The organism is Phyllobacterium sp. TAF24 (genome assembly GCF_052113785.1).
Lineage (GTDB): Bacteria > Pseudomonadota > Alphaproteobacteria > Rhizobiales > Rhizobiaceae > Phyllobacterium.
This window is the reverse complement of sequence record NZ_JBFRDN010000015.1, coordinates 1-115,343: the sequence shown is the minus strand read 5'-3', so window position 1 is coordinate 115,343 and position 115,343 is coordinate 1. Positions and strand designations below refer to the sequence as shown.

At 53.5% G+C, this 115,343-nt stretch carries 112 protein-coding genes and 4 tRNA genes (1 of these 116 running past the window's edge); 42 read left to right on the top strand and 74 right to left on the bottom strand.

All coding sequences use genetic code 11. The features are described from left to right. The 18 genes from AB4Y96_RS14705 to AB4Y96_RS14620 all read right to left on the bottom strand — a co-directional run. Positions 1–342: the start of a biotin--[acetyl-CoA-carboxylase] ligase gene (locus AB4Y96_RS14705; protein WP_441918229.1), read on the bottom strand. Its footprint begins 483 nt before the window's first position; only the first 342 of its 825 coding nucleotides appear in the window; the start codon lies at positions 340–342; the stop codon falls past the left edge of the window. Positions 343–360: 18 nt separating this feature from the next. After that, positions 361–1,797: an NADH-quinone oxidoreductase subunit NuoN gene (gene nuoN / locus AB4Y96_RS14700; RefSeq protein WP_091883758.1), complete on the bottom strand. Its 1,437-nt coding sequence runs from the start codon at positions 1,795–1,797 to the stop codon at positions 361–363. 19 nt (positions 1,798–1,816) lie between these two features. Then, complete coding sequence (locus AB4Y96_RS14695) at positions 1,817–3,322, bottom strand: NADH-quinone oxidoreductase subunit M (RefSeq protein WP_441918228.1); 1,506 nt, start codon at positions 3,320–3,322, stop codon at positions 1,817–1,819. Then, positions 3,322–5,310 (bottom strand): NADH-quinone oxidoreductase subunit L, encoded by a 1,989-nt coding sequence (nuoL, locus tag AB4Y96_RS14690; protein WP_441918227.1) that lies wholly within the window; start codon positions 5,308–5,310, stop codon positions 3,322–3,324. The genes AB4Y96_RS14695 and nuoL overlap by 1 nt, the downstream gene beginning before the upstream one ends. 7 nt (positions 5,311–5,317) lie before the next feature. Beyond that, positions 5,318–5,626 (bottom strand): NADH-quinone oxidoreductase subunit NuoK, encoded by a 309-nt coding sequence (nuoK, locus tag AB4Y96_RS14685; RefSeq protein ID WP_091883761.1) that lies wholly within the window; start codon positions 5,624–5,626, stop codon positions 5,318–5,320. Positions 5,627–5,639: 13 nt separating this feature from the next. Then, complete coding sequence (locus AB4Y96_RS14680; RefSeq protein WP_091883762.1) at positions 5,640–6,260, bottom strand: NADH-quinone oxidoreductase subunit J; 621 nt, start codon at positions 6,258–6,260, stop codon at positions 5,640–5,642. Positions 6,261–6,429: 169 nt separating this feature from the next. Next, positions 6,430–6,921 (bottom strand): NADH-quinone oxidoreductase subunit NuoI, encoded by a 492-nt coding sequence (gene nuoI, locus AB4Y96_RS14675; RefSeq protein WP_091883764.1) that lies wholly within the window; start codon positions 6,919–6,921, stop codon positions 6,430–6,432. Positions 6,922–6,932: 11 nt separating this feature from the next. Further along, complete coding sequence (nuoH, locus tag AB4Y96_RS14670) at positions 6,933–7,976, bottom strand: NADH-quinone oxidoreductase subunit NuoH (protein WP_441918226.1); 1,044 nt, start codon at positions 7,974–7,976, stop codon at positions 6,933–6,935. Positions 7,977–7,993: 17 nt separating this feature from the next. Further along, positions 7,994–10,075, bottom strand: a complete 2,082-nt coding sequence (nuoG, locus tag AB4Y96_RS14665) for an NADH-quinone oxidoreductase subunit NuoG (RefSeq protein ID WP_441918225.1) — start codon at positions 10,073–10,075, stop codon at positions 7,994–7,996. Next, complete coding sequence (locus tag AB4Y96_RS14660) at positions 10,075–10,386, bottom strand: pentapeptide repeat-containing protein (RefSeq protein ID WP_441918224.1); 312 nt, start codon at positions 10,384–10,386, stop codon at positions 10,075–10,077. Before AB4Y96_RS14660 ends, nuoG begins: the two co-directional genes overlap by 1 nt. A gap of 1 nt (position 10,387) precedes the next feature. Continuing rightward, the gene (locus tag AB4Y96_RS14655; RefSeq protein ID WP_441918223.1) at positions 10,388–10,987 is read right to left on the bottom strand and encodes an NADH-ubiquinone dehydrogenase; all 600 of its coding nucleotides are present in this window, start codon (positions 10,985–10,987) and stop codon (positions 10,388–10,390) included. A 12-nt stretch (positions 10,988–10,999) separates the two neighbouring features. Continuing rightward, a complete protein-coding gene (gene nuoF / locus AB4Y96_RS14650) occupies positions 11,000–12,304 on the bottom strand; it encodes an NADH-quinone oxidoreductase subunit NuoF (protein ID WP_441918222.1) in 1,305 nt (434 codons plus the stop codon). A gap of 66 nt (positions 12,305–12,370) precedes the next feature. Then, positions 12,371–13,540, bottom strand: coding sequence for an NADH-quinone oxidoreductase subunit E (locus AB4Y96_RS14645; protein WP_441918221.1), 1,170 nt, complete (start codon positions 13,538–13,540; stop codon positions 12,371–12,373). Next, the gene (locus AB4Y96_RS14640; RefSeq protein WP_091883774.1) at positions 13,540–14,730 is read right to left on the bottom strand and encodes an NADH-quinone oxidoreductase subunit D; all 1,191 of its coding nucleotides are present in this window, start codon (positions 14,728–14,730) and stop codon (positions 13,540–13,542) included. Before AB4Y96_RS14640 ends, AB4Y96_RS14645 begins: the two co-directional genes overlap by 1 nt. A gap of 42 nt (positions 14,731–14,772) precedes the next feature. Then, positions 14,773–15,381, bottom strand: coding sequence for an NADH-quinone oxidoreductase subunit C (locus tag AB4Y96_RS14635; RefSeq protein ID WP_441918220.1), 609 nt, complete (start codon positions 15,379–15,381; stop codon positions 14,773–14,775). Positions 15,382–15,390: 9 nt separating this feature from the next. After that, a complete protein-coding gene (locus AB4Y96_RS14630; protein ID WP_091883776.1) occupies positions 15,391–15,972 on the bottom strand; it encodes a NuoB/complex I 20 kDa subunit family protein in 582 nt (193 codons plus the stop codon). After that, positions 15,963–16,328 (bottom strand): NADH-quinone oxidoreductase subunit A, encoded by a 366-nt coding sequence (locus tag AB4Y96_RS14625; protein WP_091883778.1) that lies wholly within the window; start codon positions 16,326–16,328, stop codon positions 15,963–15,965. The genes AB4Y96_RS14630 and AB4Y96_RS14625 overlap by 10 nt, the downstream gene beginning before the upstream one ends. Positions 16,329–16,769: 441 nt before the next feature. Continuing rightward, the gene (locus AB4Y96_RS14620; protein ID WP_441918219.1) at positions 16,770–17,981 is read right to left on the bottom strand and encodes an MFS transporter; all 1,212 of its coding nucleotides are present in this window, start codon (positions 17,979–17,981) and stop codon (positions 16,770–16,772) included. 235 nt (positions 17,982–18,216) lie between these two features. On the opposite strand from AB4Y96_RS14620, the gene AB4Y96_RS14615 reads away from it, so the two are divergent. After that, positions 18,217–19,605: a glycosyltransferase WbsX family protein gene (locus AB4Y96_RS14615; RefSeq protein WP_441918218.1), complete on the top strand. Its 1,389-nt coding sequence runs from the start codon at positions 18,217–18,219 to the stop codon at positions 19,603–19,605. Between the two features lie 78 nt (positions 19,606–19,683). Here the strand turns inward: AB4Y96_RS14615 and AB4Y96_RS14610 are convergent, their stop codons facing one another. The 4 genes from AB4Y96_RS14610 to AB4Y96_RS14595 all read right to left on the bottom strand — a co-directional run bounded on the left by AB4Y96_RS14610 (position 19,684) and on the right by AB4Y96_RS14595 (position 28,614). Continuing rightward, complete coding sequence (locus AB4Y96_RS14610; RefSeq protein ID WP_441918217.1) at positions 19,684–24,528, bottom strand: hypothetical protein; 4,845 nt, start codon at positions 24,526–24,528, stop codon at positions 19,684–19,686. A 519-nt stretch (positions 24,529–25,047) separates the two neighbouring features. Then, positions 25,048–26,223: a class I SAM-dependent methyltransferase gene (locus AB4Y96_RS14605; protein ID WP_441918216.1), complete on the bottom strand. Its 1,176-nt coding sequence runs from the start codon at positions 26,221–26,223 to the stop codon at positions 25,048–25,050. Between the two features lie 611 nt (positions 26,224–26,834). Then, complete coding sequence (locus tag AB4Y96_RS14600; protein WP_441918215.1) at positions 26,835–27,947, bottom strand: acyltransferase family protein; 1,113 nt, start codon at positions 27,945–27,947, stop codon at positions 26,835–26,837. 466 nt (positions 27,948–28,413) lie between these two features. Then, a complete protein-coding gene (locus AB4Y96_RS14595; protein WP_441918214.1) occupies positions 28,414–28,614 on the bottom strand; it encodes a hypothetical protein in 201 nt (66 codons plus the stop codon). A gap of 506 nt (positions 28,615–29,120) precedes the next feature. Between AB4Y96_RS14595 and AB4Y96_RS14590 the strand changes: the two genes are divergently transcribed. Then, a complete protein-coding gene (locus AB4Y96_RS14590; RefSeq protein ID WP_441918213.1) occupies positions 29,121–29,354 on the top strand; it encodes a hypothetical protein in 234 nt (77 codons plus the stop codon). A 111-nt stretch (positions 29,355–29,465) separates the two neighbouring features. On the opposite strand, the gene AB4Y96_RS14585 is transcribed toward AB4Y96_RS14590, so the two are convergent. Next, positions 29,466–30,395, bottom strand: a complete 930-nt coding sequence (locus tag AB4Y96_RS14585; RefSeq protein ID WP_441918212.1) for a tetratricopeptide repeat protein — start codon at positions 30,393–30,395, stop codon at positions 29,466–29,468. 264 nt (positions 30,396–30,659) lie between these two features. Here AB4Y96_RS14585 and AB4Y96_RS14580 point away from each other — a divergent pair, with 264 nt between their 5' ends. Further along, positions 30,660–30,977, top strand: coding sequence for a hypothetical protein (locus AB4Y96_RS14580; RefSeq protein ID WP_441918211.1), 318 nt, complete (start codon positions 30,660–30,662; stop codon positions 30,975–30,977). On the opposite strand, the gene AB4Y96_RS14575 is transcribed toward AB4Y96_RS14580, so the two are convergent. Then, on the bottom strand, positions 30,974–31,210 hold the full coding sequence (locus AB4Y96_RS14575; protein WP_441918210.1) for a DUF7940 domain-containing protein: 237 nt from the start codon (positions 31,208–31,210) through the stop codon (positions 30,974–30,976). The genes AB4Y96_RS14580 and AB4Y96_RS14575 overlap by 4 nt on opposite strands. 184 nt (positions 31,211–31,394) lie before the next feature. Next, positions 31,395–32,225, bottom strand: a complete 831-nt coding sequence (locus AB4Y96_RS14570; RefSeq protein ID WP_441918209.1) for a class I SAM-dependent methyltransferase — start codon at positions 32,223–32,225, stop codon at positions 31,395–31,397. Positions 32,226–32,261: 36 nt separating this feature from the next. Between AB4Y96_RS14570 and AB4Y96_RS14565 the strand changes: the two genes are divergently transcribed. Next, positions 32,262–32,681 (top strand): hypothetical protein, encoded by a 420-nt coding sequence (locus AB4Y96_RS14565; protein WP_441918208.1) that lies wholly within the window; start codon positions 32,262–32,264, stop codon positions 32,679–32,681. A gap of 237 nt (positions 32,682–32,918) precedes the next feature. Further along, entirely contained in the window at positions 32,919–33,356 is a 438-nt protein-coding gene (locus AB4Y96_RS14560; protein WP_441918207.1) for a hypothetical protein, read from the top strand. Between the two features lie 580 nt (positions 33,357–33,936). Here the strand turns inward: AB4Y96_RS14560 and AB4Y96_RS14555 are convergent. The 3 genes from AB4Y96_RS14555 to AB4Y96_RS14545 all read right to left on the bottom strand — a co-directional run bounded on the left by AB4Y96_RS14555 (position 33,937) and on the right by AB4Y96_RS14545 (position 35,144). After that, a complete protein-coding gene (locus AB4Y96_RS14555; protein ID WP_441918206.1) occupies positions 33,937–34,188 on the bottom strand; it encodes a DUF982 domain-containing protein in 252 nt (83 codons plus the stop codon). A gap of 234 nt (positions 34,189–34,422) precedes the next feature. Next, positions 34,423–34,833: a hypothetical protein gene (locus AB4Y96_RS14550; RefSeq protein WP_441918205.1), complete on the bottom strand. Its 411-nt coding sequence runs from the start codon at positions 34,831–34,833 to the stop codon at positions 34,423–34,425. An 11-nt stretch (positions 34,834–34,844) separates the two neighbouring features. Continuing rightward, on the bottom strand, positions 34,845–35,144 hold the full coding sequence (locus AB4Y96_RS14545; protein ID WP_441918204.1) for a hypothetical protein: 300 nt from the start codon (positions 35,142–35,144) through the stop codon (positions 34,845–34,847). Between the two features lie 458 nt (positions 35,145–35,602). Between AB4Y96_RS14545 and AB4Y96_RS14540 the strand changes: the two genes are divergently transcribed. Then, positions 35,603–36,106: a hypothetical protein gene (locus tag AB4Y96_RS14540; protein ID WP_441918203.1), complete on the top strand. Its 504-nt coding sequence runs from the start codon at positions 35,603–35,605 to the stop codon at positions 36,104–36,106. A gap of 36 nt (positions 36,107–36,142) precedes the next feature. Here the strand turns inward: AB4Y96_RS14540 and AB4Y96_RS14535 are convergent, their stop codons facing one another. Further along, complete coding sequence (locus AB4Y96_RS14535; RefSeq protein WP_441918202.1) at positions 36,143–36,340, bottom strand: hypothetical protein; 198 nt, start codon at positions 36,338–36,340, stop codon at positions 36,143–36,145. 74 nt (positions 36,341–36,414) lie between these two features. Between AB4Y96_RS14535 and AB4Y96_RS14530 the strand changes: the two genes are divergently transcribed. After that, positions 36,415–36,777 (top strand): hypothetical protein, encoded by a 363-nt coding sequence (locus AB4Y96_RS14530; RefSeq protein ID WP_441918201.1) that lies wholly within the window; start codon positions 36,415–36,417, stop codon positions 36,775–36,777. Between the two features lie 137 nt (positions 36,778–36,914). Here the strand turns inward: AB4Y96_RS14530 and AB4Y96_RS14525 are convergent. Continuing rightward, positions 36,915–36,992, bottom strand: a tRNA-Met gene (locus AB4Y96_RS14525). A 605-nt stretch (positions 36,993–37,597) separates the two neighbouring features. On the opposite strand from AB4Y96_RS14525, the gene AB4Y96_RS14520 reads away from it, so the two are divergent. Beyond that, the gene (locus tag AB4Y96_RS14520) at positions 37,598–38,791 is read left to right on the top strand and encodes a hypothetical protein (protein WP_441918200.1); all 1,194 of its coding nucleotides are present in this window, start codon (positions 37,598–37,600) and stop codon (positions 38,789–38,791) included. Between the two features lie 62 nt (positions 38,792–38,853). On the opposite strand, the gene AB4Y96_RS14515 is transcribed toward AB4Y96_RS14520, so the two are convergent. Further along, positions 38,854–38,930: transfer RNA gene (locus tag AB4Y96_RS14515), tRNA-Asp, on the bottom strand. Positions 38,931–39,119: 189 nt separating this feature from the next. Here AB4Y96_RS14515 and AB4Y96_RS14510 point away from each other — a divergent pair. The 5 genes from AB4Y96_RS14510 (at position 39,120) to AB4Y96_RS14490 (ending at position 44,011) form a co-directional block, all read left to right on the top strand. After that, positions 39,120–39,195, top strand: a tRNA-Val gene (locus AB4Y96_RS14510). Positions 39,196–39,452: 257 nt separating this feature from the next. After that, entirely contained in the window at positions 39,453–40,214 is a 762-nt protein-coding gene (locus tag AB4Y96_RS14505; protein WP_091883790.1) for a methyltransferase domain-containing protein, read from the top strand. Positions 40,215–40,271: 57 nt separating this feature from the next. Next, positions 40,272–41,621 carry a glycosyltransferase WbsX family protein gene (locus AB4Y96_RS14500; protein WP_441918199.1) on the top strand — a complete coding sequence of 450 codons (1,350 nt, stop codon included), beginning with the start codon at positions 40,272–40,274 and terminating at the stop codon, positions 41,619–41,621. Continuing rightward, complete coding sequence (locus AB4Y96_RS14495; RefSeq protein WP_091883793.1) at positions 41,622–43,133, top strand: rhamnan synthesis F family protein; 1,512 nt, start codon at positions 41,622–41,624, stop codon at positions 43,131–43,133. Between the two features lie 275 nt (positions 43,134–43,408). Then, complete coding sequence (locus AB4Y96_RS14490) at positions 43,409–44,011, top strand: HupE/UreJ family protein (RefSeq protein ID WP_441918198.1); 603 nt, start codon at positions 43,409–43,411, stop codon at positions 44,009–44,011. A 65-nt stretch (positions 44,012–44,076) separates the two neighbouring features. Here AB4Y96_RS14490 and lon read toward each other — a convergent pair whose 3' ends face one another. The 3 genes from lon to AB4Y96_RS14475 all read right to left on the bottom strand — a co-directional run bounded on the left by lon (position 44,077) and on the right by AB4Y96_RS14475 (position 49,107). Next, a complete protein-coding gene (gene lon, locus AB4Y96_RS14485; RefSeq protein ID WP_091883796.1) occupies positions 44,077–46,503 on the bottom strand; it encodes an endopeptidase La in 2,427 nt (808 codons plus the stop codon). Positions 46,504–46,972: 469 nt separating this feature from the next. Then, on the bottom strand, positions 46,973–48,247 hold the full coding sequence (gene clpX / locus AB4Y96_RS14480; RefSeq protein ID WP_091883798.1) for an ATP-dependent Clp protease ATP-binding subunit ClpX: 1,275 nt from the start codon (positions 48,245–48,247) through the stop codon (positions 46,973–46,975). Between the two features lie 230 nt (positions 48,248–48,477). After that, complete coding sequence (locus AB4Y96_RS14475; RefSeq protein ID WP_091883799.1) at positions 48,478–49,107, bottom strand: ATP-dependent Clp protease proteolytic subunit; 630 nt, start codon at positions 49,105–49,107, stop codon at positions 48,478–48,480. Positions 49,108–49,301: 194 nt separating this feature from the next. Here AB4Y96_RS14475 and AB4Y96_RS14470 point away from each other — a divergent pair, with 194 nt between their 5' ends. Next, entirely contained in the window at positions 49,302–49,931 is a 630-nt protein-coding gene (locus AB4Y96_RS14470) for a hypothetical protein (RefSeq protein WP_441918197.1), read from the top strand. Here the strand turns inward: AB4Y96_RS14470 and AB4Y96_RS14465 are convergent. Then, positions 49,900–51,003, bottom strand: a complete 1,104-nt coding sequence (locus AB4Y96_RS14465; RefSeq protein WP_441918196.1) for an NAD(P)/FAD-dependent oxidoreductase — start codon at positions 51,001–51,003, stop codon at positions 49,900–49,902. The genes AB4Y96_RS14470 and AB4Y96_RS14465 overlap by 32 nt on opposite strands. 40 nt (positions 51,004–51,043) lie before the next feature. Here AB4Y96_RS14465 and AB4Y96_RS14460 point away from each other — a divergent pair, with 40 nt between their 5' ends. Next, positions 51,044–51,379 carry a barstar family protein gene (locus AB4Y96_RS14460; protein WP_441918195.1) on the top strand — a complete coding sequence of 112 codons (336 nt, stop codon included), beginning with the start codon at positions 51,044–51,046 and terminating at the stop codon, positions 51,377–51,379. Between the two features lie 19 nt (positions 51,380–51,398). Further along, a complete protein-coding gene (locus tag AB4Y96_RS14455; RefSeq protein WP_441918194.1) occupies positions 51,399–52,646 on the top strand; it encodes a cytochrome P450 in 1,248 nt (415 codons plus the stop codon). A 362-nt stretch (positions 52,647–53,008) separates the two neighbouring features. Here the strand turns inward: AB4Y96_RS14455 and AB4Y96_RS14450 are convergent, their stop codons facing one another. The 5 genes from AB4Y96_RS14450 to AB4Y96_RS14430 form a co-directional block, all read right to left on the bottom strand. Then, positions 53,009–53,353 carry a cupin domain-containing protein gene (locus AB4Y96_RS14450; RefSeq protein ID WP_441918193.1) on the bottom strand — a complete coding sequence of 115 codons (345 nt, stop codon included), beginning with the start codon at positions 53,351–53,353 and terminating at the stop codon, positions 53,009–53,011. A 4-nt stretch (positions 53,354–53,357) separates the two neighbouring features. Further along, the gene (locus tag AB4Y96_RS14445) at positions 53,358–54,644 is read right to left on the bottom strand and encodes an O-acetylhomoserine aminocarboxypropyltransferase (RefSeq protein ID WP_441918192.1); all 1,287 of its coding nucleotides are present in this window, start codon (positions 54,642–54,644) and stop codon (positions 53,358–53,360) included. A gap of 62 nt (positions 54,645–54,706) precedes the next feature. Beyond that, positions 54,707–55,231 carry a CoA-binding protein gene (locus tag AB4Y96_RS14440; protein WP_441918191.1) on the bottom strand — a complete coding sequence of 175 codons (525 nt, stop codon included), beginning with the start codon at positions 55,229–55,231 and terminating at the stop codon, positions 54,707–54,709. Between the two features lie 4 nt (positions 55,232–55,235). Then, positions 55,236–56,051: an enoyl-CoA hydratase gene (locus tag AB4Y96_RS14435; protein ID WP_441918190.1), complete on the bottom strand. Its 816-nt coding sequence runs from the start codon at positions 56,049–56,051 to the stop codon at positions 55,236–55,238. A gap of 34 nt (positions 56,052–56,085) precedes the next feature. Beyond that, on the bottom strand, positions 56,086–56,622 hold the full coding sequence (locus tag AB4Y96_RS14430) for a hypothetical protein (RefSeq protein ID WP_441918189.1): 537 nt from the start codon (positions 56,620–56,622) through the stop codon (positions 56,086–56,088). Between the two features lie 90 nt (positions 56,623–56,712). Here AB4Y96_RS14430 and AB4Y96_RS14425 point away from each other — a divergent pair, with 90 nt between their 5' ends. The 6 genes from AB4Y96_RS14425 (at position 56,713) to AB4Y96_RS14400 (ending at position 61,303) form a co-directional block, all read left to right on the top strand. Beyond that, positions 56,713–57,126, top strand: a complete 414-nt coding sequence (locus AB4Y96_RS14425) for a PaaI family thioesterase (RefSeq protein WP_441918188.1) — start codon at positions 56,713–56,715, stop codon at positions 57,124–57,126. Positions 57,127–57,415: 289 nt separating this feature from the next. Then, positions 57,416–57,880, top strand: coding sequence for a 50S ribosomal protein L13 (gene rplM, locus AB4Y96_RS14420; protein ID WP_091883815.1), 465 nt, complete (start codon positions 57,416–57,418; stop codon positions 57,878–57,880). 2 nt (positions 57,881–57,882) lie between these two features. Continuing rightward, positions 57,883–58,359, top strand: coding sequence for a 30S ribosomal protein S9 (rpsI, locus tag AB4Y96_RS14415; protein ID WP_091883816.1), 477 nt, complete (start codon positions 57,883–57,885; stop codon positions 58,357–58,359). 124 nt (positions 58,360–58,483) lie between these two features. Then, a complete protein-coding gene (gene speB, locus AB4Y96_RS14410; protein ID WP_441918187.1) occupies positions 58,484–59,434 on the top strand; it encodes an agmatinase in 951 nt (316 codons plus the stop codon). Positions 59,435–59,520: 86 nt separating this feature from the next. Further along, positions 59,521–60,456, top strand: a complete 936-nt coding sequence (gene argC, locus AB4Y96_RS14405; protein WP_441918186.1) for an N-acetyl-gamma-glutamyl-phosphate reductase — start codon at positions 59,521–59,523, stop codon at positions 60,454–60,456. Further along, positions 60,449–61,303, top strand: coding sequence for an aminoglycoside phosphotransferase family protein (locus AB4Y96_RS14400; RefSeq protein ID WP_441918185.1), 855 nt, complete (start codon positions 60,449–60,451; stop codon positions 61,301–61,303). Before argC ends, AB4Y96_RS14400 begins: the two co-directional genes overlap by 8 nt. On the opposite strand, the gene arsK is transcribed toward AB4Y96_RS14400, so the two are convergent. Both arsK and AB4Y96_RS14390 read right to left on the bottom strand, forming a co-directional pair. After that, complete coding sequence (gene arsK, locus AB4Y96_RS14395) at positions 61,292–62,506, bottom strand: arsenite efflux MFS transporter ArsK (protein WP_441918184.1); 1,215 nt, start codon at positions 62,504–62,506, stop codon at positions 61,292–61,294. The genes AB4Y96_RS14400 and arsK overlap by 12 nt on opposite strands. 91 nt (positions 62,507–62,597) lie before the next feature. After that, positions 62,598–63,701 carry a COX15/CtaA family protein gene (locus tag AB4Y96_RS14390; RefSeq protein ID WP_441918183.1) on the bottom strand — a complete coding sequence of 368 codons (1,104 nt, stop codon included), beginning with the start codon at positions 63,699–63,701 and terminating at the stop codon, positions 62,598–62,600. A 246-nt stretch (positions 63,702–63,947) separates the two neighbouring features. Between AB4Y96_RS14390 and AB4Y96_RS14385 the strand changes: the two genes are divergently transcribed. Continuing rightward, a complete protein-coding gene (locus AB4Y96_RS14385) occupies positions 63,948–64,163 on the top strand; it encodes a DUF2842 domain-containing protein (protein WP_091883830.1) in 216 nt (71 codons plus the stop codon). 2 nt (positions 64,164–64,165) lie between these two features. Here the strand turns inward: AB4Y96_RS14385 and AB4Y96_RS14380 are convergent, their stop codons facing one another. Then, the gene (locus AB4Y96_RS14380) at positions 64,166–65,182 is read right to left on the bottom strand and encodes a polysaccharide deacetylase family protein (RefSeq protein WP_441918182.1); all 1,017 of its coding nucleotides are present in this window, start codon (positions 65,180–65,182) and stop codon (positions 64,166–64,168) included. Positions 65,183–65,352: 170 nt separating this feature from the next. Here AB4Y96_RS14380 and AB4Y96_RS14375 point away from each other — a divergent pair, with 170 nt between their 5' ends. Continuing rightward, entirely contained in the window at positions 65,353–66,483 is a 1,131-nt protein-coding gene (locus AB4Y96_RS14375) for a GNAT family N-acetyltransferase (RefSeq protein WP_441918181.1), read from the top strand. Here the strand turns inward: AB4Y96_RS14375 and AB4Y96_RS14370 are convergent. Further along, positions 66,480–68,657: a GumC family protein gene (locus AB4Y96_RS14370; protein ID WP_441918180.1), complete on the bottom strand. Its 2,178-nt coding sequence runs from the start codon at positions 68,655–68,657 to the stop codon at positions 66,480–66,482. The two genes, AB4Y96_RS14375 and AB4Y96_RS14370, sit on opposite strands and share 4 nt — an antisense overlap. A 227-nt stretch (positions 68,658–68,884) precedes the next feature. Between AB4Y96_RS14370 and AB4Y96_RS14365 the strand changes: the two genes are divergently transcribed. The 5 genes from AB4Y96_RS14365 to AB4Y96_RS14345 all read left to right on the top strand — a co-directional run bounded on the left by AB4Y96_RS14365 (position 68,885) and on the right by AB4Y96_RS14345 (position 73,978). Beyond that, complete coding sequence (locus AB4Y96_RS14365; protein WP_441918240.1) at positions 68,885–69,412, top strand: polysaccharide biosynthesis/export family protein; 528 nt, start codon at positions 68,885–68,887, stop codon at positions 69,410–69,412. Between the two features lie 9 nt (positions 69,413–69,421). After that, positions 69,422–70,558 (top strand): glycosyltransferase family 4 protein, encoded by a 1,137-nt coding sequence (locus tag AB4Y96_RS14360; RefSeq protein ID WP_441918179.1) that lies wholly within the window; start codon positions 69,422–69,424, stop codon positions 70,556–70,558. Positions 70,559–70,645: 87 nt separating this feature from the next. Further along, entirely contained in the window at positions 70,646–72,187 is a 1,542-nt protein-coding gene (locus tag AB4Y96_RS14355) for an undecaprenyl-phosphate glucose phosphotransferase (RefSeq protein WP_091883842.1), read from the top strand. Continuing rightward, the gene (locus tag AB4Y96_RS14350) at positions 72,184–73,434 is read left to right on the top strand and encodes an O-antigen ligase family protein (protein WP_441918178.1); all 1,251 of its coding nucleotides are present in this window, start codon (positions 72,184–72,186) and stop codon (positions 73,432–73,434) included. Before AB4Y96_RS14355 ends, AB4Y96_RS14350 begins: the two co-directional genes overlap by 4 nt. Before the next feature lie 277 nt (positions 73,435–73,711). After that, positions 73,712–73,978 carry a hypothetical protein gene (locus AB4Y96_RS14345; RefSeq protein WP_091883845.1) on the top strand — a complete coding sequence of 89 codons (267 nt, stop codon included), beginning with the start codon at positions 73,712–73,714 and terminating at the stop codon, positions 73,976–73,978. Here AB4Y96_RS14345 and AB4Y96_RS14340 read toward each other — a convergent pair. From AB4Y96_RS14340 to AB4Y96_RS14325, 4 genes are all read right to left on the bottom strand, one after another. Continuing rightward, on the bottom strand, positions 73,956–74,756 hold the full coding sequence (locus AB4Y96_RS14340) for an ABC transporter ATP-binding protein (protein ID WP_441918177.1): 801 nt from the start codon (positions 74,754–74,756) through the stop codon (positions 73,956–73,958). The two genes, AB4Y96_RS14345 and AB4Y96_RS14340, sit on opposite strands and share 23 nt — an antisense overlap. Positions 74,757–74,768: 12 nt before the next feature. After that, positions 74,769–75,470, bottom strand: coding sequence for an ABC transporter permease (locus AB4Y96_RS14335; RefSeq protein ID WP_441918176.1), 702 nt, complete (start codon positions 75,468–75,470; stop codon positions 74,769–74,771). 10 nt (positions 75,471–75,480) lie between these two features. Then, positions 75,481–76,203: an ABC transporter permease gene (locus AB4Y96_RS14330; protein ID WP_112530137.1), complete on the bottom strand. Its 723-nt coding sequence runs from the start codon at positions 76,201–76,203 to the stop codon at positions 75,481–75,483. A 133-nt stretch (positions 76,204–76,336) separates the two neighbouring features. Continuing rightward, positions 76,337–77,176: a transporter substrate-binding domain-containing protein gene (locus AB4Y96_RS14325; RefSeq protein ID WP_441918175.1), complete on the bottom strand. Its 840-nt coding sequence runs from the start codon at positions 77,174–77,176 to the stop codon at positions 76,337–76,339. Positions 77,177–77,369: 193 nt separating this feature from the next. Between AB4Y96_RS14325 and hutC the strand changes: the two genes are divergently transcribed. After that, entirely contained in the window at positions 77,370–78,125 is a 756-nt protein-coding gene (gene hutC, locus AB4Y96_RS14320) for a histidine utilization repressor (RefSeq protein ID WP_441918239.1), read from the top strand. A 2-nt stretch (positions 78,126–78,127) separates the two neighbouring features. Here the strand turns inward: hutC and AB4Y96_RS14315 are convergent, their stop codons facing one another. The 5 genes from AB4Y96_RS14315 to AB4Y96_RS14295 all read right to left on the bottom strand — a co-directional run bounded on the left by AB4Y96_RS14315 (position 78,128) and on the right by AB4Y96_RS14295 (position 83,080). Then, the gene (locus AB4Y96_RS14315) at positions 78,128–78,955 is read right to left on the bottom strand and encodes an SDR family oxidoreductase (RefSeq protein WP_441918174.1); all 828 of its coding nucleotides are present in this window, start codon (positions 78,953–78,955) and stop codon (positions 78,128–78,130) included. A gap of 17 nt (positions 78,956–78,972) precedes the next feature. After that, the gene (locus tag AB4Y96_RS14310; RefSeq protein WP_441918173.1) at positions 78,973–79,725 is read right to left on the bottom strand and encodes an SDR family oxidoreductase; all 753 of its coding nucleotides are present in this window, start codon (positions 79,723–79,725) and stop codon (positions 78,973–78,975) included. A 9-nt stretch (positions 79,726–79,734) separates the two neighbouring features. After that, complete coding sequence (locus tag AB4Y96_RS14305; RefSeq protein WP_441918172.1) at positions 79,735–80,808, bottom strand: phosphotransferase family protein; 1,074 nt, start codon at positions 80,806–80,808, stop codon at positions 79,735–79,737. A gap of 5 nt (positions 80,809–80,813) precedes the next feature. Continuing rightward, positions 80,814–82,046 carry an acyl-CoA dehydrogenase family protein gene (locus tag AB4Y96_RS14300; protein WP_441918171.1) on the bottom strand — a complete coding sequence of 411 codons (1,233 nt, stop codon included), beginning with the start codon at positions 82,044–82,046 and terminating at the stop codon, positions 80,814–80,816. Between the two features lie 80 nt (positions 82,047–82,126). Beyond that, positions 82,127–83,080 carry a LysR family transcriptional regulator gene (locus tag AB4Y96_RS14295; protein ID WP_441918170.1) on the bottom strand — a complete coding sequence of 318 codons (954 nt, stop codon included), beginning with the start codon at positions 83,078–83,080 and terminating at the stop codon, positions 82,127–82,129. 115 nt (positions 83,081–83,195) lie between these two features. On the opposite strand from AB4Y96_RS14295, the gene AB4Y96_RS14290 reads away from it, so the two are divergent. After that, complete coding sequence (locus tag AB4Y96_RS14290) at positions 83,196–84,194, top strand: NADP-dependent oxidoreductase (RefSeq protein WP_441918169.1); 999 nt, start codon at positions 83,196–83,198, stop codon at positions 84,192–84,194. 108 nt (positions 84,195–84,302) lie between these two features. On the opposite strand, the gene AB4Y96_RS14285 is transcribed toward AB4Y96_RS14290, so the two are convergent. Continuing rightward, positions 84,303–87,233 (bottom strand): type III effector HrpK domain-containing protein, encoded by a 2,931-nt coding sequence (locus tag AB4Y96_RS14285; protein WP_441918168.1) that lies wholly within the window; start codon positions 87,231–87,233, stop codon positions 84,303–84,305. Between the two features lie 369 nt (positions 87,234–87,602). Then, a tRNA-Pro gene (locus AB4Y96_RS14280) sits at positions 87,603–87,676 on the bottom strand. Positions 87,677–88,022: 346 nt separating this feature from the next. Here AB4Y96_RS14280 and AB4Y96_RS14275 point away from each other — a divergent pair. From AB4Y96_RS14275 to AB4Y96_RS14265, 3 genes are all read left to right on the top strand, one after another. After that, a complete protein-coding gene (locus tag AB4Y96_RS14275) occupies positions 88,023–88,418 on the top strand; it encodes a hypothetical protein (RefSeq protein ID WP_091883869.1) in 396 nt (131 codons plus the stop codon). A 195-nt stretch (positions 88,419–88,613) separates the two neighbouring features. After that, positions 88,614–89,651 (top strand): glycosyltransferase family 2 protein, encoded by a 1,038-nt coding sequence (locus AB4Y96_RS14270; RefSeq protein WP_441918167.1) that lies wholly within the window; start codon positions 88,614–88,616, stop codon positions 89,649–89,651. Between the two features lie 288 nt (positions 89,652–89,939). Next, on the top strand, positions 89,940–90,269 hold the full coding sequence (locus AB4Y96_RS14265; RefSeq protein ID WP_441918166.1) for a VanZ family protein: 330 nt from the start codon (positions 89,940–89,942) through the stop codon (positions 90,267–90,269). On the opposite strand, the gene AB4Y96_RS14260 is transcribed toward AB4Y96_RS14265, so the two are convergent. Then, the gene (locus AB4Y96_RS14260) at positions 90,266–90,844 is read right to left on the bottom strand and encodes an isochorismatase family protein (protein ID WP_441918165.1); all 579 of its coding nucleotides are present in this window, start codon (positions 90,842–90,844) and stop codon (positions 90,266–90,268) included. The two genes, AB4Y96_RS14265 and AB4Y96_RS14260, sit on opposite strands and share 4 nt — an antisense overlap. A 1,314-nt stretch (positions 90,845–92,158) precedes the next feature. Here AB4Y96_RS14260 and AB4Y96_RS14255 point away from each other — a divergent pair. Together AB4Y96_RS14255 and AB4Y96_RS14250 are read left to right on the top strand one after the other, a co-directional pair. After that, complete coding sequence (locus AB4Y96_RS14255; protein WP_441918164.1) at positions 92,159–93,244, top strand: porin; 1,086 nt, start codon at positions 92,159–92,161, stop codon at positions 93,242–93,244. 498 nt (positions 93,245–93,742) lie between these two features. After that, complete coding sequence (locus AB4Y96_RS14250) at positions 93,743–93,919, top strand: hypothetical protein (RefSeq protein WP_175540679.1); 177 nt, start codon at positions 93,743–93,745, stop codon at positions 93,917–93,919. An 82-nt stretch (positions 93,920–94,001) separates the two neighbouring features. Here the strand turns inward: AB4Y96_RS14250 and AB4Y96_RS14245 are convergent, their stop codons facing one another. Then, positions 94,002–94,475 carry a fasciclin domain-containing protein gene (locus tag AB4Y96_RS14245; RefSeq protein WP_244518449.1) on the bottom strand — a complete coding sequence of 158 codons (474 nt, stop codon included), beginning with the start codon at positions 94,473–94,475 and terminating at the stop codon, positions 94,002–94,004. 255 nt (positions 94,476–94,730) lie between these two features. Here AB4Y96_RS14245 and AB4Y96_RS14240 point away from each other — a divergent pair, with 255 nt between their 5' ends. Further along, positions 94,731–94,982, top strand: coding sequence for a DUF883 C-terminal domain-containing protein (locus AB4Y96_RS14240; protein ID WP_091883882.1), 252 nt, complete (start codon positions 94,731–94,733; stop codon positions 94,980–94,982). A gap of 10 nt (positions 94,983–94,992) precedes the next feature. Continuing rightward, a complete protein-coding gene (locus AB4Y96_RS14235) occupies positions 94,993–95,307 on the top strand; it encodes a hypothetical protein (RefSeq protein WP_441918163.1) in 315 nt (104 codons plus the stop codon). Between the two features lie 367 nt (positions 95,308–95,674). On the opposite strand, the gene AB4Y96_RS14230 is transcribed toward AB4Y96_RS14235, so the two are convergent. The 6 genes from AB4Y96_RS14230 to AB4Y96_RS14205 all read right to left on the bottom strand — a co-directional run bounded on the left by AB4Y96_RS14230 (position 95,675) and on the right by AB4Y96_RS14205 (position 100,221). Then, a complete protein-coding gene (locus AB4Y96_RS14230) occupies positions 95,675–96,232 on the bottom strand; it encodes a MerR family transcriptional regulator (RefSeq protein WP_091883887.1) in 558 nt (185 codons plus the stop codon). Positions 96,233–96,356: 124 nt separating this feature from the next. After that, a complete protein-coding gene (locus tag AB4Y96_RS14225; RefSeq protein ID WP_091883889.1) occupies positions 96,357–96,677 on the bottom strand; it encodes an integration host factor subunit alpha in 321 nt (106 codons plus the stop codon). 123 nt (positions 96,678–96,800) lie between these two features. Further along, on the bottom strand, positions 96,801–97,772 hold the full coding sequence (locus tag AB4Y96_RS14220) for a beta-ketoacyl-ACP synthase III (protein ID WP_091883891.1): 972 nt from the start codon (positions 97,770–97,772) through the stop codon (positions 96,801–96,803). 9 nt (positions 97,773–97,781) lie between these two features. After that, positions 97,782–98,861: a phosphate acyltransferase PlsX gene (plsX, locus tag AB4Y96_RS14215; RefSeq protein ID WP_091883893.1), complete on the bottom strand. Its 1,080-nt coding sequence runs from the start codon at positions 98,859–98,861 to the stop codon at positions 97,782–97,784. Between the two features lie 222 nt (positions 98,862–99,083). Then, the gene (locus tag AB4Y96_RS14210; protein WP_441918162.1) at positions 99,084–99,647 is read right to left on the bottom strand and encodes a YceD family protein; all 564 of its coding nucleotides are present in this window, start codon (positions 99,645–99,647) and stop codon (positions 99,084–99,086) included. 13 nt (positions 99,648–99,660) lie between these two features. Further along, positions 99,661–100,221, bottom strand: a complete 561-nt coding sequence (locus AB4Y96_RS14205) for a ubiquinol-cytochrome C chaperone family protein (protein ID WP_441918161.1) — start codon at positions 100,219–100,221, stop codon at positions 99,661–99,663. A 122-nt stretch (positions 100,222–100,343) separates the two neighbouring features. Between AB4Y96_RS14205 and AB4Y96_RS14200 the strand changes: the two genes are divergently transcribed. Next, a complete protein-coding gene (locus tag AB4Y96_RS14200) occupies positions 100,344–100,853 on the top strand; it encodes an outer membrane protein assembly factor BamE (RefSeq protein WP_091884117.1) in 510 nt (169 codons plus the stop codon). A 69-nt stretch (positions 100,854–100,922) separates the two neighbouring features. Here the strand turns inward: AB4Y96_RS14200 and AB4Y96_RS14195 are convergent, their stop codons facing one another. From AB4Y96_RS14195 to AB4Y96_RS14145, 11 genes are all read right to left on the bottom strand, one after another. Further along, positions 100,923–103,079, bottom strand: coding sequence for a sodium-translocating pyrophosphatase (locus AB4Y96_RS14195; RefSeq protein WP_441918160.1), 2,157 nt, complete (start codon positions 103,077–103,079; stop codon positions 100,923–100,925). 425 nt (positions 103,080–103,504) lie between these two features. After that, entirely contained in the window at positions 103,505–104,011 is a 507-nt protein-coding gene (nusB, locus tag AB4Y96_RS14190; protein ID WP_441918159.1) for a transcription antitermination factor NusB, read from the bottom strand. A gap of 4 nt (positions 104,012–104,015) precedes the next feature. Beyond that, complete coding sequence (ribH, locus tag AB4Y96_RS14185; RefSeq protein WP_112530087.1) at positions 104,016–104,477, bottom strand: 6,7-dimethyl-8-ribityllumazine synthase; 462 nt, start codon at positions 104,475–104,477, stop codon at positions 104,016–104,018. Between the two features lie 57 nt (positions 104,478–104,534). Then, the gene (locus AB4Y96_RS14180; protein ID WP_441918158.1) at positions 104,535–105,149 is read right to left on the bottom strand and encodes a riboflavin synthase; all 615 of its coding nucleotides are present in this window, start codon (positions 105,147–105,149) and stop codon (positions 104,535–104,537) included. Between the two features lie 9 nt (positions 105,150–105,158). After that, entirely contained in the window at positions 105,159–106,268 is a 1,110-nt protein-coding gene (gene ribD / locus AB4Y96_RS14175; protein ID WP_441918157.1) for a bifunctional diaminohydroxyphosphoribosylaminopyrimidine deaminase/5-amino-6-(5-phosphoribosylamino)uracil reductase RibD, read from the bottom strand. A gap of 5 nt (positions 106,269–106,273) precedes the next feature. Beyond that, positions 106,274–106,756 (bottom strand): transcriptional regulator NrdR, encoded by a 483-nt coding sequence (nrdR, locus tag AB4Y96_RS14170; protein ID WP_091883913.1) that lies wholly within the window; start codon positions 106,754–106,756, stop codon positions 106,274–106,276. A 540-nt stretch (positions 106,757–107,296) separates the two neighbouring features. Then, complete coding sequence (gene glyA, locus AB4Y96_RS14165; RefSeq protein WP_441918156.1) at positions 107,297–108,607, bottom strand: serine hydroxymethyltransferase; 1,311 nt, start codon at positions 108,605–108,607, stop codon at positions 107,297–107,299. Positions 108,608–108,788: 181 nt separating this feature from the next. Beyond that, the gene (locus AB4Y96_RS14160; RefSeq protein WP_441918155.1) at positions 108,789–110,078 is read right to left on the bottom strand and encodes a L,D-transpeptidase family protein; all 1,290 of its coding nucleotides are present in this window, start codon (positions 110,076–110,078) and stop codon (positions 108,789–108,791) included. Positions 110,079–110,414: 336 nt separating this feature from the next. Further along, entirely contained in the window at positions 110,415–110,930 is a 516-nt protein-coding gene (gene ldtR, locus AB4Y96_RS14155) for a transcriptional regulator LdtR (RefSeq protein WP_091883923.1), read from the bottom strand. 149 nt (positions 110,931–111,079) lie between these two features. Next, complete coding sequence (locus AB4Y96_RS14150; protein WP_441918154.1) at positions 111,080–111,508, bottom strand: DUF6163 family protein; 429 nt, start codon at positions 111,506–111,508, stop codon at positions 111,080–111,082. Then, positions 111,505–112,560, bottom strand: coding sequence for an enoyl-CoA hydratase/isomerase family protein (locus AB4Y96_RS14145; RefSeq protein WP_441918153.1), 1,056 nt, complete (start codon positions 112,558–112,560; stop codon positions 111,505–111,507). Before AB4Y96_RS14145 ends, AB4Y96_RS14150 begins: the two co-directional genes overlap by 4 nt. A 174-nt stretch (positions 112,561–112,734) precedes the next feature. Here AB4Y96_RS14145 and hemB point away from each other — a divergent pair, with 174 nt between their 5' ends. From hemB to AB4Y96_RS14130, 3 genes are all read left to right on the top strand, one after another. Continuing rightward, on the top strand, positions 112,735–113,772 hold the full coding sequence (gene hemB / locus AB4Y96_RS14140) for a porphobilinogen synthase (RefSeq protein ID WP_441918152.1): 1,038 nt from the start codon (positions 112,735–112,737) through the stop codon (positions 113,770–113,772). 358 nt (positions 113,773–114,130) lie between these two features. After that, positions 114,131–114,601: an RDD family protein gene (locus AB4Y96_RS14135; protein WP_113096056.1), complete on the top strand. Its 471-nt coding sequence runs from the start codon at positions 114,131–114,133 to the stop codon at positions 114,599–114,601. A 49-nt stretch (positions 114,602–114,650) separates the two neighbouring features. Next, positions 114,651–115,079, top strand: coding sequence for a hypothetical protein (locus tag AB4Y96_RS14130; RefSeq protein WP_091883938.1), 429 nt, complete (start codon positions 114,651–114,653; stop codon positions 115,077–115,079). The last annotated feature ends 264 nt before the right edge of the window (positions 115,080–115,343 follow it).

The window sequence follows — 115,343 nt, the reverse complement described above, 5'->3', positions numbered from 1 at the left end:
CTTGCCTACACCATCAACACCAACGGAAATCGCCGCCTGCGGGCACACCGCATCGAGCGCATCGGCCAGCGAAAGCCCGGCGACGAAGCCAAGCGTTGCCGCAGTTTTTAATTCAAAATTGCCTGTCAGAAGCAGCGATGCGGCCAGATTGCCGTGGGATGTCGCCCAGGCGCGGCCACGACGCCCGCGCCCGCTCTCCTGTTTTTTGGAAACAATCCACAACCGCCCGGGGTCACCCTCCTGCGCGCGTTCCAGCGCAACAGCATTGGTCGAACCAACAGTGTCAAAAGCTTCAAGCCTGAAACCGTTTTGCTGCGCCAGTGGCGAGAGCGAAAATCCCATTGATCAGGGTTCCCGGCCTCAGAAGAACGTTTTCGCGGCAGCTTCCGCATAGGTGCTAACAGGTCCACCGATGAGCACATAAAGCAGCGTGAGCAGGCCCGAAACACCAAGAACCAGACGCAGTTCGCCGGCAACCGGAACAAAGCCTTCGGCTGGCTCATCGAACCACATGATCTTGATGATGCGCAGATAATAAAACGCACCCACAACCGAAGCCACGATACCGATGATGGCCAGCGCGTAAAGATTGGCCTGAACAGCGGCAAGGAAGGTGTACCACTTGCCCCAAAACCCGGCGAGCGGCGGAATGCCTGCTAGCGAGAACATCAGGATGGTGAAGATTGTCGCCATGATTGGATTTGTGCGAGAAAGTCCGGACAAATCCTCGATCAGTTCGACATTGCCGTGCTTGCGGCGCATCGCCAGAATGAAGGCAAACACACCAAGCGTGGTGATCAGGTAGATAAACATATAGATAACGACGCCGCGCACGCCAACCTGTGTACCGGCAGCCAGACCAACAAGTGCATAGCCCATATGGCTGATCGATGAATAGGCCATCAGGCGCTTGATGTTGCGCTGACCAATGGCGGCGAACGCGCCCAGAACCATCGATGCAATGGCGATGAAGACGATAATCTGCTGCCAGTCATGGGTGATCGGCTGGAACGTCTCAACGGCAACACGGGTAAGCAGGGCCATAGCGGCCATTTTCGGTGCCGTGGCAAAGAACGCAGTAACCGGTGTCGGCGCGCCCTCGTAAACGTCGGGTGTCCACATGTGGAAAGGCACAGCTGATATCTTGAAGGCAAGACCCGCAAAGATAAAGACCAGGCCAAAGACAACGCCAAGCTGGCGTTCGCCGCCTGCAAGCGCCTGTGCGATACCTTCAAAACCTGTGTGACCGGTAAAGCCGTAAACGAGCGAGATACCGTAAAGCAGCATGCCGGATGACAGGGCGCCAAGGACGAAATACTTCAGGCCAGCTTCCGTTGAGCGGGTGCTGTCACGGTTGATTGCGGCAACGACATAGAGCGCCAGAGACTGCAATTCGAGGCCCAGATAGAGCGACAATGTATCATTGGCCGAGATCATCAGCAGCATGCCGAGGGTCGCCAGCATGATGAGGATCGGAAATTCGAACTTGTCGAATTTTTCAGCCTTGGCAAAGCCCACCGACATGACAAGCGTGACAATGGAGCCAACCAGTGTCAGCACTTTCATGAAGCGCGAGAATGGGTCCGAAACAAAGGCCCGGCCAAAAACATGGCCATCATGCGGGAACAGGACAACGAGCGCCAATGCTGCAAGCAGCACGGCAACCGCAAGTCCGTTGACCACGGAATTTGCCCGTTCACCGGAGTAGGCCCCGATCATCAGAAGAGCCAATGCTCCCACTGCGATGAGCAGTTCAGGGGCCATAAGCGTCAAGTTGGCAATCATGTCGGTCTGCATCGGCCTTGGCCTCTTCCTGCTATTTCAGCGCCAGTGTGGCGGCTGCGGACAGCGCGTTATTGTATTGATTGATAAGGGCGTGAACCGAGCTTGCCGTCGCGTCGAAAACGGGCATCGGATAAACACCATAGAAGATGGTGAGGATCACCAGCGGATAGACAACCAGCTTTTCGCGCGGCGACATATCCAGCAGTGACTTCAGGCTTTCCTTGTCGAGCGAACCGAACACCACGCGGCGATAGAGCCACAGCGCATAGGCCGCCGAGAAAATCACACCTGATGTTGCAAACAATGCAACCCATGTGTTGACCCGGAAGACACCAAGCAGCGTCAGGAACTCACCGATGAAGCCCGAGGTTCCCGGCAGGCCGACATTGGCCATGGTCAGGATCAGGAAGACCACCGCATATTTCGGCATGTTATTGACAAGGCCACCATAGGCGGAGATTTCGCGGGTATGGGTGCGGTCATAAACAACACCAACGCAAAGGAACAGCGCGGCGGAAACAAGACCATGCGAGAGCATCTGGAACAATGCGCCCTGAATGCCCTGCTCGTTGGCAGCAAAGATACCCATGGTCACATAGCCCATATGCGCAACGGAGGAATAGGCGATCAACTTCTTGATGTCTTCCTGCATCAGCGCGACCAGCGACGTATAGACAATGGCCACAACCGAGAGCGTGTAGATCAACGGCGCGAAGTCAGCCGAAGCAATCGGGAACATCGGGAGGGAGAAGCGCAGAAAACCATAGCCACCGAGCTTCAACAGGATACCGGCCAGAATGGCGGATGCCGCTGTCGGTGCTTCCACGTGCGCATCCGGCAACCATGTATGCACTGGCCACATCGGCATCTTCACGGCAAAGGACGCAAAGAATGCCAGCCACAGCCATGTCTGCATGGACACAGGGAAAGAATGTGCCAGCAGTGTTGGAATGTCTGTCGTGCCAGCCTGCCAGTACATGGCCATAATGGCGATCAGCATCAGGACGGAGCCAAGCAACGTATAGAGGAAGAACTTGAAGCTGGCATAAACGCGGCGCTTGCCACCCCAGACGCCGATGATGATGAACATCGGCACCAGCACGGCTTCGAAGAACACATAGAACAGCACGATATCCAGTGCACAGAACACACCAATCATCAGTGTTTCAAGCACGAGGAAGGCAATCATGTATTCCTTGACGCGCGTCTGGATCGCTTCCCAGCTGGCAAGGATGCAAAGCGGCATCAGGAATGTCGTCAGGATAACGAACAGCATCGAAATGCCGTCCACGCCCATATGATAGGAAATTCCGGAGTCGAGCCAGGCAAGCTTTTCCACGAACTGGAAACCGGCATGGCCCTTGTCGAAATAGTACCAGATCGGCAGGGACAAGAGGAATGTGATAACCGTCGTCCACAGTGCCACATTGCGGATATTGCGCCGCGCGGATTCACTGTCATCCCGGATCAGAAGGATCAGGAGCGCACCGACCAATGGCAGGAAGGTAACAGTCGAGAGAATTGGCCAGTCGGTCATCAGAAGTTGCTCCCGAGCATCATCCACGTGACGAGTGCGGCGACCCCAATGAGCATCGCGAACGCATAATGATAAAGGTAACCGGTCTGCAGACGCACCACGCGGTTGGTGATATCGACAACCCGGGCAGAAATCCCGTCCGGACCATGGCCGTCAATGAGCCAGCCATCGCCCTTCTTCCACAGGAACTTGCCAAGGGCCTTTGCCGGACGCACGAACAGGAAGTCGTAGAGTTCGTCAAAATACCACTTGTTGAGCAGGAACTGGTAGAGACCGCGATGCTGCTCGGCCAGACGCTTCGGCGTTTCCGGTGAACGGATGTAGAAGATCCAAGCGAGGATAAAGCCAGCCAGCATCGCCAGGAATGGCGAGGCGGCAACAAGCGCTGGAACATGATGATGCAGTTCCAGAATCTCGTTTTCCTTGCCTGTGAACAGCGCACCCTTCCAGAACTCGGCATATTCGTGTCCGAAGAAGTATTCCCGGAACACAACACCAGCAAACAGCGCACCGATGGCGAGGATGAACAGCGGCACCAGCATAACATAGGGCGATTCATGCACGTGATGCATGACATCGTGCGAGGCGCGAGGCTTGCCGTGGAATGTCATGAAAATCAGGCGCCATGAATAGAAGCTGGTGAACAGCGCGGCAATCACAAGCAGGACAAAGGCATAAGTGGCAGCCGGGCTTGTCGAAGCATAGGCCGATTCAATGATCGCATCCTTGGAGAAAAAGCCCGCAGTACCGATAGACGTGCCGGGAATACCAAGGCCGGTCAGGGCGATCGTGCCGATAACCATCATCCAGTATGTTTGCGGGATCAGCTTGCGCAGACCACCCATATTGCGCATGTCCTGTTCATCGGAAACCGCATGAATGACGGAACCCGCACCAAGGAACAGCAGCGCTTTGAAGAAAGCGTGTGTGAACAGGTGGAAAATGGCGGCGCCATAGGCACCAAGACCGAGCGCCACAAACATATAGCCGAGCTGCGAGCAGGTCGAATAGGCGATGACGCGCTTGATGTCGTTCTGGACGAGACCAACCGTTGCCGCAAAAAATGCCGTGGTTGCGCCAACAAATGTGACGACAATCAAGGCCGTGTGCGACAATTCGAAGATCGGCGACAGGCGGGCAACCATGAATACACCTGCCGTCACCATCGTTGCGGCGTGGATGAGTGCGGAAACCGGTGTCGGGCCTTCCATCGCGTCAGGCAGCCATGTGTGCAGCAGGAACTGCGCCGATTTACCCATCGCGCCCATGAACAGCAGCAGACAGGCAACGGTGATCGCTTCCTGCTTGCCCAAGGCATAGCCGAGGAAGTTCAGGACAACTTTGCCGTCCCCTGCTCCCTCTGCCGGAAGATAAGAGGCAGCGGATTGGAACAGCGTATCAAACTGAACCGTATCGAACAGGACGAACAGCGAGAAAATACCGAGAAGGAAACCAAAATCGCCGACGCGGTTAACGATGAAAGCTTTCATCGCCGCAGCATTGGCCGAGGGTTTTTTGAACCAGAAACCGATGAGCAGGTAGGAGGCAAGACCCACGCCTTCCCAGCCGAAGAACATCTGAACCAGATTGTCGCCGGTCACCAGCATCAACATCGCAAAGGTGAAAAGCGACAGATAGGCGAAGAAACGCGGTCGATGCGGATCGTGATGCATATAGCCGATTGAATAGGTATGGACGAGCGCCGAAACCGTGTTGACGACGATCAGCATGACGGCAGTCAGCGTATCAATGCGCAAGGCCCAGTCAAAGCTCAGTGAGCCCGATTCAACCCAGTGCAGGACCGGAACCTTGAATGCTTCGCCATGGCCGAGCGCTACGGTCGTGAAAGCAATCCATGAGAGGACCGCAACCACGATCATCAGACCGGTGGTGACATACTCGCTCGCCTTTGCGCCGATAGCCGAGCCGAAGAGCCCCGCGATCAGAAAGCCGAGCAGCGGAAGGAAGACAATCGCCAGATACAGCATGCCCCCGTCAACCTTTCATCATGTTGACGTCTTCCACGGCAATCGACCCACGATTGCGGTAGAACACGACGAGAATAGCAAGTCCGATGGCCGCCTCAGCGGCTGCAACGGTCAAGACAAACAATGCAAAAACCTGTCCAACCAGATCCCCCAGAGCGGCGGAGAACGCCACGAAGTTCAGGTTGACCGCAAGCAGGATCAATTCGACCGACATCAGGATGACGATCACGTTCTTACGATTGAGGAAGATACCAAAAATCCCCATCGTGAACAGCAGCGCGGAAACTGTCAGATAATGTGCGATACCGATTACCATCATGGCGCTCCTGTCAAATACCCTTGCCCGTTTCGACCTGCTTGACCTCGATGGCCGTCTCGGGCGTGCGTGCGACCTGCTGCGAGATGTTCTGGCGCTTCACGCCTTCCTTGTGGCGAAGCGTCAGCACAATCGCGCCGATCATGGCGACCAGAAGCACGAGACCGGCAATCTGGAAGTAATAGATGTAATCCGTGTAGAGAATGTCGCCGAGCGCTGCCGTGTTGGTGCGCGTCGCCACATCAGGCGTTGGCTGAACGACAACCCGTCCAATGCTCGGCGCGAAGATCGATCCGCCGAGAACAACGATCAGTTCAACCGCCAAGATCATGCCGACGAGCGCGCCAATGGGTGCATATTGTAATGCACCGCGCTTCATCTCGGTAAAGTCCACATCCAGCATCATCACGACGAAGAGGAAGAGGACGGCCACCGCGCCGACATAGACCACAAGAAGGATCATCGCCAGGAATTCAGCACCGGTCAGCAGGAAGAGCCCCGCCGCGTTGAAGAAGGCGAGGATGAGAAACAGCACGGAGTGCACGGGATTACGCGCCGCAATCACCATGAACGCACTGGCGACGGTGATGAAGGCGAAGAGATAAAAAAACGCCGCCGCAATACCTGTCAGCATGGGTTCCCCCGATTTCCATTCCGGCAGACTGTTCTGCCATTTTTAAAGCGATTCACGGAAGCTTCCGCGTATTCGCAGCCTCTTAACGCATGTTCCTGCCGGGTAGAAGCACCCTGCCCTAAGACACATGCGCGCACTCGGATGAGACGACGCCCCATCCACTCAATTCTTACCGGTACGGCGCATCCATTGCGATGTTCCGGGCCAGTTCGCGTTCCCAGCGATCGCCATTGGCGAGCAGCCGGTCCTTGTCATAATAAAGCTCTTCACGGGTTTCCGTGGCGAACTCGAAATTCGGACCTTCAACGATGGCATCAACAGGACAGGCTTCCTGACAGAAGCCGCAATAGATGCACTTCACCATGTCAATGTCATAACGCACTGTGCGGCGCGTTCCGTCATTGCGGCGCGGGCCAGCTTCGATGGTGATGGCCTGTGCCGGGCAGATCGCTTCGCAGAGCTTGCAGGCAATGCAGCGTTCTTCGCCATTGGGATAGCGGCGCAGCGCGTGTTCACCACGGAAACGCGGGCTAAGCGGTCCCTTTTCGTAAGGATAGTTCAACGTCGCCTTCGGCGCGAAGAACTGCCGCATCGACAGGAAGAATGCCCCAACGAATTCCGCCAGCAGGAGCGATTTAGCAGCTTGTGCGAGTTGTGCCATGCTGATTCTCCTTACGGTGTCAGGCCGGTGATTTTAAGAAAGGCCGCGGTTGCGATGACCATGAAGAGCGAGATCGGCAGGAATACTTTCCAGCCCAGACGCATCAATTGATCATAGCGGTAGCGCGGAACGAATGCCTTCACCATGGCGATCATGAAGAAGACGAAGAAAAGCTTGAGCATGAACCAGATGATGCCGGGTACCCAGTTCAGGAACCATACATCAACCGGAGGCAGCCAGCCGCCGAGGAACAGGATCGTGGTCAGTGCGCACATCAGGGTGATGGCGACATATTCACCAAGGAAGAACAGCAGGAACGCAGTCGACGAATACTCGATCATATGACCGGCAACGAGTTCCGATTCCGCTTCAACCAGATCGAAAGGCGGGCGGTTGGTTTCGGCAAGCGCCGAGATGAAGAAAATGATGAACGTCGGGAACAGGCCGAGCCAATGCCAGTCCAGGAATGTGTTTGGCAGGCCGACCATCGTGCCAAGGCCCGTTTTCTGCGACAGGACGATATCCGTGAGGTTCAGCGAACCGACGCAGAGCAGAACGGTGACAATGACGAAACCGATGGAGACTTCATAGGAAACCATCTGTGCAGCAGAGCGGAGCGCACCGAGGAACGGATATTTTGAGTTCGATGCCCAGCCGGCCATGATGACGCCGTAGACTTCCAGCGATGAAATGGCGAGCACATAGAGAATGCCGACATTGACGTTGGCAATCGCCCAGCCTTCATTGACCGGGATGACCGCCCAAGCAGCCATGGCAAGCACCGAGGAAACCAGTGGTGCCAGCAGGAAAATGCCCTTGTTGGCGCCAGATGGAATGATCGGTTCCTTGACCACGAACTTCAGAAGATCGGCAAAGGACTGCAACAGGCCGAACGGGCCAACCACGTTTGGACCACGGCGCAACTGAACGGCCGCCCAGATCTTGCGATCCGCGTAAAGCAGGTAAGCGATGATCAGCAGCATCACCACGAGCATCAGCACTGATTTTCCAAGGATAATCAGCAGCGGCAGGATGTAGGTTGCGAAAATTTCCATATCAGTCTCTTCCCCGCCTACTCGGCCGCCTGCTTGAACCCGCCCTTGGCCAGCGCGGAACATTCAGCCATGACGGCGGAAGCGCGGGCGATCGGGTTGGTCAAGTAGAAGTCTTGCACTGGCGATACGAAGGCCGTCTTTTCAACGGTGCCCGATGCATTGGCCAGTTTCTGGATATCGGCAGCGTCACCGGCCTTGATGGCGTCGATGACAGCCAAATGCGGGTATTCTGCATAAAGTTTGGCGCGCAGTGCGGCCAGCGTGTCGAATGGCAGCTTCTTGCCAAGCACATCGGACAGTGCGCGCAGGATCGCCCAATCTTCCTTGGCATTGCCGGGCGCAAAAGCAGCACGGCTGGTCATCTGCACACGGCCTTCCGTGTTGACGTAAGTGCCGGATTTTTCCGTATAGGTCGCACCCGGCAGGATTACGTCGGCATTGTGTGCGCCCTGATCGCCGTGGGTACCGATATAAACGGTGAAGGCACTGCCTTTGTCCGCCCAGTTCAACTCATCGGCACCGAGCAGGAACAGCACATCGAGTGCGCCCTTCATTTCGGCAACCGACTTGCCGCCCTCGCCCGGCACGAAACCGATATCGAGCGCACCAACGCGGCTGGCAGCAGTATGAATAACCCCGAAACCGTTCCAGTCATCGGCAAGTGCGCCAGTGTCCGCAGCGATCTTGGCGGCAAGCGCCAGAACCGCATTGCCATCCGCACGGCTGAGAGCGCCCTGCCCGATGATAACGATCGGCTTCTTGGCCTTCTTCAGCACCGCATGGAATTTCAGCGAACCATTGGCAAGTTCCGCCAATGTATCGGCACCGGCACCGAGATATTCGTAGTTGAAGCGCAGGTCCGCCTGTTCGCCGATCAGTGCAATCGGAATACCGGCAGCGCGCCAGCGCTTGCGCAGACGCGCATTGAGCAGCGAAGCTTCATAGCGTGGGTTGGAACCGATGATGAGGATGGCATCAGCATCTTCAATACCGTCAATGCTTGGATTGAAGATGTAAGACGCGCGGCCATTGGCGGTGTTCAGCACCGTTCCGTCCTGACGTCCGTCAATATTGGCAGAGCCAAGCGAGGTAACGAGCTGTTTCAGCGCATACATTTCCTCAACGGTGGCAAGATCACCGGCAATCGCGCCAATCCTGTCGCCTGTCGTCTTGGCAATAGCAGCCTTGATTGCGTCGAAAGCCTCCGGCCAGCTTGCCGGAACGAGACGGCCATCCTTGCGAATATAGGGGCGGTCAAGGCGCTGGGTGCGCAGACCATCCCAGATGAAGCGGGTCTTGTCGGAAATCCACTCTTCGTTGACGGCCTCATTGACGCGCGGAAGTACGCGCATCACTTCGCGGCCACGCGTATCGACGCGGATCGATGAGCCGACAGCATCCATCACGTCAATGGATTCGGTCTTGGTCAATTCCCACGGACGCGCCTGAAAAGCATAAGGCTTCGATGTCAGCGCACCGACTGGGCAAAGGTCAATCACATTGCCCTGCAGTTCCGATGTCATCGCCTGTTCGAGATAGGTGGTGATTTCGGCATCTTCGCCGCGACCAATGAGGCCAAGCTCGGAAATACCGGCAACTTCCGTCGTGAAGCGAACACAGCGGGTGCAGTGAATGCAGCGCGTCATCACCGTCTTGACGAGCGGTCCGATATACTTGTCTTCAACGGCGCGCTTGTTTTCCTTGTAGCGCGATGCACCGATACCAAACACCATGGCCTGATCCTGTAGATCGCACTCGCCGCCCTGATCGCAGATCGGGCAATCCAGCGGGTGGTTGATCAGCAGAAATTCCATCACGCCTTCGCGGGCCTTCTTGACCATAGGCGTGTTGGTGAAAATCTCCGGAGTTTCGCCATTCGGGCCCGGACGCAGATCGCGCACGCCCATGGCGCAGGAAGCGGCAGGCTTGGGTGGTCCGCCCTTCACTTCAATCAGGCACATGCGGCAATTGCCGGCGATCGACAAACGCTCATGGAAACAGAAACGCGGCACCTCGGCACCCGCCGTTTCCGCAGCCTGCAGAAGCGTGTAGTGATCCGGTACTTCGATTTCCCTACCGTCGACTTTGATCTTTGCCATTATTCTTCTCCGGCACGGGTTGCCGCTTCATAAGCTTCAAACAGATCTTTCAGGGGAACGCCATTGATCGTCATTCCTGCGAGCATGGCGTTTTCGATCTTAACATTGCTCATATTAACATTTGTGAACAAGCTATTGGAAAGGTTCACATCTTCAACTTTTGAATTGCTGAGGTTCGTATTACCGATCCGCACACAAGACAGGTTGACGTTGTTAAATCCGGTGTTCGACAGATTGACATCGTCAAAGATGGAATTGGTAATCACGCATTCGCGTACATCAAGAACATCGCGCCTGGAATGTATCTCCATTTTAATGCCCCCCTGATGAGGTCTGGAGAGCTTTGGCCTGCGCCGTCCACTCATCCCGCACGATACGTCCGCCAAACTTCAAATGATCATCGATCCGGGCGACTTCTTGCGCCGACCACGCCGCAATCTGCGCATAGGTGTAGACACCAAGGCCGTTCAGAACCTGTTCCAGCTTTGGACCGACACCCGAAATCCGCTTCAGATCATCGGGCACAACAGATTTTTCCGTAGCAACCAGCTTTACCGGTGCAGCGGAAACAGTGACCGGAACTTCAGCAGCCTTGACGGTAACGGCTTTGGGAGCAGTTTCCACCGACTTCTTGCGTATGATCGTCTTCAATTCAGCAACATCTGGTGCTTGTTTGGCATCAGCCTCAGGCAAAGTACCTAGCGGCTTCAATTTTGTATTGGCATCAAGCACACCGGCCAGAGCACCGGCCCACAGGCCCCACATCTGGCTGGCAATACCGAGACTTAAAACAGACGCAGCCGCCAGCGCGCCCATGGGCGGCGTCAGCAGATTGGCAGCCGGAACGATCTGCTTCGGCATCACTGCCGACCAGTCTGCGCCCGGTTTTTTGTCTGTCTTGTTATCCGGCATGTCCCCTCAACCCTACTCTGCTGCAACAAGCACGGGGCTTGTCGAAGAAGCATTGCGTGTGAATTCATCAATGCGGCGCTCGATCTCAGGACGGAAGTGCCGGATCAGACCCTGCACCGGCCATGCAGCCGCGTCGCCAAGCGCGCAGATGGTGTGGCCTTCGATCTGCTTGGTCACGTCGAGCAGCATGTCGATTTCGCGCTTCTGCGCATTGCCGACTGCCATACGTTCCATGACGCGCCACATCCAGCCTGTGCCTTCACGGCATGGTGTGCACTGGCCGCAGCTTTCATGCTTGAAGAAGTAGGACAGGCGCGCAATCGCACGAACGATATCCGTGGATTTATCCATGACAATAGCCGCAGCCGTTCCGAAAGACGACTTGACGTTGCGCAGGCCATCGAAATCCATAGGGCAATCGATGATATCCGCAGCCGGAACAACCGGGCAGGATGCACCGCCGGGAATAACCGCCAGCAGATTGTCCCAACCGCCGCGAACACCGCCCGCATGCTTATCAACCAGTTCGCGGAAGGTGATGCCCATGGCCTCTTCAACCGTGCAGGGACGATTGACGTGGCCGGAGATCATGAACAGCTTAGTGCCGACATTGTTCGGACGGCCAATGCCGGAGAACCACGCAGCACCACGGCGCAGGATGGTCGGGGCAACGGCAACGGATTCAACATTGTTGACGGTTGTCGGGCAGCCATAAAGACCCATATTGGCCGGGAATGGCGGCTTCAGGCGCGGCTGGCCTTTTTTGCCCTCAAGGCTTTCCAGCAATGCGGTTTCTTCACCGCAGATGTAAGCGCCAGCGCCGTGATGGACGTAAATGTCGTAGTCCCAGCCGTTCTTGTTGTTCTTGCCGAGCAGCTTGGCATCGTAGCATTCGTCAATGGCCGCCTGCAGCGCTTCACGCTCGCGGATATATTCACCGCGAACATAGATGTAGCAGGTGTTGGCACCCATGGCGAAACCGGCAATCAGGCAGCCTTCGATCAGCGTATGCGGATCATTGCGCATGATATCGCGGTCTTTACAGGTGCCCGGCTCGGATTCGTCTGCATTGATAACGAGATAATGCGGGCGGCCATCGCTTTCCTTGGGCATGAAGGACCACTTCAAACCCGTCGGGAAGCCGGCACCACCACGGCCACGCAGGCCAGAGGCTTTCATCTCATTGATGATCCAGTCACGACCCTTGGCGATGATTCCCGCTGTGCCATCCCATTGGCCGCGTGACATCGCACCCTTCAACGATTTGTCGAAAAGGCCGTAAATATTGGTGAAGATGCGGTCTTTGTCAGCGAGCATATCGCACCCGTCCTACTCTCTTCGTCCATTCTCCAGCGAAAACGCCTATCGTTTCCGCCAATGATATTATCTCGGCTTTTTGCCGAAAACCTTGATGTACTCGGCTTCGCCGCCCTTGGCCAAGGCCTTGGCCTGCTTCACCCAGTCGTCGCGTTCGATACGGCCCTTGAAATTCAGGTAACCATCAACCCATTCGCGCTCAGCCTTTTTCCAGCTGGCGACCTGGGCATATGTGTAGATGCCAAGCTCGTGCAGAATGCCTGCAATCTTCGGACCAACGCCCGCAATCAACTCCAGATCGTCTACGACGGCTGGCTTTTCGATTGCTGCGGGGCGGTTCTTGTCCTCAAGCGAAACGGCAGGAGCTTTGATTGACTGCACCGATGGCTTTTCGCCCAGTGAACCCTCGGCAATTTTGGGGTTCTTGATCGCACGCGCCGCAGCAGGTGTTGGTTCAGCGGGCTTTGATGCCGCATCTTCCGATGCCTTTGACGCTTTGACCTTCGATGGCGACTTGATCGCCTCACTGGTGGTCACATCATGCGTTACTGGCTTGGCCGCATTGGTTGGCGGGACGGCCGCGCCATTGGCAGCTTTCGCCGCAACCTTTGGCTTGGCAACGCCATTGCCACCGGTAAGGGATGTACGCTCGCCAATAGGAGCCGATAGATGACGATCAATCTGCGGTCCCGGGGTGATCGTGTCACCCTCGCCAGCCTCAAACGCGTCAATGATTTCTTCGAGACGTTCCGGCGTCAGATCCTCATAGGTATCCTTGAATACCATGATCATCGGAGCGTTGACGCAGGCGCCGAGGCATTCCACCTCTTCCCACGACAATGTGCCTGATGCGTTGAGTTCAAACTGATCATGATGAATGCGATGCTGGCAGACCTTTTTCAGATCTTCCGAACCGCGCAGCATGCATGGAGTTGTGCCGCAAACCTGGATATGGGCGCGGGTTCCGACCGGCTTCAGCTGGAATTGCGTGTAGAACGTCGCAACTTCCAAGACACGGATCAGCGGCATGTCGAGCATGATTGCAACATGTTCGATTGCTGCCTTGGTGACCCATCCATCCTGCTCTTGCGCACGCATCAGCAATGGAATGACAGCCGACTGTTCGCGGCCCTTGGGATATTTCTTGATGGTCAGCTTGGCCCAGGCAGTGTTTTCGCGATTGAACGCAAACGCTGTTGGTTGGACGCTATCTTCTGCAAGACGACGGACGGACATTAGCGATCAACCTCACCAAATACGATATCGAGCGAGCCGAGGACAGCAGAGACGTCGGCCAGCATGTGACCACGACACAGGAAGTCCATGGCCTGGAGATGGGCAAAGCCCGGAGCGCGCAGCTTGACGCGATACGGCTTGTTGGAACCATCGGAGACGAGGAACACGCCGAATTCGCCCTTTGGCGCCTCGACGGCGGCATAAACTTCACCGGCTGGGACGTGATAGCCCTCAGTGTAAAGCTTGAAGTGATGGATCAGCGCTTCCATCGACCGCTTCATCTCACCGCGCTTCGGCGGAACGATCTTGGCCGACATATTGGAAACAGGCCCTACCCGCTCCTTGCCGAGCAGGAGATCGACGCACTGGCGCATGATGCGAACCGACTGGCGCATTTCTTCCATGCGGATCAGATAACGATCATAGCAATCGCCGTTCTTGCCGATCGGAACATCAAATTCCATCTCGGAATAGCATTCATAAGGCTGCGACTTGCGCAGATCCCATGCGGCACCCGAACCGCGCACCATGACGCCGGAGAAACCCCATGCCCATGCATCTTCCAGTGTCACAACACCGATATCGACGTTGCGCTGTTTGAAAATGCGGTTCGGGGTGATCAGGTCATCAAGGTTCTTGACGGTCTGCAGGAATGGGTCGCACCACTTGCCGATGTCTTCGACAAGTTTATCAGGAAGGTCCTGATGCACCCCACCGGGACGGAAATAGGCCGCATGCATACGGGCACCACAGGCGCGCTCATAAAACACCATCAGCTTTTCGCGCTCTTCAAAGCCCCAGAGCGGCGGTGTCAAGGCGCCAACGTCCATGGCCTGCGTGGTCACATTGAGCAGATGCGAGAGAATACGGCCGATTTCCGAGAAAAGAACGCGGATCAGCTGACCACGCTTGGGCACTTCAATGCCGAGCAGACGTTCGACAGCCAGCGCATAGGCATGCTCCTGATTCATCGGCGCCACATAATCGAGACGGTCGAGATAGGGCACGGCCTGCAAATAGGTCTTGGCTTCCATCAGCTTTTCAGTGCCGCGATGCAGAAGACCGATATGCGGGTCAACGCGTGCGACCACTTCGCCATCCAATTCCAGCACAAGGCGCAAAACACCGTGTGCCGCAGGATGTTGCGGGCCAAAGTTAATGTTAAAGTTGCGGACGCTGTGTTCAGTCATATTTCGCTTCCTGGCGTCTTACACATCTGTATTCGAGCGCACTCAGTTCACCTTCGCCTTCTCATCACCGGGCAGCACATAATCAGTGCCTTCCCAGGGTGACTGGAAGTCGAAATTGCGGAATTCCTGCCGCAGTTCCACAGGCTCATACACCACGCGCTTGACCTCATCGTCATAACGGACTTCGACGAAGCCTGTCAGCGGGAAGTCCTTGCGCAGCGGATGTCCTTCAAAACCGTAATCGGTCAGGATGCGGCGCAAATCCGGATGACCGGAGAACAGCACGCCATAGAGATCATAGGTCTCGCGTTCGTACCAGTCAGCACCCGGATAGACAGGCGTTGCTGATGGCACCGGCGTATCCTCGTCGGTTGCTACCTTCACACGAATGCGCAGGTTCTGGCGCGGGGACAGGAGATGATAAACCACATCAAAGCGATGCGAACGATAGGGATAATCCACACCACTGATATCAATCAGCGAGATAAACTGGCACTGCACGTCATCACGTAGGAATGTGAGCGTATCGATCAGCGCACCCGTCTCGACTTCAACAGACAGATCGCCATAGGCAAGTGCTACGGATTTCAGCGAAGAGCCCAGCTTTTCCGTGAGATAACCGGAGAGTTCATTCAATGCTTCTTCAAACATCGCCCTCTCCTATCGCTCGATTGTGCCGGTGCGGCGGATTTTCTTCTGCAGCATCAGAACACCGTAAAGCAGCGCTTCCGCAGTGGGCGGACAGCCAGGCACATAGATATCAACCGGCACAACCCGGTCACAGCCACGCACCACAGAATAGGAATAGTGATAGTAACCGCCGCCATTGGCACAGGAGCCCATTGAGATGACATAGCGCGGCTCTGGCATCTGATCGTAAACCTTACGCAGCGCCGGGGCCATCTTGTTGGTCAGCGTACCGGCTACAATCATCACGTCGGACTGACGCGGTGAAGCGCGCGGCGCAAAACCGAAGCGCTCGCCATCATAACGCGGCATCGATGTGTGCATCATTTCGACCGCGCAGCATGCCAAACCAAAAGTCATCCACATCAGCGAACCGGTACGCGCCCAGGTAACCAGTGCGTCCGCGGATGTGACAAGAAATCCCTTGTCGGCAAGCTCATTATTGATCTCACCAAAAAACGCATCATCGGAACCCAGAGGCTTGCCCGTATTGGGGTCAATAATACCTTTGGGCCTCGGTGCAACGAGGGTGGTGTTGCTGTCGGTCAATCCCATTCCAGCGCTCCCTTTTTCCACTCATAAATAAAGCCGATTGTCAGAACGCCGAGGAAGATCATCATCGACCAGAAACCGAACCAGCCGATCTTGCTGAAGGCAACGGCCCACGGGAAGAGGAAGGCTACTTCCAGATCGAAGATGATGAACAGAATCGAGACAAGATAGAAGCGGACATCAAATTTCATGCGGGCATCATCGAATGCGTTGAAGCCGCACTCATAGGCCGACAATTTTTCCGGGTCTGGCGACTTGTATGCGACCAGAAAAGGCGCAACCAACAGTGCCAAACCGATTACCAGCGCTACCCCGATGAAGATAACGATGGGCAGGTAGGAACTTAAAAGCTCGTTCATGATCCGACTTTTTCCGCCTTGTGAACTCAGGCTGACAAGAATGCCATGTTATGCACATGACTGCCACATATACGCGACAGACCGCCCCGGCTTTAACACCGCTGCGATGCGGCGAGGGTTAGCGCGTTAGCGCCATGCGCGCAAGTGCAACAATCGCCCCAGTGTCACCCCGATTTGGTCACCATTGCGTGACGCAGATCAGTAAAAAGCTGCATATTTTGCTGTTTTCCGCCAGTTTAGCCCGCAAAACGCAGCTGAATCGCTCTTTAGAATGATATTAATGTGCCTTGCCGGCCTGTTCGTCCGCGACGTGGTTTTTAGAACTGCGACATTCGGTCCTATAAACGATTTAGGGCAAAATACAGATATTCTGCGCGCAGCAAAACAACACTCGCACCAAGGCGCGAATGTTGTTTCACCAACTCTGGGAAAGAGGGGCGCTTAAAGACCCGCAAGTGGCTCGAGACTGAGCCTTTCACCCTCTTCGGAAACATATTTCTTCTGCTGCGCCTTGCGGTCCAGCAGCAGCGACCAGATCGCCACACCGAGCCCCAGCAAAGCCAGCATCGCTCCCACAAAGGGAAGATTCTGATAGGACACACCCCATGTCAGCGCCGCGCCACCGACCCAGGCACCTGCGGCATTGCCGGCATTGAACGCCCCCTGATTGAGCGTGGCTGCCAGATTGGGCGCCTCACTTGCGGTTTCGACGACTCGCATTTGTAATGGCGGCACAATAACGAAAGTCAGAATGCCCCAAAGAAACACCACCGCAATCGTGGCCGCCGCCATACCGCTGACTTCAGCAAGCAAGGCATGGGTGAACACTACAGTGACCAACGTGCCGATAACGGTCGGCATCAACTTCCAGTCAGCAAGCCTGCCGCCGATAACATTGCCGATGGTCATACCAGCGCCAAACAGCAACAGCACCCATGTGACCGCCGAGGTGGATATGCCTGATACGTCGGTGAGAATAGGCTTTATATAGGTAAAGACGGCGAAGAGGCTGCCGGAGGCGAGCGCCGAGATCAGCATGGCAAGCCAGACCTGCAGTTTCCCGAGAACCTTTATCTCGCTCAAAATGCCCCCGCCCTTATCTTCTTCCTTAGCCGCAGGCACCAGCAGCGCAATGGCGATGACCGCGGCTATACCAATGGCGACAACGGCAAAGAAGGTCGAGCGCCAGCCATAGACCTCGCCCAGTGCCGTGCCCGCCGGAACGCCGAGAATGTTGGCAAGTGTCAGACCGGCAAACATCAGCGCAATGGCGCTGGCGCGCTTGTGGCGGGGCACGAGGCTGGCGGCGACAACGGAACCGATACCGAAAAATGCACCATGGCCGAATGCCGTGACCACACGGGCGATCATCAGCATCCAGTAATTGGGGGCGATGGCACAAAAAAGATTGCCGATAACAAACAGCATGGCGAGGCCGATGAGAACCGGCTTGCGTGGCAGYGATGCAGTGGCGATAGCGATGATGGGCGCACCGATAACGACGCCAAGGGCGTATCCGGTGACGAGCAGGCCCGCATGGGGAATGGTGACATTCAGATCAGCGGCCACCTCGGGCAGAAGCCCCATGATGACAAATTCGGTTGTACCGATGCAGAACGACGCAATGGCAAGGGCAAGAATCGGCAAGGGCATAGATGGCAACCATCAGAGCTGGAGTAAGAAATGACGATGCCTAGCCCAAGAAGGTTTCACAATTGTTCTTTGTGCAACGCAGCAATGCATTTATGTGGGGATGGGAAGTCCCCTGAATAAGCGACCAAATCGAATCATTCGATCCTTTAGGTCGAGACTGGCATTCCAAGTCACTCTGAATTAAGACGGCATAATCAAAGTCGAGTACGGTCGACCTACTTAGGGAAAGTTTTAAGTGACGGAATTAACGACGGACGCATCGTTTATGGCCTTCTCTGGACTGAATGAGTCCGGTTCTCACGACACCGCTGTTGTCAGGGATGCTTCCAAACTCATTGCATTTTATCTCCCTCAATTTCATCGCGTGGCTGAAAACTCCGAATGGTGGGGGCCTGGTTTTACCGAGTGGATGAATGTGGCGCGTGGACGTCCAAACTTTGTAGGCCACTATCAGCCGCATATCCCGCGGGAACTGGGCTTCTACGATCTTAGCCAAACTGCGGTAATCGCCGAACAGGCTGAACTCGCCAGGTTATATGGCATCCATGGTTTCTGTTTCTATCATTATTGGTTCAGCGGCCGACGCATTCTGGAACGTCCAGCAGAGAACTTTCTCAAGTCTGATATCAATATTAACTTCTGTTTATGCTGGGCCAACGAGAATTGGACCCGCACGTGGGATGGCGATACCAAGAGCGTGTTGCTTGAGCAAAAATATGCGGAAGATGACGCAGAAAATTTCATTGAAAGTCTGATCGAGTATTTTCAGGATTCCCGATATATTAAAGTCAACGGCAAGCCGCTCCTCGTTGTCTATCGAGCCAAACAAATACCTGATCCAAAAAAGACATTTGCGAAGTGGCGCGAACTGGCAAAACAACATGGTTTTTCTGATCTTCATATAGCAGTAGTCGATTTTTACGATATATCCTCGCCGGAAGAGTGTGCAGCGGACGCGCTGGTTGAATTTCCTCCCCATAAATTCAATAGCCGTAAAAGCGTGCCGGAAAACCCGCCAAAAGTGGTTAATCCGGAATTCACAGGCAATCTCGTAGATTACCACAAAATGATTGCGCAAAGCGCTAACCGACCGACACCCCCATTTACACTTTATCGTGGCATCATACCCAGTTGGGACAACACAGCTCGGCGACAAAACACGCCTACGATCGTCGTCAACGCCAATCCCGATCTTTACCAGGAATGGTTGAGCTTTCTTCGAACATATACCCGTCAAGAATCAAAGGGAGCTGAGAATTTCATCTTCATCAATGCCTGGAATGAATGGGGTGAAGGCTGCCATCTTGAGCCAGACCAAAAATGGGGTCTATCGTATCTCGAAGCCACATTGCGATCCTCGTTCTATCATCCCAGCAATCCAGCAACTGAATCCTTGGCAGCAGCGCGCGAAGCTCTATTTGCGAAAACAGAAGAACTCATTTTGGTGCAGCATGGCAAGCAGATCACAGATGAAGCTGAAGCGCGTGCAACAGGATTGGCATTGGCACGATACCGCCCTCCCAACCCGATTGTGCAGCAATTTTCCGCCATTCTGATCAAATGGCCCTTCGTTCATCGGATTGCAAAGCGCGTATATTCGATGATCTCACACATACGAGGTTAATCTGGCTGTTGCGGTTTACCAACCTACCCAGTCCCATATGCTTTTGCTTTGACCCGAACATGGTAATTTGCTGTTTGATCAGAACTGCATGCGGAACTGAGCTGTTACCGAACCGCCGATAATATTCTCGCCGTACTGAAAATCACCGCGCACGCTGCCGATGACAAGCCGGTCCACACCGTTGATCTTGCCTGTTAATGCTAGAAGATTGGCACCAAAACTGACTTCACCGTATGTCTTCAGACGATCTGTCTTGACTGGTAGAACAACTGGATTGGAACTGCTTGGATCCATTGTTAGTGTTGCATCAATATCACCAGCAAAGTCATGGTAGGCCGTCGCTGTGACGAATGGAGACAGGCGGATGCGGTCGTCCTTGAAGAAGAAATTCCGGGAAACAGTAATGCCGCCAAAACCAATCAAGCTCTCCACATCGGAGAATCGAACACGTGCCTCATTCTGGTTAAGCAGGATATTGCGCGGGACCAGCAGGTCATCCGTGCTGCTCTTTGAATAGGTAAAGCCGGTAGCAGGAATAAACGACCAATCCTTATACGGAAGCGTATAGGAGGTTGAACCGCCAATCGACATACGCTTGCCTTCGACATCGCCGCCCTTAATTTTGAAGATCGGGTCGTCAACGTTGACGGTGTAGTCCATCAGTTCCTGACGCACCTGCAAATCAATGAAGAACGGTCCCTTGGTATAGGCAGCGTAGGCACCATAGAACACAGAACTGAAATCCGTAGTGTTCGCAAAGTTCTTCTGATCGGACTTACCAAAAATCTGACCGCCAGTGATGCCGAAATTAACGTTACTGCCAGTGTCCTGGATGTTGAAGAAACCGCTATCCAAGCCTACCTGATAGCCGTAATAGCTTGTCTCGATCGTTGCAGGTGCCTCCACAGAAGTACCATCAGGCTGATAGATCGTACCCTTGGTATCGATTTTGGACATGCCGCCATTGGTTCTGATCCACGGAGCAAGTCCGAACTGGTTCTTGTCAGGATCAACCGGCGCTGAGATCAAACCGCTCGATGGCTTGAAGAACGATGAACCGATAACGTTCTGTGCCGCGATAAAGCCGGAGACCACACTACTTGCGGCTGTACCATTAATACCGGAACGAATGACAAAACGCGAAGGATCGCTCCCTGATCCACCAATGCGGGCGACATCATACTGCACGATGCCACCTGATGGCAGGCCTTCAACGGTTACCGTTCCGTCTCCGCCCTTAGCTGCATCCAAAACAAGGATCGTTTTGCCGAAGGCAGTCGGAGCCTGGCCCGCAGTGAGAGCATTCAGTTTCAGATTGGTCGTTCCCATCAACACGCCGCCAACGGTGACAGCATCAGCCGTCGAGTTGTCAAAATTGACGTCAAGAGCGATATTTGAGCCGGCGTGTCCGATATAGTCACCGGAAATTGTCAACTTGTCACCGACGGCACCGTTTACCAGACTAATTTGGCCGCCAGCGTTGTTTTCAAAGCGCTCAAGACCGTTGAGCTGGGTATTACCAGTGGCTTTTATCAACCCCGAGTTCTGAATGACATCGTTGCTGCCCAGCAAATTTGACACGCTGGAATTCCCCATGTCCCACACGCCACCCGACATATTGTTGACAAGTGTTTGCGCGCCAGTTCCTGACGACAGCATACCCTGCATCTGCCCACCAACGTAATTATTGAGGACCGCCTGACCGGCAACATTGTCGAGTAACGTCAAACTGGCAGCATTTCCTGATGCGGATTTGATCGTTGAATAATTGTCGAATGTCACCACACCGGTGCTATTGCTTCGCAATGCGGTTTGCCCGGCAGTGATATCTTGATCAAGCAAAGCGTGGGAATTTGTTGTTTCGCCCTTGAAAGAGATAGCAGTATCCGTGGCGGTCAAAGCCCCACCAAGATCAAGTTCCATAGCACCGTTGCCAGTGGTTTCAAGAGCGACAGCGTTATTACCGCTGATTACATTGCCAGTCTTGACGGAAATATTGCCAGCTTGTGATTTAGCGAAAACACCGTAACTGCCGCCGTTCAGTGCACCGCTGCCAGCAATCGTCACATTTCCGCCAACAGAGCCAGCGGAAATAGCAGCTCCAGACGTTCCCGCAACCGCACCGTTCGCAGTGATATTTACGTTGCCGGCTCCTGTAGCATTAGCGCTGATACCAGCTGCGGCTGCCACAGCGCCCTTGGTTTGGACATCGATCTGTCCGGTCTGTGAAGAGGCCAGGACACCGTAAGAGCCGCCCTGTACATTATCAAGAGCTATGACTGAAACATGCCCGCCTGCAGAACCCGCTGAAATCCCGGCACCCGATGTACCCAAGACCCCGCCGCTTGCTGTTACAGTTACATTGCCAGCACCCGTATTGTTGGCGCTGATGCCGTTTGCTCCGGATACTATTTTGCCGGCCTTTACGTCGATCTGACCGTTCTGCGAAGACGCCAAGATGCCGTAAGAACCGCCTTGTACATTATCACGAGCAGTAACTGAAACATTGCCACTCACAGAACCGGCCGCAACCCCGGCACCGGATGTACCCAATACCCCACTGTTTGCAGTAACCGTTACGTTACCGGTGCCTGTATTATTGGCACTGATGCCATTTGCACCAGATACGACCTTATCCGCCTGTACGTCAATCTGACCGTTCTGCGAAGAAGCAAGAATCCCGTAAGAACCGCCTTGCACTATGTCATGGCTTGTAACAGAAACGAAACCATCTACTGAGCCTGCCGAGATTCCAGCACCAGTTGTGCCTCCTACCGCTGCGTCAGCTACAATATTTACATTACCACCACCTGCGGTCGTGGCGTCAATTCCTGCCGTTCCAACTACAGTCGCGCTGGTGCGAATGGTGATGTTCCCGGTCGTCTCCCGAGCGGTGATTGCCGTACCAGTTGCGGTGCCGATAGGACTGTCGCCACTTGTGGAAATATTAATACCTTGGCCGGTGGTGTTCCACACATTGATGCCATTTTGTGAGAGAGCCGAAATGGTTCCCCCCATTGCTCTGACATTAATGTCGGCAATCACGTTACCGAAATTGATCGTACCGCCGGTCTGACCAAAGGCTTTGGTCGTTACACGATCAGCTCTATCCAGAGTGCCACCACTCAACAAATATGTATCCGTCTTTACACGTCCATCCATCGTACCTGTGCCGGATTGCTCGTAGAGTGAAGTCTCAACGGTTCCGTGCATATCTGCGGCATCCTTCTGCTGGACACTGCCGCCAACAGTTTTGATGGTGCCATTAGAGCGAATTATGGCACTACCGCTAAGGACAGCTGTTTCACCGGTTACAGTGCCTGCAAGAGCACCGGCAGAAATATTGTAGTGTGTTGCCTTGATATTATCGCTATCGATCGTGCCTTGTTTTTGGTCAAGCGTCGTTGCCGTGACTGTACCGGTCAGAGAACCACCGGAGAAGGTATATGTCGCCGTGGTGGCCGTACCATTCATTATTGTCCCAATAGACTGGGTGATGCTCGTAGCAGCATTGATTGTTCCACTGGATCTGATAATCCCAGAGTCGCTGATTACGGCATTCTGTCCAGTAACAGTCCCCGTCAACGCACCAGCGGAAATATTATAATTCGTTGCATTAATATTATCGCTCTGAATGGTCCCTTGTTTTTGATCGAGGGTTATCGCATGGACGGTACCTGTCAGAGTGCCACCGGAGAACGTATAGGTACTCGTCGTTGCATTCCCAGCCATGGTGCCAGTGGATTGGGTAATACTGGTGGTAGCATTAAGGGTGCTGCCCGCAACGACATTTCCACCGCCGGTTGTCATCGTCACGGTATCCGCATTAACTGTTCCAGTAAGCCTACCAGAGGCGGACAGGTCATAGGCATTCACATTTGCCGTTCCCGATAGCTCTCCACCGGTCTGAGTATAAAGTGGTGTCTTGGCCAGTAACGTACCTACTGTGCCAGCCATTGTTCCGCCGGATTGGGTAATACTGGTGCCAGCATTGAGGTGCGCGCCCGCATCGACATTCCCATTATTCTTTATTGTTGCTGTATCTGTATTGACGGTTCCGGTCAGTTTACCATCGCCAGACAGATTATATGCATTCACATTTGCAGTTCCTGACAACTCGCCGCCGGTCTGAGTATAAAGCGGGGTCTTGGCTCCAGGCGTGCCCACTGTGCCAGCCATTGTACCACCAGATTGAGTAACACTTGTACTGGCATTTAATTGCACGTCAGCAGCAACAGTTCCGCCATCGTTAATTGTTGCCGATCCAACACCTATCGTGCCGTTCTTTATGGTTCCGCCGTCAACACTTAAACCGCCATCTTGCTGCTGGGTTGTGCCGCCAAGATCAAGCGTTCCACCTGATATCACTGTAGATCCTGTTGTAGCACCCAGTGTTCCACCGTCTTTGAGCAGAAGCGTTCCTTCTTCGACGGTTGTTCCCCCTTGATAGGTATTATTGCCGGAAAGAATAATTGTTCCTTTGTCCTGTTTTACAAAGCGAGATGATGCATCACCTGATATCTGGGCGTTGATTTCGCCCGTTATGCCCTGACCGGCTTTAAAATTGTTTGACGAATCAAACAGTTCATTTGTCAGCTTTAAACCATCGGCTGTTGTAGCTGATTTAATCTGGTATCCATTAACATTGAACGTCACACCGCCAATGGATTGCACACCACCTACGGTGACGATTCCAGTTCCGGGTGTACCTTGAAAAACAGCAGTATCGCGATTTGTACTTGACCAAGCAGTATTAACTTGCCCGAGTGAACCGGTCCAATTTGTTGTGGTGGAGTCCCAAGTTCCAGGACCACCATTTATAACCCCATTTCCAGTTGTATTGCTGCCATCCCAATACCGATTATCAGCGCGGGCCCCCTCAGGAGGCAAGACACCCAACCCCGCCGACAACAAACCGGACACCAGAGCAAACCGGGAAAGATTTGTCGTTGACCAAAGCTGGCTAACGTAATTCTTCCGCCGAGGTTTCCTGCGAGCGCAGCAATCGGAAGCCATGTTTTGTTTCTTCAATGAAGTGGATTTCATTTTGACCAAAAGTTAGGAGAGAGCAAATCAAGCTATTTTCTTCGCGCAAGTTACACAAACGCAATGGAGTACTCAACCCGAAGATGCACTTACATCACACTAGTTGCAATTATGTGTCGATCTCATGCCTATACTTTAGTCCGTTAAAACGAACAAAAGTTGCACCACACCATAATGCGCTCATCGTATAATCTGGACCGAAGCTAAAACACTAGAACGAACCAGCTAAATCCGCAGAAAAGCACCCATCTATCCTTAAAAAGCTGAATGAACACGTCGGAGCGACAACGCTCTGCTGTCAATACGCCAAGAAAATTTTCTACGACGAGTTGGTTCTATTGTCTATGTCACATCACTTTCCAACGTCAGCTGGAATTCGGCACCCAACTTCCCGACTCAATTAGGCCAAATTGATTTCAACATAGACGACAATATTCTTAGCGGCTTGGTTATCGCCCAAGAGGTACTGGATAATAGTTGAGATACACGCGTGCTGAGTTGTTCAATTTGCAACTCCTTGGCTTGGATATCTGCTTCACGGGCATCGAGCGCTGCCTGCTGTTCGGCAAGCTCCTGATGCACCGCCTCAAGCTCGGTTGCTCTGTACACCATTTGAGAGCTTAATTCCGTGTTCTCAGAGTTTAATTGCGTGTTCTCAGACTGCAGTTGACCTACTTCTGCGGCGATTTCAACGATCTCCTGCCGGATCTTTACATTTTCAGACTTCAGTTCAAGAGCTTTTGATGAAATTTCAATAAATTCCTTTTGTATATCAGTAGCTTGCTTGAGTTGCTCGTGGGATACGACTAGTTTTCCGTCGCTTTTATCTTGTGACGCTATTGTTTCTATTCGGCCCACAACCTCAAAAATTTTACCCGATACCAATCTCTCATTTAGAACCGAGCGGTCAGCTTTGCGAATTACGCAAATAGAATTAGCAAACGACATCTCCGCTATTTCGAACTGGCTCTCTGGTAGATAGACACCATAGCGATCGGCGTAAGGTTTAAGATAATCAAAATCTTCTGATGGCTCCTTCCAGAAATCCTTACTCAGTAAATCGGTAAGCAATTTCAAGAATCCCATTGAGCTTAACTGGAGATCACTGCCGCCACCAAAATCTGGCCAGTATGAGCTATGGAGGTCTTCAATAACGTACAAGCCTCCCGGACTTAATTTTGGAAAATATAATACAAATGAACGAATTACATCCTCAACTCGATGCGACCCATCATCAATAATGATATCAGGCTCTCCGAGCTTTTCGGTTATTTTCTGCGAGGTTTTGAGATCACTTGCGTCGCCGATAACCACGTCGATTCGCTGATCGGCGAATTGCAATTTTGCACATGCCGCATCAATATCGCACCCTAGAATTCTGTGGGCCTTGGGGAAAAACTGCGCCCATATCTCAAGCGACCCACCATTCTGGATGCCAATTTCCAGCAGATTGATTTCTTTCTCACGAAGAGATTCAAACTGCTTTTGATAAATCTCAAAATATGAGAGCCACTTATCCGAGCCAAACCCATGGTGTTGGTCAAATAGCTCTCTCAATGACTTTTTCTTCATATCACATTCCGATTACAAAAGAGATTGCTAAAGCATCGTGGTAACTGATGATACCCAGATGCACCTCTGATCCTTCCGATCTTGACTATCAGAAAAGGATAAAAACGTGGCAATTGGAAGCTACAAGGACAAATGTCCAATATAGCGTCGGCTGATTCACCCAGCATCATAGGTATTGCACATCAATTGGCGAAATATCTTTGACAAAATCCTCAGAGAATAATCGATTGTGCCATTAACTCGCGCTAATGCCGCGTACTTCGAGAAACCGGCGTACGTGTTAATTCTCACCAACGAATCGCCTCAGCGTATCAAGTATACTGCTCTATCGTAGCTAGTATTAACACGACAAAAGGCAAGTCAAACTCTACGGCCACCCCGGACATCACGCAACACAAACAATAAGCACGGGTCAGACCGGATAAAACTATAATTGGTCTCCTCAGAATTGAACACAAACGCAACTCAGCCTTCCGTTTGCCTCTTTCGCTGATGAAAATGAACGTAGAACTCCGTATGACAAGAGGTACGATAATAGTGTCTGTTGTTCAATTTCGCGATAAGAGTTTCCTGCTCGAGAAGAAGCGCATCTGGCACAGTCGATTGGAAGGTTACGCAGCGTACTCTTCTACGGAACCATTTAACTGCCTCTGGTCGGCCCTCGACACAAAATAACGTTTCAACTGCAGGAAACGCTTTTCAACGAGATAAAAGGACAAAACAGCCAAAACGAGTGTGACAGCAAAATTGTAGCCTAAAAGCTGCCATGGTCGCGGTTCCAGTTTTTGCAAAAACATTAATGTTGGGAAATGCCATAGATATAGGCCGTACGAAATTGTCCCGAGCCAAACGACGATCTTGTTCGATAATATCGAGTTTGTCAGACCGGTACGACGATAAAGAACATTGAGGATCAATATTACAGCTGCAATCTGCACAATAGTAAACCCGATAAGATTTGCAAACCTCGACAATTGATCAACAAACATCGCATGTAGAACTAGGATTACCACGCTCACCGGTGTCCAAAATCTTAGAGAAATTGGCATCTTCTGGCGGCACAGTTCATCTATTCGGGCTGAGGAGAGAGCAAAAGCCAGTAAACAACCCGCCAGCAGATCATCTGCTCGGGTATCAAAGCCGTTATAAATCCGATCTGTGCTGACTCCTTTAAAAGTAAGAATATATCGGATCACAATCGAAGCAATGAGCAATATTGAGGTACATATGATTTTTGCTCTAAGCGTCGGCAGCCGAAAAAGGCCTATGCAAATCAGTGGCCAAACAAGATAGAACTGTTCTTCCACTGAAAGCGACCAAGTATGATCAAGGACATTGAATCGTGCCCAACCAAACGCTCTCGACCAGTTCATTAAATACAGTGCAGTGAATACGCTCGCCTGGAGATCATCATGTGGGCTCATTAATGTGAAAACGAAATGGCTAAATAATAGGAACGCTATCACTACCAGCGCGAGAGCTGGAAAGAGGCGCAATGCGCGCTTCGCATAGAAATTTCGAAAATTGAGGCGTCCCGTTTGCTCCAATTCCGCAGAAATTATGGATGTGATCAAAAAACCACTCAGCACAAAGAAGACATCAACGCCAAGAGAACCGCCGGGTAGTGAAAGTACTTTAGCGTGATACACGATTATCAGCAGGGCAGATATTCCACGCAATCCATTCAAGCCGGGTATAAATGTACCCGCTACGCTCTTTGTCATAAAAAATCCTGGTTCGTTTACGGGCAGTTGCTGATCCAGTACTCCATGCCCTGATCAAATTCAATCATGGCAATCACTTCTCTTTCAATGAAAACATTTGTAGAACAAAACACCATTGCAACTGCTTTCACTAAATATTTCGAAATTTGAAAAGGTAGACGATTTCAGCAGTGGGGAAGGCAAGCGGGCCGCGAGTCTACATCTTGTGAACGACAAATGTTCAATTATCATCACTTCGAGAGAAGCTACCGGCGAACATAAATGTATAAATACTTACTATATTATCGCACGTTATTACTTCATTGCTCTTGCAATGTCCGACTAAATCCTCGCGTTATACGATGAACTTTTAGTTTACAAAAAATAGAGTCTCGACAACAGAGCGAGAGACGTTTGATTTCAGGCATGCATTGGTAATGATCGGGAAATAGATTTCAGTCCAATCCTTCGAGCGACCCTATCGATATCAATCGACGACCTGAGACTCAAACAACGCATAGAACAATTCCAACAACATCGATTGGGTCGACGCGGCATCCTTGCTTTCATCGATGTTGTTGTGAAGGGTCATCTTTTCGATGCCCAAGACAACGAGTTTGTCCAGATCAATGGTTGTGCGAACCACTGGCGCGCTGTCAACGGCGCAATCAAGACTTGCTGTCGTCATAAGATTGATACTTGAAAGGAAACAAGATGTCGTCCCGCTTCGTGCAGAGGAGATCGATTGGATAATATGAGCCGTCTCTCAATGATATCCAATCACCTTTGGCTCTGGCTGATGGTCGTTGTGATGACATTCACCTTTGTGAATCTCAACTGAGATTGAAATGTTCAAATCAGTTTCAGACGCGAATGTCAGAACTTTTATCGTTCTCGTTTGATTCTGGTTTGAACAGAAGCGCTCATCTGCTCACGAAAGAATGCTGCCGGCGTTGCGGGCGTTCTTGGAGGAAGAGAAACTTGACGAACCTGTTTTCGGTAAAGCGCGCATATTCAGTTTCTGAGACTTATTAAGGGCGAAGAATCACTAACGCGAGAATCCCTACTCAAACAATGTCTGGATTGATCAACAAAACAAGCTTCTTGGCTAACCGAAATTTCTTATGTCCAACGGTGTTAAACCACCATTTATTGGTCAACCTTGCCGTAAATTGTCCTGCTAGAATTAACCAAATGTCATGCAGTACCGCATTTATCCACCGCATCCCGCTGTTTGCTGAATATGCGTCGGCAGAGCGGGTAGAGTTGACATTCGTGATAGCAAATGACGTTCAAAAGTCGGAACAGCTGATCTTTTGCATCAACTTTTCCAACAACAGTTTTCGGAAAATCATTGATTTAAAAGGGGCAAAAGTGGCGCGAGTGACGGGGCTCGAACCCGCGACCTCCGGCGTGACAGGCCGATAGATTGGCTCGTTATTTCAATGCAAGTTTCAAATATTTTGAAGCGAGTATGAGTTGGTGAAGCATCTAAAGTTGAAACCAATAAACTTACCGCGCCTTGTGAAGCAGATTGGCTTAAGATCTTGATATTAATCCAGCGGCTTCCATACCATCAAGATAACGCTGCGCTTCGGCATCACCATTTTTGGCTGCCTTACGATACCACTCCGCCGCTTCGGCATAGCTCTGATCTACGCCGTTTCCGTAATAATACATTGTACCGAGAGCCTTTTGCGCAAGGGGATAGTCTTCTTGAGCCGCCAATCTTGCCCATTTTAAAGAAGCTTCGATGCTCTTTGGAATACCCCGGCCATTTGCGTAGAGTACTGCAAGCGTAAATTGAGATGCCGGAAGATTTTGGTCGGCAGCTTTGTGAAACCAGTTGAACGCGGTCTGTTCGTCTCTCGCAACTCCTATCCCGTCCAAATACATTTGGCCGAGATTGTGTTGTGCCGTGGCATCTCCCTGCATTGCAGCTTTTTCAAACAACGGCTTAGCAAGAGCGGCGTCTTTTCCCACGCCTAGCCCCTCAATGTACATTGTGGCGAGAAAGGTTTGGGCAGCGGAATCTCCAGCATCTGCAGCTTTGCGCATCCAATAGGCGGCAATCGTTTCAGAGCGAGCAGTACCTTTTCCATGAAAGTACATGTTGCCCAGAGCATATTGGGCATCTGATTGTCCCTGCTTAGCGGCTTGTTCAAAATATCCCAGGGCCAAGATGAAATTTTGATCTACTCCGGAACCACTCGCATACATATACGCCAATAGGTATTCGGCGTTTGGATCATTCTTTTGAACGAGTGGCGTAAGTAATTTCAGAGCTTCAGAATAGTTCTTATCTGCAATTGCTTTGTCCGCCTCATGCAGTTGTCCCGGTTTAGTGGCCCAGGCAAGAGCAATAACGACGAGAATTGGTACTATGATTGCTGCGAGGATATTCAAATGATAGGTGGGAGTACGCTCAGCGTTGCTCGATTGCGGTGGTTCCTCGCCGATGTTCGACAAAATGCTTCCCCACAAAACCGGACGCCCCAACTCCTCTCATACTGCATGATTTTTTGTATGAATACAATTTTCCTCAGTGCAACCTTGACTCTTTGCTGTACGTGAACAAATATAGAACAGAACGCTATTGCGGCGATTTCCGAGCGGCCATTGATGCCCTGCTGAAGGACAATGCTTTTCTTATCAGAGAGATTGAATACGCATCTCTGATTGCCGGGCACGGGTATGCGCGCGGCTGGAAGCCGAAAACGTCGAGGCACTGAGATGGCCGGGCGAAGCAGAGGCGCAGAAACAGAAGCTGCGATTGATCGGCAATACCCGTATCAGGTTGCTCTTTTGGCGATCGAGGTCAGTTACAGGTTTGACAACGTTGATTTCCTGTCGCGACGGCTTGGCTGTTACCGGCTCAACCACAGCTATTACGACGATGGCGAGGGGTTTGTTATCTACTGCTTCCCTGAAAAGGATGAGGCAGAGATATTCCTGAAAGCCTTTGATGGGCATTGGATCACGCCAGAACAGCGCAAGAAGAGCACATGGAAATCTCCATGGGTTCGGCAGTTGGTTGGCCGTTATGGCTAGGAAGAAGTTTTTGAACGGCTTGAAGGACACAGACCGTTTCTGTGATCTGGAAAGCTGGGATGATCTCTATGGCTATTGTGCGCATTGCATTCGAATGTGCCTGTCGGAAGCCCAAAAGTGTCCTGCAGGTAGGGGAAGGCTGTAGAAAGGCCATCCAACACGACGGCTATCGCGATCAACCTGATTGACCATATCCTTACGAGTACGGCCCGCCATTCTGGGAGCAGTTTCATTTCGATTTCCTGTTTTCGGAAAAGCGATAGCTGTGAACACCATCAGCCATATGAAAATAGCCAACAGCCGATCACTCAGACGATCAGCAATGCCGCGTCTGGTCATGGTGGCTCCATTGAAAATGAAAAACCCCAGACACCGGAGTGCTGGGGCTTTAAGGCTGTGAGTATGCGATCTAGGTTTTTATCGACCGAACCAAGCCGCAATACGCTGGCGAAGCGGTTGATGCTTCTTAAGCACGAAGATTGCCTGTTCCTGCACCTTGGGATTATCGATGTACTTCATCACCTTGAACATGCCGCCGAGGGTCGAGTGGACCCAACGTGGCGGTATGGCTGCCCACCCATAAAATTCACCACTCAGAACACCGCCGCCGCCGTCACCACCAACATCTGTGTAGGTGTGCTTTCCTTCGGCATACCGGTCAACTGCGCGTTGTGGATTGGAACCAAAGTACTGCCCGATACTACGTTCGATATCGTTTGGACGCGCTTTTGCATGACATGCCCTGACTAAGTGCAGGAACCGCATCGACTGCGTTGTAAAAATCAATACGCCGCCGGGCTTCAAAACACGGTGTAGCTCATTCAGCCAATGCTTGGCGGACGCTTCCGATAGATGCGAAAACACCGAAAATGAGTAGATAATATCCAGTGTTCCATCTTGCATTGGTAGAGAACCGATTGGATCAAGAAGAACCCGATTCCCCTTCACCGAGCAGTCAACGCACCATTGAAGCGCTTCCTGATCGACATCCGCAAGATAGAAGGTATCTTCTGATATTGCGTCCTGAAAGAACCTTGCAATACGGCCCCATCCGACACCGAAGTCCATCATTTTGGTATTGTTAGAGATTCTCGCGTACTTTCTAATCAGAGCAATGAAGGGAAGTACTTCAACAAGAGCGGGCTTGCCGCTTCTGCCAACAAATCTCTCCTGAACATCAACTGGTGGAAACTTGGGCGCTTCTGGAATAGATTCCCCAGCGCTTCTTATGATTGTATCAACCCACATAACCTTCCCCCATTTTTATCAACTAGATAAACACACATGGAATCGAAGGCAATGGGAGAAACACTACATGAACAAAACGTAGAGAAGCGAAGGGTTCAAGTTAAGGGCGCTGCCGGAATTCTGATAAAGTTCAAGAACGATTGTATTGGTGGCAGAAACAGCAGTATAAACCGATTCCGGGTCGCAAACCGTCTGTTGTCCATTATGGCCCGCCGTCATCTTCGCCGAACTATGGGCAGGACCAGAAGCATTTGCACCGCATCAGCTTCTTGGTTCCGAGGTGGCGACCTTCGAGCTGGATATAATACTAATGAATTTTTGCCAGACTTGAGAAAGCAAGGTTTGGAAGTGGGTATCTGCTTCGACCGCACCACAGAAGGGCCAGTCGTGCAGGTTGATAAGGTGATTGCCGATATTGAGAATGAGTTGAGTAAAACAAAGAAAGCTTTGCACTGAATCGCAATGAAGCCTCCAAAGGCAAGGGGACCTATTCTTACCGCTTCAACGACTGCTAATTGGCAATTGAAGATGGATTGATTGATCTAATCGCCGCTGCGTCAACTGCCGGATGTAACAGCAGGAAGTGATTGCAGCGATCATCGAGGTAGCCGACAACACCGCTCTTGCTCCGAGCGCAATGACGCAAGATAATTCCAATAGATAGTCAAATCTGTTCAACCGGAAGAAGCCAATATGAGCGGTCTTTTAGCACAGAATTACGAAGTCGAAACAACGAGAAACCTGAAAGCAATTTCTAAATTTTTTTGGGTTATTTTTATCACCGGGATTGCGACTTTTTCTCTGTTATCTATTGCACTGAGTTCGACACGCGATGATCTACAAGGTTTATACTTTCACTATCAAACACCATGGATATTCACCGCCGCGACCTTACCCGGTCTGCTTATTTTTGCAGCTTTATCTTGGTACCTCATTGGTAAGTATAATTGGATGGTTAAACTCTTTCAAAGAACGCGTTGGTTCGGTTCGAGCATGGACAACCCTGATACCTATCATCAGGCTCAAATGAACCTGAGCATCTATAGCAATATAATTAAATGGACGGTGTTTATCGCAGCAATTTCGCAGATCGCGCAGCTTGCCGACATGGCTATTGGGATGTTGAAATGAATGCAATTATTGAAGTTTCCGACAACACCGCTCTTGCGCTAGATGCCAGGACAAAGACTGACGTTGAGATTCAGCTCAAGAATTTGATGCGGAGGAATTAATGGAGGATGGTCCCCAGCCATTAGATCGTATGGTTTGCATCTGGATTCTCCTGAAATGCTATGGGATTTTTCTTATCCTTGCATCCATCCTTCAAATGCTGACCGCACCAAACCCTTTGTCAATTGAAGTAACTATTTGGGTTGTTATTACAATCCCCCTCTTTGTCGGTACCTGCGTATTTTATATGGCCTTTTTTGATCATATCAATAAATGGTATGTTGGTTATGCAATTGGATTTCCGATCGGGTGCTTCATTCTGGTTTACAGTTTTTTCATTCTATTACTTCAACTCCCGGTGACGTACATATTCCGGCTGCTGCCTTTGAACTTCCTATTGCCGATATCAGTTATCGCATTCATCGTGCTCCCGTTAAATTTCATCTATTTCTTGCGGAATGAGCAAAGAACATTGGCGAAGGATTGGGAGGAACTTCACGCCAGTATCAATCAGTGAACGGCAAGAATTTCGCCGCGGTAATCAACGCCCTTCCTTGATAAAAATGTAAGCGGCCTTTGCAGCCGTTATAAAGGCCTCTCTCGCCTCATCAACTGAGCGCTCCTCTTGCAGCGCGTCCAAACATGATTGCTGTGCTGCGAGATAGGTGGGGCCTTCCCGTTTTGCCCAATCATAAAGCAAGAACTCTGCCGCCTCCTCCACCGAAGTGATATTTCGGAGTTGGCCAACTTTCTTGGTTTCAACGGTTACAGATTCAAATGGGTGTTTTCGCATGGCATGAAACGTCGACCAGCACGACAAGTTCCACGCAAGGAAATTACATCAACAATGACAAAAGAACCTACACACAACTATTTCGGCACTTCGCTTAGCGAGTGGATCGAACGAACTCCAAATGAGCTTGAACAAGATGCGGTTAGACGAACCACTCCCATACGTGTTGACCGGCGGCGGGAATGCGCGGCCGCCGAYTAACGTGGTTATCGCGGATGGCCTTTCGAAGCGCTGCTATGAGCGCTTCAAAAAACCCGCACGTTTGCCAGCTTTCCGTTCGACCTGCTCGCGAATGAATGGGAACCGGGCAAAGAGGCGGATTGCATTGTCTTCAGAATAAGGAAGATCAGCGCCGTCAAGCACGATTGGCGACCAGGAGATGACGCTGGCCGCGATGATCTTGAGCGTTCTCTGTTCAAAATCCTCGGCAGTAGCTTGTGCAAGGTCTTCGTTGTTGATGCGTTCGTTTGTGATTGCCTGAATGGCTTTCCGTTGGCGCTCGCTGTCTGGTCCGGCAATCTTGATCGAGATGCCGATAGGTTGACCCGCAGGATCCCGGATCTCGATGTCAATGCCCGATTCCTGCGCATCTTTCAGGCTATCGAAAGCGGAGAGATCGTTGATCTTCTGTGTTTTGGTATTCATGCGAAGGCTCCTTATGTCGCCGAAGCGGCAACTTTGACGACGTTCGAGTTGATTTCAACGGTTGCATTGAGGCTCTGCACTGTGTTGGCCGCACCGCCTGCTTCCTGCGCGGATGTCACCAGACCGATGAAATAGCGCAGTGAATTCTTGGGGCTTGCGCCAACTGCAGGCTTGTCGTTGCCCTCGACCTTGAACGGATAGTTCAGGTCAGTCTTTTCAGCGGCGATGAGTGCGATCTGGCCGGGATCGGATGCAGCGATGGCAAAGACATTCTGCATCTGGCCCGCATTGCGTGTGCCCTTCTGCTTCACGTCGCGCTTGCGGTCGATAAGCTGGGTCGTAATGAGGGCTGCCGCATCGCCGAATGCGCCGAATGCGCCGAATGCGCCGAATGCGCCGAGCTGTGTCCAGTTCTTGACTTCCGTCCAGACACCCGAGCAAATAAAACTTGCTTTGGAGTCAGGCTCACGATTGATTTGCTCTCTAAAAATCTATTTGGGGGCGGAGAATGTCTAGGATTGAGCAGCGAACTGTAAGCGGTGCTTTCCTCGCACATTGACCAGGCTCGATTGCCATTCCGAAAAATGCCGCTTCGACATTGATGGCAAGAATGCGCCAGGAGCGGTCATTGCGTCTCATCGCTGCACTGCGTAATGTGCGAGAGAGCGCACGGAATTCATCGACATGCCTTGATTGCCAGGAAGAATGCAGCAAAAGGCCTATATTGCATATGAGACGACGCACCTTGCTTGGGATTGGAGTGCTAGGAATGGTAAGTTCCGTGGCTGATGGGGCAGCTCCGTCCCAAGTTCTTTATCAGGGCAATCTTCTCGCTGATTATTTCCAGATATACCTGCGAGACGAGGACCATCCGGGTCTACCAGAGGACTACACCGATGAAGCGATCGCCCGCCGTCTCATAGCCGGGCCGCATGGGGTAATTCTCCACACGGCGCGGAATATGCCCGTTCCGGTCAGCGTGGAATGGCACAACGAACGCCCCTCTGTTGATCTTGACGCTTATCAGCACGTTGTTGAAGCTTGTTTCGACTGCCCGTCTGGACGCCTCGTCCTGGCTGGCTTGACGGACTATGATCCCACTGCTTCGCGACTTTCAGTGAAAGCAGGTCCGCTCTGCGTGCGCGCCGCTCTATCGGGTCTCGACACGCTCAGCGAAGATGGTCTTGAAGGCAATGATCAGTACGTGATGCAGCTCTGGCCTGGAGCTGGGCCGAGAGACGTGCGCGTGTTGAAGGCATGGCCTGACGCATAGCATTGTCGGAAAGTGTCGCAGGCTCGATCGGGAGGTCTAATGGGCGGCAACGCGACCCCGGTGGCGCGGCTCCTGATCGTGTGAGCCAGTTGCAAAGACTACAAAGTCATTGTCGGCAATCTCGCGCTGCGCTCTCAAAGCCCATCCGCGATGAATGAAATGCGGCTTGCCAAACACTTTGACGGCTGAGTGATATTCCTCACCCCGAAAGCCAACAAAGTGGATGCATCGCATATTGTGTTCCAAATGAAAAATGCGCGGTTTACTGTCTCGCGCCAGAAAGGGCGGGCAAACTGATGAGGGAACACATGAAAGTTGATAGCCAGACCAAGAAAATCAGCATTATGCGGGGGCCTTACAATGCATTTTATGCGGAGGCCTTCGACCTAATAATAAAGTTGTCCTATCATCTTGAAAAAAGAGAGAATCCAAGACTCGAGATTTTTCTAAATGACGATGAAGCCAAAGCTAAAGATTGGAAGGTTTACGGAACATTATTGGACGATTCAGATGAGAGATTTGCGGACGTTAGTTTTTGCGCCCTTGGCGAAGAAAGAGAGTTTCAAATCTGCTCTTTAAGATTCCGAATAACGTTCGTTAAATTCCATAGTGAATCCTTCATTTATTCAAGCGGCTCCAAAGAGCTTTGCCTGTCTATGAGTTCCTCGTAAAATCAGCGTCTTGAAGGCGCTTCTGCTTTCAGCGCCGCCGTCCTGATTGAATTGGCGATACCCCTTGCAAGGCTCTATCCAGACCGATGATTGAGCAACAATCATCCTCCGGCATCGACCGAAGATAAACGCCAAACTGGTTGCGGAGGCAGGATTCGAACCTGCGACCTCCAGCTTATGAGGCTGGCGAGCTACCGAACTGCTCCACTCCGACAGACTGAATTCTTTGAATAGCTTTCCATGGCGGGAAGCCGCGAACATTGCCATCCGCTCGATATTACGCACGGTCGAGGCAAAGTCCTGTTCTTTCATCCCAATCATTGGGCTGATGGGGTAGCGCGAACAGTCGCCGCTGCCCTATCCCGCCTACAGGAGGGAGAGCCGGTTGGATACGCCAGCACTGACGGTTTGGAGAAGTTAGCCAAGAGCGGGCACCATCATTATTTGAGCGTCAGCAAGACACACGAAAACGAGTTCGTGCGACCGCTCTATACCACCCCACCCACGCAAGACAGCGTTGCAGGATGGCTGCCGATTGAAAACGGGAGTAAACTCCATGGCTGACATTCGCTATTCAATAGAGCCGCGTTTGGTTCCTCCGGTGAAAGCAGCACGTCGCTTGCACCTCACCCTCATAGAGTTTGACCGAATGAGACATGCACTTGAGGAGATCGGACTTCCCGAGCCTTGCCCCGTTACTGGTCACTACGACCTTACAGCCATTGACGTATGGTTGGACCGTCGCGTCGGCTTAGGCAGAACGACAAAAAAACCTTGGCGCTAAACGCACAAGACGTTTTTGCGCAGAGGATGACCAGACTTGGGTAGCGTAAAGCTAAAACATTATGTTGTTCGCAAGGGTAAGCACGCATATTGGATGCCCACTCCCACGATGAAACTACTTGGCTTTAGAATCATCTCATGCGGACACGATGGTCCAGAAGCTTGGGCGATCGCTCGAGAATGGGAAGAACGCTATCAACGAACCCGCAAAGGGTTGGACGCACCGCTCATAAAGGCATACCCCAAAAACAGTGTTGGAGATGCATTTGAGCGGTTCCGCCGCACCAAAGAATGGGAGACCAAGCCATCGCGAACTCGCGAAGACTGGGACCGTGGCTGGAAATACATTGAGCATGTTTTTGGCGATGTGGCACCCGAAACCATCACAATGGAAATGATGGACCTTTGGTATCATCGGATGATCGCGAAAAAGGGTGTAGGGGAAGCAGGGCGTACGATGAAGACGTGGCGGGCGCTCTATACCGTCATGACGGCCATGAAGCTCTGCACCCCCAAACAAGACCCTTCCCGGGCAATCCAAAAACAAAGTGTGCCAGGTCGAACCGAGATTTGGACCCAGTCGGAAGTCATCCGGTTCGTGAAAGGCGCATGGCGTGCAGGATTCAAAGGGCTTGCATGCATAATCGCCATTGCATGGGACACTAGCTTTTCCCCTGTCGATTGCCGTACGCTCACGCCGTCGCACGCAGTTTCTGTTGGGGCAGATTGGGGCTTTGTAATCCAGCGGCACAAAACCGGAGAAACAGCATTCGGGATTATATCCCGCCCGACACGGCAATTGGTTCAAACATATGTGTCTGGGCTGGATTTCGAACTACACGATGATGCTCCAATTTTTAGAACGCGTGGCGCAGCGCCGGGACCGAAGGGGGGACGCCGACATAGCCCCGTTCCGTATCAGAAGAGCAGTCTCATTGATGACGTTGCAGACATTCGGCGCGCAGTCCTCGGTAAAGAAGAAAAGTGCCGATTGATGGACATGCGGCGCACTGGCGCGGTTGAAGCCGTATCGGGCGGCGGGACTGTCGAATCTATGGCTGCCAAGATGGGTAACAGCATCGATCAGAACAAAACGTTGCAAAAAACGTATATGCCGGTCAATTTGGCCTCGGTTCGCGCAGCGGATGAATCAAGAAAAATCGGTCGCAAGAATATCGCTTCCGAACAGAATGAGATCAAAAAGTTGAAACTGGTTAAGAAAACGAGTTGAAACTGCGGGGTCCGCCACTTTTCTATCAAGCGAGTATCTAATTGATTTACTTGAGAGAAAAGTGGCGCGAGTGACGGGGCTCGAACCCGCGACCTCCGGCGTGACAGGCCGGCACTCTAACCAACTGAGCTACACCCGCGCACTTTGCAAACCAGAAGTTCATCTGGTGTGAGGCGTCGTTTAAGGGGTTCGCAGGGGAGTGTCAAGCGCTTCGCAACACGAAAAATGCGATTGTGAAAAACTCTTCAAACAAATCATAAAAGTGTCGCATACCCCCTTGCCAATAGCGCGCGAAACGCCTAAACGCTCCCCACACACCCTCTGTGAGGGGCGATTAGCTCAGTTGGTAGAGCGCTTCGTTTACACCGAAGATGTCGGGAGTTCGAGTCTCTCATCGCCCACCAATCCCTGAACGTTTTGATAGTTAGAATTTACCGAAAGCTTGGTAGATACAAGGGATTCATTGGCCATTTTTGGGCATGAGAGTGCCCACTCTTGCGCGTGCAATCCTGCAAATTATTATGCGAACCAGAAACCCTTCTGGTACCCAAACTTCCTCGACACCCTTATTCGACACCAGCTATGAGTAGGAATACAGATTTTAACTAGTATCGTAAGGGCCTCGATTCTATAAGAAGCCTCATTTTTGGAGGAGACGGATATGTTGCTGGAGAATACTACGAATGACGATGGTCGCCCGAAGCCTTTTCGTTTGCTCGGGTACTGTCCCGTTTGTAGGCAGGATACAGTTTTTGAAGGGCACAATGATTGGCACCGCGATTATCTTAACTGCACAAAGTGCCCCACAGGCTCGGTTCCTCGTGAACGCGCATTAGCCCTTGTTCTTTCAGAGCAACGCCCAGACTGGCGGAATTTGGCCATACACGAATCCTCACCATCACCTCGCGGAATATCGGCTGTTATCGCCAAAGAGTGTTCTCGATATATTGCGACACAGTATTTCCCCGACAACAAGTGGGGCGATGTCGTTGGCGGGGTCAGAAATGAGAACTTGGAAAAGCAGACATTCTCTAATGGTCAGTTTGATATTGTTGTGTCACTTGATGTGATGGAGCATGTTTATCATCCTGAGAAAGTTTTCTCAGAAGTCTTTAGGACCTTGAAGCCAGGTGGCTTATACATCTGCACGTTTCCGGTTCGAAAGAACCAGGTTGCAGGCTGGGAGCGCCGGTTTGTGTTCAATCAAGACGGAACGCGTCACGATATTAAAGAGCCTGAAATTCACGGAAATCCCGTTAGCAATGAAGGATCAATCGTTACAGTAGATTATGGTTATGATCTACACCAACAGATCGCTGAGTGGGCACCATTTAATGTTCGCGTTTATCGGTTCTGCGATAAAGAGCATGGCATCATCGGAGAATACACCGAGGTTGTGGTTTGCAAGAAACCGATGGCGTAACATCCCAATGTTGGGCTTAGTGCACCAAAAAGTTTGACACCAAGAGTTGGGGGGGTAATGACAACGCCACCTATCCTTGTAAGAAGAGCCAATATGATTAAGCCAATTGCGTTTTACCTCCCACAGTTTCATCCAGTGAAAGAAAACTCAGAGTGGTGGGGGCCGGGTTTCACAGAGTGGACAAATGTCGCGAAGGCACGACCAAATTTTGAGGGTCACAATCAGCCTCAGATCCCCAGAGATCTTGGATTTTATGACCTCCGTATGGCTGAAACCATGCAGGCTCAAATCGAATTGGCAAAGGCCAATTCCATATTCGGGTTCTGCTTTTACTATTATTGGTTCTCAGGTCGTCGAATTCTTGAAAAGCCAATCGATGTGTTCGTTAACAACAAGATCGATTTCCCATTTTGCTTTTGCTGGGCAAATGAGAACTGGACAAAACGCTGGGATGGTGGCAACAACGAAATTCTCTTGGCCAATGAACATAGTGTCGAAAATGACAATCGCTTTATCGACGATGTCATTCCCTACATGCGGGATGACCGATATATTCGATACGACGGATTACCACTTATAATCATCTATCGTCCAGATATCCTTACGGATTCAAAAGCAACGTTTGCGCATTGGCGAAAGCGCGCAAAGGAAGCTGGACTACCGGGATTATTCATTGCTTCCGTAGCCTTCTATGACATTTTCCATCCCGATGATTGGGGGGCAGATGCTCTGGTAGAATTTCCTCCACATCAATATCTTGGTAATGCCTTCAGCTCAACAAGACCAAGGATCACCAATCCGGAGTTTCGTGGAAATATAATGGACTATCGCTCCGTCATGACGGAGTCCATTAACCGCAGACATGATGATTTTCTGTTCTTTCATGGCGCTATGCCATCTTGGGATAACACAGCGCGCAGGCAAAATGATCCGTTCACTTTCATAAACTCATCGCCCGAACTATTCGAACTATGGTTGCGAAACCAAAGCTTGAAAACCAGCGCTGATGAACAAAACAAAGAGAAGTTTGTCTTCATCAACGCTTGGAATGAATGGGCCGAGGGATGTCATCTGGAGCCATGTTTAAAGTATGGGCACCAACACCTTGAAGCAGTTCATAGGTCAGTAAACATTGATCGATATGTGACACCCACACCACCCCACGATAATGTTATGGGAGCCCTTGCTTCTATCGAGAATTATGACCTAGGAAACTTCAAATATTTATCTGGGCTTGAGATACGATATAGTGAAGCATTGGCAGATATCTCACATCTCAAGGCACATCAAATACCTGCTCCCGTCTCTCTTGCTTCGGCGATTGCGCAAAAGCTACGCGGCAATCCTATTGCTTATCGCATAGCCAGAAAGATTTTTCGCACTATGAGAAAAGTACGAGGGCAATAAATGTCTGTAGGTGCTATCATTGCTCACTTCGATCCCAGCGGGGAAAGGTCGTCAAACTGGCGCTTACTTCTGGAAACAGTTAGGTTATTTGCCTCAACTGGGGTGGTTGTCTCTACGGGCATTTCAGAAAAAGATAGTCAGGTTGCAAAAGACCTTGGATTCGCTGTAATCCGAAGGAAGAACATTGGCTACGACTTTATGAGTTATGCCGTCGGTTATGACGCCCTGAAAGGTGCTGCGCCCGTAAAACAAATTCTATTTTGTAATGACAGTTTTTTTGTATCCCGCAGCGATGTCTTCCGTCTGACTATTGAACGGTTAGTTGAAAGCGAGCGAATGGCCTTGTTCGCCACTGTTTCCAACCAGATAGTGCGCCATGGGCAAAGTTACCTTTTTTCCGTGAAACGCGAAGTTTTTGAACGGCGGGAATTTTCCGAATTTCTCCATTCAGTAAGACCCCTTGCGTCGCGAGAACATGTGATTTTCTCGTACGAACTGGGATTTTCGCACAAGTTAAATGATCTAAATGCCCCATTCTCAGGGTTAGTGGAGACTAAGGCAAAGAAGGTATTCTCCAACAAAAGGGGTATCAATCCAACTCATGACCATGCCAAGCAAATCGACAAGGAGCTTGGTATAATTAAGTATGAAAGGATCGTCAGAAATCCACTCGCCCTCAAGGGTGGCAACTGGTTGAAAGATATTTCCGACCGGGCTCGTGAAAATGGTCCTAAAACAGCAATGTTAACCGGCGTTAAGAAGCCCAAAGCTGTTGTCGTTTGCCACTGCCACTATCCCGAAGTTGTTGATGAACTTTTGGCTTATTTCGACAGATTCCCCGACGGAACAGACATACACGTCACGTCATCCAACAGTGACGTTCTGGCAAAATTCAAGGCTAAATGGCATAGGCGCCATGTATTCCTTGGAGTACATCCCGCGGAGAATAGAGGCCGCGATGTTCTGCCATTTTTCTCGTTGTTGCCAACGTTAGATATTGATGATGATACGCCGATACTAAAGATACACGGGAAGCGCAGTCTCTACTCACCCAAAGGTGAGTCATGGCGCAAAGATATGCTTACAAGTCTGGCAGGGTCAGAAGAATCCATCGAAGTCATACTTACCAATTTTAAGAATAACCCAAAGTTGGGCATACTGGGACCGGATCATTCATTTGTGAGTAGCCCCAACTATTGGGGCGCAAACAGAGACCGCGTCTTCTCTCTCATGGCAACTGCCGGAACACCGTCAGATGACGCAGACGATTTGGGCTTCTTTGCTGGAACTATGTTTTGGATACGTGCACAATGCGCAAAACAGGCCGCACAAATCGTTGACCGTAATAGTTTTGAACGTGAAGATGGCCAGAGGGACGGAACGTACGGTCACGCCCTTGAGCGGGCAATCCCGATGATACTTTTCAAAAAAGGATGGGAACTTCGCGAGATAACAGGTGTATCGCCACTCTATCCTGATCTCGTTCGGCAACGAAAACTCAGTTACTTCTGATTCGGCGTCCCAAGTACACTACGCGCCGACTGCGATGAATTATTGGCAATACCCACACGGAACTAACGGTGTGGGTTCGGGAAAATGAAACTTTTCTTTGGACAAATTCTACAGTTGATTTGGTCAAAGTTCTTGGAGTTCTTGGATAGGGCGCCCCTCGGACTTTCTCCGCTAATTTCGAACAGGCCCTGTGTTTTCCTCATTGCACGCATCATTTTCTGCGGCAACAATGTGTTTCTCCTTCCAAGAGACAAACCAAATAATGGGAACAACACATGGTAACGATCCGCACGTCACGATTCGCCGTCTTTTCACTCGCTACACTCTACCCTGCCCTTGCCTATGCCCATGTGGGCGTGGGGGAGACCAGTGGCTTCACCCACGGCTTTGCTCACCCCATATCCGGCCTTGATCACGTCCTTGCGATGATTCTCGTCGGCATCTTTGCCTTCCAGCTGGGCGGTCGCGCCCTCTGGCTCGTTCCCGCCGCTTTTGTCGGCATGATGGCCGTCGGCGGCGCGCTCGGCGTTGCCGGGATCACTGTGCCCTTCGTGGAGTTTGGAATAGCTCTCTCGGTCATCGTGCTCGGTGCAGCCGTGGCGTTTGAGGTTCAGGCGCCGGTGGCCATAGCAGCTGGCCTGGTGGGGCTGTTTGCGGTTTTCCATGGCCATGCCCATGGCGCGGAAATGCCTGAGAGTGCCGGTGGTCTTGCCTATGCGGGTGGGTTCATGGCTGCGACCGCCCTGCTCCACATCGCCGGTATTGGCATTGGCTTTGCTGTCGGCAAAATCGGCCAGCGCGTGGGCTCCAGCGTTGTCAGGCTTATTGGTGGGCTTGCGGCCCTTGCCGGTGTCGGCATCCTCACGGGCACGCTCTAAGACATCCACCGATAGAATCAAAAAAGCCGGGCAATTTCTTGCCCGGCTTTTTGTTTGTTTCGATCTTAGTGCGCGATCTGCGCCGAAGCATCATCCTCGGTGGATGCAGCTGCCGGTACATGAACCGGCTCGGTCCATTCGATCGGTACAGGCGCACGCACGAGCGCGTGTTTGAGCACCTCGTTGGCGTGGCTGACCGGGATGATCTCAAGGCCGTTCTTCACATTATCAGGAATTTCCGCCAGATCCTTGGCGTTCTCTTCCGGGATCAGAACTGTCTTGATGCCACCACGTAAGGCGGCAAGCAGCTTCTCTTTGAGACCACCAATCGGCAATACCCGTCCGCGCAATGTGATTTCGCCAGTCATGGCGATATCCTTACGCACAGGAATACCGGTCAGGATCGAAACGATCGCTGTTACCATGGCAACACCGGCCGAAGGTCCATCCTTGGGTGTCGCACCCTCAGGCACGTGCACGTGGATATCCCTGCGATCAAAGAGCGGCGGTTCGACACCGAAATCGATAGCCCTTGAGCGGACATAGGATGCCGCCGCAGAAATCGATTCCTTCATCACGTCGCGCAGATTGCCTGTGACGGTCATGCGGCCCTTGCCGGGCATCATGACGCCTTCGATGGTCAGCAATTCGCCGCCCACTTCAGTCCAGGCAAGACCTGTGACAACACCAACCTGATCTTCACCGTCGATCTGGCCGAAGCGGAACTTCTGCACGCCGAGATAATCGTTGATGTTGGCCTCAGTGACCTTCACCGACTTCTTGGTCTTCGACTTCAGAATTTCCGTCACTGCCTTGCGGGCAAGCTTCATCAGTTCGCGTTCGAGGCTACGAACACCGGCTTCGCGGGTGTAATCGCGCACGATGGCACGAATGGCACCTTCCGAAACCGAGAACTCCTTCGGCTGCAACGCATGATCGCGGATAGCCTTGGGCAATAGGTGCCGCTTGGCAATCTCGACCTTTTCGTCTTCCGTGTAACCGGCAATACGGATGATCTCCATACGATCCATGAGAGGACCGGGGATGTTCAGCGTATTGGCCGTCGTCACGAACATCACATTCGAAAGGTCATATTCGACCTCAAGATAGTGATCCATGAAGGTTGAGTTCTGTTCCGGATCGAGCACCTCGAGCAGAGCCGATGACGGATCGCCACGGAAATCCTGGCCCATCTTGTCGATCTCGTCGAGCAGGAAGAGCGGGTTGGACTTCTTTGCCTTCTTCATCGACTGGATGACCTTGCCGGGCATCGAACCGATATAAGTGCGGCGGTGACCGCGGATTTCAGCCTCGTCACGCACGCCGCCAAGCGACATACGGATGTATTCGCGGCCGGTAGCCTTGGCGATCGAACGGGCCAGAGACGTCTTACCGACGCCGGGAGGACCAACGAGACACAGGATCGGACCCTTGATCTTGGTCGACCGCGCCTGTACGGCGAGGTATTCCACAATCCGGTCTTTCACCTTGTCGAGGCCATAATGCTCGGCGTCCAGAACCTCGTCGGCGAGGTTCAGATCGTTCTTCACCTTCGACTTCTTGTTCCACGGAATGGTCAAGAGCCAGTCGAGATAGTTGCGAACAACCGTCGCTTCGGCGGACATCGGGCTCATCTGACGAAGCTTCTTCAGCTCCTGATTGGCCTTCTCGCGCGCTTCCTTGGAGAATTTTGTCTTCTTGATGCGCTCTTCCAGTTCGGCTGCCTCGTCGCGGCCATCTTCGCCATCGCCAAGTTCCTTCTGGATCGCCTTCATCTGTTCATTGAGGTAGTATTCGCGCTGGGTCTTTTCCATCTGGCGCTTGACGCGCGAGCGGATACGCTTTTCCACCTGAAGAACGGAAATTTCCGACTCCATGAACGACATGGCTTTTTCCAACCGTGCACGTACGGAAAGAATGGACAGCATGTCCTGCTTTTCAGGAATCTTGATCGCAAGATGCGAGGCAACCGTATCGGCCAGCTTCGAGTAATCCTCGATCTGTCCGGCGGCGCCAACAACTTCTGGCGAAATCTTCTTGTTCAGCTTCACGTAGTTTTCAAAGTCGGACACGACAGAGCGGGCCAGAGCTTCGATTTCAACGGGATCTTCTGATGGTTCTGCCAGCGTCGTGGCATTGGCTTCGTGGTAATCCTCACGATCACTGAAACTGGTGATTTCAGCGCGGGCAATACCTTCAACCAGTACCTTTACCGTTCCATCCGGCAGTTTCAGCAACTGCAGGACATTGGCAATGGTGCCTATGCTGTAGATCGCATCCGACTGCGGATCATCATCCGCAGCGTTCTTCTGTGTGGCAAGCAGGATTTGCTTGTCGACGCCCATTACTTCCTCAAGTGCGCGAATGGATTTTTCGCGACCGACGAAGAGTGGAACGATCATGTGTGGGAAGACAACGATATCGCGCAATGGCAAAACGGCATAAAGCCCGCTTTCCCCACCCGCTGGTGTCTTCTTGCTTGCAACCGTCATTTCATGTCCTTTCTCAGGCCAATCGGCCTAGATCGCCACATCCGGGTACCCTTTGGTTGCATGATCTTTTCCAAAAATCGGGATCCATTTTTGGGATCATGCGAAGAGCGGCGTACTACCGGTTGTGCAGCTTAACCTTTACTTGGAGTGGCGGGGCTCTCGTTTCAAGCGCCCCGGTTTCAAGCACAGTCACAGAATCGTAATCTATCCTGCTCCTACCAACGTCCAAGCGCAATCTTTTGCGATGCAGCACACCTCTGAAGAGGATGATTTTCGTGGAAATCATCGGTCGACCGGGGCGATACTGCCCGCTTCGGGCTTTTACGCCTACGCTGCTCTCACAAAAATTGTGCGCCTCTCATAGTTAATCAATCGTAAATATTGTTTCGTGGCGCAATTAAGACGAGCAACAAATGCAAAAGGCCCCGCTGATGCGGAGCCCTTGCTTTTCTGACATCGCTTTGACGCTTTAAGCCGAAACGTTGCCCTTCTCTTCCTTGCGCTCCGCATAGATGTAGAGCGGGCGTGAATTGCCTTCAACCACATCACCGGAGATGACAACCTCCTGCACGCCGTCGAGCGTTGGCAGTTCGTACATCGTATCGAGCAGGATCTTCTCCATGATCGAACGAAGGCCGCGCGCACCGGTCTTGCGGGCAATGGCTCGCAGAGCAATCGCCTTCAATGCGTCCTCATGGAACGTCAGCTCGACATTTTCCATATCGAACAGGCGCTGATACTGCTTGACCAGAGCGTTCTTCGGCTCCGACAAAATCTGCACCAGGGCAGCTTCATCGAGATCCTCGAGCGTTGCGATTACAGGCAGACGACCCACAAATTCGGGGATGAGACCGAATTTCAGCAAATCTTCGGGCTCAAGCTCGCGGAAGATTGCGCCAACACGGCGTTCGTCCGGGCTTTTGACCGCAGCGCTAAAGCCGATGGACGTTTTCTCGCCACGTGCCGAGATGATCTTGTCGAGACCGGCAAAAGCACCACCGCAGATGAACAGGATGTTGGTTGTATCCACCTGCAGGAATTCCTGCTGGGGATGCTTGCGTCCACCCTGCGGCGGAACGGAAGCGACCGTACCTTCCATGATCTTCAAAAGTGCCTGCTGCACACCCTCACCCGACACGTCGCGTGTAATCGACGGGTTGTCGGACTTGCGGCTGATCTTGTCGACTTCGTCGATATAGACGATGCCGCGCTGTGCCCGCTCGACATTATAGTCGGCAGACTGGAGCAGCTTGAGAATGATGTTTTCGACATCCTCACCGACATAACCTGCTTCGGTCAGCGTCGTCGCGTCTGCCATGGTAAACGGCACGTCGATGATGCGGGCGAGCGATTGCGCCAGATAGGTTTTGCCGCAACCGGTTGGACCAACGAGAAGGATGTTGGACTTCGCCAGTTCGACTTCATTGTTTTTCGATGCGTGGGCCAACCGCTTATAGTGGTTGTGCACCGCGACAGAGAGAACACGCTTGGCATGGTTCTGACCGATGACATAATCATCAAGTACAGCCATGATTTCCTGCGGCGTCGGAACGCCTTCACGGGATTTCACCATCGAGGATTTGTTTTCCTCGCGGATGATGTCCATGCACAGCTCGACGCATTCATCACAGATGAAAACAGTCGGGCCCGCAATCAGTTTGCGAACTTCGTGCTGGCTCTTCCCGCAAAACGAGCAATAAAGCGTATTCTTTGAATCACCGCCGCCGTTGCTGACTTTGCTCATTGCAGTTTCCTTTCAGTATCGGCGCCCTGTTTGGCCGGGAACCGTTCACCCCCTTTGGACTATGCCCTGCGGGGAATGATTCGAATAGTAATTCGAAGAATAGGCTTCCTCTACTCACCAATGACTTAACGTAACGTCTGTTGGCCTGCATGCAAGCCGGTTGTGTGGCAAAAAGTCCGCATCCGGGTCAAAAAAAGTTCATTCTTGGCCCGGTGCGGCCATTTAGCCGGTTACTTTGCGTCGCCTTCGATGATCGCACGCGATTCAAGCACCTTGTCGATCAGTCCGAACTCAAGTGATTCCTGCGCTGTCATGAAGTGATCGCGATCGAGAGTCTTCTCGATTGTCTCGTAGTCGCGGCCCGTATGCTTGACATAAATCTCGTTCAAGCGGCGCTTCATTTTGATGATGTCCTGGGCGTGGCGCTCGATATCCGAAGCCTGACCCTGGAAACCGCCTGATGGCTGGTGAAGCATGATACGGGCGTTCGGCAGAACGAAGCGCATATCCTTTTCACCGGCGGTCAGCAGGAGCGAGCCCATCGACGCAGCCTGACCGAAGCAAAGGGTCGATACGGCAGGACGGATGAACTGCATGGTGTCATAAATCGCCATGCCTGATGTGACGACGCCGCCGGGTGAATTGATGTAGAGGTTAATTTCTTTCTTCGGATTTTCCGATTCAAGGAACAGCAGCTGGGCGCAGATCAGCGTCGCCATGCCGTCCTCGATCGGGCCGGTAATGAAAATGATGCGTTCTTTCAGCAGGCGCGAGAAAATATCATAGGCCCGCTCGCCCCGGTTGGTCTGCTCGACGACCATGGGTACGAGGTTCATTGCTGTTTCGATTGGATCTCTCATCGGTGGGCCTCAGCGTTTTGGAGAACAAGGGGTTTGAACGCCCCCAAGATTCGTGGATTACACTTTCGATACATAGGGTGTTGCCGCCCTGTTCCGCAAGATGTTCTGCACTTTATCACCCAAATCGGCTATTGCAGGCAGCCCCGGAGTTTCGCGGAAAATCTCGCAATCATACCTGAAATCGGAATACAATAATGAGAGTCAATGCCCACGAGATAAGTTCCGATATCCGGGATGCAACCGAAACGGGGCTACTTTGCTTGCAACCCGGTTATTCTCAAGGGTTAAGAATAAGCCCGCGCTGGCCCTCATCACATGTCCATATTGATCGCGAGGCGTTCAACCACTTGCTTGCGGTGTGCAAAGAACTGCCAGAGGGCGTCACGTTGATCCTCACCAGAGGTTACGAACAGGCGCATTCAAGACTTGGCCTCGTCAGGCGGGTGTCGCGGCGAATGGGAATAAAGCTATTTCAGATCCTGTATAGCCAGCGACGCTCAGAAATCGCTGAGATATTCGGTGCTAATGGACATGATGTTGATGGAACGCACATCGATGTCTCAATCGCTGTTGGCCTGAAGAGACTGCGGTTTCTCCCACTCGGCGTGTTCACACCGGAAACTTGGCAGAAAGCCACGGTCCGTCGTCATCAGCCTGATATTGATGCCGTGAAGGCCAAATTAAGGGAACATGGCTTCCGCATTCATCGCAACCATACCGAAAGCCTTCAGATTCACTGTGACTTTATACCCTCCAAAACTCCTGATCATGACGGAGCGCAACGGAAACGGCTTAGGCGGCTTCCGCCATCAACCAGCGCTTGAGCAGGGGTACATCGCCGGTTCCCAGCGCCTGCGCTACACGCCGCCCGACCGCCGCGCCGAACTTGTATCCATGCCCGGAACAGGCGGAGACAACGAGACATTTGCCCTCTTCCGTGGCGAAAAATCGGTTATCCGAGGTGAACGTGTAGGCACAGGTGACAACGTTGGTGACTGTGTATTCACCGATCCGCTTCATCGGCGGCGCAAAGAGATTACGGATCGCCTCACCCTCACCCGCTTCCGGAACCCGACCAGCATCGGCATCAGGCGATTTGCGCTTGTGCAGACCGGAGCCGAATTTCAGACCGCCGCCACCACTCGCGGGAATAATGTAGCCATCCGTGCGTCCGCCCACATCGAGTACAACCGGAGAACTGTCCCATGCAGCTTTTAAATCCGCCGGTGGCTCAAGATAAACAACGGCAGTGCGGTAGGTGGTCAGCGAAGATGTAACGTCTGGGAAAAGTTTAGTGACCCATGCGCCCGCCGTAACAACAACCCTGTCGGCGGCAATCACTGTCCCGTCCGCCAGCACGACCGAACCGCCGGCACTGTCAACCGCGGTGACTTTTGTATTTTCCAGAACCACCGCACCATGGGCGCGCAGCCAGCGGGCGATGTCGCTGGCGATCTTCCTGCAATGCAACGCTCCCCCCTCAGGCGAGAAGAATGCATACCGGAATGTTCCTTCTTCCAGATAACCATAACGTTTCACCGCGTCCGCTGGCTCGTATATCTCCAGCGGATAACCGCCCTGCTCCAGCCCTTCGCGATATTCCTCCGCTTCATCATCAGCTTCGCGTGAAATGCAGATGAAGCCGCGTGGATCAAGATGGGTTGCACCGATGTCCTGCCAAAGCTCATCCCACGCCTCATAGGCTTCGGAAATCGCATCCGCATAACCACCGGCAGCACCATAGGCGCGGCGGATAATACGATGGTGATCACCGGAAGCCGCAAGCGGATTGGGAATAGGTCCCTGCTCGATCAGCGTCACCGAATGCCCCGCCTTGGTCAGCGACCACGCGCTGGACAGCCCGGCAATTCCTGCCCCGACGATGGTGATTTTCATGATTGGGTCCTGCTATGACTTGTGAAGGAGGAAGATTCGCATGCAATATGAAACCATTCGCATCGATTGCTCAAACATTTTCGATGAAGACAGTTTTCACAATGTCTTTGCCGCGACTTTTGGCTTTCCCGTATTCTATGGCCGCAACATGGATGCGTGGGTCGATTGCATGACATCGCTGGATGAACCGGATGATGGCATGACCACTGTTACGGTCGAAAAGGGGGGCATCGTGGTGTTGCAGCTTGATGCTATCGCTCAAGTGCGGGATCGTTGCCGCCGTGCCTATGACGACCTTCTCGAATGCTCTGCTTTCGTCAATTGGCGCCGTATGCAAAGCGGCTTCAAGCCCATCCTCTGCCTGTCTTTTGCCTGACCCTAATGGTACATCAATCATGAATCTCACGCCCGCTTCTTTCCAATTCAATCCTGCCAATCGCCATCTGAAACTTGATCCACACGACCAGCCCTTCGTCCAAAACCCCTATGACACTTACGCAGCGCTGCATGCGCAGACGTCGGCGTTCTTCTGGGAGGAATACGGGTTCTGGTGCTTTATCGGCTTTGACGGCGTCAATAAATTGCTGCGCGACCGGCGTTTTGGCCGGGAGAATCGTCATGGTATCGCAGATTCGCAGGGCAATAGTGGCGACCGCTCTCACCTCAAAGACTTCGATCATGTCGAAAAGTTCTCGATGCTGGAGCTGGAACCACCGACGCATTCGCGGCTGCGTACGCTGGTCAATCGCGCGTTTGTCTCCCGGCAGGTTGAGCGCCTGCGTCCGCGCATTGAGGCACTGGCACATGAGTTGATCGATCGGTTCGAAACCAAGGGTGAAGCCGACCTTATCGCCGATTTTGCCACGCCCATTCCTGTTACAGTCATTGCCGAGATGCTTGGCGTACCCACCGAGGCAGCGCCACGCCTTCTCGACTGGTCCCACCGCATGGTTGCCATGTATATGCATGGCCGCAACCGGCAGTCCGAGGACAGCGCCAATGCTGCCGCCGCAGAATTCTCGGGTTTTCTCCGGGATTATGCTGGACAGCGGCGTGCTGAACCGGCCGACGATCTTCTTAGTCTGCTGCTCGCGGCCGAAGCAGATGGAGCAAAGCTGTCGGAAGACGAGCTTATCACGACCGCCATCCTGCTGCTCAACGCAGGTCACGAAGCGACAGTTCATCAAACCGGTAATGCGGTGAAAACCATTCTGGAAAGTGGCCGCAATGCCGCCGAACTGTTGCGGGACGCCGATGCAACGGTGCAAACCGTTGAGGAATGCCTGCGATTTGACGCGCCGCTGCATATGTTCACGCGCTACGCCTATGAGGAGATCGATCTYGGCGACGGTATCGTTGTGAAACCCGGCGACCAGATCGGTTTGATGCTTGGTGCGAGCAATCGCGATCCTGATGCCTTTGTCGATGCGGGATCATTCCTGCCGGGACGGACGGATCAGAAGAACCTCTCCTTCGGCGCGGGTATCCACTTTTGCATCGGCGCACCATTAGCGCGGCTGGAGTTGCAGGTCTCGCTAAAAGTGCTGTTCGACCGCCTGCCGGGGTTGCATTTGAAGGAGACCCCACGCTTCCGCGATAGCTATCATTTCCATGGATTGGAAAAGTTGGTTGTCGAGTGGTGAGTGGTGAGTGGTGAGTGGTGAGTGGTGAGTGGTGAGTGGTGATCATCGACCCACCCCTGCCGTCAACCCCTTTCCCTCATGGTGAGCCTGTCGAACCACGMTGAACTGTTSGTGCCAGACTGCCCGGCTCAAAGTTTGGTGCGTGGTTCGACAAGCTCACCATGAGGGAGAGTGAGGATGCCACACGGCTAATCGCAAAAGATGCAAAAACATCGCCAATGGTGCAGAACTTGACTCCCTGCAACCACCCCTCTCCCTCATGGTGAGCCTGTCGAACCACGATGAACTGTTCGTGCCAGACTGCCCGGCTCAAAGYTTKGTGCGTGGTTCGACGGGCTCACCATGAGGGAGATAAGAGCGCCTCACAACCGGATTACATATTCCTTGCGGGTGGTTTCAATCACCTCCCAGGAGCCGCGAAAGCCCGGTTTCAGTACAAAACTATCCCCGGCCTCCAGATGGCGCTCTTCACCACCCTCTTCCGTGACAATCGAGCGGCCGGACAGGATGTGGCAGAACTCCCATTCATCATAGGAAATGCGCCACTTGCCCGGTGTTGCCTCCCAAATCCCGGCATAAAGACCGCCTTCCGCCTCATCGCAGTTCCAAGTGCGGAATTGCGGATCGCCGGAGATAACCCGATCCGCCGCCGGTGCGCCGTGTTCAGGGTCAATGCTACCGAAATCGATACGGACAAAATGTGTCATGGGTTCATCCTGCCTTTGTCAGCGCCTGATCGAGATCAGAGATAAGATCCTCGACAGTCTCGATACCAATCGATAGCCGCACCACATCGGGTCCCGCTCCTGCGGCCACCTTTTGCGCGTCGCTCAACTGCCGGTGCGTGGTCGATGCGGGATGGATGATCAGGGATTTTGTATCGCCAATATTGGCCAAATGCGAAAACAGCTGCAGGTGCTCGACCAGTTTCACGCCCGCTTCGTAACCGCCCTTCAAGCCAAAGGTGAAAACAGCACCGGCACCGCGCGGCGCATATTTTTGCTGCAACGCGTGGTATGGGTCGTTTGGAAGTCCCGCATAGCTGACCCAAGCCACTTTCTCGTGGGTAGAAAGCCATTCGGCTACTTTCAGCGCATTATCCGCATGGCGCTGCATGCGCAGCGGCAATGTCTCAATTCCCGTCAGAATCTGAAAAGCGTTGAACGGCGACAAGGCTGGTCCAAGATCGCGCAAACCAAGCACGCGGCAGGCAATAGCAAAGGCGAAATTGCCAAATGTTTCGTGCAGGACGATGCCATTATATTCGCTGCGCGGCTCGGATAGCAGCGGATAATTACCGGATTTTGACCAGTCGAAGGTGCCACAATCAACGATCACACCGCCCATCGAATTGCCATGACCACCCAGAAATTTGGTCATGGAATGAACGATGATATCGGCGCCGTGCTCGATGGGCCGGATGAGATAGGGGGATGCCAGCGTGTTGTCGACGATCAACGGCAGACCATGTTTGTGGGCGATTTCGGCAATCGCCTCGATATCGGTGACAATACCACCCGGATTGGCAAAGCTTTCGATGAATATGGCGCGGGTCCGGTCATCGATCTGCGCTTCGAACGAGGCGAGATCATCCGGTTCCGCCCAGCGCACAAGCCAATCAAAAGATTTGAACGACTGGCCGAACTGGTTGATCGAACCGCCATAAAGTTTTTTGGAGGCGATAAAATTATCGCCGGGCTGCATCAATGTGTGAAAAACCAGCAGCTGCGCCGCATGGCCCGATGCGACAGCAAGTGCAGCGGTTCCGCCTTCAAGCGCCGCCACCCGCTCCTCAAGCACCGCATTGGTCGGATTGGTAATGCGCGTGTAGATATTGCCGAACGCTTTGAGGCCAAACAGCGATGCCGCATGGTCGGCATCATCGAAAACAAAAGCTGTCGTCTGGTAAATTGGCGTAGCACGCGCTCCCGTTGCCGGATCGGGCTGGGCGCCCGCGTGGACGGCAAGAGTTTCAATTCCGGGTGCGCGATGCGCCATGGTTCATCTCCCTGTCATCAATGATTTGCCAGAGGCTATGGGATTGCGGCTTTAACGCCAAATCATTTTGGCTGTCTTAAACCAAAACTCTGGAACCCCTGCCGCATCTGCGGTTTTTTCGCCGAAAGGATGCGGGAATTCACGCCGCTCCAGCCGATCTCGCCACACAGCCGCGCATATTCAATCTTCGGGCAGCGGTTCATGACCACCTGAATACCCGCAGCCTCGGCTTTGCGCGCCGCTTCATCGTGGCGAACGGTCAGTTGGGTCCAGATGACTTTGGGTAGTGGGTTCAGCGCCAGAACTTCGTCAACAATCGCAGGCACTGCATCGGAAGCACGAAATACATCGATCATGTCAATGGGTTCAGGGATATCGGCAAGACGCGCATAGACCTTTTGCCCAAGGATTTCCTTGCCCGCCTGCCCCGGATTAACGGGAATCACCCGGTAGCCCTTATCGATCAGATATTTCATCACAAAAAAGCTCGGCCGCACCTCATTGGCGGAGGCGCCGACCATGGCGATGGTTTTGACCGATGATAGAATGCCGCTGATATAGTCGTCAGGATAATAATCGTGATCCATGCCGTTATTCGCCCTTCCACTCCGGCTTGCGCTTTTCGATGAAGGCATTGATGCCTTCTTCCGCATCGCGTGCCAGCATGTTTTCCACCATCACCTCAGCCGTATAATCATAGGCATCAGACAGGCCCATTTCCGCCTGCCGGTAAAAGGCTTCCTTGCCAATCTTAACGGTCAAAGTCGATTTCTCTGCAATGGTTTGGGCGTATTTCCTGACAATCGGATTCAGGTACTCCTGCGGCACCACCCGGTTGATCAGGCCAAATTCCCGCGCTGTCGAAGCATCGATCGTCTCTCCGGTCAGCAGCATCTCCATCGCCTGTTTGCGCGAAACATTCCGCGATAGTGCGACCATGGGTGTGGAACAGAACAGACCAATATGGACGCCGGGCGTGCAGAAAGTGGATTTGTCGGAGCAGATGGCAAGATCGCAGGAGGCCACAAGCTGGCAACCGGCAGCTGTTGCAAGGCCATCAACGGCAGCAATCACCGGCCTTGGATGGTGCACGATCGCCTGCATCAGTTCGGCACAGAGCTTCATCGTCTGTTCGAAAAATGCGCGGCCACGGTCAGCGTCCTGCCGGTGTGCCGTCAATTCCTTGAGGTCATGTCCGGCTGAAAACAGCTTTTGCGCCGAATCGATAATGATGACGCGGACTGCCTTGTCATCGCGCGCGATGAGCAGATGATCCAGAAGCAATTGCATCATGGCAATCGAGAGCGCATTGGCAGGTGGATTCTGCAATGTCAGGCGCAGCACGCCCGAGATGAGTTCATACCCGATGATTGGTTCATCCTTCCGGATAACGTGAACTTCTCCCATATTGCTCCTCATTTCTGTGCGCAGACGCCCCCTATCAGAGACTTGTCCATTGTTTATAAAGCGGTTTGATCGAACTTAAATGCTTTTTGACGATAGCCAGATTCTCCGGTGACGGCCGTGCCATCTCCACCGTTTCCAGCCCTGCTTTCAGACCATCGATCATATCGGCCTTCTGCTTGTCCGTGAGATTAGGGGTTGATGGGATGGTAGCAATCGCCTTTTCCACCTCCTCGCGCGGATCAGGATTGGTGAGCCAGTGATAGGTCACCATGATCGTTCGCGTGGTTTCGCCCCAGTCATTGAAATCCTTGAAGCCGTATTCCGCCGCTTTCCTGTCCAGCCGCGCCGCCGCTTCCGGTGAAGTGGCATTTCCGGCCGCTTCCTGCTTCATCTGCGCACCCACGGCGGCAAAGCTGTAAAGGAAGCGCTTTATAATGTCCTGTGTGAGTGTCACCGGTCGCACAGGCAGGCTGAACGGTTCAGTCTGCGGCGCAGTCTGGCCGAAGGACGGTGTCACAGTGCTCGCCGCAAGAACGGCGATGACAAACAGCGTGGTTCGAAGCAATTTCATGGCTGGCTTCCTTGCAAAGAAGACACGGATGGCTAGGAATATCAGTGAATGTGCTGTGAGAACAGATGGAGCGTACCTGTGGGGACTGCAATGAATGTAGAAGCGTTAACAGCTTTTCTCGAGCGTGAATTCCCACAGGTGAATGCAGATGGCGTGGCTTATACGGTGACTGGCGCGGGTCCGGGGTATGCCACCATGCGACTTGACCCGGCGGACAAACATTTGCGTCCAGGAGGGACCGTATCAGGCCCGACGCTGTTTGCCCTTGCCGATATTGCCGCCTATATCGCGATCCTGGCCCAGATCGGCCCGGTAGCGCTGGCTGTGACGACCAATCTCAACATCAACTTTCTGCGCAAGCCAGAACTCGGCCCTATCGATGCCACGGCAAGGCTGCTCAAGCTGGGCAAACGGCTCGCCGTGGTGGATATTTCGCTGACCAATGGTGGAGATAATGAACTCGTGGCCCATGCAACCGCGACCTATTCGATTCCACCGCGTTGATGAGCCTGCTATGGAAAACGAGCCTGTAGGCACCAAAAACGCAGAAAACCCTGCCGAAATTATGTGGTAATATAATACCTTTTTCTTAAACCATTGTTTTAATTATTTAATTTGTCAAAAACAAGAAAAACTTCCGCTTGACGCGATCAGTATAGGCCGGTATTGAACCCCTCGACTGCCGTAGGTTCTTCCTGCGGCATTTAACTGTTGTGTGAATGGCGACCATCCACACAACGCAAGCAACAAGAAAAGCCTTCTTTTATGAAGGATGATCTCAAGGACGAACACAATGGCTACCTTCACTCAGAAGCCAGCAGATGTGACGAAAAAGTGGATCCTGATTGACGCCGAAGGCCTCGTCGTCGGACGTCTCGCTTCCATCGTTGCCAACATCCTGCGCGGCAAGCACAAAGCAACCTTCACCCCTCACGTTGACGATGGCGATAATGTCATCATCATCAATGCTGAAAAGGTTGCACTCACCGGTAAGAAGTTTACCGACAAGGTTTACTACTGGCACACCGGCCACCCAGGTGGCATCAAGGAACGCACTGCCCGTCAGCTGCTCGAAGGCCGTTTTCCGGAACGCGTCGTTGAAAAGGCTATCGAGCGCATGGTTCCCCGTGGCCCGCTCGGCCGTCGCCAGATGAAGAACCTCCGCGTTTACGCAGGTTCCAATCACCCACATGAAGCTCAGGCACCAGAAGTCCTCGACGTTGGCGCGCTGAATTCCAAGAACAAAAGGAGCGCATAAGAATGGCTGAGCTCAACTCGCTCGCAGATCTCGGTACTGCCGCCGCATCGACGCAGGCAGCTGCACCGGTTCATGTCCAGAAGCTTGATGCCAAAGGCCGTGCCTATGCAACCGGCAAGCGTAAGGATGCGGTTGCCCGCGTCTGGATCAAGCCAGGTTCCGGCAAGATCATCGTCAACGATAAGGAATACGGCAAGTATTTTGCCCGTCCGGTTCTCCAGATGATCCTGCAGCAGCCAATCGTTGCTAGCAACCGTGCTGGCCAGTACGACATCATCGCTACCGTTGCCGGTGGTGGTCTGTCCGGTCAGGCCGGTGCCGTTCGTCATGGCATTTCCAAGGCTCTCACCTACTTCGAACCTGCCCTGCGCGGCGTTCTGAAGAAGGGTGGTTTCCTTACACGCGACAGCCGTGTTGTTGAACGTAAGAAGTACGGCAAGGCGAAGGCCCGTCGTTCCTTCCAGTTCTCGAAGCGCTAATACAGCGTTTCAATTGGACAGAACAAAAAGCGGGCCTTCGGGTCCGCTTTTTTGTTGCCAATAAATGCGTTTACGGTAGCTTCGCCGCGATGAAGATGCAGAATTCCCCGGAGTTAGAAATCCAATGCCATCGAAGACCATCGATCACGCCTTCACCGCACGGACATTGACCAGCGCTGCGAGCGATCCGACGCATGCGGGTGCGCTTTCGTTCATGCGCCGGCGCTACACCAAGAATCTCAACGGTGCGGAAGTGGTTGTCTGGGGCATTCCTTTCGATGCGGCTGTTTCCAACCGGCCGGGTGCGCGGTTTGGTCCGCAGGCGATCCGGCGGGCATCGGCAATTTTTGACAATGATCCGCAATATCCGTTCCAGCGCGATCTGTTTGAAGACCTCGCCGTGATTGATTACGGTGATTGCCTGCTTGACTATGGCAATCACCAGAAAACCCCTGCAACGATCGAGCGGGAAGCAGCCAAAATCATTAAATCAGGTGCATTCCTGCTCTCCATGGGTGGCGATCACTTCGTCACTTGGCCAATTCTGAAAGCGCATGCTGCCAGGCATGGTCCGGTTGCGCTTGTGCAATTCGATGCGCATCAGGACACATGGTATGACGACGGCAAGCGCATCGATCACGGCTCATTTGTCGGGCGGGCGGCGCGGGACGGCGTTATCGATCCTGCCCATTCGATTCAGGTGGGTATCCGCACCCATGCGCCAGATGATTGCGGCTTGCAGATCGTTTATGGCTATGAAGTCGAAGAGATGTCTGCCGCCGAGATTGCCAAGGCGATCATCAAGCGCACCGCAGGCAAGCCTGTCTATCTCACCTTTGACATTGATTGCCTTGATCCGGCATTTGCGCCTGGAACCGGCACACCGGTTGCCGGTGGTCCATCCTCGGCTAAAATCCTTTCCGCGCTGCGGCATTTGACCGAACTCAACATTGTCGGCGCCGACGTGGTTGAAGTCGCACCTGCTTATGACCATGCGGATGTGACGGCAATCGCGGGTGCCACAATAGCGATGTACTACCTTGGTATTCTTGCTGAGAAAAAAGCCAAGCGATGAAGCTGATAATTTGATTCAGGGTTCTTATATGTTGAATCCGGTTTTCTCGCTAACTCACTGAATACCAAGCTCTAAGGGCAACTCACATGAAACCGAAAATCTTTATCGACGGCGAACACGGCACCACGGGACTACAAATCCGGACGCGGCTTGCGGGCCGTCATGATCTGGAAGTGTTGTCCATTCCGGAAGCTGAGCGGCGCAACAAGGATCTGCGCGCCGATTTCCTGAAGGGCGCTGATGTGGCTATTCTCTGCCTGCCTGATGATGCGTCGAAGGAAGCTGTGTCTATTCTTGAAGGGCATAACTCCACTCGGATCATCGATACGTCCACGGCGCACCGGATTCACCCCGATTGGGCCTATGGCTTTGCAGAGCTGGATCGCGCGCAGCGGCAGAAGATTGCCGATGCGCGGCTGGTTGCCAATCCCGGCTGCTATCCGACCGGTGCGATTTCGCTGGTTCGTCCCTTGCGCGATGCGGGTATTCTCCCCGGCGACTACCCAATCGCTGTCAATGCGGTTTCCGGCTATACCGGCGGCGGCAAGCAGATGATCGCGCAGATGGAAGACCCTGCTAATCCTGATCATATCAGCGCCAATAACTTCCTTTACGGTCTGCCTCTCAAGCACAAGCATGTGCCTGAATTGCAAACCCATGGTCATCTGGACCGGCGTCCGATTTTCAGCCCCAGTGTTGGCCGCTTTGCGCAAGGTATGATCGTTCAGGTCCCTATATTCACCGGTGATCTCAACGGCAATGCGTCGCTTGAAACCATCCACGCAGCCTTGCAGGCACATTATGACGGCCAGAACATTGTGCAGGTCGTGCCGCTGGCTGAAAGTGCAGCATTGGCAAGGATTGACGCGGAAGAACTGCGCGATACAGACATCATGAAGTTGTTCGTGCTGGGCACATCAGGTCAGGGAGAGGTCAATCTCGTCGCTGTGCTCGACAATCTCGGCAAGGGCGCCTCGGGTGCGGCGGTACAAAATCTGGACCTCATGCTGAACAATGGCTGATCGCATTCCGGAGATTTTTCCTGCGGAATGGCAGGTCTCCTCACCTGAATTAATCGTTGAAACCCATACCAGCCGCATCATCAAGGTGCGGCTGGACAATGGTACGCCCGCTATCGTCAAGGCGCTCAATGCAACCGGCATGCAGGAAGAGCTGCGCGGTGTGCATTATCTCGACTGGCACGATGGTAATGGCGCCATCCGTGTGCTGGCTGAGCAAGGCAACCTGCTGCTACTCGAATATGCGGGCAGCCGCACCCTGCTCAACCATCTCGATGAACATGGCGATGATGCCGCCACGGCTATCGCGGTTGATGTTATGTTGAAGCTTTTGAACAATAGCGGCAACAACAGACCTTTTGCATCGGACCTGCGTCCGCTGCGCGAACAGTTTGCCAGCCTGTTCCTGAAGGCGGATATTGATCAGCACAATGGCACAGACAGTCTTTTTGTCGAAGCGGCCAAGGTGGTTGACCATCTGCTCGATAACCCAGTGGATGTTCAGCCACTGCATGGCGATATCCATCATGAGAACATTCTTCTGGGGGATCGCGGCTGGCTGGTCATCGATCCCAAGGGGCTCCTGGGCGATCCGATGTATGACGCCGCCAATATGTTCTATAATCCATTAGAGCGGCAGGATTTGCGCGCGAGCGAGCAGCGCATTGCCACGATGGCGCTTACCTTCTCCCGCGCGTTCAACCGGGATATCCGCACAATCCTCAATTATGCGATGAGCCACGCCTGTCTGTCGGCGTCGTGGCATACGGAAGATGAGAATTTTGACGAAGCGGAACTAAGCCTTGCCGTAGCAAGGGCCGTACAGCGCGTGCGGGCATCACTGGATTGAGCGCCTGACCAGTCCTGCCAGCGTCAGGAAGGTCACAACCCCAAGAATTCCAACGAAAGCTGCAACTGACAGCGCCAGCGTGGGCCCCAGCTTTTCCATGATGAAAGCAAAAATGAACGGTGCGGATGATGAAACGATCAGCCGTGCCGATGTGATCTTTCCCAGAATCTCGCCATAGCCCTGATGACCAAACAGGGCGAGCGGCAAAGTGCCCTGCACAATGCTGTTGAGACCTGATCCCATCCCAAACAGCATGGCGAACAGCACCGCGCCGACAACAAGCGGCATGGGTTCCGGGGCAATGAGCATCATGAACGACAGGGGAATAAGCGCGGTCGACAAGACTGCAATCGACATGGCAGAAAGCTTGTTGCCAAAAACCATGTTGACCAATCGGGCGGCAAATTGCGACGGGCCAAAAATGGCACCGACAAGCACGGCGGACGTGCCAACGCCAACGGCAGCAAGCACCGGCACGAGATGCACAAGCATGGCTGAAAGCGAAAAGCTTGCCAGCGAAAACCCGGCCATGATGAGCAGCAGCGCCGAACGTCTGCTTTCAAGCGGCAATAGCCCACTGATGGCATAAGTTGGTTCCTGAGAGACTTCCCCATGCAGTTTTGGCGAGCGCCGTGTCATCTGTGACAACCAGAAATGGATAGGAAAACAGATGAAAAACTGTAGGCCCGCATAGAACAGATAAATCTCACGCCACGTAAAAACCGTCAGCAAACGAGTGGCCAGCGGCCAGAACAAGGTGGAGGAAAACCCCGCGATCAACGTCAAATAGGTAATGCGGCGTGAGGCCATCTGCGGATCGATCTGCACGAGAACCGCGAAGGCAGTGTTGTAAAGAATGAACGGCGTTGCCATGCCGGTTGTGACAAGCGCCGGAGCAAACCAGAGCCAATTCTGCGATAGGACGCATAAAAGCAGTGACAAAGTGGCGGCGAGCGAGCCGAATGTCATCACCCGCCCTGCCCCGAACCTGTCAGCCCAGCGGCCTGACCATGGGGAGACAATGCCGCCAATCAGAAGCGTTCCGGAAAATGCCGCATAGAGCCATTCGCGCGATTGGCCGAATTCCTGAGCCATGGCGGGTTCGAGGATGCTGAAGCTGTAATAGAGTGTGCCGTAGCTGACGATCTGCGTGACTGCCAGACCTGTCACAGCGGCCGTGGAGCGTCTCGCACTTAGGATCATGATTCTGGCTTTCGAAGCGGCGGGAAAGCTTCGCAGACCATAGCCAGCGAAGCTCTCAAATCACTACACCGAGTCTGCCTGCAAATACAGATTACACGCCGTAACCAGCACCAATTTTCGCTTCCGAAGGATACGCGCCCTTGGTGGCGCGCCAGTGAGCCACGGCAAAGCCGAGAATCACAATGGCAAATCCCTGATGCAAAAGGCCAAGGCTCATCGGCACCTGCATCAATAGCGTGGTAATGCCGATGGCGGCCTGCAGCAGCACCAGAACAACCATGAATATGGCGCGCCGCGCGTGGGTGGTGCCGGGCAAATGGCGCACCGTAGCAAATGCCTGCCAGAGCGCCGCAAGCAGCACAAAATAGGCAAAGCAGCGATGGACAAACTGCACCAGCTTCGGATTTTCAAAGAAATTGTGCCAGATCGGTTGGATCGGGAACATATCGCCGGGAACAACTGCCCCATCCATCAACGGCCATGTATTGTAGGAAAGCCCGGCATCAAGACCCGCAACCAGCGCCCCGAGATAGATCTGGATAAAGACAAACAGCACCAACCATCCGGCAAGGCGTTGCGTGGACCGGTCGGCGGGTCGTTCGGAATAGACAGCCAGACCGCGCGCCACATACATTACAGCGGCAAAGATGATGCAGGCGAGCGTCAGATGGGTTGCCAGACGATACTGACTGACATCCACGCGGCCGCTCAAGCCTGAGGCCACCATCCACCAGCCGACAGCACCCTGCAGGCCGCCAAGCGCCAGAATAACGATCATCCGGGGTTGCAACAGCCGCTCAAGTCGGCCCGTGAGCCAGAAGAAGGCAAGTGGAACAGCCACAAGAAAGCCAACACCCCGCGCCAGAAAACGGTGTGACCATTCCCACCAGAAAATACGCTGGAATTCACCCAGACTCATACCCTTGTTGAGTTGTTCATACTGAGGAATGAGCTTGTATTTGTCGAACTCCTCAAGCCACTGCTCATGGCTCAGTGGTGGAATAATGCCATGGATTGGCTTCCATTCAGTAATTGAAAGGCCCGAGCCCGTCATGCGTGTCGCGCCACCAACCAACACAATCGTCGCAAGCACTATCAGCACGAGATAAAGCCAGATGCGGATCATTCTGCGGTTGCGGGCTTCGCGATCCCGGGCGGAGGACACAGCGCCTTCGGACATGGTGTGGGCAGCCATTCAAAATACTCCTGTCATCAGGCCGTAAACTCATCAATCGGATCGAACTGGTATGAGGCTTTTGACCATATCGATGAGTTTACGGCCTGAGCCGATAGGTGCAGCATAAGCATGGGGATGACAAGCGGGAGTTACGCGACAAGCCGTCGCGTTTTTAACCCCTGGTGGGCTTTTTTGCTTTGCGCGTGCGGTTTAACCCGGTAGACCAGTCCCCAAAAGAATAATGATCTCGATTGGAGTGGATGAATGCCTGTACGGCTCAAGAAACTTATCGGAACCGTCCTGCTGGTCACTCTGGTTTGCGTCTACGCCATCGTCGCAACGATTTTTGCTGTGGCGCTGCTTGCCAATGCCAGCCCATGGATTCACCTGATTTATTTTCTTGGAACCGGCCTGCTCTGGGTTATTCCGGCCATGTTCATCATCAGCTGGATGGAAAAACCGCCGAAGAAGAAAGCCTGAATTCAGGCCTGTATGACGCGTCGTCCCGCATTGGCGATCGGCGTCGTGACCCCGCTCATCATCGTCTGGGCATAGACCAGTTTCTGAAAACGGCCATTGATGGAGATTCGCGGCAAAGCATGCAGATTGTTGCTGTGTTCGACGTGAATGGTGCCGTGCCGGGTCGTCACTGCTGACTGAAAGCCCTCAGCTGCGGCAATTTCCGCCTCGCGCTTGCCTGCCGCCTTGGCTGAACCATAGGGAAAGGCAAAATGCTGCGGCCGCGCCCCAAGCTTGTCTTCGATCATATCGGCTGACAGGCGCATTTCCTGCTCCACCATTCCCGAGGTCAGCTTTTTCAGGTTGTAGTGGTGAACCGTGTGGCCGCCAATCGTACATAGTGGATCGCTGTTCATCTGGCGCAGCTCGCTCCAACTCATGACATCGCGATCCTGCGCCACACCGCACACCATCCCTTCGGCTTCACACAGTTCACGCAGAACCGGCATCTGCTCGATTTCGGTCAGCGTGTATGAGAAATACCGCATAAGCGCATGAAATGCTGATCTTTTCTGGAAGAGCGTATTACAGCGCCATTCCGGACCACCCGGAATCCTGACAAAGTCCGCCTTGGCCACGAGACTTTCCACCACTTCCCACCACAGAACGGTAGCGCCCTCGATAAATCCCGGCGCTACATAAACGGTGAAAGGTACTGAATACTTCTGGAAGACCGGATAGGCATGGTAAAAATTATCATTATAGCCATCATCAAGCGTCACGGCGACAAAGCGCCGATCGGGCCGCCTTCCCGCTTTCACGCGCTCGACCACCTCATCCATCGAAATGAATTCGGTGCCTTCTGCTTTCAATGAGACAATGATCCGTTCGAGAAAGGCCGGTGTGATGGACAGGGAACGGGTGACACCCAATGGGCTGATACAATCGGGGCGCACCCGATGCAGCATGATGACAGACCCTAATCCGCCAAAATGGTCGCGCGCAGTCGATGCAAAACCCGTATGCCAGGCCAGTCGCATCACAGCCTTCCGTATCAAGTCGGCCGCGTGGACCATTCCTTCACCAATTCGCGCTAATTAAGGCATTATGAGACGAGGTTCTGAGCAGCCTTTCTTGCAGACTAAATGTTTATATAAGGTTGATCAATGTGGTGGCATTTGATGCAACGCCACTTTCACTGGAAACAGCAATGACTCGTCCACGACTCGATGCAAAAATCATTGCTGATCCCGGTGGAACAGCGGAGTTGTGGCAATCACTTCCCGAAACCTGTGTGTTCGGGCCGGCTCAAACGTCTGACTGGTTTTCCCTATGGCGATCCAATGTCAATCGCGACTGCCTTGTTGCCTGCCTATATGCGGGAGAAACAGCCGTTTTCATTCTGCCGCTGGAGATCAATCAGATGGGACCGTGCCGGGTTGCCGCCTATCCCGGCGGCCCGCATGCCAATTGTAACTTTCCGGGCATTTCTCCTGCGCATCAGATCACCAGTGATGATCTGAAACGCCTGTTCGATGCCTTGCATCGGGTGCGGGCAGATATCGACCTCATATCGCTGGAACGGCAACTTCCAACATTGGATGGTTATGAAAACCCACTTCTGCAGCTCCCAAGCCGGGAGAATGCCAATATCAGTCTCGCCATCACGCTTGACCGGAATTTTCAGACGGTTCTCGAGCGCCATAACGCCAAGCGAAAATGGAAAAAATACCGCAATACCGTTCGCAAGTTTGAGGAAGCAGGCGGATACCGTGTTGTTACCGCTACAACCTCAGGCGAAACCGATGCCATGCTTGAGAACTACCTTACAAACAAGGCGGTAAAATTCGCGAAATCCGGCATCAGGAATACTTTTGAACCGCAGACAATCCAAAGTTTCTTCAAAGAGCTTTTTGCGCAGCATGCCGGGAAGACAAATCCCCTCTTCCAGCTCAAGTCGCTTGAGGTTGCCGGGCAATATCGTGCCGTGCTTGGCAAATCCTGCGCGAAAAGCCAGACTTTCATCGATTTTATCGGCATTACTGAAGACGAGTTGAACAATGCCAGTCCCGGCGAATTCCTGTTCTTTGAAGATATCAGGGACAGTTGCCAAACCAGCCTGTCTGTTTACAGTTTTGGCGTTGGTGACGAGCCGTACAAACGCAGCTGGTGCGATCTTGAGACAGCTGTCTATGACACGCAAATCAGCCTGACAGGCAAAGGCAAAGCCTATGCTGGATATCTCGCCACACGCGGCAAACTCGTGCGCGGCATCAAGAAGAATGAGCGTCTCTGGACGGCAGTGAAGAAAATACGGTCTCGATTGTTGGGGCGCAATTAGAGCGTTGCGCGGATAATCGCACCGTCATCAAGCTCCAATGCACCATCCTTGAATGGGGTCAGAAGCTCCGGCTTGATAAAGCCGCCGTCGAAAATCGCCATGGATATCGCCTTAACGTCTGCATCATCAGGGTTGATCAGGCTCATAACGAGTTCGGAGCCATCGTCCACAATGTGTTTCAGTTCGTCCGCCGTGGCTGGTCCGCTATCCACCACCACCAGATCATAGGCTGATTGCAAGGCATTGAGGATCATCGGCAGCCGCCCGATAGACTGCATGGCTTTTGCAGGATCATGGGTGCCAAGCGGAATAATTTCCGCCTGCGAGTAGTGATCGGCATGAATGACTTCGCTGAACGGCTGTTCGCTGGCCAGAAGATCGGTCATGCCAGCGTGATCCTGACCGTCGAGCATGGAACGGCCCATCTGGCCCGATCCGGTCATATCAAGCAGCACAACCCTGACGCCGCGATCAGCAAGTTCCCGCACCAGCAGAATTGTCAGGGCAGATGCTTCGTCGCCCTCGGGCGAAACGATCACGGCCCTAGCCGCACCGCTTGCCATCAACCGGTCAGCAACAGCCGAAATACCGGAATGATCAGTGGTATGCTCTTTGCTCTCAGCGGGCGGCGTGAATACGGGTGCCGCCACAGCTGGTGCTAGCGGTTCATCCTTGTGAGGTGTGGTGATGGTTTCTGCAACCGGAGCCAACACAACTGGCTTGGATGCCACGACCTTCGCTTCGACGGGAGCAGCTTTCGCGCGAACCGCATGTGCCGGACGCAATGCCCGTCCGCTGAAAAGCGCACTGAGCAGTGTTCCAATGCTTAAGATCAGTAGAGACGCGACAAAAGCAGCCGCGGTCATCGGCAGCACTTTCGGGAAATAGGGCTCTATCGGCTTGTCGGCACGCGAGAAAATTCGCACATCCGCCGGCAGATAACCGCGATCGGTACGCGATGACGCCTCGCGGTAGCGGGTAAGATAGGATTCAAGCAGTTGCCGCTGCGCTGTTGCTTCGCGCTCCAATGCCCGCAGTTCGACTTCTTCTTCTCCGGCCTTGGAGGATTGTGCCTTCAGGCCGTTCAGGGAGCGGTTCAGTTCTGTCTCGCGCAGGCGCGCGGTCTCCGCTTCACTCTCAAGACCTGTCAGTACCTTGCGGGCTTCGAGCCTGATCTGCTGGTTAAGATCAGCCAGTTGCGAACGCAAAGCCTTGATGCGCGGATGACCGCTTAACAAGGAGGCAGAGAGATCGGCGATATCATTATTGAGCTGAACCTGGCGTTCACGCAGCCGCTGGATCAGCGGCGACGCCATGACACTTGGCAGTGTCTCCACCGGCGCGCCCTTGGCAAGCGCAGTGCGGACGCTGGCCGCATTGGCCTCGCTTGCCGCCTTGTTGGCACGCACGCGCGACAGTTCCGAAGACAGTTCGGACAGTTGTTGTGTCGCCAGAACAGCATTGTTCTGGCCAATCAACAGGTCGGACGAGCTGCGATAGGCAGCAACCTTGGCTTCGGCGTCCTTCACCCGCTTGCTCAAATCGGCAATCTCAGGCTCAAGCCACCCGGTGGCATCCGCGTTGGATTGTGACTTCGACGCCTGCTGCGTTGAAACATATTCATCGGCAATAGCGTTGGGCACGGTGGCAGAAAGCGCCGGGTCCTTCGATGAAAACTGAATAACGATCACGCGAGAATTCTGCACGCTATAGACAAGCAGACGATCCCGCACTGCCTGCAGGATATAGTCATCCCGCGCCGTCGCATCAGGATCGGCGGCAAGACCGATCCCAGCGAGCAGACGCTTGATCGCCGAAGGTTCAGCGCCAGCAGCCAGTTCCGCATTGTTTGCAAGATCAAGTTTTGCGATGACCCGCTTCAACAGGTCCGATGAGCCGATGAGTTCCACCTGGCTCTTGATTCCCTCCTGATCGAGAACTGGCCGGTCATCGCCCTGATCACCAGTAGGGCGCGTAAAGACAGATTCGCGTGTCTCGATGAGAATGCGCGTTTCGGCGCGGTATTTCGGCGAAATGAACGAAAGGATAAGGAATGCCAGCAATGTCAGGAGGATTGCGCCCAGCAGAACCCGCACCCTGTTTTGCCATAAACTGGCAAAGAGAGCGCCGATATCAATATCTACGTCACTATCGACAGAGCCAGCCCGAGGCATTCCCCACTCCACTTTGAATGCCGCAATGGTAAAGACCTATGGTAACCAGCGGGTTAAAATATTCAGAACTATCAAGAACACGGCATAACTAAAGTATCAGCGCAATTTACCAGCCATTAACCCTAATGAACTGATAATCCCGCACAGAGTCGAGCGAATTCGTCGCCATTGTTGCAAGGGTATTTACGGTGTTCAGCAAGCAAATCTTTCTGGTAGCGATCAGCGTTATGTCCATGGCACTTGGCGGCTGTGCGAGTTATCGCCCTGCCCCTGCGGCATTCCACGAAGCCATCAACAAGCCCTATCTGCTCGATGCGGGCGACCGGATACGCCTGACCGTCTTTGAACAGGAAGGCATTACCAACACCTATAGCGTCGATCAGGCCGGCTATATCTCCGTGCCGCTGATCGGCAGTGTTCCTGCCCGCGGCAAGACCATTCAGCAGATCGAGGCAGCCGTTGCAGCCAAGCTGCGTAAGGGCTATCTGCGCGATCCGGATGTTGCGGTGGAAATTGACCGCTACCGCCCGATCTTCGTAATGGGTGAAGTCGGTGCAGCCGGTCAGTATTCCTACGTTCCCGGAATGACCGCCCAGAAGGCCATTGCTGCTGCCGGTGGTTTCAGTGCCCGCGCCAATCAGGCGGATGTGGATATTACGCGCCAGCTCAATGGCGAAATCCTGACGGGCCGCGTGACAATTTCCGATCCAGTCCTGCCGGGAGATACGGTCTATGTACGTGAGCGCTTCTTCTGATCTTCCTGCATGATCGACAAACGGTCCCTTCGAATTGTTCACTGCTTTCGCGCACCTGTCGGAGGAATATTCCGTCATGTGCGCGATTTGATTGGTGCCCAGATAGAAGCGGGGCATCAGGTGGGCGTCGTTTGCGATGCATCCACCGGCGGCGATTTCGAAGAAGCCCTGCTCTCAGATATGCAGGACAAGCTCGTATTGGGGCTTAAGCGCGTTGCCATGCAACGGCAGATTGGCCCGGGCGATGCTATCGCCGCCGTCCGCACGTATAGGACAATTAAAGCAATGCAACCCGATATCCTGCATGGTCACGGCGCCAAGGGCGGTACCTATGCCAGGATATTTGGCTCGCTACTACGGCTGTCGGGAAACCGCGTTGCCCGTTTTTATTCGCCGCATGGGGGCAGTCTGCATTATGAACCGTCCACAATGGCGGGGCGCGGGATTTTCTTCATTGAGAAGATTATGGAGAGGATGACCGACCGGATCATCTTTGTTTCGGCCTTTGAACGCAGTGTTTACACCAGCAAGATTGGTGCGCCGCGCTGTAAATCGGCACTGATCTATAATGGCCTCACGGATAAGGATTTTGAACCGGTTCAGGCCAATAAGGATGCAGCGGACTTCCTGTTCATCGGCGAACTGCGCACCCTGAAAGGCCCGGATATCTTCATTGACGCCCTAACCAAAGCGAGCATCGCAAGTGGGCGCGCGTTATCCGGCGTGATCGTGGGCGACGGTGCGGAACGTGCGAGCCTTGAAAAGCAAGCCCTAGCAGCTGGAATCGGTGCGCATATCCGCTTCTTCAAACCCATGCAGGCACGGGAAGCATTCCGCCTCGCCAAAGTCGTGGTGATTCCATCCCGAGCAGAGGCCCTCCCCTATATCGTTCTGGAAGCGCTGGCTGCCAGCAGGCCCGTTATCACCAGCCGTATCGGCGGCATCCCCGAAATATTGGGCAATGATTCCCCTGCTCTGGTACGTCCCGATCCGCAAGAGCTCGCCGAGAAAATGCTTGTTGTACTCAGCGACCTGACTGCGTTTCGCGCCGCACTCCCTGATAGCAACGTACTGCGGCAAAGGTTCAGCGTGCACACCATGGCAACTCAGCTTGAGAGTGAGTATTTCGCTGCCTTGAATCCCTGAACCACCGCTGCAGCGCGCATTTTCATGCAAGTATTTTTAATCATATCCGTGCTATTACGGCACGATAAAAAACGTTCAGGGTGCAGCATGAAAGACAGAAAAGGGGAAACCAGATTCTCGCGGGATGCCGTGCGCGATCTCGCGTCCAGTGCCGGTTCTGCGCCAAAAGAAAAAGTGGTACTCAGCCCTGTCGCTTATCAGATTGCGTCGCAATATGCCCGCAACAGCAATTCGCCTGTCATGATCAGCGGAATCATGCGGATTGTCGAATTCCTGATCATCGTCCTAAGCGGGATCACCGTCTTTCTGATGTATGTTGGCCCCGCTCCGGGTGTTGTCTTCAGCTATACATTTGCGATTCTCGCAACCGCTATCGTCGGTGTGCTGGTGCTGGAACTCACGGATAGTTACCAGCTGGCGGTGATGCGCAATCCATTCACCCGGTTCGGCCGTCTGCTGATGGCTTGGTCCGGCACATTTGCCCTGATGGCACTGGCGGCATTTTTCCTTAAAATTTCGGAAGCCTATTCACGCATCTGGCTTGGTGCCTGGTTTGTATCCGGACTGGTCCTTTTCGTTGTGTTTCGCGTGATCATGTCCCGGCTTATTCGCCGCTGGGCACGCAATGGCAAGATGGAGCGCCGCGCTGTCATCGTTGGCGGCGGCAAGCCTGCCGAAGACCTGATCCGTTCCATTGAAAAGCAGCCCTATAATGATATCCGTATCTGCGGCGTGTTTGATGACCGTGACGCCAAGCGCTCGCCACCCGTCGTTGCCGGTTATCCGAAACTTGGCAATATTTCCGAACTTATCGAGTTTGCACGTATCGCCCATATTGACATGCTCATCGTCTCCCTGCCGATCACGGCGGAAGAGCGCGTTCTGGCGCTTTTGAAGAAGCTGTGGGTCCTGCCTGTCGATATCAGGCTTTCGGCGCACAATAATCACCTGCAATTCCGGCCGCGCGCCTATTCCTATATCGGCTCGATTGCCATGATCGACCTGTTCGACAAGCCGATCAACGATTGGGATTCGGTGGCCAAACGGGCCTTCGATATCTTTTTCAGCCTTTTTGGAATCATCGTTTTCAGCCCTTTCATGCTGGCAACGGCCATAGCGATCCGGCTGGAAAGCAAGGGCTCGGTCATTTTCAAGCAGCAGCGGCATGGCTTCAACAATGAGATCATCGAAGTATGGAAATTCCGCTCCATGTATACGGAAATGTGCGACCCGACGGCGCGCAATGCGGTGGTGAAGAATGATCCGCGCGTCACGCGTGTCGGGCGCATTATCCGCAAGACATCCCTTGACGAACTGCCGCAGTTCTTCAATTCGCTGATGGGAACACTGTCGCTCGTCGGCCCCCGGCCCCATGCCATCTCCGCCCACACCCATGACCTTTTATACAATGAGGTTGTGGACGGCTATTTTGCCCGTCACCGGGTCAAGCCGGGCGTGACAGGCTGGGCGCAGATCAATGGCTGGCGCGGCGAGATCGATACGGAAGACAAGATCAAAATGCGGACGGAATTCGATCTCTACTACATCGAAAACTGGTCCTTGTGGTTCGATCTGAAGATCCTGTTTCTGACACCGGTCCGTCTGCTCAACACGGACAACGCCTATTGAGCACCACCGTTAACCCCGTTGATTTTGCCAGCGTCGACAGAGCCGCCAGAAACCGCTTTCTGATCAAGCTTGTCTCGATGCTGGCGGTCGGATTCGGCGTCTTTCTCAGTGGCTTCGTCATCAACGAGCCCGCGCCCTATGAACTCTATATGGCCGTGCTGATCGTGGTCTGGGCTCTGTTCAGCCTGCGCTTTTCCCGCAGTGTCGTTGTTCTGCTCGCCCTGTTGGTCATCTTCAATCTCGGCGGTTGGCTATCCGTGGCGCAGATGCCGGACCTCAAGACAGCACCCATGTATATGGCCGTTTCGCTGTTTCTTGCCTTCACATCGGTTTTCTTCGCCGCGATCATTGAAGGCAATCACCGCATCCTGCCAGCAATATTCAACGGCTATCTCATTGCCGCAGTCTGTACCGCCATGCTCGGTATTTTAGGCTATTTCGATGCCTTTCCCGGCGCTGATGTGTTTACCCGTTATGGCCGCGCCATGGGTGCGTTCAAGGACCCGAATGTGTTTGGGCCATTCCTCATTCTGCCAATTGCCTGGCTGGTGCACGGCATCTTGGTTGGCAATTTGCGAACCCTGCCACTGCGCCTCATCCCTACGCTTATTCTCACGCTCGGTGTTTTCCTCTCCTTTTCCCGCGCTGCCTGGGGCATGGCGGTTCTGGTGATTGCCGGCCTTGCCCTTGCGCTTTTCATTCGAAGCCCGAGCCGTCTTTTCCGCCTCCGGATTGTCTTCCTCGCCGGTCTGGCGGTGGTTGTGCTTCTCATCGCCATCCTCATTGCCCTGCAAATCCCCAGCGTCTCGGAGCTGTTCTTTGCGCGGGCACAACTGGTACAAGACTATGACGATGCGCAGTTCGGACGTTTTGCCCGCCATTGGTACGGCCTGCTGATGTCCGTTGATCATCCCTTTGGCATTGGACCTCTGGAATTCGGTCCCATCTACGGCGAAGATACCCATAATATCTGGCTAAAAGCAGCGCTCGACTATGGATGGGTCGGCTTCATCAGTTATCTGACACTGACCATGCTCACACTGGGTCTGGGGCTGCGTATTCTCTTCCGGGACCGCCCGTGGCAACCCTTCCTGCTCTGCGCGTACCTCACCTATGTCTCGCATGTGGTTGTCGGCAATGTCATTGATACGGATCACTGGCGCCATTTCTATATTCTGGTTGGAATCATCTGGGGCTGCGCTGCGCTTGAAGCGCGTCATTCCTCATTGTCCCCGACTAACAAGTAATTCTGAAAGTAATGGTATAGATATTACCGCAATATGCTCTACTTGAGTGCATTTCGTTATTAATATTCCATTCGATACATTCATCCTCAACAAATGAAAATCATGAAACAACCAAAAATTATTTTGGAATATATACACAATACAAACCCAATACTCACATTGAAAAGAAGCCATTCTGCATGTAAGATCATGCGATTATTTTGAATTTCTCATATGAGAAGGATTTCTATTCTATAAGTAGAGTCAATGCACTTAGAAGAATGGGTGGAAAAGGTCGTTGACGTTTTTAGATACTGATAATCCGAATTACTCGAAAGCCGACGGCCAACTCATGCAGCAGGCACTGGAGGAAGCTGCACGGAAGCTGAGCATCGAGGACGACAATGACCCGGAACGCAAAGTTCTGGCGCGGTTTATCCGTGCCGCGTTCCTCATCGGCAACCGGGACGCCGAAGCGATGGCTGGATTTGCGGTGGATGCAGTGCTTGTGCGGCGCAGAGCCGCTGCAAGCGTAAGCCGCCCTAGCCTCGGAAATTACCGATAAACTGGCGAAATGCGGGTGAGGATTCACCGCTGAACATCTCTGCGGGTGCCCCGGTGCAGTCGATCTGCCCTTCCCGCATGAAAACGACGCGGTTCGAGACGTCTCGGGCAAAATTCATTTCGTGGGTGACGACGAGCATGGTCATGCCCTCCTCGGCCAAAGCACGCATGACGCGTAGCACTTCACCCACAAGCTCTGGATCAAGCGCGGAGGTGGGCTCGTCAAACAACATAACCTTTGGTCTCATCGCCAGCGCGCGCGCTATGGCGGCGCGTTGTTGCTGGCCACCGGAGAGATGGGCCGGATAGGCATGCCGCTTTTCTGCAATGCCTACTTTTTCCAGAAGCGCTTCTGCTTCAGCAATACACTCGGCTCTGGGGCGTTTCAGCACATGGACAGGCCCTTCGATGACATTCTGCAGGATCGTCATATGCGACCACAGATTGAAGGACTGAAACACCATCCCCAGTTCCGCGCGGATATGATCCACCTGCTTCGAACTCGCAGGCATGTTCTTGCCGTGCTTCTTGACCATGTTGATATGTTCGCCATCAACCCAGATTTCGCCTTCATCAGCAATTTCAAGCAGATTGATGCAGCGAAGGAAGGTGGATTTGCCCGAACCACTCGATCCGAGAATGGAGATGACATCGCCGTCGTGGGCTTCCAGAGAAATACCGCGCAGGACTTCCAGTGAACCAAATTTCTTGCGGATGTTACGCACCGAGAGCCGATTGACGGTTGCTGTGCTCGGGTCGCTGGAGTGTTCATGCACCATTGCTGATATTCCTTACGGCAAACGCGAAACGGCAGCACGCCGATGGTGTGAAAGCCTATATTCCAGCAGCGCCATGGCCTGCAGGATCAGAAAATTAAGAACGAGATAGATAACTGCCGCGCATAGAAACACTTCCATGGTGCGATAGGTCTGCGAGATCAGCCGCTGCGCCACGCCGGTCACTTCCCAGACTGTCACAAGGCTGGCGAGCGCTGTTGATTTCACCATCATAACGATTTCCGTCGAATAGGCTGGTAGCGCATGGCGGAATGCGATGGGTCCAATGATGCGGCGCACCAGCAGAAAACCCGACATGCCGATGGAGCGCGCCGCTTCGATTTCGCGGGCTGGTACCGCACGCAGACCGCCACGAAAAATCTCGGCGGAATAACCGGCGGTACACAGGGCAAGAGAAAGGACTGCGCAAACAAAGGGTTCACGCAGGAACGGCCAGAGAAAACTATAGCGAATGAAGCCGAACTGTCCGAGGCCATAAAAGACCAGAAACATCTGGATCAGCAGCGGCGAGCCGCGAAACACAAAGATGTAACCCTTGGCGAAATTACTGAGGATCGGGTTTTTGGCGACACGCATCCACACGATCAACAATGCCAGCAAACCGCCGAATGTAACGGAAAGAAAAAACAGGCCAAGCGTCATCGGCACGGCTGCCAGCAGGGTTTTCATGGTCTGGAAAATGAAGGCAAAATCCATAACCGCTCCCTCAAGCCTGACCGAAGGAAGATGGCATGGAGCGATTGGCGCGCCGTTCCGCCCGCGTAAACAGCCGATCCGAAAGGCTGGTCAAAATCAGGTAGAGGCAGCCACCCGCGATAAAGAACAGGAAATATTGCCGTGTGGACCCCGCAGCAACCTGGCTGGTGCGCATCAGGTCCGCCAGCCCGGTGACGGATACCAGCGCCGAATCTTTCAGGCTGAGCTGCCATACATTGCCGATGCCCGGAATAGCGAAACGAAGCACCTGCGGGGCGATAATCCGCCGGAAGCGCAAGCCGCGATGCATGCCAATGGCCTCCGCCGCTTCCAGTTCACCTTTGGGGATGGCGAGAAATGCGCCGCGATAGACTTCCGCCTGATAGGCCCCAGAGATAATGCCGACCGCCAGCGCACCCGCGGCAAAGGATGGCAGGCCGAGAAAGCCTTCATAACCGAGATAGCGCCCGATGGCTGTAACAGCACCGGAGCCGCCGAAATAAACGAGATAGATGATCAGAAGTTCTGGAACGCCGCGAAACACGGTTGTATAGGCGTTGCCAAGTGTGCGCAGAACCCCGCCGCCGGAAAGTTTGGCCCATGCCACCAATGTGCCGACCACCGCGCCGATAAGCAGAGCGACAATGGTCACGCACAGGGTCATCAGGGCGCCGGCGATCAGCAGACCGCCCCAGCCCTTCTGTCCAAATCCGAGCACTTCGATTAGCCACATCAGCTGTGTTCCCGCTCCGACCGGTTGATCCGGTTTCAAGAGTATAGGCGGGCATTGCCGGACAGTGTAAATGCTTCACATTGTCCGGCATTGCCTTATTCATCCAAAAGACATTACCGCCTTGTGGGAATAGTTACGGGCTAACGTCAGTCTTGAACCACTTCAGCGAAAGGGTTTTCACCGTGCCGTCTGCCAGTGCTGCGGTGATGGCCTTGTCAAACATCGCCTTCAGGTCTGTGTCAGCCTTGCGAATGCCCAGACCTTCGCCAATGCCGAAAAGCGTACCGCCGAATTCAGGACCGGTGAAAACCAGCGCACCATTGGCTTTTTCGAATGTGGTGCCGAAATACACGGCGTCATCGAAGGCAAGATCAATACGGCCGGACTCAAGATCAAGATCGCGTTCCGCGCCAGTCTTGTATTCGCGCACCGTGGCGATGCTGCCAAAATTGTCATAGATGAACTTGGCATAGACGGTCGCTGCCTGAATGCCGATGGTCTTGCCCTTGAAGGCTGTCTTCATTGCTTCAATTTCCGCAACGCCTGTTTGACCCGGCGTAAGCTTCAGAACCGAGCCTGTACCGGCAGCATTGACCAGAGGGCTGTCTTTTTGGGTCGCGAAGCCCGCATGGGTATTGGCGTAGGGAATCGAGAAATCGATAACCTGCTTGCGCTCGTCAGTGATCGACAGCGCATCCATGATCACATCGAACTTGCCCGCATTGAGCGCCGGAATCATGCCATCCCAGTCGGAGGCGACCAGCTTGCACTCAACCTTCATTTCCTTGCAGAGATAAGCAGCCAGTTCAGGCTCAAAACCGCCGAGAGTTCCATCGGGGTTGGTCACATTCCACGGGGCATAGGCACCCTCTAGCGTAATAGTGACTGTTTTCCAGTCCTTTGCATGGGCTGCGGACATGGACAGCGCAGAAAGCGCTATCGCTCCTGACAGCAAGAGCTTGTGTAGTTTCATCGGCCTTCTCCTCTTGAGGTTGGCAAGTGTTGAACCTGTGTTCCCGTACCACGCTGCGGTGGCTTTTGAGCTTTTGTCTTTTTGCAAGTTGTATATGGTACCTTATGACATCCCCCGTGCCGCGCAAGAGGGAAAGTCGCGGTGAGAGGCAAAATCTGATCCTGCACAAGGAATGAGCAATGAAAGGCCTGAGATGACCAATGCCATGCTCAAGATACAACCTGACACACGTGTTCGTTCCCCTCTCTATGCCAATGTGAAGCAGATGATCCTTGGCCGCATTCATAGCGGAGAGTGGCCGCCTGAATATCGCGTGCCCTCGGAAAACGAACTCGTGGCGGGGCTTGGGGTCAGCAAAATGACCGCTAACCGCGCCTTGCGGGAACTCGCCAATGAAGGCGAACTGGTGCGCATTCGCGGCGTCGGTTCGTTTGTCGCGGCGCGTAAGGGCCATTCAACCCTGTTTGAAGTGCGCAATATCGCCGATGAAATTGTCGAACGCGGCCATACCCACAGCGCCGCCGTCATTCGTCTGGCACGGGAAAAAGCCTCGTGCGCCGTGGCGGAAGCACTTGACCTGTCTTCCGGTGCCACAGTGTTTCACTCGCTGATCGTGCATAGCGAGAACGGCGTTCCCGTCCAGATCGAAGACCGGTTCGTTAACCCCGCTGCCGCTCCGGATTATCTTTCTCAGGATTTCACCGCCCTTACGCCCAACGCCTATCTCAGCGCCAATGCTCCCTTGAGCGGATCAGAGCATATTGTCGAAGCGGCCATGCCGTCAGCGCGCGAGCGCAAGCTGCTTGGTATTTTGCGCACAGAGCCCTGCCTTGCAATCCGCCGCCGTACATGGTCGGGCAAGTCAGTGGTGTCGCTGGTACATCTGGTTTATCCCGGAAATCGCTACCGGCTGGAATCGCGAACCGGTGCAACGCCGGACAAAACCTGACCCTACTTGGCCGCCTTACCGCTCTGCGACTGGCCAAGCTTGTGGAAGCTGCGGGTCTTTCTGGTCATGAAATTCAGATAGGCATTAACAGGCATGAACCGTTTGAAGAAATAAGCCTTTCTGTCCCCGGCATGCGGCAGGACAAGATACTGGTTTGCCTCGACAGCGCGATAAATGCGGTCGGCAATTTCTGCGGCGGTAATAGGTGCCTTTTCAAACAGCCGTTCAATCTTGGCTGCTGCCGCAGGACTGCGCAGGGATTCCGTCAGATTGGTGCGAAAGAATGACGGGCAGACAACCGTGACGCCGATATTGTTCGGCGCCAGTTCCACGCGCAGCGTTTCGGAAAAAGCCACCACCGCGGCTTTCACCGCATTGTAGCTTCCCATCATCGGTGGATGAACGAGACCTGCCATCGAAGCCGTGTTGACGAAATGGCCCTTGCCTTGCGCCTTGAAAACAGGTGCAAAGGCCTGACAACCACGCACGACGCCCAGAAGATTGATGTCGAGCACCCATTGCCACTGTTCAATGGTTTCGCTTGCAAGCGCGCCCGCCGTGCCAACCCCGGCATTGTTGAAGACCACATCAACGCCGCCCCATTGCCGCAGCAATTCCCCGGCAACAGCCTGCAAATCCTCCAGCTTGGTCACATCGCAGTGCCGATAGATGCCCTCGCCTCCAGCGGCTTTGATAAGATCAAGCGTCTCCTGACCGCGTGCGTCATTGAGATCGCCGATGCAGATGAGAGCACCTTCGCGGGCCCAGCGCAGGGCAATTTCCCGTCCAAGACCGGAAGCACCGCCAGTAACAAAGATGCGCTTTTTCATCAGGGTGTTCCTTATTATCAGGCGAGAAGAAGCACGGCTTTGAGCGGAAGAATGCGCATGAGAAACCCCATGGGTCCCCACGGCCACCAAGGCACAGACGCCTTGACCGGCTCTCGTTCGATTGCCTTCGCCAGCAGCCGCGAGCCAGTCGGCCCATCAACTTCAAACGGCAGTTTCGGCGCGCCTTCGTTGATTTCCGTGCGGATATAGCCGGGGAAGATCGTGCTGACCTTGATCGGCGTTGCCATAAGTTCCGCGCAAATGCCTTCCGATAGGGATGCCAGCCCTGCTTTCGTCGCGGCATAGGTTGTCAGATGTTTTGGCAGACCACGCACCGCGCTCATGGAGGAAATCGTCACCAGATGACCGGCATTCTGCTCGCGAAAAATCTCGACAGCGGCCTCGCACTGCGCAAGAGCGGCAACGAAATTCGTCTGGGCGGTCTGGACATTGTGAGCGAAATGGCCGGTGCCGATGCGCTTGCCCTGCCCGACACCCGCATTGACGATAATGCGGTCAACAGTGCCGAACTCCTGCTGCACCTCGCGAAATACCCGGAACACGGCGGGATAATCATTGACGTCGAGCGCCTTGACGATGACTTTGATGCCGGGGTGCTTGCGTTCCAGTTCGGATTTCAGTGTGTCGAGCCGTTCGGTCCGCCGGGCGCACAAAGCAAGATCGCGGCCCATGGCGGCAAATTCGCGGGCCATACCTTCGCCAAGCCCTGAGCTTGCACCCGTTATCAATATCGTTTTGCGTATGGCCATGCAGTGCCCCTATTTTCCACTTTGACGGATAATGCGCCGGCATCGCCAATCGAAATAGTTCACCATGATCCAGAGGTTCTTAAACGCCGGATTGCGCGTCTGTCTGTGATAATAGCGATAATAGATTTGCTGGGCGATGGCGGCGAGCCTGAACAGACCGAACACCTCGTAAAAGGCAAAATTATCGACTTTCAAACCGCTCTTTTGCAGATAATAATCAACAACTTCCCCGCGTTTCATCATGCCGGGCAGTGTCGTCGGCTGGCGCTGGGTCAACTTCATCAGATAGGGATCGCCAGCCTCCACCCAATAGGCAAGCATGCTGCCGAGATCCATCAGTGGATCACCCAGCGTCGCCATCTCCCAATCCAGCACACCGATAATGTTGGTCAAATCTTTTGGGTTGAGCACCAGATTGTCAAACCGCCAATCATTGTGGATCAGACATGTATGCGCATCATTGGGGATGTTCGCGGCGAGCCATTCACGCACAAATTTGAATGTCGGCGTGTTCCAGGTGCGCGCCTTGCCATAGCGGTCGGACCAGCCGGATACCTGCCTTTGCACATAGCCTGCACCCTTACCGAGTGATTCCAATCCCGCTTCTGCAATGTCGATCCGGTGCAGTTCGGCCAGTTTGTCCAGCATGGTCTCACAGAGGCGGCGCGCGTCCCCGGCGCTCAGCGTCACCCCTTGCGGCAGGCGGCGGCGCGGTATGATACCGGCAATGCGCTCCATGACGTAAAACTGAGCACCGATCAGCGTCTCATCCTCGCACAGGCCGATCATCGTGGGGACAGCAGGATAAAACGGCTTCAATGCCTTCTGCACATTGTATTCCCGCCCCATATCATGGGCGGATTTGGCTTTGGTACCGGCTGGCGGGCGACGCAGGATCAGATCATGCTGCGAATATTGCAACCGGTAGGTCCAGTTTGAAGCACCACCGGAAAACTGGGTAACCTCCGGTGCCCCCTCCACCGGCACACCAAGTGCGTGCAGCCATTGGCTGACTGCTTCCGCATTCAGTTCCTCACCAGCGCGCACCTTGCCCGCGCGATCAATCGCCTTGGCTTCAGTCATTTCACTCACTTCGCATGGCCATGCTTGGCCAGTTCAATGCGCGCGATCAGCCCTTTGTGGACCTCATCGGGGCCATCGGCAAGACGAAGCGAGCGAGCCTGAATGAAGAACTGCGTGAGCGGCGTATCACGGGATACACCCGTTCCACCGTGAATCTGAATGGCGTTGTCGACAACTGCCTGCAGCATCTGCGGTGCGACAACCTTGATGGCGGAAATCTCAGCCATTGCGCCCATGGCTCCCAGCGTGTCGAGCTTCCAAGCTGCATGCAGGGTCAAAAGACGCGCCTGATCAATGGCAATGCGCGCTTCAGCCAGACGCTCGCGATTGCCGCCAAGGTTGAGAATGGGTTTGCCGAATGCGACGCGCGACATGCCGCGCGCAATGGTCAACTCCAGCGCCGCTTCCGCAGCCCCGATGCAGCGCATGCAGTGGTGAATGCGGCCGGGTCCCAGACGTCCCTGCGCAATCTCAAAACCCGCGCCAATATCTTTGATCACATTGGTCAGGGGTACACGGACATTATTGTAATGCACCTCACCATGGCCATGCGGCTCGTCATATTCGCCGAACACCGACTGCATACGGATGATCTCGACACCGGGGCTATCCAAGGGCACCAAGACCATGGAATGCTGTTGATGGCGGCCTTTTCCTACATCTGGCGTGCGCGCCATCACAATCGCGATCTTCGCACGCGGATCACCGAGTCCGCTCGACCAGTGTTTTTTGCCGTTGACGACAATGGAATTGCCATCGACCAGCGCTGTCGCCTCCATATTTGTCGCGTCGCTGCTGGCAACATCGGGTTCCGTCATGCTGAACACCGAGCGCATCTCACCCGCCAGCAGCGGTTTTAGCCATTCGTCCCGCTGGTGCTCGGAGCCATATTTCCACAGCACTTCCATATTGCCCGTATCGGGCGCATTGCAGTTGAAGATTTCAGGAGCCATGAAGCTGCGGCCGGTCTCTTCCGCAATCAACGCATATTCCAGCGTTGACAGCCCGGCACCCAGTGCTTCATCCGGCAGAAACATGTTCCATAGGCCCTCGGCTTTCGCCTTGGCCTTCAATTCTTCGACAACAGGTGAAATCTGCCACTGCTTCCAGTCACTGCCATGATCAGCTGACGCAATGCCAGCCCAATATTGCTTCTCAATCGGCTGAATATGCGTGCGCATAAAGGACTTCACGCGCGTGACGAAATCCTGCGTTTTTGGGCTAGGCGTAAAATGCATTGATTGGCCGTCCTGTCTTCTGGTGGTTAAAGACTAACGGCTTGCGGCATATCAAACAAATTATATGTTCTTATGATCGACTATGATCTGTATTTATGACCTGTGGTCACTGGCGGCCCGCCGCCGCCATACTTTGTCATCACCTCGGCAAAGAGTTCACGCATCCAGCGATGGCCCTGATCATCGTCCCGCACCGCGTGCCAATACATGACAACATCAATCGGCGGGATGGCCAGCGGCGCAACGAGCACATCCAGGTTGAGTACATCGGATAATTCAAGCGCATAGGTGCGCGGCATCGTCAAAATCCAGTCCGTCTCGGCGATAACCTTGCACGCCGCGAAGAAATGCTGGCAGCGCAAGCCGATATTGCGGCCAAGCCCCTGCTCCGCCAGAATATAGTCAATCGGCTCCATGCCTTCGATATGGGTAACCAGCACATGTTTGGCAGCCACATAATCCGCCTGCGTGAGCTTTTTTCCCGAGAGTGGATGACCTTTGCGCACGACAACGGCATTGGGTTCGCGCAGCAATGTCTTTTGTCGAATATGCGGGCCGACCTTGATCTTGCGGTCAATGGCAAGATCAAGACCTCCAGCCGTCAGTTCCTTCTCAAAAGTTTCGCGCGCCACCCGGCGGCTGACGACACAAACCCCCGGCGCCTCCGTCGCAAGCTGACGCATCAATGGCGAGAAGGTTGCCGACTCAAGCACATCACGCAGCGCAACTTTGAAATCCATCGTGAGACGTGATGGCGAAAACTCCGAAGAAGTCTCAACCGCCGCATAGAGCCCCTGCAGGTTGCGCCTTACATCAGCAATGATGATGCGCACCCGTTCGGTGGCGACCATACGGTTGCCCTGACGCACGAATAACGGATCGCTGAAGATTTCACGCAAGCGGGCAAGCGAATGGCTGATTGCGGGCTGGGTCAGATGCAAGGCTCTGGCCGCGCCGGAAATGCTGCCATTGGCGTGAATAGCATCCAGAACGCGAAACAGGTTGAGGTCAAGACGGTTATCAAAGCTGTTCATGGGCAGACATTAGAACTGATCATATGATTTATACCATAGGCGATATTAGGCTTATGACCAACCCGGCTTGCCAGACCACGGCGATCCGGGACAATGACCTATGGAGGCAAAGCCCGTGAGTTCAGACGTCAACCGCCAGATTATCCTGCGTGAAAAGCCTGTTGGTAAGCTCCAACCGAACCATTTCGCCATGACTGAAAACACCATTCCACAACCTGCGGATGGTGAGGTGCTGATCCGCGTGCGCTATATCTCGCTTGATGCTGCCAACCGTGCATGGATGCAGGGTGCCACCTACCGCGCTGCGGTTGAGCCGGATTCGGTCATGGCTGGCGGCGGTATTGCAGAGGTCGTTACCTCAAAAGCGCCCGGCTTTGCGCCCGGCGATCTGGTTTTCGCCGATACGGGCTGGCAGGACTATACCGTGCTGTCAGCCAAGCATCTCATCAAGATGCCGCATATCGAGCCGCTCACCCACCTGCTCAGCGTTTATGGCATTGCGGGGCTGACAGCCTATTTCGGCCTGCTTGATGTAGGCAAGGTGCAGCCGGGCGAAACCGTTGTCGTTTCGGCGGCGGCGGGTTCCGTTGGCTCCCTCGTCGGCCAGATCGCCAAGATCAAGGGCTGCCGTGTCATCGGCATTGCTGGCGGTGCCGAGAAATGCGCGTGGCTGATGTCACATCTCGGTTTCGATGCGGCAGTGGACTATAAGGCAGGCAATCTCTTCAAGGACCTGCGCGCTCTAGTTCCCAATGGGATCGATGTCTATTTCGACAATGTCGGCGGCGATACACTGGAAGCCTGTCTCGCACTCATGAATACTCACGGGCGCATTGCCTGTTGCGGCGCCGTTTCCCAGTATGATGGCGCGCCGACGGCGGGACCACGCGGCATTCCGGGCTTGATCACCATCAAGCGCCTTGTCATGCAAGGCTTCATCGTCATGGACTATTTCAGCCAGCGCGACCGTGCTTTCACCGATCTGCAAAGCTGGGTTGCCTCTGGCCAATTGAAGGTGGAAGAAGACATTATCGATGGGCTTGAGAATACACCGGCCGCATTGATCGGGCTTCTGGCTGGCGAAAACCGCGGCAAGCGGATTGTCAAAGTCTGACCACGCGTAAAATCCAAATAAAAGCCAGACCTGATGTCTGGCTTTTATTCCTGCATTTCCCGTCAAGATTGATCCAGACGCTGCCAGCTTCCGGCGACAGGCACGAGATCAGGATGTACCGCTGCCGGACTGCGGCCACTCATCATCCGGGACATCCATAATGCCGCCATCCTTCACGCCGTCGATCTCGTACTTGGTCAGATAGCTGCTGAGCAGATCGCCAAAATCATCGGCTCTCTTTTGCTGTTTGCCTTCCGCAATCAAGCCCGGAATCAGCATCGCCAATGCACCGACGCCCGCTGCAACCAACCCAAGACCACCGGCGGCCAGCGCCGGGATCAAACGCGCCATGGTGGGAGCAAACAGTGCCATTCCGCCTTCGACGGTGGAAGCCAAGCCAGCCAAGACACTGAGGGAACCTGCCGTGATACTGATGCCCCCGGTGACCGTATCGCCCTTGCGGATTGCCTGCACACCATCGAAAATGCCATAGGCACCGGCGGCAATACCGACGATGCCACCAAGCCCCTTCGCGGCATTTTCAAACTTCTTCAGGTTGGAGGTCATGGCGTCAACGAGTTCGTCATCGACCACGCCCTTCACGTCTTTCAGGTAATCCTGCAAACCCTTCATGCCGCCTTCGGTCATAATCGTGGCAGTCTGGATAGACCCGGTGGTGATATCGACGATCTGTCGGTCGGTGAGTTTGCCCGAACCGCTGGCGCCCTTGGCGATCGTAACACCAGCCAGGAAAAGGCCGCTGACGCCATGAAGAACCCCCTTGTCTGCGGCGCCCTTGACCGATGAATCGGGACTAAAAAGCTTAAGCTCGTTGAGCGTCTTCGCCCCCTGACGCAGAAGATCCCAGTCGCCCCTGAAGGTGGACAATATCTGGTCTGGCCTTGTGACCGTCCCATTTGGATTGGTGAAGAATGCGGGATTGTCCTTGCTGATCTGATCGATAAGGGCTTTTACCTTTTCCTCATCGAGGTCATCGCCGCCATTGATGCCGAATGCCTTCCTGAGATCTTTGAAAGAGGCATCATTGAAGGCGTTTTCCTGCACGGTCCTGGTGAAATTGTCGTTGATCTGTTTGTCGAATTTCCCCGTGAATTCGGGGCTGAGCGTTGCATTATAGAGCGCGACTTCCATGCTGTAGGCACTGGCGGCCTTTTCGAACGAATTGTTCTTCATCAACTCCTTCAGGCGGTCGCCTGAGGCAAGTGACTTCTCATAGAAATCGTTCAGTTCGCCCGCATGTTTGGAATTCTTGACGGCGTTCTGGATTTCAGCCGCGTTCTTGATGCCAAGAGCGCTCTGGAACGTTTGTGCTGATCCGTAAAACTCGGCAAGAACCGCCTGCTGGTCCGTCTTGCCATCCTTCATCTTCGTGTCCCATAGGCTATTGAGCGCCTTGCCGGACTTGATATCGTCATCATAGGTTTTCTGCAGCGCGTCCTTGAGACCCTTATTCTCTTCCAACAGCTTGGACATCTGCTTGGAGCTGTTCTCGTTCATGTACTTCACGACTTCAGGGTCGCCCTCAAGGGTTTTGATATGGTCGTCGACGTCCTGAAGCAGCTTCTCGGGATTTGGATGGCTGCGAACACGATTGGCTATGCTGACGATGGAATAATCGTCCTTCCACATGCCAGCGCTCGCTCCGCTGACGATCAGCTGCTGCGCCTTCAGCAGTTCCTGAAGCGCGGCGGCTTTTTCTTCCGTCGAGTGCTTTTCGGGGTGTTCAAAAATATCCTTGTCCAACTTGCTGGTATCGGTGCCAGCAACGACATTCCCGTCGGTGACACCGGATAGCAACGTGATTGCCGAACCGGCATCCTTCGGAGTCTGCTTTTCCATCCAGCTCTTTAAATCGCCCTTGCTGAGCTTCCCGTCGGCTTTGAGCACCGTTGGATCGTTCGCCGTTTCAAGCTTGTTGAAAGCACCCGGCTGTGACCAGAAATTGAGTGCCTCCTTAAATTCCTGGCTGATTTGCGGGTTCTTTTCCTTGTATTTTTTCAGGGCTTCAGCCGTCAGATGTTCGCCAGATCCTGTCTTTCCCCTGATCACATCATAGTTTTCGCCAAGGATGGCGGCATATTTGGCAATTGTTTTTGACGTTTCGTCGGCATCTGGATTGGCTTTTATAAAATCCTTGTAACTGCTGATATCCTCGGGCTTCTTCAGCTCTTTGATGACCTCAAAGCCATATTTCCCAAAATCCTGAAGACGGCCAGCCTCTGTGCCATGCTTTGCTTCACCGCTTTTGGTAAACCCATCAATACTGCTATTGGCGACGTCGTCTCCAGACAGCGCGTTACCATTCTCGTCATACATTGTTATGCGATCAAGGACCTGGCCCGCCCTATAGGCGGCGTTAGCGTCATTTTCAAAATCACCAACCCGTTCCTTCAGCATGTCCTTGATACCGCTCTGGTTGCCCAGATTCTTGAGCAGCGGCGAGTCATTGATGATGTCCTGCGCCGAGCGTTTATCCCCATCAGGCAGCTCCCATTTGACGCCCGCTTTCTCAGCCTGCGCACGCGCCTGTTCATCACCGCCAGCATTGATCACATCATTGAGTTTTCCCTTGAGGTTGGAAAAACCATATTTGCCGAAGTCCTGCAGGCGGCCAGCTTCCGTGCCATGCTTTGCATCGCCACCCTTGGTAAAGCCATCAACGCGGCCATTGTTGACATCATTACCGGCAATCCGGTTTCCGCTCTCGTCAAACTTCTCGACATGATCCAGAACCTGCACCGCCCTGAACGCCGCGTCGGCATCCTTTTCGAAATCGCCGACCCGTTCTTTCAGCATGTCCTTGACACCGCTCTGATTCCCGAGATTGCGCAGCAGAGGATCACTATCAATAATGTCCTGCGTTGAGCGATTGTCACCTTTTGGTCGATTCCAGAGTATGCCCGCATCCTTGGCCGCATTCTGAGCCTGGTCCCATGCCTTGACGGTCTCAGGATCTGCCGTGCCCGCATTCGCTCTAACGGCTGTGGATTGGTTGATCTGTGCGTTGACTTTCGACATGTGACACGCCTCTCCTGTCTCTGGGACATTTCAGTCCGGTTCGGTTAAGGGTCTGTCATAGTAAGCCCTCGCCTGTGAACGGCATGTGACATGTCAGCCAATTGCCTGATGTCAACAGGCACTCAAACAGGCCGTTATTGACGCCCGGAGCGTTCCACTTTCTGGCCATATGAAGGGAGCGCGTGCGGTTTTTCGGCTTTGGCTTTGAGTGGGATTCTGTCGCAGCTACGCAATGCTTCCGGCATTTCACACCGGATATTCATTCACGTGTAAATCAGTTTGGGAAACAAAAAAGCCAGGTTCCTTGAGAACCTGGCTTTCAGAAAACAGAGAATATAAGCCATGTTACTGAAAACATTCGGCTAAATCTCGGAGCGGCCGGATTCGAACCGACGACCCCTTGACCCCCAGTCAAGTGCGCTACCGGGCTGCGCTACGCTCCGTCATTTCTCTGCCGGTGCGGAACCCCTAGAATACTGGACGTTTGAGTGCAAGGGAGAAAACTCAAAAACCAACGAAATATGAAAGTTTGGCCGGCACAGACCAACAATTTGAAACGCAATATTCCCTGTTGGTCGCGGGATGCGAAGCCGAAGAGTAGCGGATGCCGTGTTTACATTTCGGCACCCTCGACATTTTTTCGGGCCATGAGGAACAAAACAAACCATCGCCGGTTTGTATTGTGTTAGAACTACGATTCTGACCGGGGACCAGCTGTGCGCCGCGCACACTTCATTTGGCCCCGCTCCATTCACTGACGTGACATCTCAAAAGCCTGGAGTTTTGCAAATGACAGATAAGATCGGGATCACGGATGATGCAGCATTTGAACTTGCCGCACACATCGCCGACACGCAAAAAGCGAAACTGCCGGAACAGCTTAGCAGTCAGATCAGCGATGCGGAAATGCAGATCGGCGAGACATGGTTCGCCTGGGGTATCTTCGGCGCCATCACCAGTGATCGCAAAAGACGACAAAAGCTTCTAGCTGATTATCTGACGCGGAAGATTCAGCCGCAAAGCGATATCCAAAAGATCGTAACGGATATCACAGCTCTGGAAAGCGCCGACAACCAACTGTTCAATGCTATCGCGGCGGCGGGACGGCAGGCTTATCACGAAGATGACGACGTCCATCTGAGCAAGATTGCCGGAATTTTTCTTAACGTCATCAAGAACCATTGATCGCGGACTATGGGAGTGCGGCCTCGGACAAATCTTCGACTTCCGCACATATTCGGGCGAGCAATTCCATAGCGCTATTGAATATTTTCTGACTAAGAATTAGTTGTCTCCTAACTTCGTTCCGGGCGAGCCTTGGCGAGCATGGAAAGTGCCGTCTGCAGTGTATTTCCCGATGCGGCAAACCGGGGAATCCGCATGCCAATCCAATATCCTATATCCGACCCGGCGGATTGGCGGCGTCTCGGTAATCCGTCATTCCTGAGACGGGCCAAAGCACACCTTTATCATTATACCTATCCAGCTGCATTCACGGCACCGCGCAAGAACCTTCTGACCAAGGTTTCCGGCCCCTCCGTTCATCCAGTCCAAGATGATGTTTTGGCGATTTGCATTGTCAAAAATGCGATCGGCTATATCAATTCCTTCTTGCGATACTACCGGAAGCTTGGTGTCACGCGCTTTGCCTTTGTCGATGATCAATCGAATGATGGTACATCAGATGTGTTGCGCAATGCGCCTGATGTGGATCTTTACACCTCGCCCATTCGCTATTCGGAAGCCGCACGCGGAAAAGCATGGCGCGATGCGCTCTTCAAGATTTATGGCGCAAACCGGTGGTATCTGTCACTTGACGCCGACGAGTTTCTTGTGTTCCCCGATAGCGAGACCACGACGTTGCCGGATTTCATTCGGCAACTGGAGAAGGCCGGAATGCAGCGATGCCATGCGCCAATGCTCGATCTCTACCCTGAAGGTCCACTGAACGGCGACGAGTTTGTCGATGATGGCAGCAGATGGCCATTTGATGTATCGTCAAACTTCGATGGCGACAGCTATACGATCAAACTGGAGCGCTATGGTACATCCGTGCGTGGCGGACCACGAAAGCGATTCTTTGGCCGTGACATGCGGCTCTCCAAATTCCCCCTCATCTGGGTCGATAAAGCCACGAGCTACGAGCGGGGCAGTATCCATGGTCCCGGACCATGCAGCCGCAATTTCGTTCCCATCACGGCCGTCCTGCTGCATTACCGCTTCTCGAACCAATCGATCAATGAGTTTAAAAACATCGTCAACCATGGCGGCCATGCGGACGGCGGCGCTCATTATGGTGCAATTCTTGATCATCCGGATTTTTCGGAAGATTTTACACTGGCATATGATGGTTCGGTGAAATTTTCCGGTTCAGCAGATCTCGTTGAACGGGGCTTTATGATGAGATTGCCAACTTGATCGTACAATGGCGAGTGCGGCAGCTGCTGCATTTTGCAATATTGTGATCGCCGCCTCAGTTTCACATCAGGTTCGGATAATCCTCTGCTCAGCTTGCGATGGTATCAACCGGGCGTTGTCGCCTTCGGACAACGCGAGGCCCGGCCACTTCATCACCCCCCCGATGCCCCCGCCGGGCCTCACCTCTCCCTACGGCATCGCACACATTTGCACTGCCGTTTTGCAATTCACATCGCCTCTGCGCATAACGGGATTGGAACAGGCCGGTGAATGGGGTATCTGGGACCGATGAAATCCGCTCAAATCATTGCGTGGCTGTTGTTCGCCGCTATACTTTTCATAACCGTTGATCCAATCAATCTGCGACCGGAGAGCGGTCTGCCTGTCAATGTCGAGCGCTTTCTTGCTTTTGCAGTGCTTGGCTTTGTCTTTGCGTTTGCCTATCCCAAGCGTTGGTTGTTGATCCTGCTTTTGGTGGTTTGCGCGGCCTTTGGATTTGAGCTCGCCCAGATGCTGGCGCCGACCCGGCATGCGAGACTGCTGGATGCTATATTCAAAGCAGCCGGCGGCGTATCGGGCGTCATTGTGAGCAATGTTTTTTTGCGCATGTTCCGCTAGCAGGCCGGATTGACCGCTTGAAAGGAAATGTCTGTTGCCGTGCCCAACAGACTAATTTCGTCTCCCAATGACCATTCGGCCGCACGGGCGGCCATTCTGGCGGGGACCGGCTCTGAACCACCCGGCCCTTCCGGCACGTCATAGGTTGCGTGAGCATCATGGGCTAATATAACGGAAAAACCCTTTTGCATCGCCGTGCGTGCCGTCGCAGCAACGCACATTTCCGACTGCATGCCACAGATCGCCAGTGATTCAACGCCGTATGTCGTCAGCAGATGTTCGAGCTTGGTTCCGTCAAAACCATCATCAAGTGACTTCCGTACAACGTGCTCACCCGCCTTCGCCGGAAAGAATAATTGCCAGCCATCCGTGTCCGGTTCATCGGGTGCGCCGGGAGATCCGTCATTTTGAACAAAGATAATGGGAACTCCCGCTGCGCGCGCACTGGCAAGAAGCGTTTCAATGGCACCTTGAAGCTGGATGTGGTCGGGAATGGCAGCGCTTCCTGCGATGAAGGCAGTTTGCACATCCACAACCACAAGGGCATTGGCCGTCTTGTCTTCAATAAACGTCAAGGCTCAGTCCTCTCATTTCGGTCCCGTTGCCCTGATATAGGTAAGGTTGGCTGTTATTCACCGTTTTGTGCGCTTTACATCAAGTAAAGATTTATTGGAGGTATTCCAAACTAATCAGAAGTATCGCATATATTACGTCTCTCAAAAAAAATCATAAGACACGAGGGGTGGTGGAACATGCGAACAAGAATTCAGTTTCTGGTACAACAGAACTGCAAAGAAAAAATTATCGTTCAGACAAAGGAACAAACCGACACGGCTCAATTGAATACTCAGGACAGTGGTGCCGATATGCTGGCAATGATCCGGCGCATGCGGAGGAAAGAACGAATTAGACTTTTGACATGCAATCGATAATTCCGGTTTACCGCCTGTAACTGTGATTTGACTGTTACAAGTCAAGGGCTCACATTTAGCTGGCTGCACGTGAGTGCAGCGAGAGGCTCGGTAACTGACACTGATGAAGGCAGGCTACCGGGCCTCGTCAATCAAATCGGTTGATCATAAATTCAGCGGTTGTTGCAAGGCTGCTGTGTCATGCCTTTGAAGATTGTTAAGTGACGTATCATTTCTGCTCAGAATCTGCCACAAGCACCCTGCCCGCAAGGGCACGGCGCGACTGCTATCAACTTTAGGATAGGGTCGGGCGGGCTGATTGACGTCTCTCCCGCTGCCACGAAAGAACGTGGCCGCCTATAATTTGCAGCAGCGGCAGAATTTAGCCATGGGCAAAAAAACATCCGAGCCGTCATTAACAGGCAATCTTCCTTTGCGAAGTCAGGTCCGATAAATCATCTGGTCTGGTTATTCATTGTGAAGCGCAACAATTCCCATCAAAGAAGTTTGACTGATAAACTCGTCATCGCCCTATGGACCGTAACGTTCCTGGAACTGATGCTTTTCTCTCTGTTTGACATTTTCAGTTAGGCGAATCTTATCCGCCTGTCGATTTCCGTTGGAAGACCCTATGAATCCCCCGGAAAATTCGTTCTAAATTCGAGCAGGCCATTTAAGGACAAAAACCCGCCACGGGCGATTCCGCGCCCTCATCCACCAGAGAGGAATACACCCAAATAATCTTGCTATATTTCAAAAACTTATCACATTTTTGTTACAATAACGTGATATGCTTTGTATTTACAGTATTACCATTATTTATACTATATATTTACCAATTGTAAACTTGTAGTTGCAAATCAGCAACAATAAAAATCCGTTCTTTGCCGACATTACAGATTTGTAATTTGACATTTGACTCTACGACCAAAGTCGCAGAATACGAAATTGTCACTACCAATCTCATGGAGAGCAACAATGAACATTAAGAGCCTTCTACTCGGCTCCGCTGCAGCCCYGGTTGCAGTCACAGGCGCACGCGCTGCTGACGCAGTTGTCGTCGCTGAACCAGAAGCTGTCGAATACGTTCGCGTTTGCGATGCTTACGGCAAAGGCTTCTTCTACATTCCTGGTACCGAAACCTGCCTGAAGATCAGCGGTTACTTGCGTTACGACGCCAAGGGCGGCGATAACGTCTACACTGGCGGCGAATACGGCACCTGGTGGAAGCGTACGCGCGCTACTGTTCGTTTCGACGCTCGTTCGGAAACCGAACTCGGCACATTGCGTTCGTACATTGAAACACGTTTCAATTACACGAACGGTGAAAACAGCGGCGGCCTCATTCCTCAGGCTTACATCGACCTCGGCGGTTTCCGCATCGGCGTGTCTGACGAAATCTTCGGTTCGTGGACTGGCTATGCAGGCAAGGTCATCAACGACGACGTGATCAACTATCAGTCCGGCACATCCAACCAGGTTAGCTATACCTTTACCGGTGGAAACGGTTTCTCGGCAATCATCGCTGCTGAACAGGGCCAGGTACAGACTGCAAACTACTTCAGCTACGACTACCGTATCGACGACTACATGCCACATGTTATCGCCGGTGCTAAGTTCGAACAGGCTTGGGGCGGCGTCTCCGGTGTTGTCGGTTACGACTCCAAGGCTGAAGAATTTGCTGGCAAACTGCGTTTGGACGTAAAGTTCACAGACACAGTTTCCGCATTCATCATGGGTGGCTATCAGTCCAACTGGGATGATCTGCAGGATAGCGGTCAGCGTAACTGGTTCGGCACTTGGGATGGTGACTGGGCAGCTTGGGGCGGTCTCTCCGCTAAGGTTTCAGACAAGGCAACTGTTAACGCACAGGTTGCTTACGAATCCGAAGGCACATGGGCAGCAACTGCAAACGTAGCTTACGAACTCGTTCCTGGCTTCGTTATCACACCAGAAATCAGCTACACCAAGTTTGACGGCGATCGCAAGGCTTTTGCTGAAAGCCGCCGCGGCGGTGGCGACGATGCATTCGGTGGCATGATCCGCTTCCAGCGCAACTTCTAATCCTAACGGATTTGAAGACGTATCCGGGGGCTCGCCCCCGGATCATCAGGCCTTGGCCCAACAAACATTCGAATTGTGTTTGGCAATGGAGAAGGACTGTATTGCCAAACTGCGATGATGAGATCTCCAGTCACGTCATTTTTTGAAACGGTGAGCTTTGCAGCTCACCGTTTTTTACGTTTGCTGCCCTGTGCAAATCTTTTGATCGACATCTTGTGATTTGGAAGCCAGTCGGTTCCGCGCTATAGTTGCCATCAGAATGCAGGAGGTTACGGATATGCGTGATCTTGATATCTTGCTTGCAGTCATTGTGGTTATCTTGCTGGCATACCAGTCGAAACCCTCGCACCGAACCTGGAACCGCAAGAATTTACTGACACATATATCGAATGATCCAGGCAAGGATCAACCGTCATAGAATTGAGGAATGTCCGTATACCCACAGCATTCGGCTTTCCGGCATAGGCCGGGAGCGGACGTCGTCAGGGAGTGACAAGAATGGGAGAAGCAATTCTTCACACGCCTCATCATGCCAAGCCAGCCTCGCCAAACACGCTGCAGCAAGCGCGTGGGCAAATTCCTAAAGTCGCCTGCGATCCGACAAAACTGTCTTCAATCCTGCGATTGGCCAAGGGCGGCTTCAGCCACCGGCGGTTCAAGCACGAAGGCAAATAATCTGCATGAGAAGAAAAGCCCGCTACCGGTGAACCGGTAACGGGCATTTTGGGTGTCTGCCGCAGCGTCTATCGCTGTCTTGTTATTTGGGCAGAAGAACCTTGTCGATCACATGAATGACGCCGTTGGACTGCTGGACGTCAGCAATCGTGACATGGGCAACATTACCCTTTTCATCCTTGATGGAGATTTTGCCGCCCTTCTCGCTGACAGTCAGGACGCAGCCGCCAACGGTCTTGACCTTGTGGGCGCCGCCATCATCCTTGATCATCTTCTTGATTGTCGCTGACATGGCGTCAGCGGCCACCACATGGCAGGTAAGCACCTTGGTGAGGGTTGCCTTGTTCTCAGGCTTGAGCAGCGTCTCCACCGTGCCCTTGGGCAAGGCTGCAAAGGCTTCATTGGTTGGCGCGAAGACTGTGAACGGGCCCTTGCCCTGAAGTGTCTCGACAAGGCCGGCGGCCTTGACCGCTGCGACGAGCGTCGTGTGGTCCTTGGAGTTAACAGCATTCTCGATGATGTTCTTGTTGGCATACATCGGCGCGCCGCCAACCATCGGGTTGTCCTTGGCCAATGCTGCTCCACTCAGTGCTGTAACCGCCAAAAATCCGGCGAAAATCCCTGCAGTCAATTTACCCATTTTATTGCTCCACGTTTGCCTCCCCTTTCCCGGGGAATGCTAACAAGTACGAAGCGTTCAGCTGGAAAGTTTCCGGCGTGACAATTTATTATTGCGAGTTTTGTCGAAACCGGGAGGGAACATAAGCAGCCCGTACCCGTTATAGGCCTGTCATGCATAGGAGCATAAAGAATGGCAATATTCTCAAAAACGACCGATGATATTCAGGATGACGTTGAAGCTCAGATTGCGGCTTTGCGCAAGGAAGTATCAAGGCTCACATCCAGCATCTCCGACATGGGCGGCGAAAAGCTCGACCATGTAAAACGGGCCGCAACCAAGCAGGTTAACTATGCTGCCGATGCAGCCAAGGAAAACCCATTGGCAACCCTTGCCATTGTGGCAGGCGCAGCGCTGCTGATCGGGCTGATTTCCAGACGCTAAATGGAGGGTGATGGATATGGATAGTGCCGGGCCAATGCGCGACGAGGAAGACCGGGAACGTCTGCAACGTGAAATCGAGGATTTGAAGCGTGATCTGGCTGCGCTGACGAAAACCCTCACCAACAAGGGTGTCCAACTGCTGGACGATCTTGAAGGCGATGAGGATGGCTCGACTTTTGAAGCCATCAAAAATGGCGGACGCCGTGCCGCGCGCGTGGTTGGACATCAAGCCCAGAAAATCGGCGGTATTCAGACACAGAACTCCGTATCGACGCTGATGGTTATTGCGGGTCTTGGGATCGCGATAGGCATGTTGGCTCGGTAAATTCAGTTCCGGATTTTTTCAAAATTCTCTGGAACTTTCTGCCGCCAGCTTCGTTTCTCTTATACTGGTCCCCCAACCAGCTAGGCTGAACCCCACAGCCAACCCCAAATCCCAGCTTTCACCCCCCGTGAAAGCTGGGTTTTTTGTTTGGGGGTGTGGGATTTAGGGATTGTGGTGGTGGTTCGTGGTTCGTGGTTCGACAAGCTCACCATGAGGGAGAGTGAGGATGCAACGATAATCGCCAGCATTGCAGATCACCAATGTTGCAGAACTTGACTCCCTTTCATCCACACTCTCCCTCATGGTGAGCTTGTCGAACCACGGACCACGGACAATATCCACACAGGCACACGTATGTCAGAGCTGTTTACCGGACCTGATCGAGCAAACGCTTGCATTCCAGGAGATCGAACAGGGTTTCCTGCAGCAAAGTCCGGTTGTCCTTGGACAGGCGCTTGCCATCAGCCGCAACTGGGCCCTCATCATCGCCCTTGATCAATCCAAACAGGCGCCTGCCATGATGAGCCGATTTCTGCGACCCCATGACGGCAGCCTCTTCAGCCGCATCAGCGCGTTCCTGTTCGGCGGAAATTGCTTCCTCTTCGCGAACGGCAGCCTGCTTCTGTTGGCTGATAGCTTCAGCCGCAGCAGTATCGCCGCTACCCAGAGCAATAATGAACTGCGCGCCGTTCTCGCGTAAAAGCCGCTGCACGCCCTTGATCGTATAGCCCTGATCATAGAGGAGATGGCGGATGCCCTTGAGCAGATCCACATCGAGCGGACGATAATATCGGCGCCCACCACCACGCTTCATCGGCTTGATATGGGTAAAACGCGTTTCCCAAAAACGCAGAACATGTTGGGGAAGATCGAGATCTTCTGCAACTTCACTGATGGTTCTAAAAGCGTCGGGACTCTTGTCCATGTTTTCACCCTTTCAGGAGAAAATCTGATTCGACGTCTATTTCAGCGGTTTATGATGTAATTTTCAAGTACAAGGCGAGATTGCCCCACAGCAATCTCGCTCAGAATGCCTTGAACCGGCTAATTTAGGCCGATTTTTTCTTCCGTGCCTGGTGTGAGCGCAAGATGCGCTGCTTAAGCACATTGGATGCTTTGAACGTCATCACCCGGCGAGGCAAAATCGGCACTTCCTCACCCGTTTTCGGGTTTCGGCCAATGCGTTCATTCTTGTCTCTTACCTGAAACGTGGCGAATGACGACAGTTTCACCGTCTCGCCACGAACAATGGCATCACATACTTCATCGAGGATTGTTTCGACGAGTGAAGCTGACTCCGTGCGCGAAAGCCCTACCTTACGATAGACTGCTTCGGCCAGATCAGCGCGCGTAATGGTCTTACCCCCCATACGATCTCTAAGCTCTCGTTTGTTGCAAAACTATCAGGTGGAAGCGGACGTTATAGGATCAAATCCGATAGGGCAAGCGGGTAAAAACAGTTGATAAAACAAACCACTGACCCAACCGGAGCATTACCACCGTAGCAGAACTGCACCCCACGTAAAGCCCCCGCCCATGGCTTCGAGAAGGACAAGATCGCCCTGCTTGATACGCCCGTCGGCAACAGCCGTTGCCAGAGCAAGAGGGACGGAAGCCGCTGAGGTATTGCCATGCTGGTCAACCGTGATGACGACTTTTCCTTCCGCAAGGTTCAATTTCTTGGCGGAGGCGTCGATGATGCGCTTGTTGGCCTGATGCGGCACAAACCAGTCGACATCTTCGGCGGTGATACCCGCTTCCGAGAAAGAGGCCTCAATCACATCGGTAATCATGCCGACAGCATGCTTGAAGACCTCGCGGCCTTCCATGCGCAAATGCCCGACCGTCTGGGTCGTGGAAGGGCCGCCATCCACATATAATTTTTGTTTGTGTGAGCCGTCAGAGCGCAGATTGGCGGTCAGGATACCGCGATCGGAAGTCAGTCCGCGCCCTTCATTGCCCTCAAGGATAACGGCACCGGCGCCATCACCAAACAGAACGCAGGTTGTGCGGTCATTCCAGTCGAGAAGCCGTGAAAAAGTTTCAGAACCGATCACCAGAACGCGCTTGGCCATGCCGCCGCGAATATAAAGATCAGCCGTCGTAATGGCGTAAACGAAGCCGGAGCACACTGCCTGCATGTCAAAGGCGAAGCCATGGGTCATGCCAAGACGCGCCTGAATGTCGACGGCAGATGCTGGGAACGTGTTGTCAGGCGTGGAGGTGGCCAGAATGATCAGGTCAATGTCGTCGGGCGTCATACCGGCATTATCGAGCGCCGCGCGCGCTGCCGCCTCGCCAAGGGAGGCGGTTGTTTCACCCTCACCCGCGATATAGCGCTGGCGAATACCCGTGCGCTGGACGATCCACTCGTCGCTTGTTTCAACGATACCTTCCAGATCGGCGTTCTTAACCAGACGCGCCGGTTTGGCCGCCCCTACACCTTTGACAACGGACCGGATCATTTATCTTTCCTACGCCTGTGGTTCTATCTCAGCTTCTGAATCATTCTCGGCCTCGCCCTGAAAAGCGACACCGACCGGGCTCTTGTGGAAATGACTCAGATCCGAGGCAATCTTATCCAAAAGCTTGTTGCGGGCCATATCATAGCCGACATCAACGGCAGAAGCGAAGCCAAGTGCGTCGGTTCCTCCGTGACTCTTGATGACGACACCATTCAGCCCAAGAAATACGCCGCCATTGGTCTTGCGCGGGTCCATCTTCTCGCGCAGGCGATCAAATGCGCCCTTGGCGAACAAATAGCCGATCTTGGCCATCCACGTACGGTTCATACCATCCCGCAGATATTGCGCGAACTGCTTGGCGGTGCCTTCGGCTGCTTTCAGCGCGATATTGCCGGTAAAACCTTCGGTGACCACCACATCAACCGTACCCTTGCCGATATCGTCGCCTTCGACGAAACCGTAATATTCAAGGCTTGGCAGCGGAATTTCGCGCAGAATGCGTGCGGCATCCTTCACATCGTCCTGACCTTTGATTTCCTCAACGCCGACATTGAGCAGGCCGATTGTGGGGCGCTCGATCTCGAACAGCGAACGGGCCATGGCAGCGCCCATAACGGCATAATCGACCAGTTGCTGGGCGTCAGCGCCAATGGTGGCGCCGATATCGAGCACAATGCTTTCACCACGCAAGGTCGGCCAGATACCCGCTATGGCGGGTCGTTCAACATTGGCCATTGTCCGCAGGCAGAATTTTGACATGGCCATCAGCGCGCCTGTATTACCAGCCGAGACGCACACGTCCGCCTCGCCGGTTTTTACTGCTTCGATGGACCGCCACATGGATGACTTCCAGCGGCCATTACGCAGGGCCTGGCTGGGTTTCTCGTCCATGCGCACAGACACATCGCAATGATGGAATGTCGAGCTGGCAAGCGTCGGGTGGCGATCAAGAACCGGCCTTACCTCTTCCTCACGACCGAAGATCACAAACCGGATATCAGGATGGCGCTCCAGCGCCGTTGCCAGACCGGGAATAACGATCTCAGGACCGAAATCACCGCCCATGGCATCAATGGAAATTCTGATCACTCTCGATTGTCCTGTTCAGTGAGTATGCTTGCTGGGTTCATCAATGGCTCAAAGACTCGGCGAAAATAGTCAATTTCCCTCGCTGCACAACCGGAATCTGCCAGCTGGCTGGCACATAAACTGTAATCATTGTGAAAAACGCTGCTCTTACCCTAGGTATTTTCTGTTCTTATAGCCCATCTGGGCAGCCTTCGGATAGTCAGCCGCAGGAAATCGTCACAATCAAGGCTTCTGTTTCCAATCCTTGAGGCTGGCAAAAGGATTAACAGGCTTTTCCGTTGCCACATCTTCACCAAAGACAACCTCAATAGGTGCATCCGACACACCCTCCTTGCGAGGGTAAGGATCAATTGCAAGTTCAAAGAACTCTTCTGCAATCGCTCCGGCATCCAGAGTATCGCCCGAAAATGTCTCAGGTATGTCAGGCCCATCCGCGCTGACAATCAGTTCACCATTCTCATCGAGCGGCAGCCGTGCCAGCTTGGAATTATCGGGGACAAAGAGCGTATCTATTTCGGCTTCAATAACCGCATCCACGGCTTCCGATGTGACAACGCAGGACTGCACGATTTTCGCCTTGACGACGCCACGCACACGTATGCCGTCCTTTTTCCACGGAACGATCTGCAGATCAGCCTTGAAAGAGGCCACATCCTGCAGATCGTGAAAATCACGCAGTGCAATCCGCTCGCGCTCATCCGCTTCAATTTTGACTGTCAGCCCCTTCTGCGGCAGTCGCTTGACCGAAACCGGGAAACTCAGTGCACCATCAAGATTTCTTGTCATTTTGCTCCCCTTCTCAATTTTGTTGGGCTTCGGCGTCAGCACTGGCATCAGGAAACAGCAGGTGCCCGCCAGCAAAGTCGTCATCCGATTGTGTTTCCAGATAAAGGGCCGCCTCAACTGTGTATTTCGCCAGTACCGCTGCCTGTGGCCATTCCTTGCTATCAGGACGGACATTGCGGGCCAGCGCGGCAGCCAGCGCCGGATAATCATTGGCCTGCAGAGCCTTGTCGTAGGATTCCACACGGCCGTAAAACATGCGGGCCAGTTTTTTCATGCGCTTCGGAATGCCGGAATCACCGATACCAAGTTCGCGCAGGGAATGGTCAACATCCCGGAAGAACTCGTCGGTCACTTCCTGCCCGATCATCTTGAGGGCCGGTGTTCGACCTTTTATCCGGCGCATGAAAAGAAAAACGTGCAAAGACAGCATTTCATAGCGCCCTAACGGCGAATCCGGCACATCAATGTCAGAATAGAAGTATGGCTGCCGCGCCGCTGCCACGATCGCATCGTAAAGGGCGGTGGTAACAGCCTCATTTGCTTTGGCCTTACGGCTGAATAAACTGAGAATCATATATGTGCTTTCACTTGGGTCAGGCCGCAACACGAGTCGCTGTTGCATCAGACTTCAAGGTGGTTTACCGAAGTTCTGCGGGCAGCGAAAGACTTGCGCCCACTATTGAAATGGAGATGTCGTTGCTGCAGCGGATTTTCAAGGCCGATCGTTCACGGGAATACCTTCTCGCGGGGACTCTGTTTTTTGTCGTGGGACTTGCCGGCTGTAACACCGCCAATCTCAATCCATCAGAAACTTTGTCGGAAGGCTACATTCTCGACGAGAAGGCACTGGAGTTCGTTCCTGTTGGTTCCAGCCGCGAGCAGGTCGTCCTGTCGCTTGGCAGCCCATCCTCGACAGCAACCTTCGACAACGAAGTTTTCTACTATATCTCGCAGAAGCGTCATCGCAGCGTTGCATTCATGCAGCCGAAAGTGGTGGATCGTCGCATTCTCGCGGTTTATTTCGATCAGAAGAGCAAGGTCGCCAGCATTTCCAATTATGGTTTGCAGGACGGCAAGGTCTTCGACTTCATCTCGCGCACCACACCGACAGGCGGCAAGGATCTTTCATTCCTCGGTCAGTTGCTCGCGGGTGTTGGCAAGGCCCCCGGCACTCTGCCCGGCGCTGGCCCTGCTCCCGGCCAATAATCGTTCAGACGAAAATGCAAAAACCCGCGAAATCAGATTTCGCGGGTTTTTCTTTGGACTGTTGCCTGATTATCCGTGCGCCAGCACTGCAAGCAGCAGCAAGGCCACGATATTGGTGATCTTGATGGCCGGATTAACCGCAGGACCGGCCGTATCCTTATAGGGATCGCCAACCGTATCGCCTGTTACCGAGGCCTTATGAGCTTCGGAACCCTTCATATGGCGAACGCCATCCTTGTCGACAAAACCGTCTTCGAAGGATTTCTTGGCATTGTCCCATGCACCACCGCCTGATGTCATCGAAATGGCAACAAAAATACCATTAATGATTACACCCAGAAGCGAAGCACCGAGCGCGGCAAACGCCGATGCTTTTGAACCCGAAATCAGCAACACGCCGAAATAGACGACGAGCGGCGCCAAAACAGGCAGCAGCGACGGCACAACCATTTCCTTGATGGCCGCACGGGTGAGAATATCCACCGCACGAGCGTAATCAGGCCGCTCCGTACCGGCCATGATACCGGGCTTTTCGCGGAACTGCCTGCGCACTTCCTCCACCACGGAACCAGCAGCGCGGCCAACGGCTGTCATCGCAATACCGCCGAAGAGGTAGGGAATGAGACCGCCGAAGATCAGACCGGCAACGACGTAAGGATTGGAGAGTTCGAACGATACGGCGCCCATTCCCTTGAAATAGGAGAAGACCGTCGAGCCATCCTTATTGGCTTCGCTGATGAAGAACTGCAGATCGTTGGAATAGGCAGCAAACAGCACCAGAGCACCAAGACCCGCCGAACCAATGGCATAGCCCTTGGTGACGGCTTTCGTCGTGTTGCCAACCGCATCAAGCGCATCAGTGGATTTGCGCACTTCCGGATCAAGTCCGGCCATCTCGGCAATGCCACCGGCATTGTCAGTCACAGGACCGAACGCATCGAGCGCAACGATCATGCCGGCAATACCAAGCATGGCTGTTACGGCGATACCGGTGCCGAAAAGCCCTGCCAGCTGGTAGGTCGAGATGATACCGCCGACAATCACCAGAGCCGGAAGCGCTGTTGATTCAAGCGAAACCGCAAGACCCTGAATTACATTGGTGCCGTGGCCGGTCACTGACGCCTGAGCAATTGAATTAACAGGGCGCTTGTTGGTGCCCGTGTAGTATTCAGTGATCACCACGATCAATCCCGTTACCACCAGCCCGACAAGGCCGCAGATGAAGAGGTTGGAACCGGTGATCGATTTACCGGCAACTACACCCACCTCACCCCAGCCGATGGTCATTGATGTGGCAGCAGCAAGACCGGCGATCGACAGCAGGCCCGTCACAATGAGGCCCTTGTAGAGAGCACCCATGATCGAGTTGTTCGCGCCAAGCTTGACGAAGAACGTACCGGCAATCGACGTGATGATGCAGGCGCCACAGATCGCCAGCGGATACAGCATGATATTGCTCAAAACAGGCGTTGCAGCAAAGAAGATGGCACCCAGAACCATGGTGGCCACAATTGTCACCGCATAGGTTTCGAAAAGGTCGGCAGCCATACCGGCGCAATCGCCGACATTGTCGCCCACATTGTCGGCGATGGTTGCCGGATTGCGTGGATCATCTTCAGGAATTCCGGCTTCGACCTTGCCGACGAGATCGCCGCCAACGTCAGCACCTTTGGTGAAGATGCCGCCGCCAAGACGGGCAAAGATTGAGATGAGTGACGCACCGAACCCGAGGGAGACAAGAGCGTCAATGACAACACGGTCCGCAGGCAGATGGCCAAGCGGGCCGGTCAGAATGTAATAATAGACCGAGACACCAAGCAGGGCGAGGCCGGCCACAAGCATGCCGGTGATCGCGCCTGACTTGAACGCGATCTCAAGACCCGCCGCCAGACTGCGGGAGGCTGCTTGAGCGGTGCGCACATTGGCACGAACGGAGACGTGCATGCCAATGAAACCGGCAAGACCTGACAGCACGGCGCCGATCAGGAAGCCGATCGCTGCGGTTGACGACAAGAGGTACCAGACTGCTAGAAAGACAACGACGCCAACAATGGCGATCGTGGTATACTGACGTGTGAGATAGGCCTGTGCACCCTCGCGGATAGCACCGGCGATTTCTTGCATGCGCGCATTGCCCTGGTCTGCTGCGAGCACCGATTTGGTGGCCCAAAAAGCATAGACGATTGACAGCAAACCGCAGGCGATGACGAGAAACAGTATAGTCATGCCACTCCCTCAGATTTTGACCCGAAAAATACCCCTCCCCGGATCAGGTTCGGTACGGCACACAAAATCTGCCAGGCCGGCAGAAACGCGACCGTATGCACTAGGAGTAGCCAAGCGAATGTTAAAAGGTCAAGGGGTTTCGCTGAGGCGGCTTAGGGTTGACACCATTAATCTGATTCAGCGTGTTTGAGGGCGTTTTGCGCGTATGCTGCAGGACGATGGTGCGTGGTTCGTGGCTGGCGATTGCATTTCCTGTGGTTCGTGGTTCGTGGTTCGACAAGCTCACCATGAGGGAGATGGGTGATGAAAGGGAGTCAAGTTCTGCAAAGCTGGTGACTAGCGTTGCATCCGCATCCACCCAACTCCCTCATGGTGAGCTTGTCGAACCACGAACCACAGGAAATGCAGCAATCAGTGTGTCTAGCTCAACCCCGAGGGTTTTTCGCGCCCCGGCTTTCACCGCGAAGCTCGAAAGCCAGACGATCAAGCACAGCATTCACCAGTTTTGGCTCTTCTTCCGTGTAGAAAGCCTTGGCAATGTCGATATATTCGGAAACGATAACGGCTGTCGGCACATCCGGGCGATTTCTCAATTCCCAGATTCCGGCGCGTAAAATCGCCCGGAGCGTTGAATCGAGCCGCGACAACGGCCAATCCTCCGTCAAAGCCTGACGGATCATTGGATCAAGCGAAGTCTGCTCAGAAACCACGCCAGCAACAATGGCGCGAAACCACTGGGGATCAGCATCAAGATACTGGTTTCCGTCCACTTCCTTGCCAAGGCGGTGTGCTTCGTACTCTGCAACAACCTCGATAACGCCGGTACCGGCAACATCCATCTGGTACAGCGCCTGCACAGCGGCCAGACGCGCGACGCCGCGCTTATTAGCGGGTTTTACAGCGGGACTTTCCCCATCTTTGGAAGAAGGCATCCGGTCAGGCTCCAAGCTTTTCCTTGAGGGCGATCATAGTCAGTGCAGCGCGCGCTGCAAAGCCACCCTTGTCCTTGTCCTCGCGGCGGGCCCGGGCCCATGCCTGCTCCTCATTCTCGACGGTGAGAATGCCATTGCCAATGGCAATGCTTTCATCAACCGCGAGTTCCATCAGAGCGCGGCAGGATTCATTGGCCACGATATCAAAATGATAGGTTTCGCCGCGAATGACCGTGCCAAGTGCCACGAAGCCATCATACTCCGTTCCACCCTCTTCCGCTGCATCCAATGCAAAGGAAATGGCCGCAGGAACTTCAAGCGCACCGGGAACAGTCACAACGTCATAGGTTGCCTTGCCTTCATCAAGCGCTAGCTTGGCACCATTCAGCAGCGCATCCGACAAATCGTCATAGAATCGCGCTTCCACGATCAACAGATGTGGCGCATGCGCCTTTTTTTTGGACATGGAAAACTCCGGAACTCAAATGGGGTTGGCGAAGCCGCTTCGCCTTTGAGTGTGGTCCTAGGCTGATTTCGGATATTCTGCAAGCCGTGCAGCGTATCTCGCCATCTGATCGATCTCGATATTCACCTTGTCACCGGCCTTGCGGTCGCCCCAGGTTGTGACTTCAAGCGAATGGCGGATCAACAGGACATCGAACTCGTTGCCATTAACGGCGTTGACTGTCAGCGACGTACCGTCGAGCGCAACGGAACCTTTCGGAGCGATAAACCGCGCCAGTTCTTCCGGAACCCGCAGCGTGAAGCGGACGGCATCGCCCTCTTCCTCACGCTTGATCAGTTCCGCCATGGCATCGATATGGCCGGAGACAAGGTGGCCGCCCATTTCGTCGCCAAGCTTCAGCGAGCGCTCAAGATTGATACGCGTGCCATTCTTCCAGTTGGCAATGCTTGTCAGGCGCAACGCCTCTTCCCAAGCCTCCACCTCGAACCAACGGGCATTCGATCCCTTTTCCGGCAGTGTAACGACGGTCAGACACACGCCCGAACAGGAAATGGAAGCACCAATCTCGATCGTTTCTGGGTCGTAATTTGTTTCCACGCGCAAAAGCACGCCTTCGTTGAGTGGCTTTACCTGACCGACCTTGCCGATATCCGTTACAATTCCCGTGAACATGCTGTTTCCTCAGATGGGTCTTATATATTCGCGGTAATGATCATCACCAAAACGATCATCGCGCGACAATGTGAAGTCACGAGCGATATGGGAAGAAAGTTCCGGTACTGCAAGACCGCCCTCTGATCCGATTGCCAGCGGCCCCTCGAAAAGCGCTATGCGATCCACCAGAGCGTCCTGCAATAGCGCCGAAGCCACCGATGCGCCGCCCTCGACCATCAGTGTGGCAATACCCTGTGCGGCAAGGTCATCCAGCAGTTCCGGCAAAGCCGTTGCACCGCAATCGGTTTCCGTAGCGAGCATGCGGCAACCGGCAGCGACAAGTGCTTGCCGTTTTGCCGGATTGGCCTGTGCATTGGCGGCTATCCACAGGGGAACACTGCCCGCGCTTTGCACCAGCTTGCTGTCCACCGGCAAGCGCAACTGGCTGTCGAGCACAATGCGCACCGGCGAACGGTTTTCGAGGCCCGGCAAACGGCAGGTCAAAATGGGATCATCGGCAAGTGCCGTGCCGATACCAACCAGAATGGCATCGGATTCAGCCCGCATCAGATGCACCTGCGCCCACGCAACGGGACCGGTGATGGTAATCTGCCCGGTGCCATGTTTGCCGATAAACCCATCAGCGGAAAGTGCAAGTTTCAGAGTCACTTCCGGGCGTTTTTTCGAAGATCGAATCAAGTATCCGGCGAGATAATCAGCGGCCTCACTGGCCATGACGCCGGTGATAACTTCGATGCCCGCATTGCGCAGAATAGCATATCCCTTGCCCGCCACCCGGTCATCAGGATCATTGGCGGCGGAGACCACCCGGGTTACGCCTGATGTCACCAGCGCATCGGCGCAAGGCGGGGTTTTGCCGTGATGGGCGCATGGCTCAAGCGTCACATAGGCGGTTGCGCCTCTCGCTTTGTCGCCCGCTTCAGCCAGCGCCTGCGTTTCCGCATGCGGCCGCCCGCCAATAGCTGTGACGCCGCGCCCGACAATAACGCCGTCCTTGTCGACAATCAGCGTTGCAACGKACGGGTTTGTGCCTGTCAGCCCCTGATGGCTGCGAGACAGACGAATGGCCGCAGCCATGTAGCGCCGGTCAAGCGCACTCTGCTCCGATGGGTTCATGGGGTTCACTCATCCTCGACCGGATCGGACGCCACGTCACCGGCGGTGATTTCATCGATCACATTGTGGAAATCCTTGGCCTCGCGGAAATTACGGTAAACCGAAGCGAAGCGGATATAGGCGATATCATCAATGCCCTTGAGTGCATCCATGACGAGCCTGCCGATTTCATCGGAGCTGACTTCCGGCTCTCCCGAGCTTTCCAGCTGCCGAACAATGCCTGAAACCGCGCGTTCCACGCGTTCGGGATCGACCTGCCGCTTGCGCAGCGCCACTTCCACCGAACGCATGAGCTTGTCGCGGTCAAAGGCCACTTTGCGGCCACTCTTTTTCACCACGCTCAAATCACGCAGTTGGACGCGCTCAAAGGTGGTAAAACGCCCGCCACATACGGTACAGATGCGTCGTCTGCGGATCACCGCCCCATCTTCAGCTGGGCGGGAATCTTTCACCTGAGTATCCTCAGACTGGCAATAGGGACAACGCATCGTTTGGCTTTCCGGAGATGATTCTGAAATCGTTAGGGAAGATAGTGTCTTTCGGTACGATATAAAAGCACCCGGCCATGTTTTGCCATCGCGACATGGTGGATTGGGGTAATTGGTCCAAATTCGGAAGGTTGCGGGTATTTCACCCCCCTCTGTCCTGTCGGACATCTCCCCCACAAAGGGGGGAGATCAGCCTTCAATACCACCTTGTACAATCTGAAACATTTCCTGCTGTGCAAAGGCGTTACTGTCAATGTGATCTCCCCCCTTGTGGGGGAGATGTCCGACAGGACAGAGGGGGGTAAAACTTGGTAGAGATTCTTGTGTGTGGTTCGTGGTTCGTGGTTCGTGGTTCGACAAGCTCACCATGAGGAACGTGGGTGATGCAACGATAAGCACCAATATTGCAGAATAAAACTCCCCGCACCCCACCCCTCTCCCTCATGGTGAGCTTGTCGAACCACGAACCATGTTCATGCAAACTCACAAATAAAAATAGCGGCGCTCGCGCACCGCCATTTCATTGCAATCATCCCGGATTTACTGGCCGAGATAAGGGTATAGCGGGAAGCGGTCGGTCAGTTCGACAACCTTGTTCTGAACGGCCTTTTCAACCGCAGCATTGCCCTCGTCGGAATTGGCAACCTTGAGACCATCGAGAACTTCCGAGATCAGATTGCCGATCTCGATGAATTCCGCAGCGCCAAAACCGCGTGTTGTACCAGCCGGTGTGCCAAGGCGCACGCCTGAGGTTACAAAGGGCTTTTCCGGGTCGAAAGGAATGCCGTTCTTGTTGCAGGTGATGTTGGCGCGGCCAAGAGCAGCTTCCGCGCGCTTGCCGGTGGCATTCTTGGGGCGCAGATCAACCAGCATCAGGTGGTTATCAGTGCCACCCGATACGATGTTGAGGCCGTTCTTCTTCAGCGATTCCGCCAGAGTGCGGGCATTGTTGACCACGTTCTGGCCGTAGGTCTTGAACTCCGGCTTTAATGCTTCACCGAAAGCCACTGCCTTGGCGGCGATGACGTGCATCAAAGGGCCGCCCTGCAGGCCGGGGAACACAGCCGAGTTGATCTTCTTGGCGATATCGGCATCGTTGGTCAGGATCATGCCACCGCGCGGGCCGCGCAGTGACTTATGCGTTGTTGTGGTGGTGACATGGGCATGCGGCAGCGGTGACGGATGCACACCGGCAGCCACGAGCCCAGCGATATGGGCCATATCAACCATCAGATAGGCGCCAACCGCATCAGCAATCTGGCGGAAACGTTCGAAATCCCAAACGCGCGAGTAAGCTGTACCGCCAGCGATGATCAGCTTTGGCTTGTGCTGATGTGCCAGACGTTCGATTTCGGCCATGTCGAGCAAATTGTCGTCCTGACGTACGCCGTAGGAAACAACGTTGAACCACTTGCCGGACATGTTAACAGGCGAACCGTGGGTCAGGTGACCGCCGGAATTAAGGTCAAGACCCATGAACGTATCGCCGGGCTGCAGCAGCGCGAGGAATACGGCCTGGTTCATCTGGCTGCCGGAATTCGGCTGCACATTGGCATATTCGCAATTGAACAGTTTTTTGGCGCGTTCAATGGCCAATTCTTCAGCAATATCAACGAACTGGCAGCCGCCATAATAGCGCTTGCCCGGATAGCCCTCGGCATATTTGTTGGTCATGATCGAGCCCTGTGCTTCGAGCACGGCACGCGATACGATGTTTTCCGAAGCGATCAGCTCGATCTCGTGACGCTGGCGACCTAGCTCCTTGCGGATGGAGCTGAAAATCTCCGGATCAATGTCTTCGAGTGATGCGTTGAAAAATGTATCAGCAACGGAAGCGCTTGCATTCGACATGGTGCCTGGACCCTCATTTGTCTTAAGTGAGTAGGTATTCCGGCGCATTATCATACTTAAACGGTCAAGGCCAATGGCCGGTGGGCGAAAAGCATTAKCCCGAAACCGCCATCCACCATTCAAATGCAAAAAGACCGCCCGAAGGCGGCCTTTTCGAAATTCTGCGTTCTAAAGTGAACGATCAGGTATTCGTGCCAATCGACAATGCCTGCTGGCCATCACGCTCGTAAATATCGTCGCGCAACTGAACAACACCATCGCCGGTTGACCAGGCGCTGACATAAACGAAATGCAGCGGAACCGGATCAGCAACGGCAATCGGCGTGTTGACGCCTGACTTGATTGTCGCATCCATGGTCTGGCGATCCCAACCCGGCGTGCTGCGCAACAGCCAGACATTAAGGTCACGCACGTTCTGCACGCGCACGCAGCCCGACGAATCGAAGCGCATGAGCTTGTTGAAATTGCCCTGCTGCGGTGTGTCATGCATGTAAACAGCGTAAGGGTTGGCGAAGTTGATCTTTGTCGAGGACATGGCGTTGATCTTGCCCGGGTCCTGACGGAACATCAGCTTTACCGCATCATCCGTGTTCCAGTCGACGCTTTCCGGTGGTACTTCCTGACGCTGTTCATTGAACAGGCGGATCTTGTTGCGCGTCAGGTAAGTCGGGTCCTTGCGCATCAGCGGAATAATATCCTTCTGGATGATCGACTTTGGCGCCGTCCAGTAAGGATTGAGAATGACTTCGGAAATTTTCGAGTCAAGAATCGGCGTCTGGCGGTCGATCTTGCCGACGATGGCCGTATGGCGCTGCACGACGCGGCCACCCTCAACAGCTTCGATCTGCGCTGCCGGTATGTTGACCATGACATAACGGCTGCCCTGATTTGCAGCGGCCAAGGTGCGCACACGCTCCAGATTGGTCTGCAACTGGCCAAGACGGATATTGGCCGGAATGTTCATGGCGGCAATGGTGAACTGGCCCATGACGCCATCAGCAGGCAGGCCGTGGCGAGCCTGAAAACGCTTCACAGCCGCATCGACATAGGTGTCGAACGATGTGGAAAGACCAGCGCTTTCGGAAAGATCGCCCGATACCATCAGGCGCTTGCGCAAGGCAGGAACGGATGGATCGACAACGCCAAGCTGCAACTTGGTGGTAACTGGCACGTTCGGCCAGCCGCCATTGGCGACAATCTGGCTGTAGGTATTGATGGCAGCCTGAATGAAAGAAACCGTCTCAGGGCTGGCGATCGGCTGGAAGCTTGCAACCTTGGCGTGAGCGCTCGAGCGCGCATCGAACTGATCATCCCAATTGCCACGGCGTGGAGAAGCCAGAATATCGTTGATTGCCGGATCATCCGCCCATGCAGATGATGAGATAGCAGCCAAACCAGCAGTTGCCACTCCGGTGAGGAATGTGCGGCGATCAAGCCCTGATGATCCTAGTTTCTTCATAGTATTGCCCAACCCAATTGAAAACGTCGCAGCCAACCTGCCGCCCAATAACGCAGAAAGCAGATTATGGTTTCCAAAATTATCAGGAACACCCTTAACAAACAGCAACTTTCGCACCGATAGCGTAATCGTGATGGTTCAAACGCTAATCAGCCCGTGCGGAGCCAATATTTAAGCTTCACTGAATTATGGAATACTTCAAATGCCTTTCCATGGCATTATGGCGGATTGATGACTTTTGGCCCCACGCGGCGTGGGCCGGACAAGCAAAGCCCGCCTTCGCCAGAGCAGTTTCGAAACTGCTTAAAGAGCGAAGCCGGGCTTTTGTCTTGCAGATTGCAGTCGATATTACATGCGGTAGGCGATTGTATCGTTCCAGAAGCGGTCAAGACGCTGCAACGCCTTGTTCATCGACTGGAATTCTTCGGCCTTGATGCCACCGACATGTTCAATCGAGGCTACATGACGCTCATAAAGACCTGCGACGAGTTCCGCCACTTCATTGCCCTTCTCCGTCAGGCTAACGCGGACCGAACGACGGTCAGTGCGTGAACGCTCGTGGGAGATAAAGCCGAGTTCGACCAGTTTCTTCAGATTGTAAGAAACGTTCGAACCCAGATAGTAACCACGGCTGCGCAGTTCACCGGCAGTCAATTCAGCATTGCCGATGTTGAAAAGCAGCAATGCCTGAATGGCGTTGATGTCGCTGCGGCCGTTGCGGTCGAATTCATCTTTCACAACGTCAAGTAAACGACGATGCAAACGTTCGACCAACTGAAGTGCTTCAAGATAAAGAGTACGCAATGCTGTGTCATTGACGGTGGCATGCGTGGTCGTGCCAGACTTTCTCTGTATGTTGTTCATAATACGTGCCTCACTGTTGTTTCGGTGTATTTTTCTCACCGTTAAGGCAACACTATCGAATACGCATAAAATTCGAATTAAAACTCAGACTTAACAGTACCTTACCGCGACCAATGCAATTTCAGGCTTAATGAAGACTTACCCGCGCCTCAGCGCTGGGGTTTCGCCTGCTGGCGTTTCTGCAGGAAAAGCACGACGCGAAAGGCAATATAAAGCACGGCGACACTGCAATGAATGACTGCAATCGCGGGCTTATAATAAAAATATTCCCAGAAGACGGTGAACATCAATGTTTCACCTGCGGCGGCCACAAACCAGATGACTGGGCCCCATGAAACCATCATCCACAGACCTGTCGAGGCAACGGGGAATAGCATGGCCAGCGACACAGACGCGACCTTCCACTGCCATGGCATCAGGTCGAAGCGCCAGAGCAGGCCCTCATAATAGCCCATGATCTGCACCCAGTAGCCAACCCCTGCCACGAGGCAATAGATCGAAACCAGTCGCAGCAACCAGACAAAGCCTGTTTGCGCCAAGGTCGAATCGAATGGCAGATGCGTCGGCTTTTCGATCATGTAAGCTGCAATTCCCGCTCGCCCAGCGGCGCAAAATAGGCGTCGATCATCTCAGGGGTGACATCTTCAAGCGTTGCAGGCTGCCAGACAGGCGCATTGTCCTTGTCTACAAGCAGGGCGCGGATGCCTTCATAAAAATCATTACTCTCAAGCATTCGCGAAAGAATCCGGTATTCCATCTGCATACATTGATCCATATCGAGATCACGTCCTTCTTCGATCTGCCTGAAAGTCACATGCAGGCTGGTGGGAGAACGTGCCTTGACGATATCCAGAACCCGTTGCGCATCCTCGTTTCCGTTCACCCCGGCAGCGGCAAGACGGATAAGACAGCCGCCAAGCGTTTGCGAATCGAACAGAACGCCGATCATATCGCGTATTTTCTCGCTGGTTTCATAGTCCGGATTGATAGTTTTATCGCGCAGGGCCTCCGCCGGGTCGCCGGTTTCGATCAAGGCATGGCGAACAGCCTCCTTGTCGGCGGCATGGATCGCGTGGGTGGCAATGCCGCTTTGCAGGCAATCCCCCTGGCGGATACGGTTGCCAGTCAGGGCAAGATAGGTGCCGAAATGTTCAGGCAGATGTGGAAGAAAGGCACTGCCGCCCACATCGGGAAAGAAACCGATTCCGACTTCCGGCATGGCAAACATGACATTTTCAGTGACGATCCGGTGCGATCCATGCACGGAAATACCAACCCCGCCACCCATGACAATGCCGTCTATCAGCGAAATATAGGGCTTTGGAAAGTGCCGGATAAAGGCGTTGAGCCGGTATTCATCATAAAAGAACTCATAGAGTGGCTTTCCAGCCTTGCCCGCGTGATAGACGGCGAGAATATCGCCGCCAGCGCAAAAGGCGCGGCCCTCGCCCTCGACGATGACACAGGCAATCTCAGGATCAACAGCCCAGCTATGCAAGGCGCGGGACAGCGCTCTGATCATCAACGGTGTCAGCGCATTCAATGCCTTCGGGCGCGTCAGGCGCACCAATCCTGCCCTACCCTTGGTTTCGAACGCAATCTCGCCTTGGCCGCCAAAATCGATTTCCATGCGCCCCTCCTTATTCATTGTCTGACGTTAGGAAACTCCTGCATACCGCGTCAATGGATCACATCTTGTGCCAAGCATCTTGGTCCACAGGGGGAAGCCTGTTAAAACCATCCTGATTAAAACTATTCCAAACAACAGAAGAAGTTCCGCACCCTTGCGGATAAGGCAGCCATCATGAACAAAGCTTCCCCATTTCTTGCCAGTTCGGGCCGGACAGTTGATGAAATCACGCAAAGCCGGCGTTTGCGCCGTATGCGCAAGGCTGATTGGTCGCGCCGTCTGGTGCAGGAAAACCAGCTGACGGTAAATGACCTGATCTGGCCGATCTTTCTGTGTGAGGGAACCAACCGCCGCGAAGACATTGCCGCCATGCCCGGCGTGCAGCGCTTTTCTGTGGATATGGCAGCGCGGGAAGCGGAGCGCGCGGCAAAACTTGGCATTCCCGCTATTGCGACCTTCGCAAATATTGACCCTGCCCTGCGCGATGAAACGGGTTCCGGCATTCTCGATGCCGATAACCTGATCAACCGCGCCACCCGCGCCATCAAGGATGCGGTGCCTGAAATCGGCATGATCACCGATGTGGCGCTTGATCCATTCACCAGCCACGGCCATGACGGTATTTTGCGCGACGGCATCATCGTCAATGACGAGACCGTGGCACAGATTACGCGCGGTGCAGTGTTGCAGGCAGCAGCGGGCGCCGACATTATTGCTCCATCCGACATGATGGATGGCCGTATCGGTGCGATCCGTGAAGCGCTGGATCAGAACGGTTTTCAGGATGTGGCTGTTATGGCTTACGCCACGAAATTCGCTTCGGCCTTCTATGGTCCTTACCGTGAAGCCATCGGCACATCTGGACGTCTGAAGGGCGACAAGAAGACCTATTATATTGATCCTGCCAACACGGACGAGGCAATCCGCGAGGCGGAACAGGATCTGGCTGAGGGCGCGGATTCTTTGATGGTCAAGCCGGGCCTGCCCTATCTCGATATCATCCATCGCCTGAAGGAAACATTCTCCGTGCCGACATTCGCTTATCAGGTGTCGGGTGAGTATGCGATGATCAAGGCAGCCGGTGCCAATGGCTGGATCGATGAGGAACGGGTGATGATGGAAACCCTGCTGGCGTTCAAACGCGCCGGTTGTGACGGCATCCTGACCTATTTCGCCCCTATCGTTGCGGAGCGTTTGAAAGCCGGACTTTAGATTGCATCCTGTTATGGCTGATTCATTTGTGGTTCGTGGTTCGTGGTTCGTGGTTCGACAAGCTCACCATGAGGGAGAGCGTGGGTGCAACGATAATCACGGAGATTGCAAATCACAAAGATCGCAGAATGATGTGCAGATCACAAAAGTTGCAGAACGTAGCTCCCCTTCATCATCCCTCTCCCTCATGGTGAGCTTGTCGAACCACGAACCACGAACCACGAACCACGAACCATAAATCACGAACAGCGGGTGGTTTCTGACCAAAAACACCAAAAATGTTCCTTGAATTTCTATTCTAGAGTTCCCACGTTGAGCAGCACGGCACTACGTCCGTGTGTTTGAAACAGGAAACAAAATGAATACGAGCGCGCTTGACGGCGAAATAATCACCAACCGCCTGGATGATTGGCGGATGTATCAGGGCGTGCGGTCCAGCCGCGTTTTCGCGTTCCTGATGGATTATGTTATCGTGTTTTTCCTCTGCATCCCCGTGGCGATCGTCATCGCCATTCTCGGTGTTGCAACGCTTGGCCTTGGATGGATGCTCTACGGCATCATGTTCCCCGCCGTGGCGCTTGCCTATGTGGCGACGACGCTTGGCGGACCACGTCAGGCAACCAAGGGCATGCAGATGATGGGCCTGAAACTGGAGCGCCTCGACGGCCAGAAGGTCGACGGCCTGTTTGCCATTGTCCATACGGTTCTGTTCTGGGGTCTGAATGTGGTGCTGACACCGCTCATTCTGCTTGCAACATTCGTTCTGGATCGTAAACGTACGGTCCACGATCTTCTTCTCGGTACGGTTGTCGTACGCGCATATAATTGATCCCGAGGGCTCCTGAACAGGGAGCCTTCTTCATTTACCGGCCATATCAATGACACATCTCAGGCTCACCGCCTTCGCCGCAATGGCGTTTCTATTCTATGGTTCTGGTATCGCCACCAGCCTGGCCGCGTCACCCGCTGGACGGTTTTGCGGCGAGGTTATTTCCAATGGCGACTATCGGGACGTTATCACCGTTCTGAATGTTGATCGTGAGGGCCGTGTTTCCGGAACATATCAGATCGAAGCGCCCGACGGCCTATTCATCGGAACGCTCACCGAGAAGATTGTCACGCCCGGAACCGTCCATAATCTTATCTGGACCGATAAATATGGCTCCGGTCTGCTGGCCGTTCATTTTTCCAATGATTACCGTTCTTTCAAGGCACGCTGGGGCAATCAGGTCGACGGAAAGGACGATGCTCCAAGCCATTCGTGGAATGGCGAGCCATGCTATCATGCCGAAGATGAACGCGATTGATAACAGTGGATGTGTTGCGGGGAGCTAAATTTTTGCATCTGCGATGCTCACCCTCCAGTTCGTGGTTCGACAAGCTCACCATGACGGAGATTGATGATGCAACGATAATCACAGAGATCGCAGATCACAAAGGTTACAGAGTTTAGCTCCCTTTCATCACCCCTCTCCCTCATGGTGAGCTTGCCGAACCACGAACCATTAACGACCAACAAGTGAGCTTTGTACCGAAACCCGCGACATTCACACTTGAATACAATATAATTG

Bases quoted from the DNA above. Each gene is read 5' to 3' on its own strand.
- nuoN (WP_091883758.1), bottom strand. From the start codon at position 1,797: ATGCAGACCGACATGATTGCCAACTTGACGCTTATGGCCCCTGAACTG.
- AB4Y96_RS14695 (WP_441918228.1), bottom strand. From the start codon at position 3,322: ATGACCGACTGGCCAATTCTCTCGACTGTTACCTTCCTGCCATTGGTC.
- nuoL (WP_441918227.1), bottom strand. From the start codon at position 5,310: ATGCTGTATCTGGCGATTGTCTTCCTTCCGCTGCTCGGCTTTCTGATC.
- nuoK (WP_091883761.1), bottom strand. From the start codon at position 5,626: ATGGTAATCGGTATCGCACATTATCTGACAGTTTCCGCGCTGCTGTTC.
- AB4Y96_RS14680 (WP_091883762.1), bottom strand. From the start codon at position 6,260: ATGCTGACAGGTATTGCGGCGGCGTTTTTTTATCTCTTCGCCTTCATC.
- nuoI (WP_091883764.1), bottom strand. From the start codon at position 6,921: ATGGCACAACTCGCACAAGCTGCTAAATCGCTCCTGCTGGCGGAATTC.
- nuoH (WP_441918226.1), bottom strand. From the start codon at position 7,976: ATGGAAATTTTCGCAACCTACATCCTGCCGCTGCTGATTATCCTTGGA.
- nuoG (WP_441918225.1), bottom strand. From the start codon at position 10,075: ATGGCAAAGATCAAAGTCGACGGTAGGGAAATCGAAGTACCGGATCAC.
- AB4Y96_RS14660 (WP_441918224.1), bottom strand. From the start codon at position 10,386: ATGGAGATACATTCCAGGCGCGATGTTCTTGATGTACGCGAATGCGTG.
- AB4Y96_RS14655 (WP_441918223.1), bottom strand. From the start codon at position 10,987: ATGCCGGATAACAAGACAGACAAAAAACCGGGCGCAGACTGGTCGGCA.
- nuoF (WP_441918222.1), bottom strand. From the start codon at position 12,304: ATGCTCGCTGACAAAGACCGCATCTTCACCAATATTTACGGCCTTTTC.
- AB4Y96_RS14645 (WP_441918221.1), bottom strand. From the start codon at position 13,540: ATGTCCGTCCGTCGTCTTGCAGAAGATAGCGTCCAACCAACAGCGTTT.
- AB4Y96_RS14640 (WP_091883774.1), bottom strand. From the start codon at position 14,730: ATGACTGAACACAGCGTCCGCAACTTTAACATTAACTTTGGCCCGCAA.
- AB4Y96_RS14635 (WP_441918220.1), bottom strand. From the start codon at position 15,381: ATGTTTGAAGAAGCATTGAATGAACTCTCCGGTTATCTCACGGAAAAG.
- AB4Y96_RS14630 (WP_091883776.1), bottom strand. From the start codon at position 15,972: ATGGGATTGACCGACAGCAACACCACCCTCGTTGCACCGAGGCCCAAA.
- AB4Y96_RS14625 (WP_091883778.1), bottom strand. From the start codon at position 16,328: ATGAACGAGCTTTTAAGTTCCTACCTGCCCATCGTTATCTTCATCGGG.
- AB4Y96_RS14605 (WP_441918216.1), bottom strand. From the start codon at position 26,223: ATGAAGAAAAAGTCATTGAGAGAGCTATTTGACCAACACCATGGGTTT.
- AB4Y96_RS14600 (WP_441918215.1), bottom strand. From the start codon at position 27,947: ATGACAAAGAGCGTAGCGGGTACATTTATACCCGGCTTGAATGGATTG.
- AB4Y96_RS14595 (WP_441918214.1), bottom strand. From the start codon at position 28,614: ATGACGACAGCAAGTCTTGATTGCGCCGTTGACAGCGCGCCAGTGGTT.
- AB4Y96_RS14590 (WP_441918213.1), top strand. From the start codon at position 29,121: ATGTCATGCAGTACCGCATTTATCCACCGCATCCCGCTGTTTGCTGAA.
- AB4Y96_RS14580 (WP_441918211.1), top strand. From the start codon at position 30,660: ATGGCCGGGCGAAGCAGAGGCGCAGAAACAGAAGCTGCGATTGATCGG.
- AB4Y96_RS14575 (WP_441918210.1), bottom strand. From the start codon at position 31,210: ATGAAACTGCTCCCAGAATGGCGGGCCGTACTCGTAAGGATATGGTCA.
- AB4Y96_RS14570 (WP_441918209.1), bottom strand. From the start codon at position 32,225: ATGTGGGTTGATACAATCATAAGAAGCGCTGGGGAATCTATTCCAGAA.
- AB4Y96_RS14565 (WP_441918208.1), top strand. From the start codon at position 32,262: ATGGAATCGAAGGCAATGGGAGAAACACTACATGAACAAAACGTAGAG.
- AB4Y96_RS14560 (WP_441918207.1), top strand. From the start codon at position 32,919: ATGAGCGGTCTTTTAGCACAGAATTACGAAGTCGAAACAACGAGAAAC.
- AB4Y96_RS14555 (WP_441918206.1), bottom strand. From the start codon at position 34,188: ATGCGAAAACACCCATTTGAATCTGTAACCGTTGAAACCAAGAAAGTT.
- AB4Y96_RS14550 (WP_441918205.1), bottom strand. From the start codon at position 34,833: ATGAATACCAAAACACAGAAGATCAACGATCTCTCCGCTTTCGATAGC.
- AB4Y96_RS14540 (WP_441918203.1), top strand. From the start codon at position 35,603: ATGGTAAGTTCCGTGGCTGATGGGGCAGCTCCGTCCCAAGTTCTTTAT.
- AB4Y96_RS14535 (WP_441918202.1), bottom strand. From the start codon at position 36,340: ATGCGATGCATCCACTTTGTTGGCTTTCGGGGTGAGGAATATCACTCA.
- AB4Y96_RS14530 (WP_441918201.1), top strand. From the start codon at position 36,415: ATGAAAGTTGATAGCCAGACCAAGAAAATCAGCATTATGCGGGGGCCT.
- AB4Y96_RS14505 (WP_091883790.1), top strand. From the start codon at position 39,453: ATGTTGCTGGAGAATACTACGAATGACGATGGTCGCCCGAAGCCTTTT.
- AB4Y96_RS14500 (WP_441918199.1), top strand. From the start codon at position 40,272: ATGACAACGCCACCTATCCTTGTAAGAAGAGCCAATATGATTAAGCCA.
- AB4Y96_RS14495 (WP_091883793.1), top strand. From the start codon at position 41,622: ATGTCTGTAGGTGCTATCATTGCTCACTTCGATCCCAGCGGGGAAAGG.
- AB4Y96_RS14490 (WP_441918198.1), top strand. From the start codon at position 43,409: ATGGTAACGATCCGCACGTCACGATTCGCCGTCTTTTCACTCGCTACA.
- lon (WP_091883796.1), bottom strand. From the start codon at position 46,503: ATGACGGTTGCAAGCAAGAAGACACCAGCGGGTGGGGAAAGCGGGCTT.
- clpX (WP_091883798.1), bottom strand. From the start codon at position 48,247: ATGAGCAAAGTCAGCAACGGCGGCGGTGATTCAAAGAATACGCTTTAT.
- AB4Y96_RS14475 (WP_091883799.1), bottom strand. From the start codon at position 49,107: ATGAGAGATCCAATCGAAACAGCAATGAACCTCGTACCCATGGTCGTC.
- AB4Y96_RS14470 (WP_441918197.1), top strand. From the start codon at position 49,302: ATGAGAGTCAATGCCCACGAGATAAGTTCCGATATCCGGGATGCAACC.
- AB4Y96_RS14465 (WP_441918196.1), bottom strand. From the start codon at position 51,003: ATGAAAATCACCATCGTCGGGGCAGGAATTGCCGGGCTGTCCAGCGCG.
- AB4Y96_RS14460 (WP_441918195.1), top strand. From the start codon at position 51,044: ATGCAATATGAAACCATTCGCATCGATTGCTCAAACATTTTCGATGAA.
- AB4Y96_RS14450 (WP_441918193.1), bottom strand. From the start codon at position 53,353: ATGACACATTTTGTCCGTATCGATTTCGGTAGCATTGACCCTGAACAC.
- AB4Y96_RS14445 (WP_441918192.1), bottom strand. From the start codon at position 54,644: ATGGCGCATCGCGCACCCGGAATTGAAACTCTTGCCGTCCACGCGGGC.
- AB4Y96_RS14440 (WP_441918191.1), bottom strand. From the start codon at position 55,231: ATGGATCACGATTATTATCCTGACGACTATATCAGCGGCATTCTATCA.
- AB4Y96_RS14435 (WP_441918190.1), bottom strand. From the start codon at position 56,051: ATGGGAGAAGTTCACGTTATCCGGAAGGATGAACCAATCATCGGGTAT.
- AB4Y96_RS14430 (WP_441918189.1), bottom strand. From the start codon at position 56,622: ATGAAATTGCTTCGAACCACGCTGTTTGTCATCGCCGTTCTTGCGGCG.
- AB4Y96_RS14425 (WP_441918188.1), top strand. From the start codon at position 56,713: ATGAATGTAGAAGCGTTAACAGCTTTTCTCGAGCGTGAATTCCCACAG.
- rplM (WP_091883815.1), top strand. From the start codon at position 57,416: ATGGCTACCTTCACTCAGAAGCCAGCAGATGTGACGAAAAAGTGGATC.
- rpsI (WP_091883816.1), top strand. From the start codon at position 57,883: ATGGCTGAGCTCAACTCGCTCGCAGATCTCGGTACTGCCGCCGCATCG.
- speB (WP_441918187.1), top strand. From the start codon at position 58,484: ATGCCATCGAAGACCATCGATCACGCCTTCACCGCACGGACATTGACC.
- argC (WP_441918186.1), top strand. From the start codon at position 59,521: ATGAAACCGAAAATCTTTATCGACGGCGAACACGGCACCACGGGACTA.
- AB4Y96_RS14400 (WP_441918185.1), top strand. From the start codon at position 60,449: ATGGCTGATCGCATTCCGGAGATTTTTCCTGCGGAATGGCAGGTCTCC.
- arsK (WP_441918184.1), bottom strand. From the start codon at position 62,506: ATGATCCTAAGTGCGAGACGCTCCACGGCCGCTGTGACAGGTCTGGCA.
- AB4Y96_RS14390 (WP_441918183.1), bottom strand. From the start codon at position 63,701: ATGGCTGCCCACACCATGTCCGAAGGCGCTGTGTCCTCCGCCCGGGAT.
- AB4Y96_RS14385 (WP_091883830.1), top strand. From the start codon at position 63,948: ATGCCTGTACGGCTCAAGAAACTTATCGGAACCGTCCTGCTGGTCACT.
- AB4Y96_RS14380 (WP_441918182.1), bottom strand. From the start codon at position 65,182: ATGCGACTGGCCTGGCATACGGGTTTTGCATCGACTGCGCGCGACCAT.
- AB4Y96_RS14375 (WP_441918181.1), top strand. From the start codon at position 65,353: ATGACTCGTCCACGACTCGATGCAAAAATCATTGCTGATCCCGGTGGA.
- AB4Y96_RS14370 (WP_441918180.1), bottom strand. From the start codon at position 68,657: ATGCCTCGGGCTGGCTCTGTCGATAGTGACGTAGATATTGATATCGGC.
- AB4Y96_RS14365 (WP_441918240.1), top strand. From the start codon at position 68,885: ATGTCCATGGCACTTGGCGGCTGTGCGAGTTATCGCCCTGCCCCTGCG.
- AB4Y96_RS14360 (WP_441918179.1), top strand. From the start codon at position 69,422: ATGATCGACAAACGGTCCCTTCGAATTGTTCACTGCTTTCGCGCACCT.
- AB4Y96_RS14355 (WP_091883842.1), top strand. From the start codon at position 70,646: ATGAAAGACAGAAAAGGGGAAACCAGATTCTCGCGGGATGCCGTGCGC.
- AB4Y96_RS14340 (WP_441918177.1), bottom strand. From the start codon at position 74,756: ATGGTGCATGAACACTCCAGCGACCCGAGCACAGCAACCGTCAATCGG.
- AB4Y96_RS14335 (WP_441918176.1), bottom strand. From the start codon at position 75,470: ATGGATTTTGCCTTCATTTTCCAGACCATGAAAACCCTGCTGGCAGCC.
- AB4Y96_RS14330 (WP_112530137.1), bottom strand. From the start codon at position 76,203: ATGTGGCTAATCGAAGTGCTCGGATTTGGACAGAAGGGCTGGGGCGGT.
- AB4Y96_RS14325 (WP_441918175.1), bottom strand. From the start codon at position 77,176: ATGAAACTACACAAGCTCTTGCTGTCAGGAGCGATAGCGCTTTCTGCG.
- hutC (WP_441918239.1), top strand. From the start codon at position 77,370: ATGACCAATGCCATGCTCAAGATACAACCTGACACACGTGTTCGTTCC.
- AB4Y96_RS14315 (WP_441918174.1), bottom strand. From the start codon at position 78,955: ATGAAAAAGCGCATCTTTGTTACTGGCGGTGCTTCCGGTCTTGGACGG.
- AB4Y96_RS14310 (WP_441918173.1), bottom strand. From the start codon at position 79,725: ATGGCCATACGCAAAACGATATTGATAACGGGTGCAAGCTCAGGGCTT.
- AB4Y96_RS14305 (WP_441918172.1), bottom strand. From the start codon at position 80,808: ATGACTGAAGCCAAGGCGATTGATCGCGCGGGCAAGGTGCGCGCTGGT.
- AB4Y96_RS14300 (WP_441918171.1), bottom strand. From the start codon at position 82,046: ATGCATTTTACGCCTAGCCCAAAAACGCAGGATTTCGTCACGCGCGTG.
- AB4Y96_RS14295 (WP_441918170.1), bottom strand. From the start codon at position 83,080: ATGAACAGCTTTGATAACCGTCTTGACCTCAACCTGTTTCGCGTTCTG.
- AB4Y96_RS14285 (WP_441918168.1), bottom strand. From the start codon at position 87,233: ATGTCGAAAGTCAACGCACAGATCAACCAATCCACAGCCGTTAGAGCG.
- AB4Y96_RS14275 (WP_091883869.1), top strand. From the start codon at position 88,023: ATGACAGATAAGATCGGGATCACGGATGATGCAGCATTTGAACTTGCC.
- AB4Y96_RS14270 (WP_441918167.1), top strand. From the start codon at position 88,614: ATGCCAATCCAATATCCTATATCCGACCCGGCGGATTGGCGGCGTCTC.
- AB4Y96_RS14265 (WP_441918166.1), top strand. From the start codon at position 89,940: ATGAAATCCGCTCAAATCATTGCGTGGCTGTTGTTCGCCGCTATACTT.
- AB4Y96_RS14250 (WP_175540679.1), top strand. From the start codon at position 93,743: ATGGGAGAAGCAATTCTTCACACGCCTCATCATGCCAAGCCAGCCTCG.
- AB4Y96_RS14245 (WP_244518449.1), bottom strand. From the start codon at position 94,475: ATGGTTGGCGGCGCGCCGATGTATGCCAACAAGAACATCATCGAGAAT.
- AB4Y96_RS14240 (WP_091883882.1), top strand. From the start codon at position 94,731: ATGGCAATATTCTCAAAAACGACCGATGATATTCAGGATGACGTTGAA.
- AB4Y96_RS14235 (WP_441918163.1), top strand. From the start codon at position 94,993: ATGGATATGGATAGTGCCGGGCCAATGCGCGACGAGGAAGACCGGGAA.
- AB4Y96_RS14230 (WP_091883887.1), bottom strand. From the start codon at position 96,232: ATGGACAAGAGTCCCGACGCTTTTAGAACCATCAGTGAAGTTGCAGAA.
- AB4Y96_RS14225 (WP_091883889.1), bottom strand. From the start codon at position 96,677: ATGGGGGGTAAGACCATTACGCGCGCTGATCTGGCCGAAGCAGTCTAT.
- AB4Y96_RS14220 (WP_091883891.1), bottom strand. From the start codon at position 97,772: ATGATCCGGTCCGTTGTCAAAGGTGTAGGGGCGGCCAAACCGGCGCGT.
- AB4Y96_RS14210 (WP_441918162.1), bottom strand. From the start codon at position 99,647: ATGACAAGAAATCTTGATGGTGCACTGAGTTTCCCGGTTTCGGTCAAG.
- AB4Y96_RS14205 (WP_441918161.1), bottom strand. From the start codon at position 100,221: ATGATTCTCAGTTTATTCAGCCGTAAGGCCAAAGCAAATGAGGCTGTT.
- AB4Y96_RS14195 (WP_441918160.1), bottom strand. From the start codon at position 103,079: ATGACTATACTGTTTCTCGTCATCGCCTGCGGTTTGCTGTCAATCGTC.
- nusB (WP_441918159.1), bottom strand. From the start codon at position 104,011: ATGCCTTCTTCCAAAGATGGGGAAAGTCCCGCTGTAAAACCCGCTAAT.
- ribH (WP_112530087.1), bottom strand. From the start codon at position 104,477: ATGTCCAAAAAAAAGGCGCATGCGCCACATCTGTTGATCGTGGAAGCG.
- AB4Y96_RS14180 (WP_441918158.1), bottom strand. From the start codon at position 105,149: ATGTTCACGGGAATTGTAACGGATATCGGCAAGGTCGGTCAGGTAAAG.
- nrdR (WP_091883913.1), bottom strand. From the start codon at position 106,756: ATGCGTTGTCCCTATTGCCAGTCTGAGGATACTCAGGTGAAAGATTCC.
- glyA (WP_441918156.1), bottom strand. From the start codon at position 108,607: ATGTCGAATGCAAGCGCTTCCGTTGCTGATACATTTTTCAACGCATCA.
- ldtR (WP_091883923.1), bottom strand. From the start codon at position 110,930: ATGAACAACATACAGAGAAAGTCTGGCACGACCACGCATGCCACCGTC.
- AB4Y96_RS14150 (WP_441918154.1), bottom strand. From the start codon at position 111,508: ATGATCGAAAAGCCGACGCATCTGCCATTCGATTCGACCTTGGCGCAA.
- AB4Y96_RS14145 (WP_441918153.1), bottom strand. From the start codon at position 112,560: ATGGAAATCGATTTTGGCGGCCAAGGCGAGATTGCGTTCGAAACCAAG.
- hemB (WP_441918152.1), top strand. From the start codon at position 112,735: ATGAACAAAGCTTCCCCATTTCTTGCCAGTTCGGGCCGGACAGTTGAT.
- AB4Y96_RS14135 (WP_113096056.1), top strand. From the start codon at position 114,131: ATGAATACGAGCGCGCTTGACGGCGAAATAATCACCAACCGCCTGGAT.
- AB4Y96_RS14130 (WP_091883938.1), top strand. From the start codon at position 114,651: ATGACACATCTCAGGCTCACCGCCTTCGCCGCAATGGCGTTTCTATTC.